This is a genomic window from Mucilaginibacter sp. (assembly GCF_028288185.1).
Taxonomy (GTDB): Bacteria; Bacteroidota; Bacteroidia; order Sphingobacteriales; family Sphingobacteriaceae; genus Mucilaginibacter.
The window spans coordinates 1-115343 of the sequence record NZ_JAQBOF010000027.1 but is presented as its reverse complement, the minus strand read 5'-3'; the positions used below and the strand labels follow the sequence as shown (position 1 = coordinate 115343).

At 38.9% G+C, this 115343-nt stretch carries 98 protein-coding genes and 1 tRNA gene (1 of these 99 running past the window's edge); 31 read left to right on the top strand and 68 right to left on the bottom strand.

Annotated elements, in window-relative coordinates; genetic code table 11:
• A protein-coding gene (gene alaS, locus JWQ34_RS10860) for an alanine--tRNA ligase (RefSeq protein WP_299357279.1) crosses the window boundary here: on the bottom strand, nt 1-1603 show its 5' portion. 1082 nt of this gene lie to the left of the window's left edge; only the first 1603 of its 2685 coding nucleotides appear in the window; it begins with the start codon at nt 1601-1603; its stop codon lies beyond the left edge, outside the window.
• A 118-nt stretch (nt 1604-1721) separates the two neighbouring features.
• On the opposite strand from alaS, the gene JWQ34_RS10855 reads away from it, so the two are divergent.
• The 6 genes from JWQ34_RS10855 (at nt 1722) to JWQ34_RS10835 (ending at nt 7425) form a co-directional block, all read left to right on the top strand.
• The gene (locus JWQ34_RS10855) at nt 1722-1940 is read left to right on the top strand and encodes a hypothetical protein (RefSeq protein WP_299357278.1); all 219 of its coding nucleotides are present in this window, start codon (nt 1722-1724) and stop codon (nt 1938-1940) included.
• Nucleotides 1933-2223, top strand: coding sequence for a type II toxin-antitoxin system RelE/ParE family toxin (locus JWQ34_RS19140; protein ID WP_367278610.1), 291 nt, complete (start codon nt 1933-1935; stop codon nt 2221-2223). Before JWQ34_RS10855 ends, JWQ34_RS19140 begins: the two co-directional genes overlap by 8 nt.
• Nucleotides 2224-2250: 27 nt before the next feature.
• A complete protein-coding gene (locus tag JWQ34_RS10850) occupies nt 2251-2586 on the top strand; it encodes a MerR family transcriptional regulator (RefSeq protein WP_299357277.1) in 336 nt (111 codons plus the stop codon).
• Between the two features lie 90 nt (nt 2587-2676).
• A complete protein-coding gene (locus JWQ34_RS10845; RefSeq protein WP_299357276.1) occupies nt 2677-4779 on the top strand; it encodes a ComEC/Rec2 family competence protein in 2103 nt (700 codons plus the stop codon).
• 72 nt (nt 4780-4851) lie between these two features.
• The gene (locus tag JWQ34_RS10840; RefSeq protein WP_299357275.1) at nt 4852-5490 is read left to right on the top strand and encodes a hypothetical protein; all 639 of its coding nucleotides are present in this window, start codon (nt 4852-4854) and stop codon (nt 5488-5490) included.
• Between the two features lie 66 nt (nt 5491-5556).
• A complete protein-coding gene (locus tag JWQ34_RS10835) occupies nt 5557-7425 on the top strand; it encodes an LTA synthase family protein (protein WP_299357274.1) in 1869 nt (622 codons plus the stop codon).
• Between the two features lie 267 nt (nt 7426-7692).
• Here JWQ34_RS10835 and JWQ34_RS10830 read toward each other — a convergent pair whose 3' ends face one another.
• The 4 genes from JWQ34_RS10830 to JWQ34_RS10815 all read right to left on the bottom strand — a co-directional run bounded on the left by JWQ34_RS10830 (nt 7693) and on the right by JWQ34_RS10815 (nt 11091).
• A complete protein-coding gene (locus JWQ34_RS10830; RefSeq protein ID WP_299357273.1) occupies nt 7693-8301 on the bottom strand; it encodes a hypothetical protein in 609 nt (202 codons plus the stop codon).
• A gap of 116 nt (nt 8302-8417) precedes the next feature.
• On the bottom strand, nt 8418-9683 hold the full coding sequence (gene bioA / locus JWQ34_RS10825; protein WP_299357272.1) for an adenosylmethionine--8-amino-7-oxononanoate transaminase: 1266 nt from the start codon (nt 9681-9683) through the stop codon (nt 8418-8420).
• Nucleotides 9680-10120 carry an NUDIX domain-containing protein gene (locus JWQ34_RS10820; RefSeq protein WP_299357271.1) on the bottom strand — a complete coding sequence of 147 codons (441 nt, stop codon included), beginning with the start codon at nt 10118-10120 and terminating at the stop codon, nt 9680-9682. Before JWQ34_RS10820 ends, bioA begins: the two co-directional genes overlap by 4 nt.
• Complete coding sequence (locus JWQ34_RS10815) at nt 10120-11091, bottom strand: cation diffusion facilitator family transporter (RefSeq protein ID WP_299357270.1); 972 nt, start codon at nt 11089-11091, stop codon at nt 10120-10122. The genes JWQ34_RS10820 and JWQ34_RS10815 overlap by 1 nt, the downstream gene beginning before the upstream one ends.
• Nucleotides 11092-11335: 244 nt before the next feature.
• On the opposite strand from JWQ34_RS10815, the gene JWQ34_RS10810 reads away from it, so the two are divergent.
• Together JWQ34_RS10810 and JWQ34_RS10805 are read left to right on the top strand one after the other, a co-directional pair.
• The gene (locus JWQ34_RS10810) at nt 11336-12529 is read left to right on the top strand and encodes a pyridoxal phosphate-dependent aminotransferase (RefSeq protein ID WP_299357269.1); all 1194 of its coding nucleotides are present in this window, start codon (nt 11336-11338) and stop codon (nt 12527-12529) included.
• 181 nt (nt 12530-12710) lie between these two features.
• Nucleotides 12711-12899, top strand: coding sequence for a hypothetical protein (locus JWQ34_RS10805; protein ID WP_299357268.1), 189 nt, complete (start codon nt 12711-12713; stop codon nt 12897-12899).
• 161 nt (nt 12900-13060) lie between these two features.
• Here the strand turns inward: JWQ34_RS10805 and JWQ34_RS10800 are convergent, their stop codons facing one another.
• Genes JWQ34_RS10800 through JWQ34_RS10790 form a run of 3 tightly spaced genes read right to left on the bottom strand, consistent with a single transcriptional unit; the run spans nt 13061 to nt 15703 of the window.
• Complete coding sequence (locus tag JWQ34_RS10800) at nt 13061-13858, bottom strand: NIPSNAP family protein (protein WP_299357267.1); 798 nt, start codon at nt 13856-13858, stop codon at nt 13061-13063.
• 13 nt (nt 13859-13871) lie between these two features.
• On the bottom strand, nt 13872-14738 hold the full coding sequence (locus tag JWQ34_RS10795; RefSeq protein ID WP_299357266.1) for an ABC transporter permease: 867 nt from the start codon (nt 14736-14738) through the stop codon (nt 13872-13874).
• Nucleotides 14738-15703 carry an ABC transporter substrate-binding protein gene (locus JWQ34_RS10790; protein ID WP_299357265.1) on the bottom strand — a complete coding sequence of 322 codons (966 nt, stop codon included), beginning with the start codon at nt 15701-15703 and terminating at the stop codon, nt 14738-14740. The genes JWQ34_RS10795 and JWQ34_RS10790 overlap by 1 nt, the downstream gene beginning before the upstream one ends.
• A gap of 87 nt (nt 15704-15790) precedes the next feature.
• Between JWQ34_RS10790 and JWQ34_RS10785 the strand changes: the two genes are divergently transcribed.
• The 6 genes from JWQ34_RS10785 to JWQ34_RS10760 all read left to right on the top strand — a co-directional run bounded on the left by JWQ34_RS10785 (nt 15791) and on the right by JWQ34_RS10760 (nt 26338).
• Complete coding sequence (locus tag JWQ34_RS10785) at nt 15791-16945, top strand: methionine aminotransferase (protein WP_299357264.1); 1155 nt, start codon at nt 15791-15793, stop codon at nt 16943-16945.
• A gap of 40 nt (nt 16946-16985) precedes the next feature.
• Nucleotides 16986-17762: an amidohydrolase gene (locus JWQ34_RS10780; protein ID WP_299357263.1), complete on the top strand. Its 777-nt coding sequence runs from the start codon at nt 16986-16988 to the stop codon at nt 17760-17762.
• 66 nt (nt 17763-17828) lie between these two features.
• The gene (locus tag JWQ34_RS10775; protein WP_299357262.1) at nt 17829-20378 is read left to right on the top strand and encodes a GH92 family glycosyl hydrolase; all 2550 of its coding nucleotides are present in this window, start codon (nt 17829-17831) and stop codon (nt 20376-20378) included.
• A gap of 1 nt (nt 20379) precedes the next feature.
• Nucleotides 20380-20727 carry a TfoX/Sxy family protein gene (locus JWQ34_RS10770; protein ID WP_299357261.1) on the top strand — a complete coding sequence of 116 codons (348 nt, stop codon included), beginning with the start codon at nt 20380-20382 and terminating at the stop codon, nt 20725-20727.
• A 109-nt stretch (nt 20728-20836) separates the two neighbouring features.
• Nucleotides 20837-23143: a transglycosylase domain-containing protein gene (locus JWQ34_RS10765; protein ID WP_299357260.1), complete on the top strand. Its 2307-nt coding sequence runs from the start codon at nt 20837-20839 to the stop codon at nt 23141-23143.
• 48 nt (nt 23144-23191) lie between these two features.
• Nucleotides 23192-26338 carry a DPP IV N-terminal domain-containing protein gene (locus JWQ34_RS10760; RefSeq protein ID WP_299357259.1) on the top strand — a complete coding sequence of 1049 codons (3147 nt, stop codon included), beginning with the start codon at nt 23192-23194 and terminating at the stop codon, nt 26336-26338.
• Between the two features lie 36 nt (nt 26339-26374).
• Here JWQ34_RS10760 and JWQ34_RS10755 read toward each other — a convergent pair whose 3' ends face one another.
• The 7 genes from JWQ34_RS10755 to JWQ34_RS10725 all read right to left on the bottom strand — a co-directional run bounded on the left by JWQ34_RS10755 (nt 26375) and on the right by JWQ34_RS10725 (nt 31142).
• Nucleotides 26375-26665 (bottom strand): hypothetical protein, encoded by a 291-nt coding sequence (locus JWQ34_RS10755; protein WP_299357258.1) that lies wholly within the window; start codon nt 26663-26665, stop codon nt 26375-26377.
• 43 nt (nt 26666-26708) lie between these two features.
• Nucleotides 26709-27608 carry a 3-hydroxybutyryl-CoA dehydrogenase gene (locus tag JWQ34_RS10750; protein WP_299357257.1) on the bottom strand — a complete coding sequence of 300 codons (900 nt, stop codon included), beginning with the start codon at nt 27606-27608 and terminating at the stop codon, nt 26709-26711.
• Nucleotides 27609-27623: 15 nt separating this feature from the next.
• Complete coding sequence (gene bioD / locus JWQ34_RS10745; RefSeq protein WP_299357256.1) at nt 27624-28229, bottom strand: dethiobiotin synthase; 606 nt, start codon at nt 28227-28229, stop codon at nt 27624-27626.
• Nucleotides 28219-29352 carry an 8-amino-7-oxononanoate synthase gene (locus JWQ34_RS10740; protein ID WP_299357255.1) on the bottom strand — a complete coding sequence of 378 codons (1134 nt, stop codon included), beginning with the start codon at nt 29350-29352 and terminating at the stop codon, nt 28219-28221. Before JWQ34_RS10740 ends, bioD begins: the two co-directional genes overlap by 11 nt.
• 76 nt (nt 29353-29428) lie before the next feature.
• A complete protein-coding gene (locus JWQ34_RS10735; protein WP_299357254.1) occupies nt 29429-29791 on the bottom strand; it encodes a hypothetical protein in 363 nt (120 codons plus the stop codon).
• Between the two features lie 134 nt (nt 29792-29925).
• Complete coding sequence (locus JWQ34_RS10730) at nt 29926-30297, bottom strand: hypothetical protein (RefSeq protein WP_299357253.1); 372 nt, start codon at nt 30295-30297, stop codon at nt 29926-29928.
• A gap of 71 nt (nt 30298-30368) precedes the next feature.
• Nucleotides 30369-31142: an XRE family transcriptional regulator gene (locus JWQ34_RS10725; RefSeq protein ID WP_299357252.1), complete on the bottom strand. Its 774-nt coding sequence runs from the start codon at nt 31140-31142 to the stop codon at nt 30369-30371.
• 84 nt (nt 31143-31226) lie between these two features.
• On the opposite strand from JWQ34_RS10725, the gene JWQ34_RS10720 reads away from it, so the two are divergent.
• The gene (locus tag JWQ34_RS10720; RefSeq protein WP_299357251.1) at nt 31227-31583 is read left to right on the top strand and encodes a GIY-YIG nuclease family protein; all 357 of its coding nucleotides are present in this window, start codon (nt 31227-31229) and stop codon (nt 31581-31583) included.
• Here JWQ34_RS10720 and msrB read toward each other — a convergent pair.
• Together msrB and JWQ34_RS10710 are read right to left on the bottom strand one after the other, a co-directional pair.
• A complete protein-coding gene (msrB, locus tag JWQ34_RS10715) occupies nt 31573-32049 on the bottom strand; it encodes a peptide-methionine (R)-S-oxide reductase MsrB (RefSeq protein ID WP_299357250.1) in 477 nt (158 codons plus the stop codon). The genes JWQ34_RS10720 and msrB overlap by 11 nt on opposite strands.
• Nucleotides 32050-32123: 74 nt before the next feature.
• A complete protein-coding gene (locus JWQ34_RS10710; protein ID WP_299357249.1) occupies nt 32124-32741 on the bottom strand; it encodes a fasciclin domain-containing protein in 618 nt (205 codons plus the stop codon).
• A 358-nt stretch (nt 32742-33099) separates the two neighbouring features.
• On the opposite strand from JWQ34_RS10710, the gene JWQ34_RS10705 reads away from it, so the two are divergent.
• The 3 genes from JWQ34_RS10705 to JWQ34_RS10695 are packed head-to-tail and all read left to right on the top strand — an operon-like array spanning nt 33100 to nt 38366.
• A complete protein-coding gene (locus JWQ34_RS10705; protein WP_299357248.1) occupies nt 33100-35625 on the top strand; it encodes a gliding motility-associated C-terminal domain-containing protein in 2526 nt (841 codons plus the stop codon).
• Between the two features lie 8 nt (nt 35626-35633).
• Entirely contained in the window at nt 35634-36614 is a 981-nt protein-coding gene (locus tag JWQ34_RS10700) for a type IX secretion system membrane protein PorP/SprF (protein WP_299357247.1), read from the top strand.
• A gap of 9 nt (nt 36615-36623) precedes the next feature.
• Nucleotides 36624-38366: an OmpA family protein gene (locus tag JWQ34_RS10695; RefSeq protein WP_299357246.1), complete on the top strand. Its 1743-nt coding sequence runs from the start codon at nt 36624-36626 to the stop codon at nt 38364-38366.
• Between the two features lie 12 nt (nt 38367-38378).
• Here JWQ34_RS10695 and JWQ34_RS10690 read toward each other — a convergent pair whose 3' ends face one another.
• A complete protein-coding gene (locus JWQ34_RS10690; protein ID WP_299357245.1) occupies nt 38379-39080 on the bottom strand; it encodes a hypothetical protein in 702 nt (233 codons plus the stop codon).
• Nucleotides 39077-41770: an MBG domain-containing protein gene (locus JWQ34_RS10685; protein ID WP_299357244.1), complete on the bottom strand. Its 2694-nt coding sequence runs from the start codon at nt 41768-41770 to the stop codon at nt 39077-39079. The genes JWQ34_RS10690 and JWQ34_RS10685 overlap by 4 nt, the downstream gene beginning before the upstream one ends.
• 573 nt (nt 41771-42343) lie before the next feature.
• Between JWQ34_RS10685 and JWQ34_RS10680 the strand changes: the two genes are divergently transcribed.
• Nucleotides 42344-43276, top strand: a complete 933-nt coding sequence (locus JWQ34_RS10680) for a nucleotide-diphospho-sugar transferase (RefSeq protein WP_299357243.1) — start codon at nt 42344-42346, stop codon at nt 43274-43276.
• 48 nt (nt 43277-43324) lie between these two features.
• The gene (locus JWQ34_RS10675; RefSeq protein WP_299357242.1) at nt 43325-45088 is read left to right on the top strand and encodes a hypothetical protein; all 1764 of its coding nucleotides are present in this window, start codon (nt 43325-43327) and stop codon (nt 45086-45088) included.
• Nucleotides 45089-45115: 27 nt separating this feature from the next.
• Here JWQ34_RS10675 and JWQ34_RS10670 read toward each other — a convergent pair whose 3' ends face one another.
• From JWQ34_RS10670 to JWQ34_RS10650, 5 genes are all read right to left on the bottom strand, one after another.
• The gene (locus tag JWQ34_RS10670; protein ID WP_299357241.1) at nt 45116-47152 is read right to left on the bottom strand and encodes an alpha-galactosidase; all 2037 of its coding nucleotides are present in this window, start codon (nt 47150-47152) and stop codon (nt 45116-45118) included.
• Nucleotides 47153-47244: 92 nt separating this feature from the next.
• Nucleotides 47245-49242, bottom strand: coding sequence for an FG-GAP-like repeat-containing protein (locus JWQ34_RS10665; protein ID WP_299357240.1), 1998 nt, complete (start codon nt 49240-49242; stop codon nt 47245-47247).
• A gap of 5 nt (nt 49243-49247) precedes the next feature.
• On the bottom strand, nt 49248-51449 hold the full coding sequence (locus tag JWQ34_RS10660) for a serine hydrolase (RefSeq protein WP_299357239.1): 2202 nt from the start codon (nt 51447-51449) through the stop codon (nt 49248-49250).
• 129 nt (nt 51450-51578) lie between these two features.
• On the bottom strand, nt 51579-53687 hold the full coding sequence (locus JWQ34_RS10655) for a plastocyanin/azurin family copper-binding protein (RefSeq protein ID WP_299357238.1): 2109 nt from the start codon (nt 53685-53687) through the stop codon (nt 51579-51581).
• Nucleotides 53688-53703: 16 nt separating this feature from the next.
• Entirely contained in the window at nt 53704-55158 is a 1455-nt protein-coding gene (locus JWQ34_RS10650) for a DUF1080 domain-containing protein (RefSeq protein WP_299357237.1), read from the bottom strand.
• A 305-nt stretch (nt 55159-55463) separates the two neighbouring features.
• Between JWQ34_RS10650 and JWQ34_RS10645 the strand changes: the two genes are divergently transcribed.
• The 4 genes from JWQ34_RS10645 (at nt 55464) to JWQ34_RS10630 (ending at nt 59480) form a co-directional block, all read left to right on the top strand.
• A complete protein-coding gene (locus JWQ34_RS10645; RefSeq protein ID WP_299357236.1) occupies nt 55464-57080 on the top strand; it encodes a Na+/H+ antiporter in 1617 nt (538 codons plus the stop codon).
• A gap of 66 nt (nt 57081-57146) precedes the next feature.
• Nucleotides 57147-57830 carry a GDSL-type esterase/lipase family protein gene (locus tag JWQ34_RS10640; RefSeq protein ID WP_299357235.1) on the top strand — a complete coding sequence of 228 codons (684 nt, stop codon included), beginning with the start codon at nt 57147-57149 and terminating at the stop codon, nt 57828-57830.
• A gap of 96 nt (nt 57831-57926) precedes the next feature.
• Nucleotides 57927-59057: a DUF5009 domain-containing protein gene (locus JWQ34_RS10635; protein WP_299357234.1), complete on the top strand. Its 1131-nt coding sequence runs from the start codon at nt 57927-57929 to the stop codon at nt 59055-59057.
• A gap of 108 nt (nt 59058-59165) precedes the next feature.
• Nucleotides 59166-59480 (top strand): RNA-binding protein, encoded by a 315-nt coding sequence (locus JWQ34_RS10630; protein ID WP_299357233.1) that lies wholly within the window; start codon nt 59166-59168, stop codon nt 59478-59480.
• A gap of 87 nt (nt 59481-59567) precedes the next feature.
• Here the strand turns inward: JWQ34_RS10630 and JWQ34_RS10625 are convergent, their stop codons facing one another.
• Together JWQ34_RS10625 and JWQ34_RS10620 are read right to left on the bottom strand one after the other, a co-directional pair.
• Nucleotides 59568-60707 (bottom strand): SIR2 family protein, encoded by a 1140-nt coding sequence (locus JWQ34_RS10625; RefSeq protein ID WP_299357232.1) that lies wholly within the window; start codon nt 60705-60707, stop codon nt 59568-59570.
• Between the two features lie 221 nt (nt 60708-60928).
• Nucleotides 60929-62164, bottom strand: a complete 1236-nt coding sequence (locus JWQ34_RS10620; protein ID WP_299357231.1) for an ATP-binding protein — start codon at nt 62162-62164, stop codon at nt 60929-60931.
• Nucleotides 62165-62246: 82 nt separating this feature from the next.
• Between JWQ34_RS10620 and JWQ34_RS10615 the strand changes: the two genes are divergently transcribed.
• On the top strand, nt 62247-62534 hold the full coding sequence (locus JWQ34_RS10615; protein WP_299357230.1) for a helix-turn-helix domain-containing protein: 288 nt from the start codon (nt 62247-62249) through the stop codon (nt 62532-62534).
• 346 nt (nt 62535-62880) lie between these two features.
• Here the strand turns inward: JWQ34_RS10615 and JWQ34_RS10610 are convergent, their stop codons facing one another.
• The 15 genes from JWQ34_RS10610 to JWQ34_RS10540 form a co-directional block, all read right to left on the bottom strand.
• Entirely contained in the window at nt 62881-63504 is a 624-nt protein-coding gene (locus JWQ34_RS10610) for a hypothetical protein (RefSeq protein ID WP_299357229.1), read from the bottom strand.
• Between the two features lie 60 nt (nt 63505-63564).
• A complete protein-coding gene (locus JWQ34_RS10605) occupies nt 63565-64266 on the bottom strand; it encodes a hypothetical protein (RefSeq protein WP_299357228.1) in 702 nt (233 codons plus the stop codon).
• Nucleotides 64267-64291: 25 nt separating this feature from the next.
• Complete coding sequence (locus JWQ34_RS10600; RefSeq protein WP_299357227.1) at nt 64292-67465, bottom strand: hypothetical protein; 3174 nt, start codon at nt 67463-67465, stop codon at nt 64292-64294.
• A 419-nt stretch (nt 67466-67884) separates the two neighbouring features.
• Nucleotides 67885-68544 carry a hypothetical protein gene (locus JWQ34_RS10595; RefSeq protein ID WP_299357226.1) on the bottom strand — a complete coding sequence of 220 codons (660 nt, stop codon included), beginning with the start codon at nt 68542-68544 and terminating at the stop codon, nt 67885-67887.
• On the bottom strand, nt 68544-69269 hold the full coding sequence (locus JWQ34_RS10590; protein WP_299357225.1) for a hypothetical protein: 726 nt from the start codon (nt 69267-69269) through the stop codon (nt 68544-68546). The genes JWQ34_RS10595 and JWQ34_RS10590 overlap by 1 nt, the downstream gene beginning before the upstream one ends.
• Nucleotides 69269-71896: an ATP-binding protein gene (locus JWQ34_RS10585; RefSeq protein ID WP_299357224.1), complete on the bottom strand. Its 2628-nt coding sequence runs from the start codon at nt 71894-71896 to the stop codon at nt 69269-69271. Before JWQ34_RS10585 ends, JWQ34_RS10590 begins: the two co-directional genes overlap by 1 nt.
• A 2-nt stretch (nt 71897-71898) precedes the next feature.
• The gene (locus JWQ34_RS10580) at nt 71899-73122 is read right to left on the bottom strand and encodes a DNA cytosine methyltransferase (RefSeq protein WP_299357223.1); all 1224 of its coding nucleotides are present in this window, start codon (nt 73120-73122) and stop codon (nt 71899-71901) included.
• A 24-nt stretch (nt 73123-73146) separates the two neighbouring features.
• Nucleotides 73147-73818 carry a hypothetical protein gene (locus JWQ34_RS10575; protein ID WP_299357222.1) on the bottom strand — a complete coding sequence of 224 codons (672 nt, stop codon included), beginning with the start codon at nt 73816-73818 and terminating at the stop codon, nt 73147-73149.
• A gap of 91 nt (nt 73819-73909) precedes the next feature.
• The gene (locus JWQ34_RS10570) at nt 73910-76210 is read right to left on the bottom strand and encodes a DUF2357 domain-containing protein (protein WP_299357221.1); all 2301 of its coding nucleotides are present in this window, start codon (nt 76208-76210) and stop codon (nt 73910-73912) included.
• Between the two features lie 5 nt (nt 76211-76215).
• A complete protein-coding gene (locus JWQ34_RS10565; RefSeq protein ID WP_299357220.1) occupies nt 76216-78618 on the bottom strand; it encodes a hypothetical protein in 2403 nt (800 codons plus the stop codon).
• Nucleotides 78606-80849, bottom strand: a complete 2244-nt coding sequence (locus tag JWQ34_RS10560) for a DNA cytosine methyltransferase (RefSeq protein WP_299357219.1) — start codon at nt 80847-80849, stop codon at nt 78606-78608. Before JWQ34_RS10560 ends, JWQ34_RS10565 begins: the two co-directional genes overlap by 13 nt.
• Nucleotides 80850-80922: 73 nt before the next feature.
• Complete coding sequence (locus tag JWQ34_RS10555) at nt 80923-81351, bottom strand: DNA mismatch endonuclease Vsr (protein ID WP_299357218.1); 429 nt, start codon at nt 81349-81351, stop codon at nt 80923-80925.
• A gap of 28 nt (nt 81352-81379) precedes the next feature.
• Entirely contained in the window at nt 81380-81673 is a 294-nt protein-coding gene (locus JWQ34_RS10550) for a hypothetical protein (RefSeq protein ID WP_299357217.1), read from the bottom strand.
• A gap of 9 nt (nt 81674-81682) precedes the next feature.
• Entirely contained in the window at nt 81683-81925 is a 243-nt protein-coding gene (locus JWQ34_RS10545) for a hypothetical protein (protein ID WP_299357216.1), read from the bottom strand.
• A gap of 22 nt (nt 81926-81947) precedes the next feature.
• Nucleotides 81948-82148, bottom strand: coding sequence for a hypothetical protein (locus JWQ34_RS10540; protein WP_299357215.1), 201 nt, complete (start codon nt 82146-82148; stop codon nt 81948-81950).
• Nucleotides 82149-82417: 269 nt separating this feature from the next.
• Here JWQ34_RS10540 and JWQ34_RS10535 point away from each other — a divergent pair, with 269 nt between their 5' ends.
• Complete coding sequence (locus tag JWQ34_RS10535; RefSeq protein WP_299357214.1) at nt 82418-83017, top strand: recombinase family protein; 600 nt, start codon at nt 82418-82420, stop codon at nt 83015-83017.
• Nucleotides 83018-83053: 36 nt separating this feature from the next.
• Here the strand turns inward: JWQ34_RS10535 and JWQ34_RS10530 are convergent, their stop codons facing one another.
• The 3 genes from JWQ34_RS10530 to JWQ34_RS10520 form a co-directional block, all read right to left on the bottom strand.
• On the bottom strand, nt 83054-84583 hold the full coding sequence (locus JWQ34_RS10530) for an FRG domain-containing protein (RefSeq protein WP_299357213.1): 1530 nt from the start codon (nt 84581-84583) through the stop codon (nt 83054-83056).
• 162 nt (nt 84584-84745) lie between these two features.
• Entirely contained in the window at nt 84746-85297 is a 552-nt protein-coding gene (locus JWQ34_RS10525; RefSeq protein ID WP_299357212.1) for a hypothetical protein, read from the bottom strand.
• 133 nt (nt 85298-85430) lie between these two features.
• Nucleotides 85431-85685, bottom strand: a complete 255-nt coding sequence (locus tag JWQ34_RS10520) for an XRE family transcriptional regulator (RefSeq protein ID WP_299357211.1) — start codon at nt 85683-85685, stop codon at nt 85431-85433.
• A gap of 110 nt (nt 85686-85795) precedes the next feature.
• On the opposite strand from JWQ34_RS10520, the gene JWQ34_RS10515 reads away from it, so the two are divergent.
• Genes JWQ34_RS10515 through JWQ34_RS10505 form a run of 3 tightly spaced genes read left to right on the top strand, consistent with a single transcriptional unit; the run spans nt 85796 to nt 86960 of the window.
• Nucleotides 85796-86233, top strand: a complete 438-nt coding sequence (locus tag JWQ34_RS10515) for a hypothetical protein (RefSeq protein ID WP_299357210.1) — start codon at nt 85796-85798, stop codon at nt 86231-86233.
• Between the two features lie 10 nt (nt 86234-86243).
• A complete protein-coding gene (locus JWQ34_RS10510) occupies nt 86244-86594 on the top strand; it encodes a hypothetical protein (RefSeq protein ID WP_299357209.1) in 351 nt (116 codons plus the stop codon).
• 3 nt (nt 86595-86597) lie between these two features.
• Nucleotides 86598-86960 carry a hypothetical protein gene (locus tag JWQ34_RS10505; protein WP_299357207.1) on the top strand — a complete coding sequence of 121 codons (363 nt, stop codon included), beginning with the start codon at nt 86598-86600 and terminating at the stop codon, nt 86958-86960.
• A 147-nt stretch (nt 86961-87107) separates the two neighbouring features.
• Here JWQ34_RS10505 and JWQ34_RS10500 read toward each other — a convergent pair whose 3' ends face one another.
• The 6 genes from JWQ34_RS10500 to mnmE form a co-directional block, all read right to left on the bottom strand.
• On the bottom strand, nt 87108-88043 hold the full coding sequence (locus JWQ34_RS10500) for a phage/plasmid replication protein (RefSeq protein WP_299357206.1): 936 nt from the start codon (nt 88041-88043) through the stop codon (nt 87108-87110).
• Between the two features lie 211 nt (nt 88044-88254).
• Entirely contained in the window at nt 88255-88743 is a 489-nt protein-coding gene (locus JWQ34_RS10495; protein ID WP_299357205.1) for a hypothetical protein, read from the bottom strand.
• On the bottom strand, nt 88740-89153 hold the full coding sequence (locus JWQ34_RS10490) for a helix-turn-helix domain-containing protein (protein ID WP_299357204.1): 414 nt from the start codon (nt 89151-89153) through the stop codon (nt 88740-88742). The genes JWQ34_RS10495 and JWQ34_RS10490 overlap by 4 nt, the downstream gene beginning before the upstream one ends.
• A gap of 4 nt (nt 89154-89157) precedes the next feature.
• Nucleotides 89158-89349 carry a helix-turn-helix domain-containing protein gene (locus JWQ34_RS19135; RefSeq protein ID WP_367278611.1) on the bottom strand — a complete coding sequence of 64 codons (192 nt, stop codon included), beginning with the start codon at nt 89347-89349 and terminating at the stop codon, nt 89158-89160.
• Nucleotides 89350-89678: 329 nt separating this feature from the next.
• A complete protein-coding gene (locus tag JWQ34_RS10485) occupies nt 89679-90776 on the bottom strand; it encodes a site-specific integrase (RefSeq protein WP_299357203.1) in 1098 nt (365 codons plus the stop codon).
• A gap of 314 nt (nt 90777-91090) precedes the next feature.
• Complete coding sequence (mnmE, locus tag JWQ34_RS10480; protein WP_299357202.1) at nt 91091-92449, bottom strand: tRNA uridine-5-carboxymethylaminomethyl(34) synthesis GTPase MnmE; 1359 nt, start codon at nt 92447-92449, stop codon at nt 91091-91093.
• Nucleotides 92450-92524: 75 nt separating this feature from the next.
• On the opposite strand from mnmE, the gene JWQ34_RS10475 reads away from it, so the two are divergent.
• Nucleotides 92525-93583 carry a nucleoid-associated protein gene (locus JWQ34_RS10475; protein WP_299357201.1) on the top strand — a complete coding sequence of 353 codons (1059 nt, stop codon included), beginning with the start codon at nt 92525-92527 and terminating at the stop codon, nt 93581-93583.
• A gap of 337 nt (nt 93584-93920) precedes the next feature.
• On the opposite strand, the gene JWQ34_RS10470 is transcribed toward JWQ34_RS10475, so the two are convergent.
• The 17 genes from JWQ34_RS10470 to kdsA form a co-directional block, all read right to left on the bottom strand.
• Nucleotides 93921-97490, bottom strand: coding sequence for a carboxypeptidase regulatory-like domain-containing protein (locus JWQ34_RS10470; RefSeq protein ID WP_299357200.1), 3570 nt, complete (start codon nt 97488-97490; stop codon nt 93921-93923).
• 111 nt (nt 97491-97601) lie between these two features.
• Entirely contained in the window at nt 97602-97967 is a 366-nt protein-coding gene (locus tag JWQ34_RS10465) for a DUF5655 domain-containing protein (protein WP_299357198.1), read from the bottom strand.
• A 4-nt stretch (nt 97968-97971) separates the two neighbouring features.
• Nucleotides 97972-98796, bottom strand: a complete 825-nt coding sequence (locus JWQ34_RS10460) for a TIGR02757 family protein (RefSeq protein WP_299357196.1) — start codon at nt 98794-98796, stop codon at nt 97972-97974.
• A gap of 183 nt (nt 98797-98979) precedes the next feature.
• Complete coding sequence (locus JWQ34_RS10455; RefSeq protein ID WP_299357194.1) at nt 98980-99129, bottom strand: hypothetical protein; 150 nt, start codon at nt 99127-99129, stop codon at nt 98980-98982.
• Nucleotides 99130-99225: 96 nt separating this feature from the next.
• Complete coding sequence (locus JWQ34_RS10450) at nt 99226-99552, bottom strand: DUF4468 domain-containing protein (protein ID WP_299357193.1); 327 nt, start codon at nt 99550-99552, stop codon at nt 99226-99228.
• A 159-nt stretch (nt 99553-99711) separates the two neighbouring features.
• Entirely contained in the window at nt 99712-100293 is a 582-nt protein-coding gene (locus tag JWQ34_RS10445) for a DUF4468 domain-containing protein (protein ID WP_299357192.1), read from the bottom strand.
• A gap of 99 nt (nt 100294-100392) precedes the next feature.
• Complete coding sequence (locus tag JWQ34_RS10440) at nt 100393-101121, bottom strand: (Fe-S)-binding protein (RefSeq protein ID WP_299357191.1); 729 nt, start codon at nt 101119-101121, stop codon at nt 100393-100395.
• 56 nt (nt 101122-101177) lie between these two features.
• Nucleotides 101178-102485 (bottom strand): MFS transporter, encoded by a 1308-nt coding sequence (locus JWQ34_RS10435; RefSeq protein ID WP_299357445.1) that lies wholly within the window; start codon nt 102483-102485, stop codon nt 101178-101180.
• Nucleotides 102486-102565: 80 nt separating this feature from the next.
• Nucleotides 102566-103900, bottom strand: a complete 1335-nt coding sequence (locus JWQ34_RS10430) for an MFS transporter (protein WP_299357190.1) — start codon at nt 103898-103900, stop codon at nt 102566-102568.
• Nucleotides 103901-103958: 58 nt separating this feature from the next.
• Entirely contained in the window at nt 103959-105251 is a 1293-nt protein-coding gene (locus tag JWQ34_RS10425) for an MFS transporter (RefSeq protein WP_299357189.1), read from the bottom strand.
• Nucleotides 105252-105591: 340 nt separating this feature from the next.
• Nucleotides 105592-106773, bottom strand: a complete 1182-nt coding sequence (locus tag JWQ34_RS10420; protein ID WP_299357188.1) for a chromate transporter — start codon at nt 106771-106773, stop codon at nt 105592-105594.
• Between the two features lie 79 nt (nt 106774-106852).
• Nucleotides 106853-107836 carry a DUF1259 domain-containing protein gene (locus tag JWQ34_RS10415; RefSeq protein ID WP_299357187.1) on the bottom strand — a complete coding sequence of 328 codons (984 nt, stop codon included), beginning with the start codon at nt 107834-107836 and terminating at the stop codon, nt 106853-106855.
• Nucleotides 107837-107899: 63 nt separating this feature from the next.
• On the bottom strand, nt 107900-108757 hold the full coding sequence (locus JWQ34_RS10410) for a chromate resistance protein ChrB domain-containing protein (protein ID WP_299357186.1): 858 nt from the start codon (nt 108755-108757) through the stop codon (nt 107900-107902).
• Between the two features lie 196 nt (nt 108758-108953).
• Nucleotides 108954-109035: transfer RNA gene (locus tag JWQ34_RS10405), tRNA-Leu, on the bottom strand.
• A gap of 80 nt (nt 109036-109115) precedes the next feature.
• Nucleotides 109116-109907, bottom strand: a complete 792-nt coding sequence (locus JWQ34_RS10400; protein WP_299357185.1) for a helical backbone metal receptor — start codon at nt 109905-109907, stop codon at nt 109116-109118.
• Nucleotides 109908-109913: 6 nt separating this feature from the next.
• Nucleotides 109914-110843: a KpsF/GutQ family sugar-phosphate isomerase gene (locus tag JWQ34_RS10395; protein ID WP_299357184.1), complete on the bottom strand. Its 930-nt coding sequence runs from the start codon at nt 110841-110843 to the stop codon at nt 109914-109916.
• A gap of 85 nt (nt 110844-110928) precedes the next feature.
• Nucleotides 110929-111708, bottom strand: a complete 780-nt coding sequence (gene kdsA, locus JWQ34_RS10390; RefSeq protein ID WP_299357183.1) for a 3-deoxy-8-phosphooctulonate synthase — start codon at nt 111706-111708, stop codon at nt 110929-110931.
• A 358-nt stretch (nt 111709-112066) separates the two neighbouring features.
• Between kdsA and JWQ34_RS10385 the strand changes: the two genes are divergently transcribed.
• Entirely contained in the window at nt 112067-114616 is a 2550-nt protein-coding gene (locus tag JWQ34_RS10385) for a DUF5686 and carboxypeptidase-like regulatory domain-containing protein (RefSeq protein WP_299357181.1), read from the top strand.
• 113 nt (nt 114617-114729) lie between these two features.
• On the opposite strand, the gene JWQ34_RS10380 is transcribed toward JWQ34_RS10385, so the two are convergent.
• On the bottom strand, nt 114730-115343 hold a 614-nt coding region (locus JWQ34_RS10380; protein ID WP_299357180.1), incomplete at its 5' end, for a c-type cytochrome.

Here is a 115343-nt window from a genome sequence, read left to right as displayed (position 1 = left end):
GGAAAACCAGCTCACCGGTATCGCCTACCTGGCCACCGCTTTCGGCATAGAAAGGTGTTTTATCCAACACCAACTGGTATTGCTCTTTACCTTTAGCCGTTACCTTACGGTATTTGGTTATGTGCGATATAGTCTCCGTTTCATCGTAGCCGGTAAAAACTGTTTCTTCATCTTTTAGAGTAATCCAATCGCCGGTATCAACAATGGATGCAGCACGTGAGCGATCTTTTTGTTTTTTTAATTCATGATTGAAGCTTTCCAAATTTACGGTCCAGCCTTTTTCTCGGGCCATAAGTTCAGTCAAATCTAAAGGGAATCCATAAGTGTCTGATAATTCAAAAGCTAATGCCCCATGAATAATCTTTTGACCTGTATCTATAGGATGAGGGTTTATGTCATCGATTGTAAAATTACCACTAGATGAATTTATGATTTCATTGAATTTTTTAATTCCGGCAGATAAAGTCCGCAAGAAAGAAACCTCCTCCTCCAAAATAACTTTCTGCACAAAATCCTTCTGACTATACAACTCATCAAATACACCTTTAAATTGATTTGCCAATAAAGGCACCAACAGGTTTAAAAATGGTTCTTTAAAATCTAAGTATTGGTATGAATAACGTACCGCTCTGCGTAAAATCCTGCGGATAACATAACCGGCCTTATTGTTTGACGGTAGCTGCCCATCAGCAATAGTAAAACTAACCGCACGGATATGATCTGCCAATACACGCATGGCAACAGCGGTGTTCCAATCTGCATCGCCGGGTACAGCAGCGGCATTATATTTTTTGCCTGATTTCTCGGCGATAAATTCTATTGTGGGGCTAAATACATCACTATCATAGTTAGATGATTGGCCTTGTATTACCCGCACCAAACGCTCAAAGCCCATACCTGTATCCACATGTTGGGCAGGTAATGGCTGTAATGAACCGTCTTTTAAACGGTTAAACTGCATGAATACGTTGTTCCAGATCTCAATAACCTGCGGATTATCGGCATTAACCAGTGTAGCACCGGCAACTTTAGCTACCTCGCTATCCGGGCGGTTATCATAATGAATCTCAGAACAAGGTCCACACGGACCGGTTTCGCCCATTTCCCAAAAATTATCTTTTTTGTTTCCTAGCAGGATATGGTCTTCGGGTACATAAGCTTTCCAAAAATCATAAGCTTCCTGGTCTTTGGGTAAACCTTCTTTAGCATCACCCTCAAAAACGGTAACGTAAAGGCGTTTTTTGTCAATCTTTAATACATCGGTCAGCAGCTCCCAGCTCCACTCGATGGCTTCTTTTTTAAAGTAATCGCCAAAGCTCCAGTTACCCAGCATCTCGAACATGGTATGATGATAGGTATCAATACCAACCTCTTCCAGATCATTATGCTTACCCGATACGCGCAAACAACGCTGCGTATCAGCCACGCGCGGAGATTTTGCAGGCGCTTCACCTAGAAATATATCCTTAAACTGATTCATACCCGCGTTGGTGAACATCAGCGTAGGGTCGTTTTTAACAACAATAGGTGCGGAAGACACGATGGTATGCCCTTTAGAAGCAAAAAAATCAAGAAAAGCCTGTCGTATTTCGTTAGCGGTCATGGGACAAAGATAATTATTAGTCCGAAAGTCGGGAAGTCAGGAAGACGGAAAGTTTTGTTATATTACATTGTTATATTTCCAAAATAGAACTTTATAACAAAAAACGTTAAATTTGTTTATGGAGACTTTGAAAATTGATATTCAAAATGATCAGGAGAAAAAAGTGCTTTTAGCTTTTTTAGACAGTTTAAGCTATCACTACAGAAGCGAGAGTAATGATTATGTCTTATCTGATGAACAGATAAAAGAAATGGTTAAGCGTAAAGCTGATTTTTTATCAGGTAAAACAACATCGCGTTCATGGAGTGAAATAAAACAGCGATACGAAGGTGTTTAAAGTAGAGTTATTAGCTATAGCTGAGAATGAATTATCAGACTCTTATGATTGGTACGAGGAGCAACAAATAGGATTAGGAAACAGATTCTACAACGATGTTAATTATTATTTAAGCCTTCTGGAAAATAATCCGCATCAATTTCCAATAAAATATATTGACGAGTTACGTTCGGTATCAATTTATAAATTTCCTTTCGTAATAATTTACTGGATCGATGAGTCAAATACTGCGGTTTATGTAGTATCTGTTTTTCACACCAGCAGAAATCCAAGGGTGTTTTAATTCCGAAATTAACCCCTACATTTGTCTATGTCTTATAAGGAACACGAGATCAGTAAAATGTATTATACCATAGGCGAGGTATCGGCTATGTTTGATGTTAACCCATCATTACTGCGTTTTTATGAAAAAGAGTTTGATGTGCTTCAACCCAAGAAGAACAAAAAAGGCAATCGTTTATTTACTCCCGAGGATATTGAGAACCTGAAGATCATTATCCATCTTACAAAAGATAAAGGTTATACCCTACAAGGCGCCAAAGAACATTTAAAAGGTAATCTGAATGATAGCAAGGGTAGCCAGCGCGTTATCAACTCGCTTGAGAATTTGAAGAAATTTTTACTGGAAGTAAGAGATCAACTCTAATCTGAACCATGAATTTTAGGATTTAAGGATTAGCTTGACTAGATTAGCGTAATAAAAACCCTATAATCTTTTATCCTGTGAATCTTAATTGTGGTAGCAAATCATAAAGGCGAAATCCCATTTATAGTACTTATTATCCCTTTTCTGTTAGGGATTACTTTAGGGTTGAGTTTCTCGTCAGCCACATACTTTATTTGGATACTTGCACTACTCCTGCTATTAAGCTCAATTTTTATTATCCTCAATTTTAATTATGCCCGGTTTGGTTTGTATAAAGTGAGATGGATTGGCGGGACATTGATAACAACAATTTTGTTCTTAATTGGTTGGGCCAGCGTTATTAAATACAATGAACTAAATAACGCTCAACATTTTTCTAACACACCAGCTCAATATCTTATCGTAAAAATAAATAACGAACCGAACCTTAAAAACGGTTTAGTACGCTTTACATCAACAGTTGAGCAAAAGGTCATTAATAGCAAAAGAGTAAATACAACAGGTACTTTACTCATCGCCATAAAAGATACTACGGCTAATAAACTTTACTACGGCGATGAGTTATTGATCCCCGCAAAATACAGCACCATCGACCCACCATTCAATCCGGCCGAGTTCAATTATAAAAAGTACCTGGCTAACCAGAATATTTATCACCAGGCTTTTTTGTATCCTAAGCAGTATGCGGTCTTAAACAATAACGCGGGTAATCCAATCATTGCTTATTCTTTACGACTAAGACAGCGTTTAGTAGAAAAGTTTAAACTAAACATGCATGATACCTCGGCCATTGCTGTTGCCTCTACCCTAATACTGGGTTATAAGGTTGATCTAAGCAATGAAGTGCTACAAGCTTATTCTAAAACCGGTACCATACATATATTATCTGTTTCAGGCGGGCATGTGGCTATAATTTATCTTTTGCTTAACCTGGTGTTTGGCTTTTTGGTGCGATATAAATATGGCAAGGTATTTAAAGCGCTATTAATTATAACGCTGATATGGTATTACTCCATGCTTACCGGCTTCTCTCCCGCCGTATGCAGGGCAGCGGTGATGATCAGTTTAATTATTATCGGGAGGGCTTATAGCCGGTATATTAATACTCTAAATATACTGGCTATATCTGCATTCTTCCTGTTATTGTACAATCCTTTATTTATTACGGATGTTGGGTTTCAGCTATCCTACCTGGCAGTTGCGGGGTTAATTATATTCCAACCATTGGTTTATAAATGGCTAACCTTTAAAAACAAATGGGCCGATAAACTCTGGACGGCCTGCTCAGTGTCTATCGCAGCGCAGGTTATTACGTTTCCGCTTAGCGCATTTTATTTTCACCAGTTCCCGGTTTATTTTTTGGTGAGCAATCTGTTTATCATCATCCCGGCCGAGATTATTTTATGTGCGGGGATGATTTATTTAGTGTTGCCGCAAATGCCGATTGTTTCTGTATCGCTGGGTTGGGTGCTAGAAAAATCCATAGTAATAATGAATAAAGTACTGGTAATTATTGAGCATGTTCCATTTGCCAGTATTAGTAAAATATGGTTAACCACATTTGAATATTTATTAGCTTACCTTATTATTATATGCCTGTTTTATTTTTTGTTTGACAGGAAGAAATGGTTGTTACAAGTGGGGTTAATAACTATGCTTATATTAACTATAAGCATCAATTTTAAACGTATAAGCGCCGTTCAGGCTGATAGCATCACTTTTTTAAACGTGAAGAAACACCAGGGCATCATATTTAAACAAGGGGATAAAGCAATTGTATTATCAGATTTGAATGTCGCAGACAAGAATTATCAGTACTCCATACAACCTTATCTAGATAGCTGTAAGATCGCAGATACTTCTATTTATAATTCAAGGCAGAATATAAACTCAACTTTCCTGGTTAAGAACAATAACCTTATCCAATTTCAAAATAAAAAGGTTTTGCTGTTTGATAAGCAACTTCAAAACAAAAATCTATCTCACAAACTAAAAGTTGATTATCTGTACATAACCGGTAATCCGCATACATCAATAGCCCAACTGGATAAGAATTATCAATATGCTTCGTTAGTGATAGACGGTAGTAACATGGATAAGTATATTGTTGATTGGGAGAAACAAGCTAAAACGCTCCGTATAAATTATAAAATAATAAAGCGTAACAATTCGTTAGTTGTACTATCTAATTAAAAAATTTATTAAGGCGAAAGTTTGCTTAATAAGCCATAAACAACTAAATTGTGATTAATAAACAAAAAAAACATGAATACTAAATTAAAAATCGCCCTAAGCCTGGCATTTACGGCTGTAGCATTTACCGCGAGCGCTCAAAAAACCTATACCCAAGGTGTAGCAACTTATAGTTTAAAAACTGCTATGGGCGATGGCGAATCAAAAGTGTCTTTTACTGCTGATTCAAACGTAGCGGTAACCCAACAAGGCCCCGCAACCATAAAAATGCTTACTAACAGTAAGGCTACTTATTTTGCTATATTGGTTGATGTGCCCGTGGCATCAATGAAAAAAGCCGCAGTTTTAACACCCGATGAAATAGATCAGTTTGTTGCAGCAGCACCAAAATTTACTTTCACTCCAACTACCGAAACAAAGGTAATTAACGGGTTTAATTGCAAAAAAGTTGATGTTAAAGATACAAAAAGCGGTAGCTCGTATACAGCATGGATAACTAATGATATTGTTTTACCGGTAAACGTTTTAACAAAACCATTTATTGATGCAGGCGGCGCACCTATTCAGTTTACTTCGATCCAACAAGGGCAACCGGTTAATGTTACTTTAAAATCAGTAAGCGAAGAAAAAGTCCCTGTCGGTAGTTTTGGTATTGCAGGTTTCGATAAAATATCATTGGATGACCTGAAAGCAATGAGCGGCGGTAAATAGTCAGCCCTGTAACATTTTTTTAAAGGCTTCTTAACCTTATGGTAAAATAGTTATTTTTGCCCTCCGATGTTGAGAAGCCTTTATAGTTTTATACGCTTTTATATTTTTTGGTTGCTGTTCTTCGCTTTAACGAGGGCAACATTCGAGCTATACTTCCACACCAAACTTCACGGTACTACTTTTACTGATATAGTAAAGACCTACCTCTATGGTATCCGTATGGATGCTTCGGCCACGGCTTATATCGCTTTAATCCCGCTGCTGGTGTTTATTGTCAACTGGTTCCTGGGTAAGAAACCAATTAAACCTATTTGGCTGAAAGCTTACACCTGGTTCTGCCTCTTTTTTATAACCTTCATAGCTATTATAGATCTGGGGATATTTACCGAATGGGGTGCCAAGGTTAATTTCAGAGCGTTTGATACATTATACAATTCGCCTGCCGAGTCTATGTCATCAACGGCATCTGCCCCTATCGTGCTGAATTTTACTATAATGGCGATCTTGCTAATTGCCGGTATTGTTTTATCCTATTTTATACTTGATCTTGCCTTTAAAAAACCGATAACAAGTACTACAAACAAACTCATCTATTCGGTTTTGTTGGTGGCGATTAATTTTGTGATACTTCGCGGCACCTTATCGCCTGATCCTATTAATCAGAGTGTCGGCTATTTTTCTGATAATCAATTATTGGATCTTTCGGCACAAAATACAGAGTGGAACTTGTTTAATAATATTTTTGAGAACCTACGTAAGCCATATAACCCATATTTGTTTTTGCCTGATGTAGATGCTAAGAATATTGTTACAGAAACATTTAAGGTAAAGAAAGACACCACTGTAAATATGTTAACTACCGATAAACCCAACGTAGTTATCATCCAGATGGAAAGCTTCACAGCTGATCTTGTTGAATCATTAGGCGGTGAAAGAGGCGATGCACCCAATTTAGAAAAATTTATTAAAAGCGGCATATTGTTTAATAACATCTATTCGGCAGGCGACCGAACTGATAAAGGTATAATAGCCATATTAAGTGGCTACCCATCACAAGCCATTCGAAGTATTGTTACTGATACACTAAAACAAAGGAAACTGCCATCATTGATGACTGAGTTTAAAGACAAGGGATACACTACTTCCTACTTTTATGGCGGCAACAGCGATTATATGAACTTTGCTACCTACATGACCGATCATAAAACAGATCATATCATTGATGAGAAGACCATGCAGAAAAACGAGGTTGGTACAACATGGGGGGCTTATGACAATGTGCTTTTTAACAAGCATATAGCTTACCTGAATAAGCAAACCAAACCTTTCTTTTCGCTATTGCAAACCTCAACCAATCACGAGCCTTTTTTATTGCCGGGTGCACCACACTTTAAAGGTAAAGATGTTGCCGACCTGTTTAGAAGCACGGCCTGGTTTACAGATTCATGCCTGAACGCTTATTTTGAGGAAGCAAAGAAGCATAGTTGGCATAAAAACACGTTATACATTTTAGTGGCCGATCATGGACACCGTTTACCTAAGAGTACGGCTGCAGCATTTGATCCTGCTAAGTATCATATTCCACTTTTGTTTTTCGGAGATGTTATTAAACCGGAATACCGGGGAACTAAAGTAACTAAGCTAGGGAACCAAATTGATATTGCTGCAACTTTGTTGGCTCAGCTGCATATGTCGCAACAAAAATTTGAATGGTCTAAAAATTTATTGAACCCATATACACCCGCGTTTGCGTTTTTTGATTGGGATAATGGCTTTGGTTTTATGTTTCCGGAGCAGGCGGTATCTTATGATAGCTCGGGCCAACGGGTTATCTACAGACGCAATAAAAATGCCAACCAGGCTTTAACTGATAAAACCTTATTACATGGTAAGGCCTTTATGCAGCAAATATTTACGGAGTATTTAGCATATTAGTGATTCATAAATAATGAATCACATGAATCACTATTTGCCTATAACATTTTGTAAATAAGAATTTTACAAAAATGGAGTGAATCACTCTGAATCAGTACAAAAACTTTAGATAAAGTATGTAAATAACTATAAACAAGCTGTTTATGACTTTTAATGCTTTTTTGAAAATTTTTAGTGAATCACTTTGGGTGAATCATGCATAAGAATGTTAGGTATTACGGCGAAAGACTTACGAAGTTTTAAAACTTCGTAAGTCTTAAACAGAAGTTAATTCACCTCTTTATCCAGCGCTACCACCCAATCATTAAACAACCGGGTTTCCATGGCTACTGCTTTATCCGCATGTAACTGCCATTGCGGTGAGAATTGCTTGAGTTGGTTGATCATTTCTTCTAAATGACCTTCTTCTTCCAAAATAATAGATTTTACGTTAATCTTGCTTCCTGCGTTATCCAACGCATCCTGGTAAATTGGGTACAGTTCATCGGCACGTACCTCTATGGCATAGGTAACCAATAAATATGCAGCAAAGCGTAGCTCTTTGCCAGTTAAGTTAAGTTCTTTCTTTAAATAGCGGCATACTTCGACATCCAGCATATTTAAATAATACTTGCTATAGTTAGATGCAACCAGGTATTCATCAGCATAGGTAGGGCAAAGCGTTTTACCTGTTTTTTCTATCTGTTTTTTTAGATAGAAGGCATGACGATGCTCTTCGGCGGCATGTTTTAGTATGATATAAGTAACTGTAGCTGGGTCTTCACTGGCTGATATTTTACGCGCGCCGGTATTTTCCATTAACGACAGGGTGTTTAACCAGCGAGCATGTAGTTGATTATCGGCAATTATAGTAGGTAGTATATTGTTTAAGCTCATAAGCCCCCTCTAAATCTCCCCCGGTAGGGGAGACTTTATTTTTTTAATAGTTATTTTTATTGGTTCGCCCTTTATTAAAAGTCCTCCCTACCGGGGAGGATTTAGGAGGGGCTGACTTATATCTCTTCCAGCGCCTGCTCAATTTTGCTGTAAATGTAATTCAAGTCGGCGTTGGTAATGCAATATGGAGGTAAAATGTAAATAATATTTCCAAGGGGTCGCAAAATTATACCGGCACTTAAAAAATAATGATACAATTTATCACGCAGCGAACTAAAGTAAGACGTATTATCACCTGTCTCCCACTCCATCGCTATGATGGTGCCCGTTTGCCTTACAGTTTTTATTTTAGGGTGATCTTTAATTTTTAAAGCGAATTGACTATGCGAATTGGCTATACGTTTTATGTTCTCTGCTGTCGATGTCTCTAAAAATAGATCCATACTAGCTAAAGCCGCCGAGCATGCAACCGGGTTGGCGGTAAACGAGTGCCCGTGAAATAATGTCTTTAACCTATCGTCAGATAAAAAAGCGTCAAAGATCTGTTGGGTGCATGTGGTTAGCCCAAGGGCCATAGTACCGCCTGTAAGCCCTTTAGAGAAACACATTATGTCTGGCTGCTCAGTTATATGGTCGCAGGCAAAACGCTTGCCAGTGCGCCCAAAACCGGTAAATACCTCATCGGCAATTGTTAAGACTCCTTCTTTGCGGCAATGCGCTACTAGTTCGTTTAAATATTCAGCCTTATACATCAGCATACCTGCTGATCCCTGTACCAACGGCTCGAAAATAAAGCAAGCTAATTGAGATTTGAGATTTGAGATTTGAGATTTGAGATTTTGTATGTTGCTTTGGTTGGGTAGATCAATAAACTCAACTTCAAATAGAAGCGAGTCGAACGCTGCTGTAAAAGCGCTGCGGCCACTTACAGCCATAGCTCCGAAAGTATCGCCGTGGTAAGCGTTTTTAAACGCCAGTATTTTTGTGCGGGGTTTATCCTGGTTGTTCCAGTATTGCAGGCACATTTTTATGGCAACCTCAACCGCGGTCGAGCCATTATCAGAATAAAATGCTTTTTGCTGATTGTTGGGCAATATCGCTAATAATCGTTCCGCCAATTCAACAGCTGTAGGATGTGTAAACCCTGCAAATATCACATGTTCCAGTTGTGTTAGCTGTTCGGCAACTTTTTTAGCAATATAGGGGTGCGAGTGCCCATGTATATTAACCCACCACGATGATACGCCATCTATGTATTTTTTACCATCCTCGTCATATAAACAAGCCCCTTCCCCCCTAACTATGGGCACAGGCGGTTTCGCCGTTTGCATTTGGGTATAGGGGTGCCATATTACTTTTAAATCTCGCTCTACCAGGTTCATATACTATCAATTAAAAGTTTTGCAACATATTGATCTGTCGGGAATGTAAAATCTTCTACCTTCAAATCCTTTAACTTTATCCAACGGAAGGCCTGTAATATTTCACCATCGCCATCAAAATCAAACGGAATGGTTTTGAAAGATAAATTTAATGGCGACAAGTTATTTACTACATAATAAACACTAATGATCTGCGAATCGTTAAAGGCCGATTTCACAAAGAAATCTGTCGTATAAAAATGATTGATCACTTCTATTTCAGCATTACATTCTTCAACAAACTCGCGTTTAAGGCCTTCTATCAAGCCTTCTCCATATTCCAGGCCACCACCCGGAAACTTGGTAAATTGCATACCATACTCCTGTTCATCGCTTATCAGTAATTCCCTATCGTCATTAATTAACAGACCATAAACACGTACGTTAAATTGATACATTACTCAAAGTGTTTTTTATTGCGGATAACCCTATCCATCGTCCACACTATATCTTCGGTCTTAGGCTCAACTCTTACCGGGCAATTGGGCATATTGCAGTAATGGCAACAATTAGGCAGGCATGGGTCGGCATGTATAAATAGTTCTGTTTTGGTAACTCCATTATTAATCAATTTATCAACTAATGATACCTCTTCGTGCACCCTGTTCAGGTCAAAATAATAAGGCAAGGTTAAGTGGCAGTCAATATGCAGTTCGTTACCATACTTTTGCGCCCTGAAATTATGTACATCTATCCATTCATCCCGGCGTTTATCATTTAAAAACTTCACCACATTGTCCACAACCTCAAAATCGGTTTCGTCCATTAAGCCGGCAACAGACTTACGAACCAATTTATAACCCGTAAATATAATATAAGCACCTACCAGTATAGATAATATACTATCAAGCAGTAAAATCTTAGTAAACTGTATCAGCAATAAGCCCAGCACTAACCCCCCGCTTGTAACCATATCGGTTATCAGGTGTCTGCCATCGGCCTCAATAGTTATAGATGGGAGTGATTTTCCTTTGCTTATCATGTAATAACCCAAAGCACCATTAATTACACCTGTTACCCCTATAATACCGGCACCAATAAGCAGGTCATGTATGATATTAGGATGGAAAACACTGTAAACCGCTTTCATTATAATAACCAAACCGGCAACAAATATTAAAGCGCCTTCTATAAAAACAGAAAAATATTCAATCTTACCATGGCCGTAAGGGTGGTTCTCATCTCTCGGTAAGGCCGCCAAATAGATACTAAAAAAAGCAAAAGAACTGGCTATTACATTAACTATGCTTTCGGCGGCATCTGTTAATACAAAATTAGAGTTGGTTAATATGTATGCTGCAAACTTAGCCAGCATTAATACAATACCAGTAATAAGCGAAATAAGGATGATTTTTTTTTGTTGTTTCAAAACGGCGTTATTTATGGGGGGCAAATTTATAAATATCAAATGGGAATCACTGTTAATTGTTCCTTTTAGTTTCACTATCCTTATCCGTATTTTCACAGACAACTAATTACAAAAATGCCGCCATCTGTGAGTACACAGATGGCGAAAAAAAAAGATATTTATTGCTATTTAAGACTTTTCATTTTTAGTCTATCCACTTACTATAGAATTTCTATATTTGCCGCATCAATATAAAAAAACAACTATGAGTGCATTAAGTAACAGGATAAATAACCTGTCAGAATCAGCTACTATTAAAATGGCCAAAATGGGCCGCGAACTTGCCGCAAAAGGTGTTGACGTGATCAACCTTAGCTTTGGCGAACCGGATTTTAATACCCCCAAGCATGTTAAGGAAGCCGCTAAAAAGGCAATGGATGATAATTACACCTATTATACCCCGGTACCGGGATATCCTGAACTGCGTAAGGCTGTTGCTGCCAAATTGAAGAATGAGAACGGATTGGATTATGATTTCAGCCAGATCGTTGTGTCAACAGGTGCTAAGCAATCAATTGCCAACGTTTTGTTTTGTTTGGTTAATCCGGGCGATGAAGTGATTATCCCTACGCCTTACTGGGTATCTTACTCTGAAGTTGTAAAGCTGGTAGAAGGCAAAAGCGTTTTTATTGATACCGCTGTTGAACAAGATTTTAAAATTACACCTGAGCAATTAGAGGCGGCAATTACCCCTAAAACTAAAGTATTCTTATTTTCATCACCCTGTAACCCAACCGGCAGTGTTTATAACAAAGCTGAATTAGCAGGATTAGTTAAAGTATTTGAAAAATATCCTGAGATCTACATTATATCAGACGAGATCTACGAGCATATTAACTTTGTTGACAAACATGAATCAATAGCGCAGTTTGCAAGCGTAAAAGATCGCGTAGTTATTATCAATGGATGGTCTAAAGCTTTCGCAATGACAGGATGGCGCCTAGGCTACTCGGCTTCAAACAAAGAGATAGCTGCCGCTTGCGATAAGTTGCAGGGACAAATTACATCAGGCACTTCATCTATCAGCCAGCGTGCTGGTATTGCCGCTTACGAAGGTGGTTTAGAAACTGTACTGGAAATGCGCGAAGCATTTAGAAAACGCCGCGATATTGTTTATAAATTAATGAGCGAGCTTGATGGTGTAAAAGTAAACCTGCCTGATGGCGCGTTCTATTTCTTCCCTGATGTTACTTACTACTTTGGTAAAAGCTACAAAGGCAAAACCATTAATGATGCTGACGAATTAAGCATCTATCTGTTAGAAGAAGCCCATGTATCAACCGTTGGTGGTGATTCATTTGGTGATAAAAAATCTATCCGTATGTCGTACGCTGCATCCGAAGAAAAATTGGTTGAAGCTATGGCTAGGATTAAAGCGGCGTTGGGTAAACTTTCTTAAAAGCCTTACCCCGGCCTTCTCCAAGGAGTTATAAATTGTAACGTCCTAAAAATAGGTTTACTATTATTGATGATAAAAACTCAAACATCCACCAAAGATGTTTGAGTTTTTATCTCTCCCGTCAGAACAACAGAAACTTATTTTGATCTGCATTGTTACACTATTATAAAACAACAATGCTATGAAAACCTTAACAGTCCCCGGTAATCCGCGTTCTCTAACCGCAATTATGATACCTAAAACAGAAGAAGAGTTTCATGATCATGATATCGTGCGTATCATTTCGTCTGACAGTAATGAGACTGCCGAAAAAAGAATATTTCGTGTGGTAGATGGCGGCGAAGATAAATGGGAATTGCAGTTTGAGTAATAAAGATTAGTGATTAAAGATTAGCAAACATCTCAAGTCTAACCTTACTTACTTTATAAACCGATTAGACTGACCATAGTCTTTACCCTTGGCCTACCGTCATAGGCGGTGGTTTTATAGTGAAATAAAGCAGCTATGAGCGGCCTGTATTTGTCATAAATTTAATAATCAGAATAATCTGCCGGATAAAGGAAAAGGCTCTCTGCTTTGGATACATTCTTTTGATATTCGTCCATTTTGCCTAATGCTTTAAATCTATCGTCGTTAAAAAAAAGTTTCCACTTGTCTTTATTATCCTGTAGTCCGTTAAACGTTGTCATATACATTAAGTTAGGCATGTGGCTGCCTGCTATAACTTCGGCATAAAAAATTGCATTAAAATTATAGCCTTTAAATATGCCTATCTCATTGCCTACGTTAAACATTTTTACCTTGCTGGCATTGTACTTTTCGGTAGCACTTTCATAGCTGCGTAATTCGTAAATACGGTCGGCTTTTTTAGCAGTCAGATTAGGTACATTAGGTTCGGGCGCACCCGGAAACGCACGTAATACGATGGTTTCTATCCGTGTGTAAACCGGGTTATTATATAAAGCTTCCAGATAATCTTTCCCCGCATCAACGTAAGCCTGATCCTTATATAGTTTCTGATCGATATTTTCTAAAGCTTCCCAGGTTTTATAAGGCACATACACGTATATTTTTTTGTCCAGGCTATCTTGTTTAAGCACTTTAAACACACCTACATTTTTTACCCCTGCTTTGTGTAATGCAGGTATATATGCATTTTGCAGATAAGCATCTAAACGGCTCTCCTGAGTTGCTGTTTTAAAATGATAAATTTTTATCTGGTAATAATATGGAGAAGCTGCTTGTGCATACATTCCAGAAAACAAACAGCTTGCACAAACAAAAAGCGCAACAAATACGGTAGGGCAGTTTTTATATAATACTTTCATTTTTATGTGAGGGTTAATCTTTTATTCGGTTTAAACGTGGTAAACTTACAATTACCAATACAAAAACAGCGGTTACCAATTTTAATAAATTTGCATCGACACCAATATTTAAAGTAAATGCCAATACCATTTGAAATATTACTGCCCCGCCCAATACTAAAACCAGGCTTAGCCATACCGAAGTAATATGCAGCCATCCTATCAATGTTTCGGCAATAATAACCGACCCCAACCCTACTATCACTATGCCGATGCCCATGTTGATATCGGCAAATCCCTGTAATTGGGTTATTAAATAACCGCTAACAGCGGTAAGCGCATTGGCTAAAGCTAAGCCGATAATCTTCATCCTATCGGTATTAACTCCCAACGCCCTTATCATTGATTCGCTATTACCTGTTGCCCGCATAGCAATACCAAAATCGGTTTTCAGCAAATAACCTATCAGCAAAGTAATTCCCAGCACAAATAACGACAATATCCAGAATGTATTTTGATTGGGATTGCTCAAAATTTGTAACAATGTGAATATAGATGATGTACCTATCAACGGTAAATTAGACCGTGCCATCAAAGTTAAATTAATCGAGTATAAAGCGGTCATTACCAATATACCTGCCAGTAATGGGTTAATTTTAAGTTTGGTATGTATAAGCCCTGTTATAGCCCCCGCAATTCCACCCGCAAATATAACTGCCGGTAAAATTAAATAGCCGGGTAAATGGCGGGTAAGCAATATGGCGGTTACAACTCCGCCTAGTGTATAGCTGCCATCAGTAGTAATATCGGGGATGTTAAATATCTTCATGGATATGTATATACCCAATGCTATACCCGAAAAGCAAAGCCCCTGTAAAAGAGCGGTGAGGTAAAAATCCATTATTTTACAGCTTCAAAATTTGAAGGTATAGTGATATTATACTTTTTAACCGCTGCCGGGTTATAAACTCGTTTCCTTATCTTAACCATCTCCGGCTTTAAACCATCAGTTTTATGGGTTTTAAGATATTGTGCGGCTTGTTCGCCGGCCTGATATCCCCATTGGTAAATATCAGCACCAAAAGCGGCTACTGCGCCACGTTGCACTAAACCGGCTTCGCTGGTAAATATGGGAACATTAGCTTGATTACAGTTTTTTAATATGGTTTCAAACGATGCAAATACGGTATTATCAGGGTTCGCAAAAAAGGCATCTATGTTTTTACCTAAAAGCGCTTTTGTTACCAGTTGTGCATCTGCTGATGAGTTTAGCGGTAAAGCTATTAACGTAACATTCAATTTATCAGCCAGTGCTTTAATACGCTGCATAGCATCTGCCGATTGTGGTTCGGCCTGGTTATAAATCATGCCGATAACCAACTTAGCGCCTTTGGGCTTTAGTAATTTAGGGATGATAGAAAACGAGGTATCAATATATTGTAAATCTTCAACCGCGCCAAATAAATTGGCAGGTGCTTTGCCTTTAGCATCCAATACCTTCATCCGTTCGGGCGTTGGCGATACCATTTCGAAAATAGGAATGGTTTTAGTTTTTTGCACCGCGGTAACTGATGATAAAGTAGTACACGTAGCCAACAGGTCGACATTTTCTGATACAAAATAATTGACTATCTGGGTTAATGTGGGGATATCACCCTGGGCATTACGATATTCTATTTGAACCGTTTTTTGCTCTTCGCTGAAACCATTTTTCTTTAAAGCATCGGTAAAACCGGTCCGGGCTTGGGCTATGGTAGCATCTTCAAAAGCATCAACAAAGCCAACCACCGGCCCGTTGTTAACTTTGGGAGATTGGCAGGCGGTTACAAGGATGGCTAGCAGTATAAGCGGCAGATATTTTTTCATTTTACTAAGTTAAGTAAATGGGGCGAAAGGTAAAAGCTGGAAGGCAAAAGGTGACACTCTATTAGTTTTTAGTTAATTTAGCCGAACATGACATCTATTGTATCAAAACTACCGCAAGTAGGCACTACTATATTTACCACCATGTCTGCCCTGGCGGCAGAGGTTGGTGCTATAAATTTATCACAAGGTTTCCCTGATTATAATTGCTCGCCAGAATTAATTGAGTTGGTTAATAAAGCTATGAAGGATGGGCACAATCAATATGCCCCAATGGCAGGCGTAAAGGCTTTACGCAATGAGATAGCCCATAAAACCAAAAAACTATATAGTGCCGACTATGACCCCGACACCGAAATAACCATTACCGCCGGCGGCACACAAGCCATATTTACCGCTATCACTGCTATTATAAACCCTAATGATGAGGTTATTGTATTTGAGCCTGCTTTTGATTGTTATGCACCGGCAATAAAACTGGCGGGCGGCGTTGTAAAGTCGTTAGAGCTTCAACCAGGCAATAATTACCGCATTGATTGGGCCATGGTGAAAAAACTGACCAATAATCGTACAAAGTTGATCATACTTAACTCGCCACATAACCCTACCGCTACCATTTTGCACCAGGAAGATATAGAGGAGTTAAGCGCAATAGTTAAAGATCAGGATATACTAATATTAAGCGACGAGGTATATGAGCATTTAATATACGATGGTGAAATACATCATAGTATGGCACGATATCTCGAGCTACAGCAGCGCAGCTTTATAATAGCATCATTTGGTAAACTACTGCATGCCACCGGCTGGAAAGTAGGCTACTGCCTCGCTCCTGCTTATTTAATGCAGGAGTTTAGAAAAGTGCACCAGTTTTTGGTGTTCAGCGTAAACTCGGCAATGCAGTACGGTATAGCTGAGTATTTAAAAGATGAGAATATCTACTTAAACCTGCCTGCCTTTTTCCAGGAAAAGCGAGATCATTTTAAAAAAGGATTAGCGGAAACTAAATTTGAATTATTACCTTCATATGGTTCTTATTTTCAATCTGTTAGATATGGCCACTTAACTAACGAAGCCGATACTGATTTTGCCTTGCGACTAACAAAAGAAGCCGGGGTTGCCTGTATACCAACTTCTGTTTTTTATACACAAGGTACAGACCACAAGGTTTTACGATTTTGTTTTGCCAAAAGGCAAGAAACTTTGGATGATGCCGTTAATAGATTGATAGATTTTAAACTTTGATGAAAATAATTACGTATTAGTTAAGCCGAACCCAACTGCTATGGAAAACTTAAAGATCACTGTGTTTCAAGGATATTTGTTTTGGGAGAAAATAGACCAGAACCTGCAAAACATAGGATTACGACTATCGGGAATACGAGAGAAAACCAATTTGATCATTCTGCCCGAAATGTTTAATACCGGTTTCACCATGAATGCCAAAGAACTTGCTGAACCAATGGGTGGCAAAACTATGCAATGGATGCATAAAATAGCCCAGAAATATGAATGTGTAGTAACGGGCAGCTTGATTATACAAGAAAAGGAAAAATACTACAACCGGCTAATATGGATGCTGCCTGACGGCAAGTGTAATTATTACGATAAACGCCATTTGTTTGCTTTAGGCAAAGAAGATCATACCTATACTGCGGGAACGAAAAAACTGATTGTTGAATTAAAAGGGTGGAAAATTTGCCCAATGATATGTTATGATCTTCGCTTCCCGGTATGGATGCGTAATGTTGACGAGGCTTATGATCTGTTGTTAATTGTAGCCAACTGGCCCGAGCGCCGGGCTTTACACTGGCGCACGTTAATACCTGCACGAGCTGTCGAAAATCAAACCTATGTTATAGGCGTTAACCGTGTCGGGCATGATGGTAATGAGGTTTATCATTCGGGCGATTCGACCTGTATAGATCCAAATGGTAACGTGGTTTATTATAAACGCGATGAGGAAGATGTATACACCTTTTCTATCATAGCAGACGAAGTTATTAAAACACGCCGCCTTTTACCTTTTTTAAAGGATGCGGATGATTTTAACCTTATTTAACTACTTCGGTTACTTATAAATCTGTTAACTTTATTAATTTGCGGGTTAAATTAATATTTGCGTAAAGTGGTAAAGATTTCTCGTATTTTACTTTTGGCTGCAACAGCTTTAAGCTTGTCGGCATCGGCACAAAAGAAAAAAGATTATACGCCTTATGTTGATCCGTTTATTGGTACGGGAGGCCACGGCCACACCTACCCTGGGGCAGTTGTGCCTTTTGGTATGGTACAGCTTAGCCCCGATACCCGTTTAGAGGGGTGGGACGGCTGCTCGGGCTATCATTATACAGATACGGTTGTTTACGGTTTTTCACATACCCATTTAAGTGGCACGGGCATTGCCGATTATTGCGATATCCTGTTTATGCCTACTACCGGCGATCCCCAGTTTAAAAACACCGATTATAGCTCGCCTTTTAAAAAGAAAAACGAATCGGCATCGCCGGGTTATTATAAAAGTCAGTTGGATAAATATAATATTGGCGTAGAGTTAACCGCTACAACCCGGGCAGGCATGCATCGTTATAATTACCCATCAACACAACGGGCAAATATTATTATTGATCTGCAACACCGCGACCAGGTTTTAAGTTCGTGGATCGAGATTATTAACGACCATGAGATCCGTGGTTATCGTGAATCAAGAAGCTGGGCAAATGATCAGCATGTGTACTTCTATGCCAAATTTTCAAAATCATTTAAAACTTATGGCATAGCGGTTAATGATAAATTGCAAAACGGTTTAAAAAAAGCTGAGGGTAAGAACATTAAACTGTATATCCAATTTAATAATCCAGGCGAAGTAATATCAAAAGTGGGGATATCGGCTGTAAGCGTGGAAGGCGCATTAAAGAACCTGAACACTGAAATACCTGATTTCGATTTTAAAAGAGTTCAGAAACAAGCAAAGACAGCCTGGATAAATGCCCTGTCGAAGATAGAAGTTGAAGGCGGCGCACCTCCGTTACAACAAGAACAGCAACAATCAGCAGAAGCACTAGTTTATGGCTACGGCCGCCCTCCAGGTAAAAAAGTTGCGCAGATTGACTATGGGAAAGTAAAACGCACTATATTTTATACAGCGTTATATCACAGCATGCTATCACCAAATATCTATAGTGATATAGATGGTCAATACCGAGGCATGGATCAAAAGATCCATATAGCAGAAGGCTTTAATTATTACACTGTATTTTCTTTATGGGATACTTTCAGGGCCGAGCATCCGCTGCTTACTTTAATAGATAGAAAGCGTACGCTGGATTTTATAAAAAGCTTCATGGCCATCTATGACCAACAGGGACTATTGCCGATATGGTCGCTCGCATCAAATGAAACCTACTGCATGATAGGTAATCATTCTATACCTGTTATTGTTGATGCCTATGCAAAAGGGATAAGAGATTTCAATGCTGAAAAAGCGCTGGATGCTATGAAGGCATCGGTAAACCGTGATCAGTTTGGTTTACGTTCATACAGAACACACGGGTTGGTTTTGGCTGATGACGATAAAGAGTCAGTATCAAAAACTTTAGAATATGCTTATGATGACTGGTGCATTGCCCAGATGGCTAAAATGCTGAACAAGCCTGTTGATTACGCAGAATACATTAAACGTGCGCAGTACTGGAAAAACGTACATAATAAAGAAAATGGCTTTATGCAGGCTCAGGTTAAGGGCAACTGGTTTATGCCATTTAACCCTACCGATGTTAATGATAATTATGTAGAAGGTAATGCCTGGCAATATACCTTCCTGGTGCCGCAGGATGTTAGTGGTTTAATGAACCGTATGGGGGGCAAAACTCAATTTGCGGCAAGGTTGGATGAGCTTTTTACTACCAACGCACCGCTAACAGGCAAAGAAACATCAGACATAACCGGGCTGATAGGTCAATATGCGCACGGCAACGAGCCAAGCCATCACATGGCTTACTTGTTCAACTTTACAGATGATGCAGACAAAACACAATTCTTTATTAATAAGATTTTGAGCGAACAGTATAGTAACAAACCAGACGGCTTATCGGGCAATGACGATTGCGGCCAAATGTCAGCCTGGTATGTAATGAGTTCCTTAGGGATTTATAATATCGCGCCGGGTCAGCAGCAGTTTCAGATAGGCTTACCACAATTTGAAAAAGCGGTTATTAACCTGGAGAATGGCAAGAAATTCACTATCCTAAATTCAGGTTCCTCAATAGCGCGTAACAATATCTATTTACAGGGAATGAACCTGGATAAGAAAGCCTACAATAAACTCTATATCAACTATAATGATATTGCCAATGGCGGTGAGTTTGAAATTTATACAGGTCGCCTGCCTAACAAGATGTTTATGCAGGACCTGGAGAAATCAATCTCGGCCATTCCAGATAACCTGATAGTACCAAATCCAGTTATTGTTACTTTAAAAACGTTTGCTCCGCCGGCACTGGCCGAGATCAGGAGTAATGATATAGAGCCTGATACTTTTTATTATACTACGGATGGGTCTGCTCCTACTACATTATCCACTTTGTATACTAAACCTATACCTGCGTCACCAAAAATGACGATAAGGGCCATTGCTGTTAAAAACGGCAAATTAAGTTTAATAACCACAGCACAATTTTAATATGGCTTATAACGAAGAACTTGCAGATAAAATAAGAGAGGCTTTAGCCGAACTAGGTTTGGCTGATGTGGAAGAAAAGAAAATGTTTCGGGGTATTTGCTTTATGGTAAATGGCAAAATGTGTGTTTGCGCCAGTGCCGATGAAATGCTTTGCCGCATTGGCCCTGAATATAAAGAAGCATTGGAGTTAAACGGTGTCCGCGGAATGATCCGCAACGGTAAGGCGTTGAAAGATTTTGTATTTGTAAGCCAGGACGCCATGAAAACAAAAAAAGAATTTGACAGTTGGATAAACAAGGCCTTAGCATTTAATAAATTTGCAAAAGCAACCAAACAAGTAGAGATGTAATACTTTGCGTCTACATACTTCCTCCCCTAAAATTTAACTGTTAAATTTGCGTTGTTACATAATTATAAACCGGCTATGATTTTGAGCCATAATTTTACATCTTTACCGCATGTTCAGACGTATAAAAAACCAATACCTGAGATACTTCGTCATATTCATCTACGCTATAATCATATTTTTCTGTGCCGTTGAATTAAATTTCCTTTGGCTGTTTGGCTACACGCCTGATATGCAGGACATTAAAAGTCCAATCATGTCGGTAGGCTCGCAAGTATACACTGCTGATGGCAAATTGATCGGCGAATATTATCACGAAAACCGCTCGCCGGTTGAATATAAAGAGATCTCACCCAGCATAGTAAACGCGTTAGTAGCTACTGAAGATGTGCGTTTTTACAAGCATGGTGGCGTTGATTTTTATTCGTTTTTTACCAGCATACTTTCAACCGCCAAAGGCGATAAACGCGGCGGTAGTACCATTACCCAGCAGTTAGCCAAGAACTTGTACTCAACTCGTAAAAGAAAATCTCAGGGATTGTTAAGGCATATCCCGCTTGTGCGCACGCTGGTTTCTAAATGTAAAGAATGGTTAACCGCTTATAAAATTGAGCATGTTTATAATAAGCAAGAGATATTAACACTTTACTTAAATACTGTTCCATTTGGTAATAACTCATTTGGTATTAAAACCGCCACCCTAAAATTCTTTGATAAAACACCTGATGCCGTTACCCCTGCCGAAGCTGCAACGCTGATAGGCATGTTGAAGGCAACATCAACCTATAATCCTATTAATAATCCTGACCGAGCAATCGAGCGTAGAAATACGGTATTGGGCCAAATGGAAAAATATGGTTTTTTAAGTCAGGCTGATTATAGCACTTATACCAAAATGCCTATAGGCTTAAATTTAAGTTATGTAGAAAACGATTCGCATGGCGATTCGTACATCCGCGAAGCGGTAGAACGCTGGCTTAAAAAATGGTGTAAGGATAATGATTATGATCTGTATGAAGATGGTTTAAAGATCTATACTACAATAGATTCCCGCCTGCAACAATATGCCGAAGAAGCTGTAGCAGAAAAAATGAAGATGCTGCAAAAGCGCTTTGATAATATATGGGGCACTAAAAACCCATGGCGCGACTCGAAAGGTAAGGAGATAGTAGATTTCCTGCAAAAAGCCGAGCAGCACCTGCCTATTTACAAGCTGTTATCTGCAAAATATCATGGCGATACTATCCAGATAAAACAATACTTTGAAAAACCTAAAAGGATGAAGGTCTTTACCTGGAAAGGCGAAAAAGACACCACGTTTTCGAGTGTTGATTCTATTAAATACTATACCCGAATTTTAAATACCGGTATGATGACCATCGAACCATCATCCGGTAAAATTAAAGTTTGGGTGGGCGGCATCAATCATAAATACTTTAATTACGACCACGTTAACCAATCAAAAAGGCAAGCTGGTTCAACCTTTAAGCCATTTGCTTATTTAACCGCTTTGGATAACGGCTTCACACCTTGCGATAAATTTACAGATCAGCCTGTATCTATTAAGTATACCGATGGTGGTAAAGAACAAGTTTGGGCTCCTAATAATGCCGACTTTAAATTTAGCTACCAGGAAATGTCATTACGCTGGGCTATGGGCAAATCGGTAAACTCTATTACCGCGCAGGTGACTGAAAAAGTGGGTTGGGATAAGATAGTTGAGTACGCGCATAAATGCGGTATCGAAAGTCCGTTAAAGGCGGTCCCGTCTGTTTCGTTGGGATCAAATGATGTATCGGTTTATGAAATGGTGCGCGCTTATAGTACATTCCTTAATAAGGGTCAAAAAATAGATCCATTGTTAGTTACCAAGATAACCGATCATGATGGAAACACCTTACAGGAATTTGCCTTAAAAACAGAAAGAGCTATAAGCGAAGAAGTTGCCTGGTTAATGCTATATATGTTTAGAGGTGGTATGGAAGAACCGGGCGGTACCTCGCAAGCACTATGGGAGTACAACGGCCTATGGAAAAAAAACAACCAGATAGGCGGCAAAACAGGCACATCATCTGATTATGTCGATGGCTGGTACATGGGTATTACCAAGGACCTGGTTACAGGTATTTGGGTTGGTGCCGATGATAGAAGCGTACACTTTAATTCATCAGAAAGTGGTGAAGGATCGCACACCGCGCTGCCTATTTTTGGCAGCTTTATGGAGCGGGTTTATGCCGATCCTAACTCGGGGTATAGCTATGGCCCATTCCCTAAACCATGGACAAAGATCACCAAAAGCTATGACTGCCCTTCGCCAAGAATATCAACAGACACTACTGCAACTGACAGTTTGAATATGCCTTTAGATACTTTAAACGGATTTCCTCCAGACGAGAAACAACCTGGCACTAATCCTTAACGTATTATTAACAGGGATTTATTAAATTAGCGCTGATATTTGAACCTTATGGATAAAAATTACCCCTATATAAATAGAGCAAAAAAATATTCATTCATTTTGATCTGTTTTATTGGCCTGCTGTTATTTAGCCCTGCGGCGCGTGCGCAATATTTTGGGCAAAATAAGGTGCGGTATAAAAATCTAAAATTCAAGGTTTATAAAACACCACATTTCGAGATATACTATTACTTAAAAAACGATAGTATGATCAAACGATTTGCCCAGGAAAGCGAATTGTGGTATACTTTACACCAGCAGGTTTTCAGGGATACTTTTAGAAAAGCTAATCCAATAATTCTATATGCTAATCACCCTGATTTCCAACAAACTACCGCTATTGATGGCGATATAGAAGTTGGAACCGGTGGTATCACCGAAGGTTTAAAAAACCGGGTAGTTATGCCGGTTATGGAGAATAATGAAATGACAAGGCATGTTATCGGCCATGAGTTGGTGCATGCTTTTCAATATCATATATTACTGGGTAAAGAAGACAACTCTTACGAAAATATTAACAATCTGCCTCTTTGGATGATCGAAGGTATGGCCGAATATCTTTCGTTAGGCAAACGAGATTCCTACACCGCCATGTGGATGCGTGATGCCTATTTAAATCATGATATCCCAACGGTAAAAGATCTTACCGAAAGCAATAAATACTTCCCTTACCGCTATGGCGAGGCCTTTTGGAGCTTTATAGGGTCAACTTATGGTGATACCATTATTACGCCTTTCTTTAAAAACACCGCACGTTATGGCTTGGCTTATGGCGTAAGGCGTACTTTTGGGTATGATGATAAAACACTATCGCAGCTTTGGAAAACATCGATAGAAAATACCTATAGGCCTTATTTAAAAGACACCATACAAAAACCTGTAGGTCAGTTAATTGTAAATGATAAAAACGCAGGGAAAATGAATGTGGCACCAGCCATAAGCCCTGATGGCAAGTACCTTGCATTTTTATCAGAAAAGAACTTATTTACAATTGATCTCTTTCTTGCTGATGCAAAAACCGGAGTCGTCATAAAGAAACTGACCAGCAAAGTATCAAACACACATATTGACGAGTTTAACTTTATCGAATCTGCCGGTACGTGGTCGCCGGATGGTAAGAAATTTGCCTTCAGCGTTTTTAGCAAAGGTCGAAACCGTATGCTGGTTGTTGAAGTGCCGAGCGGGAAGATCTTGCAGGATATTTCTATGGGCAAAGCCGAGCAATTTAGTAACCTCTCGTGGTCGCCTAATGGCGATGAAATAGTGTTCCAGGGATTATCAGAAGGACAAGGAGATCTTTACTTATATAACTTCCAAACCAAAAAGGTTACACAGCTAACCAATGATAAATACTCTGATTACCAGCCCAGTTTTTCAAGGGATGGTAAAAAGATCGTTTTTTCGACCGATAGGGCTACGTATGATCGCACCACATCGCAAGATATTACCTTTAACCTGGCTGAATATAATCTGGCTACCGGCACAACCACGGACATACCCCTTTTTAATGGAGCAAATAATTTAAACCCTCAATATTCATCAGACGGTTCACAGATATACTTTTTGTCAAATCGCGATGGTTTCCGCAATATGTATCGTTACACGTTAAACAACGGAAAAATTGAGCAAATGACTGATCTGTTTACCGGTATATGCGGTATAACAGAGTTTTCGCCAGCATTAAGTATCTCAGCCAATGATGATATTGTTTACTCTTACTATCGTTCTCAAAAATATTCGCTTTACAATGCTAAAGTTTCTGATTTTACGGTTAAAACAGTTGGTGGCACAGAGATAAATTTCAATGCGGCAATGCTCCCTCCTGCACGCGCGGTTGGTGTAGACCTGATAAACTCTAATCTTAAAAATTATCTTGCCTACCAGAAAATCCCAACTGATTCTATTAAAGACATACCTTATAAACCCCAATTTAAATTGGACTATTTAGCCAGCAGCGGTATTGGCGCTTCGGTAAGTTCTTTTGGTACGGGTTTGGCAAGCGGCGTTCAGGGAGTGTTTAGTGATATTTTGGGGCGTAACCAAATTTATGCAGGCGCGGCTATCAATGGGGAGATATATGATTTTGGCGGACAGGTTGTTTACATTAACCAACAAGGCCGATGGAATTTTGGTGGTGGCATATCACATATACCTTATCAGTTTGCAACCTATAATGTGGTTGCAACAAATCATACAGTCGGAAGTAAAACTATACCTGTTACCGATGAACGTTATGATATTATCCGCATTTTCCAGGATCAGGCATCATTGTTTACCTCCTATCCTATTTCCAAATCTACACGTGTAGAATTTGGCGGCGGCGCATCTAAATATTATTATAGAGTTGATCGTTATAGTACGTTATACGATACATTAGGCAACGTAATTGATTATTCAAAAAAACACATATCCAATTCAGATTATAATTCAGACCCATTAAATAACGGTACCAAATTAACCCCGTTTACAGTTTACCAGGTCAATACTTCATTGGTAGGCGACAACTCATTTTTTGGAGTAGCATCTCCTCTCAATGGTTTCCGTTACCGTATTGAAGGCGAATATGATTTCGGCACTTACAAATTCTTTGCACCAACAGTTGACCTAAGGAAATATGTACGGGTAGACCCGGTAACGTTTGCCGTACGTTTATACGGTTACGGCCGCTTTGGTAATTCAAACGGTTTATATCCTTTATATGTAGGATACCCGTTCCTGATAAGAGGCTATGAGGCGCAAACTTTTTATAATGGTAACGGCAAACCAAGTAATGGATTCACAATTGACCAATTAACAGGTACCCGTACAGCAGTAGCTAATTTCGAAGTTCGCTTACCTTTTACAGGGCCCGAAAAACTATCAACAATAAAATCTAAATTCTTCTTTTCAGAGCTTAACTTCTTTTTTGACGCGGGTTTAGCATGGAGCCAGGGTAACCAGGTAAAGTTTCAAAACGCGCCTGATAAAATTGGTACAGACGCAAATGGTAACGGTATTTATAACACCAACCAGCGTGTTCCTGCATTAAGTACGGGTATATCATTGCGCGTAAATGTGTTTGGCTATTTTGTTTTAGAGCCTTACTTCGCTGTACCGTTTAACCGTAATGATGTTAACAAACCCGTATTTGGTTTAGGCTTTACACCGGGCTGGTAAGTAACATCCCCCACCAAGGGTAAGGGATGTTGCTTCTTATCTCCAATACCCCCTGTGCCAGATATAACCACGCGAGCTTGATAGCCAATTACCTCTCATCCATACACGACCGTTGCGTGGCCTATCCCAGTGGCCGCCAATGTAAGCGTATCGTCCATCGCGCCATACCCATTCGCCATCTATCCAAACCGCATTGGCGTAAGGTGATGCAGGGCGCACATAGTAAGGTTCTTCGGGATGCGAGGCAACATAGTACTCGCCTGTACATGATGTTAGTAAACTGCCGGTTAGGGCTAATAATATCCCGATTTTTGCTATCGTTTTCATAGGTCAACGTTTTATTTTATTGACAAATGATTACGCGAAAAGTTTAATTTTTTGCTTTTTTAAACCTATCAGCAACTATCAGGTCTTTGCTTTCGGGCGTATATTTATAAAATCCGCTACCGGTTTTTACACCCAGGTTTTGTGCTGCAACCATATTAACCAGCAGTGGACAAGGCGCATATTTATCACTGTTAAAACCTAATAGCAATACGTTAATTATAGCCAAACAAACATCAAGCCCTATAAAATCGGCCAGTTGTAACGGGCCCATTGGATGCGCCATGCCCAGTTTCATTACCGTATCTATCTCTTCTACACCTGATACGCCTTCGTGCAGTGTATAAATAGCTTCATTTATCATCGGCATTAAAATTCGGTTAGCTACAAAACCAGGTGCGTCATTAACCTCAACGGGTATTTTATCCAATTGTCGGGATAATTTCATTATAACTTCAGTTACCTTATCGGTAGTTTGTTTGCCTTTTATTACCTCGACCAGTTTCATTAAGGGTACCGGGTTCATGAAATGCATACCAATTACATTGCCGGGGTTTTTAGTTGTTGATGCTATCTCTGTTATTGATATGGATGATGTATTTGAAGCAAGTATAGTATAGGGTTTGCAAATATCGCTTAACTGTTTAAACAGGTTTAGCTTGGTATCACGGTTCTCGGTAGCAGCTTCAACTACCAGGTCGGCATCTTTAACACCATTAGCCAGATCAGTATAAGTTTTGATTCGGGTTAACGTATCAGTTTTTAATTGCTCATCAATCGTCCCTTTTTTTATTTGTTTATCAAGGTTAGTGGTGATAGTTTGCAGGGCGCGTTGTAATACATCGGTTTTTATATCAATCAAAGCCACATCAAAGCCATTTTGGGCGAAGGTATGTGCAATGCCGTTACCCATAGTTCCTGAACCTATTACTGCAATTTTTTTCATCCTGAATAATCTCTTTTACAAATTTATCTTTTGGCGCGATATATTTTCCGGGGTAACCTCATGCATTTCGGCAATATATAGCGCTTGGCATGGTGCATACTTATTGATAATATCTTCTGAATATTCATCTCTATCGCCATTAAAAATAATAGCTTTTATGGCTATATTCCTGTTGCGCAACGCGTCTATTGATAACAAGGTATGGTTAATGCTTCCCAGGTAATGTTTTACAACCAATATAACATTGGCATTGAGCTGTTGTATCAGATCGATCATTAAAAAATCATTGTTCAACGGCACCATTAAACCACCAGCTCCTTCAATAATTAACAGGTTGTTAGTATACGGAGTTATTATGTTTTTTGGGTCGATAACAATCCCATCCAAATCTGCAGATTTATGCGGGGAATAAGGCTGAGTTAAACGATAAGCTTCCGGATGAAAAACAGATTTAGTGTTTGATACAAGGCTCCTTACTTTTAAAGTATCGCTGTTATTTAAATCGCCCGACTGTATGGGTTTCCAGTAATCGGCCTGCAGGCTTTCAACTAAAATGGCCGATACGATGGTTTTACCAATGCCTGTGCCAATGCCGGTTATAAATAAAGGTTTATTTGTCATTAGTCAGCTTATTAATTTCATCAGCAAGTAAACCAACTTCATTAGCCGTATTATAGGCATGCAGGCATATTCTTATTCGTTCGCTACCTAACGGTACTGTAGGGCTTAATATGGCGCGCACATCAAATCCTTTTTTTTGCAGATATGTGGCTATTTCGGTAGCTTTCTCATTGCTTTTTAACAGTACACATTGTATAGCGCTATCGCTATTAATTAAAGCATAATGATTATTTGGCGATAATTTTACTTGTTGTTTAAACAAGCTGATGTTTTGATTTAGTTGCTGTATTTCTGCGGTCGATTGCGATAACAAGCCGCAAGCCATTTTTATACTTGCCAACTGGTGAAACGGAGCCGCAGTAGTATATATAAATGACCGGGCAAAATTAATGAGATATTGCCGCAATAATTTGCTCCCTAATATAATAGCACCGTGACAGCCTAACGCTTTGCCAAATGTAACTGTACGGGCAAATACACGGTCCTGTAATCCCAATTGGGTAACTATACCGGTATGGTGCAAACCAACCGCATGTGCCTCGTCAATAATTAAATTGGCGCCGTATTGTTCGGTTATCGCTAATATTTCTGCAATGGGAGAAGTATCTCCATCCATAGAGTAAACGCTTTCTATAACCACATAACAAGTGCCTTTAGCGTGTTGTAATTTCGTTTCTAAACCGGCAAGGTTATTGTGTTTAAATGTGTATCGGTTGGCATTACTTAATCTGGCGCCATCTATAACCGAGGCGTGTATCAATTCATCTGTTATAATAGTATCGCCACGTTGAGGTAGTGAAGATAATAAACCCAGATTGGCATCGTAACCAGAGTTAAATAATAGTCCGGCCTCGCTTTTAAATAGAGTGGCTATTTCCTGCTCTAATGCTTCTGTATAAGCCAGATTACCCGATATTAACCTTGAACCTGTTGAACCATTTAAATTGCCCCGACTATTTATTTCCTCACTAATAAGTTTTTTTAATAGAGCCGAACGCGAAAAGCCCAGGTAATCGTTCGAGCAAAAATCTATCAAGCTGTTTTCTGGCTTCAAAGTGCGGTAACTTCCTGCCTGTTGCCTTTCGGCAAGCCTGTTTTTTATATAGTTTTCTGTGGATATCAATTTAAATAAATTTTCAGCTAAAATAAAGAAAGCCCCGATAAAACCGGGGCTTTCTTTATTATGATCTAATTTAAAATTAGTTGCCTTTCATGCGTTCTTTCATTTGGGCAGCACGCTCGTCAGCTATTTTTTGATAAGCTTTAGCCTGATCAGCAGTTAAAACAGCTTTGATCTTTGTATCAACTGCGGGTTGCATTTTCATCATACCACCCATCATTGCGCTCATATCGCCATTGGCGGCAGTTCTTAAGCTATCTCGTTTTTTTGCAGTCTCTGTATAAATAACAGTAAGTTTTGCAACCTGGTCATCATTAAGATCTGTTATTTGAGTTTTTAATTGTTCTACTTGTTCTTTCGGTGTTCTTCTTCCGCCACCTTGAGCGAAACTTACTGCGCTAACGCCAATTACAAAGGCGCATACTAATAATAACTTTTTCATTTTGTCTTAGTTTATTGTTTGGTGTATTATAAAGATATAATGTTAAGCTTGAATATGCAAGGTGTAACTTAATTGTTGCTTAATTAAACACTAATAAAAAAAAGCGACTCATGGCCGCTTTTTTTATTCTAATATTAATTTCCTTGCCTTTGTTGTTGCCTTGCAGCTTGAGCAGCTAACTGTTTTTTGTAAATTGCAGCCTGATCTGGCGTTAAAATAGCCAAGATCTTGTCGTTTGTAACTTTTCTTAAAGCAGTTTGCGCCGGGCGCATTGCCGCTCTGTCGCCACCTGCATTAGCTGTTCTTAAACTGTCCTGTGATTTTGCTTGTGCGGTAAAAATCGCAGTCGCTTTTGTAACCTGATCAGCGTTTAACGATAACGAATCTTTCAGCCTGGCTGTCATTTGTTCAGGGGTTCTGTTTCTACCGCCACCGCCGCCATTTTGGGCGAAGCTAACTGCACTTACGCCTACTACGAAAGCACACATTAATAATAACTTTTTCATTTTCTTTCTCGATTTAATGTTTGGTGTTTTGATAAAGATAGATGAATAAGGTTTAGTGCATATAATGTAACTTAATTGTTGCCTTCCAATTTCGATATAGATCGTTGCATCTGGGCCATCATATTAGTCAGGCTTTCCATGGTTGGTTCGGGCGTAGGCATTGGCAAATGGGTGGATATATATGCCTTGGCTTTCCATACCTCTAAAATATCCTCGCCGTTAATTTCGTACGGGTCATATACCGGGTTGTCTGATACAAGCTTCAGTTTTTTATTGTCTTTGAATTTATTGCCGATACGTTTATATACTACACCATCATTTTTTGATATGATAACATAAGTTTCGGATGATTTAATATCACCCCAGTTTTCAACATACTCGCCTATAATAGTAGTACCCGATACCAGCGGGAGCATAGAGTCGCCTTTTATTTCGAAACCCCTGTAAGTGCCCTGTTTAAACATTGGCAGGTATAGTTTGGGCAATTGCGCCACATATTCCGGATCGGCATAGCCATTCATATAGCCTGCACTGGCTTTTAACGGCACCATTTCAATATTCTCGTTATCTTCCTTATCAACCGATATACTTAGTACGCGCAAGCCGCCTGCATTAGGTTTGGGTTTAGCCAGCCATTTATCGTCAATGGTTTCGTTAATAAAATCATCAACGGTGATGTCAAAGAATAATGCTATTTTTTTTAGTAAATCGTATTTAGGTTCGGCTCTTTCTTCTTCATAAGCGCCAACTAATGATCTTTTTATACCTACCTCATCAGCAAACTGTTGCTGGGTTAGTCCCTTCTTTTTCCTTAAGAATTTAATATTTGATGAAATTTTTGCCATAAAATTTGCATTTGCTAAAATAATTAGTATTTTTATGCTCATAAAATTAGTAATTATTTTTTAACCAGCAAATTTTATTATCAAATGAAACGCTTTATCTACATTATTACAGACAGAAACAGGAATAACTTACATGTTGGCCTTTGCTCAGACCTATTAAAAACGTTAAAATTTTATGGCGATATGCCTACGTTGTTTTTTGACAGCTCGCAACAATTAAACCGTTTGGTTTATTTTGAAGAAATAAATTCGGAAGAGTTGGCTATGGAGCGTTTCAAAACAGTAAGCACTTTTACAAGGCCTCAAAAAGAAAAAATGATCAGACCTGTTAACCCTGATTGGATAGATCTGACCATTGGTTTGAATTTTGAAAGCGGCTTACGTACAAGGCCGCTACTGCGTCCGTCAATAAACGCGCGCCGCAGTTCGGCTACTTTTTAATGAACTTTAACGCGCCCGAATTCATGCAATATCTTTTACCGCCTCTGTCAGCAGGGCCGTCATCAAATACATGGCCCAGGTGTAATCCTGTACTACGTTCTATAACTTCATCGCGGGTTTCGCCAAAACTGTTGTCGGTTACTATTTTTATTTTTTTCATATCAACCGGCTTAACAAAGCTTGGCCAACCGGTTCCACTTTCAAATTTATCTTCCGAGGTAAATAGTACATCGCCGGTAGCGGCGCTTACATAAACACCTTTCTCATGGTTATTATAATAGGCGTTATGGAAAGGTGGTTCGGTGCCACTTTCAACCATTATATAATAAGCATCAGCACTTAGCTGTTTTTTCCACTCGGCAGCCGGTTTACTTAATCTTTTCTGATTTACTTGTCCATTGCTGTTTTGGCATCCCAGCGCAGTAACTGTAAATAATATTGCTATTGCTAAAATCGATCTTTTCATTTTTTATAGATATTTAAGGTTATAACCAAACCTACGTAATAATATTTCATGTGGTTTGTTATACGCGCGCCAGCTTATAGATTTTTAAATCGAGGTATTAATACAGCTGTTGTAATATGTATTAAGCCATTACTTTGCTTCAGGTCAAATTTACTGATCACGCTTTGTCCACCGTTTTCATCAATCAACACAATATTTCTGTTAGCATCAAATTTAGCCATTAGCTTGCTACCTGTAAGTGTAATAAATGTTGCAAACCCTTTATTTGAATTTATTGCATGTCCAATGTCTTTAGCAGTAATTATCCCCGATAAAGAATGATAGGTAATTAAAGTTATCAGATCGTACTTATGATCTGCCCTTTGTAAAGTATCTAATTTGCCTGCCATTGTGCCTCCGAATGCCTGATTGTTTGGTGCAAATACCGTAATTGGCCCCCTGCTTTTAAATGTTTCATCCAACCCCGAAATCTGTATTGCTTTATAAAATGCACTTAACTCCGATGATTTGGCAATATTGCCAGCAATATCATTGGTCGGCAACATGCTGGCACCCTCTGTCTTTTTTAAAGTAGCGGTAGCAAGCTTAAGTGGATTATTTATAGAATCGACTTTTTGTGTTGTAACAATATCCTGCGCAAACAACATAAAGCTATTTAGAATAAGGCCGGCAATCAGGATAGTTGTTTTCATATTCAGTAAACGCAGGTAATGCTTAAACTGTTTTAGGCTTGCTAAATTAACGGTTAATGCGCTATACTGTTCATACAATAGAGTGTTATTCAAGTGTTTAAATTCTTAAAGAAGGCAGGTTCAACAGACTTGAAACTATTTTGACGAATATCACCTTTCAGGGGTTGTTTACAACCAATTACGGACATTTGCGTATAACATATTTTGATGTGTAATTAAAAAGGGTTGGCAACCTATCAGAAAAATTTCATATTTAATAATAAATATTGTTGAGGCTTAATTAATTATACAATAAATAATAAAGATGTTGCAATATTTACATATTTATATCTAAATTTATAATCAAAGTCATTTAGAAATGCGGCGATGGTATTCTGTCCTTAATCATAATAATATTTTTCCATTAGATTTTCTTTCAAGAAATTGGCTATTAGGCTGTTATCTCCTACTACTCCTGTTTTTACCACAGGTTATACTAGCCGAAGGAAGCAAAGAGCTAAACTCGAACGGTGGTAGCCGAGCTTACTTGTTTACCAGCAAGGTGTCCAATGCCTCGTTTCCTTTTCCTACGCTGGGCACCATGAAGGTGTATGTAAAAGCAGGGGAGACTATATATCTGGGCTCAAGTGCACAGGGCATTACTTCTGGAACCATGAATTTAAGGGCCCCTGATGGCACCACTTACACCAGCGGCAACTCAACCACGGCAGGTTTTATTGCTAACCGCAGCCAGGAGTTAGCGGGACCCCAACCTAATGCCGGCGGTTATACCCCATATACACGTACGGCCACAGCCGGGCAGGAAGGTATTTGGGAGATTGATTTTGTAGGCCCCAGTCCTGACAATAGTTCAGAAACCACCCCTACAACGGTATCAGCCGGCGCAGACTGGACCCAACCTGCAGGCCAATATATAGCGGCTTTTGATGTATCAGTACGTAACGCCGGTAATTCGGCTTTTTTATCCGGCAGAGTATTTACCAATATATTTTCGGGGCAATTAAGTTCTTTCAATGTTGGTTTTAACGGCATCTTTTATATACTCACCAAGGATGGTTATCAATATAAATTAGATAATAACGGGCAGGCAGGAAACGGCTTTTCGTTCTTCGCAAACAATAAGGGATTTAGGGATAACACAGGAGCGGCAAGTTACCAAAGCGTTAACAATACTACAGTTACAAATATCCAGGACCCGACAGCTGCCGATACACAATCAGATATTACCCATAAAATATTTTTCAATCCACCGGCTGCAGATTTGCCTGTAACCGCAAATATACCCGGCGGAGGTACAACCTGGCTGGTTAATCCACCTTTTATACCTTCTGTAAGCGATGTGACTTTTAGAGGCACGGAAGGCACTTTAGGCAAAGCGGGGACTTCGCCGCTTGGTGGTACAATTAATTTTACAGCAACATCCAACGGTATATATACCATAATTATTGATGCCAATAGCAATGGGATATTTACAGACCCTGTTGATCGTAAACTAACCGGTAAATCCAATGTTGGCGTTAATACAATAAACTGGGATGGCTTAGATGGATTAGGTAATAAAATGCCTGCAAGCGCAGTTACTTATATGGCAAATATTAACTTATTATTATTTAGCGCCGAAGTACATTTCCCGTTTTTTGATGTAGAACGTAACGCTAACGGAATTAAACTAACCCGCATCAACGGTATAGGCGCTCCTGATAATACAGTTTATTGGGATGATAGCCAAATTACCTTATCGGGTACACCTTCCTCACCTATTCAAAATTTAACGGGTATTAACAGCTTGATAAATGGCCACAAATGGGGCTCAACAACTACCACTAATGCCGATGGAGATTTTGGTAATAACAGAAGTATAGATACCTGGGCCTATGTAACCAGTGCCCTTATCACCACATCTGTTAACTTTACGCTACAGGAAGCTGATTTGGAAGTAGTGAGTTTAATTGCAGATGTAAATACAGGTTGTGTAGGGCAAAAAATTAACTACACGGTTATTGTAAAAAATAACGGGCCAAGTGACGTTACCGGTTCTTTATTTTCATTAGTTTTCCCTACCGATTTATCAGGGGTGAAAGTAACCAGTACACCAACTACAGGTGCTACCATAATAACTAAAGACACAACATCAACCACCTTTTATAAAGCTATACTTAATATAGAAAATGGTGCCAGCAGAACTTTTACAATAAGCGCGACAGTTAAAACCGCGCCGTCAGGTACTTTAGATGTAACAGCAAGTATTTTGCGCCCGGCTGATATTACAGACCCCGATGCTACCAATCCGGACAACGCTGTCCCTTCTGATCCATCGGATGAGTGTAACGCTGCTCCGTCTGGTGTTGGTTGTAATAATATTAAAACCAATAGCACTACTTTTTTAGCATTACCAAATGCAGGTGCAGATCAAGTGGTTGAAAAGAACACTATTGCCACTTTAACTGCCAGTACTACCGGCACCTGGTCTCAATTGGGTATTATACCCTTAATAGCTAATATTAATGCGCCTACCAGCGCTAAAACAACCATATCTGGCTTAACCGCGATAGGGCCATATCAATTTATATTTACAAACACCAATGGTTGTGCAGATACGGTTGTGGTTAATGTTACTTCATCAAGTTCAGAAGCGCCTAATATAATTACACCCAATGGTGATGGTAAAAACGATGCTTTGGTTATACCGGGTATAGAACTTTTCCCGGGTAGCACATTAGCCATCTATAACCGTTGGGGGAATGAGGTTTACCATTCAGACAATTATAAAAATGACTGGGTTGGCCAGGGCTTATCGGAAGGAACTTATTATTATCTGCTTAGACGCAAAGAAAAGACCAACGTTGTAAAAACCTTTAAAGGCTGGATATATTTAAAACATTGATGATGCGCGTGAAGAAAAAATATATCCTATTTATTTTAGCTTTTAATTTAAGTAAAAGCTATGCGCAGCAAACTATACAATTAAGCCAGTATATATTTAATGGCTTGGTCGTAAATCCCGCTTATGCAGGTTATAAAGAAAACTGGACAATAAACCTGAGCAGCCGCCTGCAATGGGAAGGTGTTGATGGTGCGCCTAAAACCAGTACATTATCAATAGATGGCGTTACTAATGACGAGACTAAAAACGTAGGTTTAGGTTTATTAATTACTAATGATAAGCTTGGCCCTGAAAACAACTCGTCTATTTATGCAAATTATGCTTACCGGTTAAGATTAAGCAATGATGATTCGCAACGTTTATGTTTTGGTATAGGCGTAGGTGCAGCAGAATATGGTATTGATGGCTCTTTATTTAATGCGGCAAACACTACCGATGCCAGCATCCCGTTAGCCGTTCAATACAAACTTGTACCAGATTTTAGAGTAGGGCTTTATTATTATTCGCCGTTGCTTTATATCGGGGCATCAATGCTTAACCTGGCTCCCGAGTTGGATATAGATGCAAGTGACCCAAATTCAATATTTGCTAAGCGTGTTAGAAGCTTATATGTAACAACAGGCTTTATTATACCTATTTCGCCTGTAGTGAATTTTAAACCATCGGTATTATTTAAAGAAGATTTTAAAGGGCCTACCAATCTAAACGCTGCAAGTTATTTCCTTTTTGGAGATATGATATGGGTTGGGGCCTCCTACAGCACCAGTGTAGCACTTTGGAACAAACCTAATCTGCAAAGTAATTTAACCAGATCAGACGCGCTTACGGGCGTTATAGCGGTAAATATTACGCCGTTATGTCGCTTTGGCTACTCGTATGATTTTGGCATAAGTAAACTACCCGGCTATCAAACCGCATCCCATGAAATATCGCTTAGCTTAGGGTTTAAAAGAGTGAAAGACAGAATAGTAAGTCCACGTTTTTTTTAAGATGATTATATGAAATATATAACTATTCTTATCCTGTTAACAATTAGTTTGCTGCCCCGGGTTAACGCCCAGGAACAGCGGGATAGGAAACAATTGGCTGATAATCTTTTTGAGCGGTATGAGTACTTTAAAAGTTTAAGCATATACCTTGACCTGGCCGGTAAACGAAATGCTAAAGAAGATGTTATTGAGCGCGTTGCAGATTGTTACCGTTTGATGAACGATTATGACAATGCCGAAATATGGTATCAAAAAACAATAGCTTTTGCCGAAGCGCCGGCAATTGATCATTACTATTATGCCGAGATACTATTACGCAATAAAAAATTTACCGAAGCGCGTGAGCAGTATAAGGCCTATTATGCGTTAGAAAACGCAGATCATCTTCCATTTAAATTAGCTACAGTTGATTCTGCACAAAAATGGATAAAGACGCCTGTAGAGTCGTTTAAGGTAGCCAATGAGCAAAAATTTAATAGCAAATATTCAGAGTGGGGTCTTAATTACTATGGTAAAACCGGCTTTGTTTTTACTTCGGACAGAAAAGTAAGCGAAAAGAAAAAAGACATTAATACCCGCAATGGTGATGGCTATTTCAAAATGTACCATATAGACGGAGACATCACTCTTCCTTTAGCATTAAAAACTAAAGATAATCCTCTTTTTTATGCCGATTATCATGTAGGGCCAATGGTTTTAACTAACTCGGGCGATACAGCTTATATTACTATTACCACTACCCTGCCCCGTAAAAAACTATCCCTCGATCAAAATATCGACAACGCTACACAATATGTTTATACCCGCCGCCTGCAATTGCTGGTAGCAACTAAAGTAAACGGACAATGGGCTAATTTTAAAAATTTCGCTTATAATAATTTAAAAGAATATTCGGTTGGCAATGCCACACTTTCAAAAAATGGCGATGTGATCTACTTTACATCAGATATGCCTGGTGGTGAAGGGAAAACTGATATTTGGTATTGTGTTAAACAAAGTAATGGCGAATGGGATCAACCGGTAAATTGCGGCAAAAGCATTAATACTAAGGACGATGAATCTTTCCCTAGTTTAGGTAATGATAATTCCTTATATTTTTCGTCAAACGGTTTACCGGGTATGGGCGGGCTTGATATATTTAAAGCCAAAGGCGAAAAATCAACCTGGAGCAAACCTGTTAATTTAAAGTATCCTATTAACAGCACCAGTGACGACTTTTATTTTTTAACGCGTGATAGTTTAAGCGGTTACTTCTCATCAAACCGCGAAGGCGGAAAGGGCAGCGATGATATATATAGCTTTGGTTATAAACCACCCATTGTTTTGGCTGTAAATCCTATAAAGTCAATTCCTTCGCCACAAGCGCCATCTGCAATATTAACCCTAAAAAAAGGCGAAGGCTTTATTTTGAACAATATTTATTACGATTTAAATAAATGGAATATACGCCATGATGCCGCTATCGAACTGGATAAATTGGCGGCTATTTTAAGGTCACATCCATCCATACGGATAGAAGTAAGCGCCCATACGGACTCGCGTGCGCCATCTGCTTATAATTTAACATTATCTAATAAAAGAGCGGCAGCGGCTGTTGCATACCTGGTTAAACAAGGCGTCGCACGTTATAGATTGTTAGCTAAAGGATACGGCGATACTAAATTGCTTAACCAATGCGCCAAAGGCGAATATTGCAAAGAAGAAGATCACCAGGTAAACCGCAGGACCGAAATACGCGTTTTAAGCGAATAATAGTGCTAACCATTATTGAACGTTAAACTGATATAATCCGGAGTCGGTATAATTACCGTTGCTATCTACTGTAATTACACGCCAGTAATACGTAGTGTGTGCAGCTACAGCAACACTGCTAAGAAAAGTATTAGTAATACCGTTTATTATTACAGGCGGATTTGTACTGGTGCCAAAATAAACATTATACCCGGTTATATTATTATCAACCGAACTCCCCTTCCATGAAAGATCTACCTTGTTATTAACGGCAGCTATAATCTGGCCATAAGTTGGCGCAACAATTTCGGCAGGAAAAGGCGCGTAACTTATGGTACCTGCTCCCGAATTATAAAATTTCCAGATATCACTTTGGGTTGTGGTAGTTGAACTGTTTTGTTTTGCCGATACATACCATGAATAAGGTGTATTACGTGTTAAAGTAACCGTAGCCTTTGTATCGGTTGCATTTGTTGTTGTTGACGTATTAGTAAGTAGGTTTTTTAAGACCAGGTCATAACTATTGGTATTAACCGTGGTTGACCATGTAAACAAAACCTGGCTTTCTGTTAAAGATATCGTAGTGCCTGATATACAAATAGAGTTATTTGCCGGAGTAGTTAAACTTGGTTTGCCCGGTATTGTAGTGGTTGTTGTACTATCGGTTGTGCTTCTCTTTTTTTTACAGCCAGATATAACTAAAATCAACAAAACAAAAATTATACACCTTTTCATTTCTTTAGTATTTTAAATGATGAAATTGTGTTATCCAGGTTTAAATTCAAATAATATAAACCCGAACCCAAGCCTTTAAGATCCATCTCTACAATTCCTGATTGATTGGTATAGCTATTAGCATAAACCTCTTTACCGGTTACCACATTATAAATACTTACCTGCGCCTGTTTAGTAATAGTATTGCCAATATTTACACTTAACGTACCGGTAAACGGGTTAGGGAATGGGATATAATCATTAATTACAATATTCTTTTCTACTATACCCTGGCACAATTTATCTGTTGTAATTAATATTTTATTAGTACCTGATATAAGTGGTAATGTTAACTGGTTTTGTGATGTTGTATAAATCGTTCCGTTTAAATCAACATTATATAGACTTGCGCCGCTTAATTGCAAATTAACCGTATTTACGGTGCGGTTGATGGATGAATAAACGGTAAGATCTTTAGGCTCTGTAATAACAACATTATAACATTGCAAATAGGTCTGTCCGCTTACAGCTATGCAAACACTATAATTACCCGGTTTTAACTTACCAATTGTTACGGTATCGGTAAACGGATAAGAGGTACTAATATTTGAACCATCTACAACATTGGCTATATAATTAAGATGCTTTACAGTCGAAATAAATACAGTACCATTAGCGTTTCCTTTACAGGTTACCGAGTTTATTTTTAGGGTGAAATTTTGAGCCGGTAAAACAAATGCTGCTGTTACATTAGTTGCACCCGAAGTTGCTGTATGTGCATTTATAGTTACACTAACTGTATACGTCCCGGTTATTTTAGCAGCATAGCTTGATTTTGTAGCACCGGAGATGGCCGCTCCATTATAATTCCATTGGTAGTTATAACCTGCAGGATAATTTACAGATAGCAGTACAGAATCGCCTACTAAAAACGCGGTTTGTCCGCTTGCGCTAATTGCAGGTAGTGCAGTAATTGTTAAGGTACTTGCTACATAATTAAATGAATAATTATTTGACACGCCCCCACTCACCGTAATTGGATACATACCGACCGCCGATGTGGTTATAGCGGTGGTTGTAGCAGTTGGTTTGGTAACTAATTTGGTACTGTCATCCCCATTTACAAACCCCGAATAGTTAAACGCTAAAGCAGGATTATCCTGGCCCGTTATTTTAGATTGATCATTAGCCGTTACAGTTAACGTAGCTTTTGTAACAGTTAAAGGTTGGGTTACCGGTGCTGCCGCGGTATAATTAGGGCTTGAGGCTTGATTTGCCGTAATATTCGCGCTGCCTGCACCAACTATATGTATAGCGCTGTTAACTACAGTAGCAACAGTTGTATTACTGCTGGTATAAGTTATAGGTATGGTAGTATTTGTACTGGTTGCCAAGTTTGACAGATCTGCAGCACCGTAAACAGCACCAGGGATAGCGTTAAATGTAATTGTTTGGGGCGCTATGCTTAATATGCCAATATTAAGCACCGTACTGCCGTTTGTGGTATTTGCATAACCTGTAATAGTATAGTCCCTGGCTGATGATATGGTATCAGGTGTGCCCGAAAGGGTACCATCCCTAGCCATAGATAAACCAGAAGGTAATTCAGGAGTGATATTAAATCCGTTTAAAGAAACTCTTCTGACAATAAAATTCTGTCCATCAGCAATTATTAAATTACCTCCGGGATCATAAGAAATGCCATCATTAGCGCCAAATCTTGCTCCTGTACCTACACCTTCTCTAAACTTAATACCGTCATTGTGTACACTGTCGGCCCCGGCAAAAACAGTAGTTACCCCGCCTGTAGTTAATTTTGATATAAACCCAAACCCATTAGTAATATACAAATTCCCGTTACTATCAATGGTTATACCTGTTGGTTTATTAATATTGATACCATGGTTAATTGTAGTGACAGCTCCGCCTGCCGTAATTTTACGTATAGCGTTATTGTTACGATCTGTTACATATATATTACCATCATTATCCAGAACAACACCATATGGTAAATAAAAACTGGCGGCTGTGCCCAGGCCATCTGTTAACGAACTACCTCCATTACCTGCAATTATGGTAATCACACCCGCCTGCGTTACCTTTTTTATCATATTGTTATAGGTATCGGTAACAATTATATTATTGGTGCCATCAATAGCCAGGCCATAGGGTAAATTTAAGCCTGTATTGGTAATTGTTGTAACAACACCCGACGTTGTTATTTTCCGGATAGCATTATTAGAAAAATCAGCAACATATATATTACCGTTCTTATCTGACGCTAAGCCTGTAGGATAGTTAAATTTTGCAGCCGCGCCTGTACCATCAGCAAAACCGGCACCATTGCCTCCTGCGAATGTGGTAACAAGACCACTCGGGTAAATTTTACGTATAGCGTTATTATTTGCATCTGCAATAAAAGTATTTCCTGCCGGGTCTACCGTAATACCAATCGGGTTGGCAAAACTGGCTGACCCTGACGTGGTAGTATCTTTATAACCATAAAGCATGTTGCCTGCTACACCGCTGCTTTGTGCATAGTAGCCATATGGTACCGGTTTGCCTGTATTTGTTATGGGTATTGGGATTATAGGTTTGCCTAAAGCAAAAGTTTGTGGTGTAGGATAGGAAATAACGGGAGCCTGACCATAAAGCGTATTTGCGCCCAATAATGTTATTATAACTAAAATTGTGAAATAAAGTTTATCCATACCGAACCTATGTCAAAGATACTATAATTAGCATTTATTGTTAAAAAATAAATACTAATTCATTGCAACAATAAATATCGCTTTAGTTAAAAACACACCCATTTATTGTACTAAGATAATATACTAAAAAAACGAGGGTTATAATTCTTATTTATAGTATTATAAAGATAATTTACCTTGCTAATAATCTAAATCTTTGAACATATAAGGTAGTCGTAACGAGCTTTAATTATGCCTGTACGCGCCGTCTCTAAATTGCCTTTTACAATTAGAATTCTACAGGAGTTAACGACAATTTGATTTTACGCTCACGCAATGCTTCTTCCAATACAATAATTGATAATTGCCTATCTTTACAGCACCTTTTACCTTAGATTAAGGGTAAAGATGATGAACTAATAGAAACTAATGACAATGAATAAACGTATAGGTAAGTTCATCGACATATTTATAACATTAACGGTGTATATGATTATATAATGGTTAAAATGTTAATTTTAATGCAATTAAAGCCCAATCGTTTATATTGTAACATTTTTGTTGCATATTTAGCCTAATTCTATTTAATAACTGATGTCATCGTTTAATACTCCTGTACTTTTTGTCGTTTTCAACAGGTTTGAAACCACCTCTTTGGTGTTTGAGGCTATCAGGAAGGCACAACCTAAAAAGCTTTATGTCGCTTCTGACGGCCCCCGGCCAAACAATGCCAGTGATGCAGAAAAATGCAAAGCAATAAGAAAAATGGTAGTTGCCAATGTAGATTGGGACTGTGAGTTAAAAACATTATTTCGTGATGAAAACGTAGGCTGTGGTTTAGGTCCTTCGGGGGCTTACAACTGGTTTTTTGAGTATGAAGAAGAGGGAATAATTTTAGAAGACGATTGCTTACCCGACCCAGGTTTTTTTAAATATTGCCAGGAAATGCTTGAAAAATATCGCCATGATACCCGCATTATGCATATTACCGGCAGTAATTTTCAAAAGGGCTGGGTAAATGATGATGATTATTCTTATTATTTTTCATCATACCCACACGAATGGGGATGGGCCACCTGGCGCCGCGCCTGGAACCTTTATGATTTTGGCGTAAAAAAATATCCTGAGCTAATTAAAAAGGATTATTTTAAAGGTTACTTCGGCTCAACCTTTGAACAAAAGTACAGATTAGCGAAAATTCATAATAGTTACAATAACCCTAATGCTAACTGGTGGGATTATCAATGGTCATTTGCATTGTTTTCAAACTCGGGATTATCAATAATCCCAAATGTTAATTTAATTGAAAATATAGGTCTGGGTGTAGACGCTACCCATACCCTATCTGCTAATGATCAATTTAAACATAACATTACCCATCCTATACAATTTCCTTTAAAACATCCTTCATTTGTTATTCGCGATAGAAAATCAGACAATCGCTATTTCAAGGCATTGTTAACCAGCATTTTTAAACGGAAACTACTTAGCCTATTAGGCGTTAAAGGTTATTATTTCAAGGGATAAAATCATTCTATTTTAATTAAAATCCTGTACAAATTGGTGTAATTGATAATGAATAAAATTTCATTACCTAAATATGAAGAGTTAAAGAAAGTACTGCTTATCAGTGCCGGGATTACCCATATACTTCCATCAGAGTGCAGAGCATTATCAGATAGGATATTTAAGAAAAACGGTAATAGAATAAGTGAAACTACCTTTAAACGGATATACGGTTTTGCACATAGTAAATACAGCCCATCATTATTTACATTAAACGTAATTGCCAAATATTGCAATTATAAAAGCTGGGACGACTTTTGTCAAAAGCAGGATAATAAAGACCTGGCCCCGGCAAAAGAGCTAACCTGGCAGTTACTACAACAAAATGCCAATAAAATAACCGGATTTACTTTACAGGCTTTAAAAAATAAATCAGGCATCCCGTATGATCAAACTGTTGAAAGAGAGTTTATTGATTATTATTTTGATGAGTTCATCAATTCAGGTTGTACCGGTACTATATTATCTGCCCCGGCAGGATATGGAAAAACAATTGCTTTATGTCAATGGATAGAGAAAAAAACCGCGTTTGATGTTTTAAATAACAATAATGACATTATACTTTTATTTAGCAGCAATGCGATAATGAGTGTACTAGTAAGCGGCCGAGATATACACGACTGGATGCTGGCGCTGCTTGGCTATAGTACCGATGATGACATTAACGTTTTGTTAGATATAAAGCAAAGAAAAGACAGTAAATTCTATCTCATTATTGATGGGTTGGATGAACACATGTTTAAAGGCGATCATTTCAAGATCATACTAAATCAACTTATTGATATTTTTTCTTTCTATAAATCACACGGTTGGTTTAAACTGATATTAACAACCCGATCGGCTACCTGGATAAATAACAGGCACGAAATGGAGATTGGTAACAACAAATGGTTCACCGGTTTTAAAAATGACGACAATTGTATAAACATACCATTATTAAACCTCAAGGAAATCAAACTGCTTTGCCATCAAATTAAACCTGGAATTGAAAACTTTATAGCCGCTAATGTTGTAGAGAGCTTTAATCATCCGCTATATTTTCAATTCTATTACCAGCAGCACGAAGAAATTTTTTTTCAAAACAAAATAGACCACCTGTGTTTTTATGAAACAATCTCGACCTTCATTCTTAACAAAGTTTACCTGGGCCATTATTCAACCGAAAAAATAATACTCATTAAAAATTTAGTTGAGGAATTAGATATTCAAAACAATGTTTACCAGGTAAATAAATTAAAAGTAAGCAATGCCATTAAAAAATATGAGCATGCTTACCAGCAATTACTAGGTGTAGGATTTATCAGAGAAGTTAACAAGAGCACTAACTATGATTTTAATACCTATATCGTATTTGGCAATAATGATTTTATGGATCATAGCATTGCTAAGACGTTACTATATGATAATAGTAACCTGCTTGATGCAGACCTTATAGCAGCCATTAATACTTTGTTCGCCAACAATTCGCATAAGATAGGCGTTTTGAAATGGTGTATTATACATGCAATAAAATCAGGGCAATTAAAAAGCATTGACCATATTACAGAGGTAGAAACAAATAATACCGAGAAATTAGAACTGATAGCTTTTTTGGGTGAGGTATTAGAGAGCGAATACACATCAACCACAAAGAATGAATCGTTAAATCAATATTTTAAACACTCTTTCAGTAAAAAATTATTTGATTATTTCGTCGGGGTAGAATTGATCGACCCTGATTACGAAAAATTACGGCAGATGTTATTAAATTTGAACTATCAAAATAGCCGCTGATAAATTTGACTGTTTAGTCGACAATAATTACCGCGAACTTATCCGGTATAAATACGCTCCTTCTTTACTAAATGTCACGTTAATATCGTTAGCACTCTCAATATTATTACCACCCAGTAACTCTGTAAACCTATAGTTTTTACCTGCGATAAGACCCAATCGTGTTATATTAAGCAAGATATTTGCAGATTGTTTTTTATAATTAAACACAGCCAGATAAGTATTATGAGCATCTTTCCGGATAAAAGCCCGCGCTGCAGCTTTTCCATCCCCCCCATCAACCGGCATAAAGGCTTTACCACTTTTAATTAGCTGTTTAAGCTCGGGCCGTTGTAACCAATCTTTAACTTGCTGTTGCCAATCAGCATCTTTACTATAATCATCACCTAATATTACTGATCCTGATATTAAGCCCGATATAAGTCTTGCCCTATTAGCACCAACATTTTCCTTTTCAAAAATTAAATGGTCGGCATCAATATAATCATACAAGTAAGTTTGCCACCAGCCATAGCTCACGCTATTCAATGTATATTCAGCATCTTTAATAGAATGGAAAGCATCACAAGCAATACGGCGCATGTGTACATATCTTGCAGTTGCTAATGATGGCGATATGGCTGCATAAACCAGCATAGAATTATCCAAAGCATTGGTAACCGTCTCCATCCCTACTTTATAGGCTTGCATTCCTGTTGTAATATTCTGATCATAAAAATGGGTCGACTCTGCTGCACCATGTCCCAGAAAATCTATCTTGATCATTTTAAAACCACAATCTTTTAGTTTGCCCAATACAAATGCTATACGCTTTTGCGTACCGGGATGTGTAGGATCAAGCGCTCTACCCCCATCAAGATCATGGTATCCTTTGTCGGTACGTGTCCACATATCAGCGAATTTATAATCGCTGCCTTCAGCCGTACGATTAGGATTTTTTGAGTGGAAACCCCAATCGGTAAATGGTGCCCAATAAACGCCGGGTTGTAAGTTCCTTTCCTTACAGTAGTTTACAAAATCTTTTAGTTTAGAAAAATCACCTTTCAAGCCACCCTTTACCATATTATCCCAAAACGAATCAAGGTCTATATAAGCAGTTCCATCATCATTGCGGAACTTAGGTATTTGCTTATCAAAGAAGTCGGCTACGGCGGTTACTTTTTCATAGTTGATATGCTGCGCGATAACGCCCCAGCTATTCCAACCTACAGGGGTTGCTTTATGCCATGGTTGGCAATAACGGCCCTCAATTGTACTGCAAGTACGCGCATAAGTTTCCAATCCTGTTCTCCAATCAGCAAAATAACCGATGAACATTTTTGGCGAAGTTATCTTATCTCCCTTTAAAGAACCATGTGCCATAGAATCGCGCGTGATTTTAACATCGTTTAGTCCGCCAAAAGCTTCCAGTTGGGTTATTTGACTAGCTTCTCCTTTACTAGTAACACCCGATTTCCAGCTATCATGCGTTAGCGAACCTACAACTAATCCCTTTCTTGATTGGTTATCATAAACAACACCAACCTCAGCGCTTGTATTTACCTGTTCGTTTAAATCTCGCGATTCATACCTGATAAAAGTATCGTTATCAAAAGGAATAAATAAGGTTTTTAAATTTGTCCCGGCGTACAGATCGGCTTTGTTGGTTATTATAGGCGCTATATAATTAGAGCGCAGATCATGCCCGTTTATTTCTACTTCTGTGAGTACAAATTCTTTACTTGGATAGCAATAAAAACGCTGCACCATCATCGGTGCCCCTGCTTTTATGGATGTAAGGGTCAATAATTTACCTGCACCTATTTTATCATGGATGCTTTCAACCCGAATAGAACGTTTTTGGTAGTCTTGAGTCTGATATTTACTATCACTGGCAGTAAACGCGGCAGATGCATTAGTTACTACCAATTTGCTATTGTATTTCACGCTAAACAAACCGGTATTTACATCAACAATTAATTGATCATTTTTACCAAATGGAACTACCTGTTGCTTGTTTTTTGTTATGCCAAACGAATAGCAAACAGTGAATAAAAAAACAAGGACAATATTTACTCTTAGCATAGATTTACAATTTAACGTAAAAGTATATAAAGCAACAGGGCATTTGATAAACTGTATTAGCTTATTGTTAAATGCAATTGTCCGTACCTGCTTTAATGAAGGGTGTTTAAATAATTTAACGAAGCCTTAACCTGTTCAACTGCATTTGCTGCTTCGTCTTCGATATAATAGTATTTAATACCGCTTTGTAAGGCGGTATGTACTATTGCCTTAAAATTCATTTCACCTTTATCCAACGATACACTTGCCGCGTCAGCAGTAGTACCGGTATAAACGCCCGTAGGTTCGCCTGCACGCATTTGTTTAAGATGTATAGCAATAAATCTATCCGGATATTTATGCATCAACAATACCGGATCGTAACCGGCATGGTAGGCCCAAAAGGTATCCAGTTCAAAATCGGCTATGCCGGGTTTCATGCGTGCCGCCATGTAGGCAAAAAGCGAACTATCCGCAACCGGTTTAAACTCATAACCATGCGGATGATAGAAAAAATGCAATCCATTGTTTTTAAGTACCGTCCCTGCATTATTAAATAATCCAATAGCCTTGTCGGCATCAGTTTTAGAGAAATCACCATTATGCGGTATCCATCCGCAGCCAACTAATTTAGCACCAAATAACTTGGCCTGTTTAATAACGGCTGCAATACTGTCCCTAAACATTGCGTAAGGGAAAACCATACTGGAAGCAATTAGATGATTACTACTTAAAGCTGATTTAAATTTCAATGGCGATAGTCCATAATACCCCGATACTTCCACTTCCTTAAAACCCATTTTCTTGACCTCGACAAAGGTTTTGGATGCATTTTTTCCAAACTCACGTCTGAAGCTATAAAGCTCAAGCCCTATTTTTTGTGGGATTATGGTATTTAAGTTTTTAAAAGGGTTGCCGGTGCCATTTTGCAGCCATACATCAACCCGTGGCGTATTTAAATTATAGGGTTTGTATAAAATGTCCATATCCCCGTCCCCATCCAGATCAGCGACACCGGTTTCATGGAAATCATATCCTGTTTGAAATATGGTTTTAGTAAAATTGCCTCGCCCATCGCCATATAAAATAAAAGCTTCCGCATTAGGGTTATTCGCCTTATCAAGATCCTCGGTCCATTTGGCCATTTCGGCTACGAAAATATCCAGGTTGCCATCGCCATTAATATCGGCTACTTGTAAGCTATGTCCGTGCACCAATTTACGGCCTATCAAGTCGTGCCCCACCCAATCGGCAGAATTTTCAGGATTGCCCGTACATTCATACCATTTAGCCACACCCTCGCCATCACCCGGCGATACTACTATCTGTAAGGTTTTACCCGCTTTAAATTTCCCTACAGCAACCCTACCTGCAGCATCAGCATAGCGAATGGCTTTAAAGTTTCCTGTTCCTCCATCGTACTTAAACCAATTGTTGCCTGCAATAATATCTTCATATCCATCGCCGTCAACATCTCCTTTGGTAACACCTTCTACGTATGATCCATGTTTTTCGTCATTGGTATTAGCTACGTAAATAGCTTTGTATTTCCACGGTGATTGTTTAGGATCATCGGGTATTTCAGCAAGAAAAAGTGTCTTTGCTTGCTGATTCCAGAAAACAAGCTGGGCCTTATCTGTATGTTCAAATTTACCGATAGCCTGATCATGATGCTGAGACTTGCCATCATTTTTGATGATATGTCGTTTCCAGGTTTGATTGATGTTTGGATAAGGATTTTCCCACCACCAAACTTCATTGCTTTGGTAGTCGCCGCCAAAAACCAGGTCGGGGTCGCCGTCATGGTCTATATCATAAATAACGCCGCCTGCCTCAACAGTCAGCATTGTCGAATCAATTATATGCCGCGTCCATCCTTTCGCTGTACGCTGGTACCAAATAGCAGCAGGGGCCTTTTTACGGCAGGTAATTATAATATCATTCAGCCCATCATTATTCAGGTCGCCAATTAATGCACCGGTTTGTTCGGTACTATTCCACGGCAAGGGGATATCATTGGTAGTGGTTGACAAATGCTGCCATTTAACCTGCTGTGCATATACCGCACAATTTATCATACCGCATAATAATATAATACAGCATTTTTTCATGTGATCTATTTTGTTTGAAGTACCAGTTTTCTAACAGAAAAAGAATCATTGCCTGAGAATAAATAATAAAGCGTTTTACCATCCTTACTCATCCAGTTAGTCGGCAAGCTTCCAGACTCACCCGGTCCTATATCCCATTCCCGATTATAAAACACTGTTTTCCATGGTCCCCATGGGTTTGCAGATTCAAATATCCCTAGCCCACCTTTAAAGCGTGGACCCTGCTCCTCCTTATTTCCATATAATGGTAAAATCTGGCACCATAAGTATCGCTTCAATCCGGCATCATAAGTCATTCCCGAGCGATAAGCTTTTGCGGGATTAACGTAGATAGGTTTTCTTCTGCGGATATCCTCAGACCATAGCGGCTTGCCGGCTTTATCATAACCTGCAAAAAAATGGTAACTATCCTGATCCATTATATGCTTTTTGTTTACCCGGGTCATTACCATTTGGTCTGCATATTTATAAGCGCTGGCATCATCAACAGAATAAGTATAAACATAGTCATCCTTTGCACCGGCATTATTTTGGCCGTAATTAACAAAATTTGGACAGCCAAAACTGGCATCCAATTTCCAATCGGCCCAAACCCAGGTCTTACCGTGATCTGTAGAGCAAGCTAAACGGGCATTACCCGTATTTCGCATCCACATGTATAACTTACCCTCTATCATGATCATCCCACTAGCCTTTTCGCCCGCCGGGCCCTGTCCTACCCGTTCGCCTGATGAAGACCGAATATTTATACCTTTTAAACTTGGCGGGGTACCAGACACAACTGCCAACCCCGAACTCAATTTGATCTCGGTATACGGTTTAAACCCGTTGCCGTCGCCATAAGCGGTGTACATTAAACCATCATCGCCCCAGGTTGACGGCCATAGATCGCCGCCCTCTGCCATGCGGATAACTTCAGTTGCAGGTGCAAATGTTGCAGCCGTTATCAGATCACTTTTAGGATAAGGCGATGCTTCTACCGCGTCTACAACCGGGTTAAAAAAAGTACTTTCTATAAATTTCCAATAACTTTCACCGGTGGTATTTTTGTTCATGGTCTCACCCATCCGTACAGCAATAATATTCAGGCTTGGTATAACCAGCAATAATTGCTCGCCGGCCCCCGCGCCCCAAAACGCATCGCGAGGAAGCGATTTAAAAGAACCATTACTGTTAGTAAACCATCCTAATACCGCTACCGGTGCAGGATCTTGTCCCGCTTTATCTGAACGATCCGCAATACTCAATACATCTGTACGTATAGAGTTTGTTGTGCCATCAATAGTTAATGCTTGTTTTATTACGATCGAATCTATTATCTGATCGCCCTGCCAGTTTCCCTTATTTTTTATCAGCCTGCCTATCCTTGCTACACCATCGGCGGTGAAGGTAGCGCCCCCCCAACCGGGAATTAAATTTAATCCATCAACCTTATAGGATGTTTTATAGCCCATAGAGTATGTATTTTTCTTTATGCATATCCGGCTAAATACACGCTGATCTAAATAGGTCGCAATATCTTTATAAGGTGAGTTTTGTAAACTGCGTGTAACCGCATAATTTAGCATGGCAATACCGGGATTACTATATTCTGAACCTGTACCCGGTTTAAATAAGACTTTTGCGCTATCGCGCGATAAAGTGAATGGGTCAGGCTGTTTCCGCCAAAACTGCCCCTTCCAACCAGGCAGATCCATATGCCTGTCTTTCTTTTGTGCAATCAGTTTCTCCATCTGCTCATCAGTTCCTTCAGAATCCTCCAAACCCGAAGTATGCGTATCTAACTGGCGGATGGTGATTTTCGATTTGATATCAGACTTCTTCCAGGCCGGGATATATAAACAGGCCGGTGCATCTGCATCAATATATCCATCAGCTATGGCCGCGTTTAAAGACATACCGCTAATTAACGCCTTAGCCAATGACGCTGTACCGCTTTGAGCGACAGAATCGCTCCACCCTTTTGCAAATGCCTCAGATACTATTTTATCATTTCTGATGATGAGTAATTTCTTTGTCCCTTTTGATAATAAGTTTTTTTTCAGCGCCTCTAATTTTACCGGCGACATTCCTTCTGCTTCAGGAGTTGAGCGTACCCAAATAAAGTCTTTAGTCTTGTTTTGTCCTTTTGAAATAAAAGGGTAAAACAAACAGGTAAGTAAAAGCGCACCAACAATTGGCAGTATTTTTATTTTTAAGGATATCATCAGGATTATATGGATAATCTAAAATTAAGAATAAATATCCAGGCAAAATTCGCATAAACAAAAAATGGTAATAATGATAGCTTAATTTATTCTATCATTATTACCATTTAGATAAGTAGTTAACGCTAACTATTCAACCGTTAATGTACCCTGCATCACATAAAAATGACCAGGCACTGTACAAACATAAGTGTACTTACCCGGTTTAGGTGCCACAAAATAAATAGTTTGTGCCGAACCCGGCCCAACAAGTGTAGTGTTAAACAACAGTTTAGGCGTATTTGGGATATAGCTTAGTTTAACACTTTGCAAACCTAGTTTCATTCCCAGCTCACCTACCGCGATAGCTTGCCCTTGTGGTACAATTACGCAATTATGCGGCATATCATCGTTATTGGTAAATAACCATTTAATTTTAGTACCTGCTTTAACAGTAATATCTGTTTTATCATACTTTAAACCAGGTTTTGTACCCAATGTAACGGTCTGATCAATTGTTGTCCAGGTAGCCGGTTTAACAGTTTGGTTCTTTTTTAATGCGATACCATTAGCTGCTGCTGCTGCTTTAGCAGTAGATGGTGCCGGTGTGCCCATATCCATGTTCATACCGGCCATATCATGCTCCATTTTAGGCTTCCTTTTAGGTACGTTTAATTTGGCGCCATCAGGGATATTATTTAAGGTATAATAAGCTACAGGGTGCAATAAAGTAAAGCTGCTATCCGCAGATACCACTTTGCTGTCAACCTTAATTTCGTGGATGTATTTTTCACGTAAGCTATCAGCCACTAAACGCACTCTTAACCCATCCTCAGATACAATAGCGGCATTTACTATACTTGTTTTTTCGCGGACAGTGGCGCTGCCATATACCGGATGATATTTATAAGTAAAACCGGTAATGGTATAAGCATCAGGATCAGAAGCTGCTTTTTTGTTTACGGGCTTGGTAAACTCAATTTCAAAACCATCAGGCATTGCTCTTACGGCTTTCATTTCGAACGGAGTTTTTTTGGCCCAAACTAAACGTTGTAGTCCAAATAGTTTTTGACCTGTCGATCCCCAACCGCGGCTGGTTTGGCCAACAAATAAAGAGTTATCGGCACCCCAGGCTAATCTTAATACGCCTGATTCAAAACCTTCTCGGAAAGCAAACGCGGCTCCCTGGTACTGGCCCTTAACCTGCTCTAAAAACACACGGTTTATACGGCTCTGCGCCTGGTCGCCAACCAATACCTGGCCGGCAAAAGGCCCAAATGAATCATCTTTTGGTATTTGTATCATTCCAGATGTTGAATTACCCAATACACCATGCGGCAACCAAACCGCAGGTGTTTTAAAGCCTTTAACTTCGGCAGACATTTCGGCTAATGTTTTATAAGGTCGTGTAGGATCTCTGTCTTCGATCTTTCCTTCCGAACCATTAAAGCGGGGATTAATACGAGAATAAATATCATTTAAACGAACTTTAACCGGTGATGAAGGATCAGCAGCCCAGTTTAAACCTGCGGGATGCATAGCAAAATCGCCTTTATCTAACTGCATAATATAACCTGATGCAATCCAATCGCCCTGGTTTTCAGCATAAAAATACTTACCGTCTATTAGTCCCTGGCCACAAGGCGACCGGAAACCTGTAGCATAAGGGTTCATCGTACCATCAGGGGTAATCTCTAAACTCCAGGATCTCCATGGCATCGCGCTTTTACCGCGCCACCATTCGCTGTCAAAAAAGCCCGAGTTAAGGTTAACCATCATGTTGCCATTAGGCATCACTATCGGGCCGTATGAATACTCGTGATAATTACCGGATAACTGCCATGAAAACACGGTTTCATAAACATCAGCCTTACCATCGCCGTTTTTATCTATCAGTTTGGTTAGCTCACTACGTTGTGTACAGTAAAAAATACCATCCTTATAGGCCAGGCCCAATAATTCATGCATACCGGTAGCAAACTTTTTATAGTATGGCAAACTGCCATTAAGCTGATATGGATTTTGTATAATGTATACATCACCACGACGGGTTGAAACGCCCATATCGCCATTAGGCAAAAGGGCTAGTCCTCCCACTTCAAGCTCTACGCCTTCAGGAATAGGTACGGTGACTATTCTATAGAAATCTTTTTCGCCCACTCCGGATTTTGCTGACCTGTTTTGTGCAAATACGGCACTATTGCCCAACATTGCAGTAACAGAACAAGTAATTAATATATTTTTAAAAATAGCTTTCATCTTAATGTGTTTTAAATTACCAGATCAATGAATATTGAACAGATGTCCCTTTATCGGTATTTTTTATCGGGAGCAGCATTTCCTTACCCTGTCCCGAATTACGAATAACCGGTTTTGTACCTTTATCTAGTTGTACATAATAGGTAGCGTTATTTACGCTATACATACCATTCCCCATGTCAACAATATCACTTCCTGTTGCTACGCGAGTAAACAGATCTTTTGGCGCAGGGCCATCTACACTGATCTTTCGTGTTAAAATTTTACCATCATCGCTGGTTGATTTATCATTAATTGAAATACCATCAAAAATATATTTAAATGTAGGTAAACCAGCTTCATCAAGTTCATATCCTTTTGGGCGGTAAATACCTTTTTCTAAACTATCCGGCCATGCCTGGTCATCACTATGTATTAAAGCCAATGCAGGTGCATCGCCTATTACAACTACACTGCCAATCGGCCTCGCGGTAGCATTGCCACGAGATAACCACATTGGCGAAGCATCAAGGAAACCACCTTTCCATACCTGGTAAACAGCGCCATTGCTTAAATCGTATCCAAAGCTTATATTGTGCAGCAAACCAACACTTACAGAATGTGTTACCTTTTTACCCGGTATATCAACAAAACTGCGGAAAACAACAGGTTCGCCCTTTACATCCACAGTAACCGGTTTATTACTATCATCCCAATCATTTCGTGTACCATCAACCTGGGTAGTACTAACCCTTGTATTATATCGTATATTTTTAAAAGCAACCGCTCCATGATCGCCCTGTAAGCGCAGCGGGCCCATAGCGGCTTCGTTAGCAAATGCCGAACCACGGGTTGGTGCCTGTAATTCTGCATTTTCTATAATAGTAACACCGTTTAACACAATGCGTACAATACGGGCATTAGCTATTTTTTTGCCTGACGCGTCAAACTTAGGTGCCTGGAAAAGTATGTGTATATTTTGCCAAAGCCCCGGCGCACGGCTTACGTTTATACGTGGTGCAACACCATCATAACCAAATTGGCCGGCAGGGCGAGTTTCGTCCCAGCGCTCATAAATAGCACCCAGATCGCCTGATGTTAGCTTTTCTTTGGCCCAACTGTCTAATAATTGTATCTCGTAACGTCCTTGCAGGTATATGCCTGAGTTTGACTCTTTCGGCATCATAAAATCAACGCTAAGGTCAAGGTCACCATGTTCTACATTGGTAAAAAGATCTTCGTTTTTTCCCTTACCGGGTATACTTACCAGTATACCGGTGCCGTCTTTTTTAGTGATGGTATTTGGTTTAACAAAATCAGCCGTGACTGATCCGGCTATTGACCAGTTTGCACTGGGATTTTTAAAAGCCGAAAGATCGTTCAATGGAACTTGTGCGGCCGACCGGTTTTGCGCTACGGCAAAAAACGGCATACATGTTGCCAATAAAAGCAACTGCACCGGGATGCATTTTAGCAAGTACTTGTTTTGCATAAATTTTTAATTTAATGAGGCGATTGAAAAGAAAATCGCGCTAATTGGTTTAATACAAATATGTAATTAATAAGTTAATTATCCCAATATTTTTGATGCTTTAAAAAATAGATAATGTAAAAATCTTGGTAATAAAAATCTGACTATCGAACTTAAATCTAATTACTTGTACAGACAAGTGCTTGAAAGTGTAATTATTACGCTAAACGATAGGCCAGAAATAAAAAACGAGCTGGTTTTTTTGTAATAGTGAGCTGGTAAAAAAATAACCCTTAAATTTTAACGGTTTATTGTATTTTTAATGCATGCATACTACCGTAATTCAATATACCTGCTTGCTGGCCATTATTTTGTTTAGTGTAATGCTGGCACAAAAAATAAAAGTGGCCTACCCTATTGTATTGGTTTTAATTGGCTTGCCGTTAGGATTTATACCTTTTTTACGAGGTGTAGAAATACAGCCTGAACTGATATTTATAATATTTCTTCCCCCGTTACTTTACGAAGCCGCCTGGAATACATCATGGAAAGATTTTTGGAAATGGCGGCGTGTTATTAGCAGCTTTGCTTTCCCGGTTGTTATTATTACCTCTTGCGTTGTTGCTTTTGTTTCTGCCAGTCTTATTCCGGGTTTTACATTGGCGACCGGTTTTTTATTGGGCGGTATTATTTCTCCGCCTGATGCCGTATCGGCCAGTGCTATACTTAAAAACATTAAAGTGCCCAAACGCTTTGTTACCATTGTAGAAGGCGAAAGTTTGATGAATGATGCATCCAGTTTGGTGGTATTTAGGTTTGCATTAGCGGCTGTATTGACTGGGACTTTCGTTTTTCGCGAAGCAGCGACTGATTTTGTATTGGTAATTGCAATGGGAATTGCCATAGGGATAGTAGTAGCATTATTATTCTATGCTATACACAGGTGGCTACCAACATCTAACAATATGGATGTTATACTTACTTTTATAACACCGTACGCCATGTATATGGCTGCAGAAGAATTTCATTTTTCGGGCGTATTAGCGGTAGTAAGTGGTGGATTATTTTTATCAGCAAGACAACAGCAATTTCTATCTCATCGCAGCCGCTTGCAGGGTGTTAATGTTTGGGAGGCAGTGGCTTTTGTGCTCAACGGCATTGTTTTTATATTAATTGGTTTGGAGTTCCCGGTAGTGATAAAGAATTTAGGGCCCAATGGCTTACCACCAGCCATTAAATATAGCGCGATAATAACCGGCGTGTTAATAATTACACGTTTCGCCAGCACATTTGGTGCTACCATTATTACCATGATTATGAGTAAGATCATTACTGTAGCCGATCCAAATCCGGGCTGGAGGGCACCTATTCTTTTGGGATGGACCGGTATGCGAGGCGTTGTTTCGCTGGCGGCAGCGTTGAGTATACCTATAGCGTTAAACACTGGTCACCCGTTTCCTAACCGAGATTTGATTTTGTTTATCACTTTTAGTGTAATATTAGTTACACTGGTTTTACAGGGATTAACCTTACCCGCACTAGTAAAACTAGTGAAGATGCCAGACCCTGACTTTACTACGATATCAATTGAACAACAGCGTCAACTGGTAAGAAAAAAGCTATCTCATTTATCGCTTAAAATACTGGACGAAGATTACTACGAGCAGACCAAACATAACGGAATGGTAAAGTCTCTTAAATTACGCTATACTACAGATATGGAATTTTTAAAAGATTGGGAAAAGGATGATAATGTAAATCGGGCAGATGATTTTTATAAAGACTACCGAAAGATAATGGCCCATTTGCTTAGAGAACAACGCACGTTACTGCAAACCCTCAACAAAAAAGAAAATATCAGCGATACACTTGTAAAACATCAATTAGAATTATTGGACCTTGAAGAAGAAAAACTGCGCCAGCATTTTGAGGCAGGAGAATAGCTATTCTGTAATTTTTTATATTAATTTGCCAAACCCAACAGAACCAACTTATTAAACTAATTATAAATGAAAACGCACCTGGTAGTTATAGCTATTCTTAATTTATTTATTGCAACATCTTTTGCGCAAACAGCGCAGACAATCCAAACGCCACAACCTAAACCACTTTATTGGGACGATGTACAAGTGATAAAAAAATACGATGGCATGTTTGCACCACCTGTGCACCCGGTTTTGTTCACCGGCAGTTCGTCTATCCGTAAGTGGGATGATGTTCAATATACATTTGCCGAGTACAGTGCTTTAAATCGTGGCATAGGTGGCGCTGTTACTAATAATATCATTTATTATTTAAATGACCTTGTTTTCAAGTATCAGCCTAAACAAATTGTATTATATGTTGGCGAAAACGATCTGATGGATAAAGTATCAACTGTCGATTCGGTTTATAATCGCACCATGAAACTGTACCAGGCCATAAGAGCTAAAATGCCAGAAGTACCTATTCTTTATATAGGGATGAAACCAAGCCCGTCCCGTGAAAAATTTATGCCGATGGAAGTTGATTTTAACGCAAGAATCAAAAATTTTTTAGCTAGCGAAAAGAATACTGTATTTGTAGATGTGTACCCGTTAATGCTTAACGATGGTAAATTAAGACCCGAACTTTATGTTGGCGATAAGCTACACATGACCAAATTGGGTTATGCCGTTTGGGAAAAAGCGGTGAGGCCGTATTTGATCAAATAACCGACTATTCTTTTTAGTGGCAAGTATTAGGATTAATTGATTGAAATTTTTAGTTTTATTTAAAATAGTCCTAAAAATAATTTCACGATCAAAACTATGGCTGCTACAACCCCGGCTGACGATTTTCAGCAAACCCCTACCCGTCTATATTCGTTAGATGCCCTGCGTGGCTTTGATATGTTTTGGATAATGGGTGCCGAAGAGATATTTAGCAAACTGGCTGAAACAACCCATTCGCCTTTTTGGGGAGGTGTAGCCAACCAGTTAAGTCACCCTGCCTGGAACGGTTTTCATTTATATGACCTTATTTTCCCGCTTTTCCTGTTCATGGCCGGTGTTTCCACTCCATTTTCAGTAGGCCGCGAATTAGAGAAAGGCAAGTCACGCAATCAATTATTGGTCAGAGTTATTACAAGAGGCCTTATCCTGGTTATATTGGGAATTATCTACAATAACGGGTTAAATATTAAACCCATAGCCGAGATACGATTTGCATCCGTGTTAGGCCGTATTGGTTTGGCTTATATGTTTGCCAATATCATTTATATATACTCAACAGAAAAATTTCAAATATTTTGCTTTTGGTTTTTCATTATCGCATACTGGTTGATACTGAAATTTGCTTCTGCTCCCGGCTTTCATCCCGGTGATCTGACCATGGAGGGAAATTTCGCATCTTATGTCGACAGATGTTTATTACCGGGCAGGCTATACCTTGGCATACATGACCCGGAAGGACTATTCTCTACCATTCCTGCTATAAGTACGGGGTTATTAGGAATATTGACAGGTATCACCTTAAAAAAGACAGGCCTTAGTCAGAACAAAAAAGTGATAAGGATGGTTGTTGTGGGCGTCATATTCCTGGTATTAGCACAAATATGGAACCTTGATTTCCCTATCAACAAAAATCTTTGGACAAGCTCATTCGTGTTAAATGTTGGCGGATTGAGCTTATTATTGATGGCGTTGTTTTATTATATAATAGATGTACTAGGATATAAAAAATGGGCGTTCTTTTTTAAAGTTATCGGCATGAATTCTATTCTGATCTACATGTCCGGGAAGTTTATTAATTGGGAATATACCACTAAAGGATTTTTTAATTGGCTGTTTCACATAGTTGGCGATCCATATAATGTAGTAGTTGGCGCTGTTTGTTATTTGATGATCAAATGGTTATTCTTATACATTATGTATCAAAAAAAGATCTTTTTAAGAGTATAAAAAGCCAACTCCTAACTGGTCGAATTTTATTAGTTTCGCCAAATAAATTATTACAAAATAACACGAAACAAAAAATTGCTACCATAGTTATAAGTTTTTAACAATTCAATGATCAAATTATTTATAGGCGGGTTTCCACTCGAAATGTCTGAACTAGAAATTGTACAGCTAGTGGCCTTTTATGCCGAAGTCAGCACGATCAAGGTCGTCCGCGATAAAAAAACAAGAATTTGCAAAGGCTATGCCTTCCTGGAAATAAAGGATCGTGCTGGTGCCGAACATGCGATCGAAGTTCTGAATGGAAGAATGCTGTCTGGCCGCGAGTTGCGTTTAAGTATAGTGGAAGAAGATCAGAAAAAAAGTGCCCCCGCAGCTATGAAACAAAAACGCCCAAGGGTACATGTTAATATTACTAAGCGATAATTATTTGCCGATACAGAAAGTGAAACTGCGTTATAAATCAATCAGTTAGCATGGTTCAGTTACAAACTAGTAACAATTTTTATTCAATTATACTTTTTTTGCCGGTTTAGCTTCTGTTCCAACTTTTTGGAATATTGAATTAGCGCCGCCGAATGCAAAGCATTGTGCCGGTATTTCATCTCGAAGTTTTAATGCTTTTTTTACAAATATTTTAAATGCTATCTGTTCTACTTGTTCTGATTTATAATCAACAATTAATAAACCAGCAGAATAATCTTGTACAGAAATTATCCATCTTTTTAAAAGTTCATTTATATGATCGTCTCTAAAGCTATAACCAACAATGTACAGCTTACTATATTTACCATAGGTAGATAAATCTTTTAAAACACGATAGTAATATTCAAATGGATACTCACTCATCTTTAGTGACTTGCCTCCACCTGTAATAATCGCCGGATATAATGGCCAGCCTTCTCTTTCTATATTATTGTATATGTCATAAGTGAAAATATCTTCACAACGAAATTTGATGGCTTTATTACGCAGATAATCATAAAAAAGTGATAATGAACCGTGAAGATGATGTAGCTCAATAGTGCTATCAGTATAATCGTCACCATATTTGTGGTTATTTAGGGCGGGGTCAAAGTCAAACTTCGAAATATCCGTTCCTTTAAATACACTTGTAGAGGAGCAAAAGTCAGTAAAGTTCTCCGAACCTATATCATCTAACATTATTGATTCTGCTAACAAATCGTAGTTAAGAGTAAAAACAAATCCCTTGTCTGCGGTTGTTAATTCATCCTTTAAAAACTTTGTAAAAACCCCTAGCTTCTCCTGAATGCTAGGTTTTCTAACATTTCCAATTATTAGACCCAGTATTTGAAATATGTATTTGTTATAAATTGATTTAATGATGCTTTGGTGGCGATCAAGGAATGGGTTTGGCAAATCGAACTTATTTAAGAAAACTTGTCCTACCTCACTTCTTATAAAAAGATTGTATTTAACAACGCTATTGTAGGCGTCTTCAAGTTTTGAAAAGTTATCCTCGAAATCGTTGAAATTTAAATTGTCCACTCCTCCGCAAAGTTCTACCAAGAAGTCGTTCTCATCGCCTTCGAGTGATTCTAAAAACCGCTGAGTTATTGCTTTTAATGAAAATACTGGCGACAAAGCCATCGACAATCCGTTGCCAAAAAGAAAAAGTGGAACATTTGCCATAACTTATTGCTTGTTTAATTAATTCGATATATTCGTGCTTGTTAGTGTCTTTACAATAGTTAGTGGCCGCCGTTCCATTATTCCTACTTAAGATGTAACATCTCATTAAGTATTGGAAATCGCTATGTGAAGTTTTTTTTGTGCTATCCACATTTTCAAAAAGTCGCTCATCACTGTCGATCTTCGATGTTAGTTTGACAATAATAAAGCGCAAAATTAGCCTATAAAACCTTATTTAGACTTTCTCGTTCTTCATCACTTAAAGTTGCTACGCTTTCTATTACTTCAAGAATACTTTGACCATATCCTGTGGCAAGCAGCAAATTTACTAATCCCACAAGCATTTTACTTTGTTGATTATTTGAGGTTTGGAAGATACCAGGCACTGCACAGTAAATTTCTTTTATCACATTTTCCAAATCATTGGATTTGATTTTTGATTCAGGTAATATTCCCTTGCTTTGATATTCTTTAATCAATTTATCAGCTTGAATATCTCTCACGTAATGTTTTTCTTTCTTGGATACTAAAGCTTTAAGCGCAGTCAACAAAGTCTTGTAGGTCGGATGGCTCTGGTTTTTTTCAGCAAAACCTAATACTGGCTCATTATCAAGTGTTTCATGGAAACTATCAAAAAATGGTGACTCGATATAAACAGAATGATGAAATTCAATTGCTTTGTTATTAAATGAAGTATATTCTTTAGATGCTTCTTTTTGATTTTGGCCAAGAAAATAGAAATAATATTTATCTCCAATCTTTTGATTCCAGCGTATAAATACTACTTTAAAACTATCGTTGCCGATGGGATGGATTAACTCTTCACTGTCCCCTATCATTTCATCATAAGCCAACTCAACTCCATTAACGATTATCTTATAACCTTTTTCTCGATTAAGGAATAAAAACCAACCAAATTCACAAGACAGGTAGTCAACAAACTCTTTGCTAGATAACGATTTTGCCGACAGATCAAAAAAGTCGTAAAAGTTTACAATCGTACCTGTATTAGTATTTCTTGTTATCGTCCTATCATCTATCGTGAAGTTTTGTAGATCGGCTTTATTTATCGCTATATTGTAAGAAAGTAACTTTCCATTGGGGCCTTCAACGGTTGTCGCCCAGTTACAGCTGTTAGCAAAAGTACTGAAAGCATATCTTCCTTTTCCTTTCCTACCTTTTTGAAAATTATCCTTATTAAATAAGTCACGTTTATTAGAATCAAGGAAGTTTCCAAAGGTGTCATCAATAGTTTCGATGTCAATACCTGTACCATTGTCACTTATCGAAAAAGATTCTAGACGTTCAAGTGTGTTAGATTCAAAATTTAAATGAACAATTGTTGCTCGTGCGTCAAAACTATTCCAAATATATTCAGCTAAGGCTTTTTTATAATCGGTTGGTAATCCGCTTTGTTCGATGCTTTTAGCTGTTATTTTTGACGTGTGCTTATCCATTCGTTTAAATTAAGTCTACTAATATAGTTAGTACTCTAATAAGTTCTAAAGTTATTTACTAACACTAAACATAAATCAAAATATGAGAATTGATCAAATACAAATTATCACCACTCGTGAAGAAATACAAGAAATGATCGACAAAGCAGTTATGGTAGCGTTTGAAAAATTGAACACGCACGCTTCAGTCGTAGCGATTTCTAAAAATGAGCAACCAGTCACTGCCAAAGTATTGTCGCAATTCTTATCAATTTCACAACCAACGTTGATTCGGTGGAGAAAAAAAGGGAAAATACCTTACCTAAAAATTGGAGGTCGAATTTTATATCGAAAATCGGAAGTAATGACTGCGATGGAAGTTAAAAAATAAGATCATTAATATCTAAATCGAGCCCTGATAGAAGGCATTTTAAAGTCCTCAGAGTCTCTGTTCTATTCTTTATATGCTATTAATCAATCAACTCACTAAGTTCTGCTATTAGGCGTGTTAGTTAATGATATTGCGCATTAGATGTTGAAGCTAAGAAATATCGTTTGTCTATGCCTTAAATTGGAAAGAACTAGCATTAGTCATGAATTGTCTATAGTACTGAAAATGCAATATTTTTAGATATATAACCCAAACCGATGCGAAAGTGAAACTGCATTAAAAACTAGCTAATACCTTTCAGTTACAAAATTGTATTAAAATTAAAGTAGTGACATACTAATAACTGCTAATCGATTATGGGCACTTCAGTTTTTTGACTTGTGATTTTTTTCTTAGTTATACCTTTGGATTTACTAATGGAAAAATAGTTTAAAGGTTGCTCGAACGCGTTTACAATTTTTTGTAAATTTTCGATAAGGCCGTCTCGTAACATATTATTCTCGTTAGTTTTAAACATTAAGTGATAAAACGAAGCCCAAATTATTGCCGCATCTCTAAATTCGATACTGTTAACGGGGCCAATAACTGAATAACATTTAGATATGGGAATTACTGCGCTAGCAAGATTTATGTTTACGGACGAACACGCAGATAAGAATAGCCTTTTTTTGTATAAATGATTTTCTAAAATTTCCCCAAATTCGTTATACGTTATTTCATCCAAAGTGAAGTAAATTTTTTCGTTCCCACCATGACATGATATGTGCAAATACCTAAAATTTGAATTATAAAATAAAGTTAGTACACTTAATAGTTCTTTTTTTGTTCTTATGTAATAGTATTGACTTTCGACACCGTTCAAGTGTAAAATATTTGACAAAATCTCTCCTTCAAATAGTTGATCTTTTTCGTCCTCGAAAGTTAAGCTTTCAATTATAAAAACACCTGGAATAGTAGTTTCTTTTTTCATAGTATATGCGATAGAGTTTAAGGAATTATCGTTGTTAAAACTATTGTTTAAGATTTTTAATTAAAGGATTTGCAAAACTTTCATCTTTCCGAAATGATTCGCCTCAACCCAAAATATCAAATCTAAAACTTTTAAATTTGTTAGTTTATTCTCGATCAGAATATTGTCTTTATCTATTAACAAGATTTCATTCCGAATTTTGTTAATAGCCGGAATGTTATTTTTCAACCAAAATTTATAAGCATTACTTATAATAATAAAAGCCATAAAAAAACTTTCATTTTTTAGGCCGAAGTAGTTTTTGATCGGATTATCTAGTGCACAATATTCATCAGGTAAGAACGTGTGGACAAGTTTTGTAAAGAATGAAGCAAGGTCTTTTTCTTTAATAGATTTGCCATGTTTTATTTTTGCTTTTGCAAAATATTTTAGATAAAGACTACTTAATTCTCTTTCATCAATTAACGTCAAAATTGTCGGCTTTTCGTTGTCAAGGAAAGTTAAATATTCATTATCTATACCCTGTAATGAGTACTGTTGCTTAAAGGTATTGAAGAAATAAGGTTCGCTTAAAAAATGGTCTTTATCACCTAAAGTCTCAAAATAATATTTTTGAAAGTTGGCCGATCTTGTGTCGTTAATGTGATAGCACAATCTCTCAAGTACCCAATTTAAATTATCACTCTTGCTTAGGCCCCTCGAAATTTGATTGATAACATATTGAGTTCGGCTTTCAATATAAGAGGTGAAATTATCTTGCATCAATAGTTTAAATTAAAGAATACGATTAATTGATAATTTTAAAATACTCTTTTAAAATTTTTATAAAACTGTCAAAATCAATACCACCATCGTCCCAAGTCGCTTTTCGAACATTTACATATCCATTTTTACTATCAAGTTCTACACTAACATTGTCTGCAATCTCAATTTTTGATAGTCCAGTACGCCAGTTGATTACTTTATCACCGATTTGTTCCCCTATATCAGTAACGAACTTCGCTTTTTTGACAAATTGATCTTTTGTTGTTAAAGTACCGAATGGTCTACTGATAACGCAAAGTGAATAATGTCCGATTTCTTTGGAGGCATCCTCACCTTGCCTCAGTGACATCTTAACTGACTCTTTATTTTCGATAGCACTTTTTATTTCAATGGAGTAATCCAATGATCCGATCCGAATTACAAAATCTTTCCCATTATCTGGGTTTTCAGGTTCAATAAAATGAGGATGTGCTTCAGCTAGTGCATCTAAAAAAGCTTGTTCTGCAGCCGCTCCAACATCTTGCCGCCACCTAACTTCTTCAGCATACTCTGCCATTTGATTGGCTTTATCTATTAAAGATTGGACATTACCTATTGACTTAGCGGCGTCATCAAGTTGCTTTAACTGATCTGCGCTAAGTGAAAGTGCCGCTAGTTTTTCCATTTCTTCGATAGGCTTTTTAATTTTCATAAGGCGACCTACACTGCTGCCAGCGCCAAATGCTTTGATGAAAAGAATCGGCTGTTTTTCTGTAAAAAGAGGAAATAATTTTGCCCCGCGTTCACTCTCAGTAAATTCTTTTAAGGCCATAAAAAGATCATGATATTCCAGGCCTTCTTTAACCTTGTCTTCAATAGAACTATCTTTAAATAAATCGTCGATCGGCCTTGTCAAGATAGACACATCGGTAATTCTCAAATTAGTATTGAAAATCCCCTTATACACCAAAAATGATGCGGGGTCTTCAAACCCCGATTGATTTTTAAATAGTTTTTTTAGTAGTGGTTCAAACTCCAGCGAATTGTTTTCCTGGTAGATTTTATCTGTATATTTCTTAAATATGCCGTCTTGTGTTAGAATAATATTCTGTTCTAACACAATTTTATTTTCTTCGTTACGATAGACGAACGCCAAAAAATCGTTTAGCCATTTTAGTGCCGTTGCTTCTTCATCAAAATATTCTTCAATAAATGTTTCAAGTTTACCAGCTTCCTGTATGAGAAGGCTAACCATCTTTAATGTCCATTTCTCAGCTGAATCCCAATTATAATCTTCTTTGAAGTCGAGAACTACTTTGCCTTTTACCTTATTTGGCAACAATCTATTTAAGAGATCAAACCAAACTTCGCGCCGTTCTGCCCTCGAAGGTTTGAAGGTACAACATATGTCGATAATGGCTTGTATTTGTTCTTCGGTAGCTGCCTCAACTTTCAGTGTACCAATGGTTCCATTCATATCGTTCAAAAATTCTTTTATATCAAATTCCTGAACAAACTTTGATTTGAAATTTTTAGGTAATAATTCGCTTTGAAGGTCTCGGCCTAATCCTTTTGAAATAAATTTAAATTGATCATCAAGATCAACCTCCTTAAAAACGTCATTCTGTAGACTTAAACTCCCGGCTTGAGTCGGATAAATCGGGTACTCATTCCCTAATCGTTCGTTTTGGGATTGTTCAAGCAACCAGACAAGATTTTGAAGCCATTCATTAACCGCTTCAGTAGTTTTAAGCTGTTTGCTAATTGTATCAATTCCTGTGATGCTTTTTACTAACTTTTCTATATCCACCATTATATTCGCAGGCCAATTTTCATTTTCCTGAGATATAATACGGGTCCAATCTATGTAACTACCTTCATCAGGAACTTTATCGGGGAAAAGGGCAGCCAGTAAACTATGTAAATCTTTGATCAAAGCATCTTGACAATATGGGAAATATGCTTCACCAATTAGAATGGCTTCTCCGCCCGCAGTCTTTACAAGTTTATGCTTAAGTAATTCATTTCTTATAGGGTTTTGCAAGTCGTTTTTAAGCCATTTCGAACTATAGTTTTTATCAGGGTCTTGCGGAAATCCACTTTCAGCTAATAAGTGAAGATTTTGAACCTCTCCGTTAACTAATTGACTTATAAAATTAGGAAATGCGTTGATGTAATCTACAAAAGCGTCTCTGTTGGATTTACCAATTGGGTCTACATCGTTTTCATCTTGACTTACGTGTTTTGTTCTAACCCCGTCGCGAGGTTCTGTAGGCTTAAAATTGCCATGCTGAATGATATTCGGGATAGTGAAATCTTCTGTCCCAATTAGTGGCAGTTCTTTAAATAAATGTGCAGATTCGCCAATTGTAATTAAGTTGTACTTTTCATTTTGTACTTCGGCCGGAATCGCTACAATCAATTTTCCATATTCTTTATAAAGTAGTCCGATCTTGCTTTCCGGAACGCTATCATTCACTAATTGAACAAAATTGATATCACCTACAGCATTAGTATTTATATGTATACGGAGAGTCCGTGATTTGTTTTCTTCAATAATCTTTACAGACTTTAAACTGCTTCTATTAATAAGTAAAGCAAAAGTTAAATTGAGTTCTAATTGTTTTATACCACCCGAAGCTATGTCGGCACATGCAGGAGAAAGTTCGTATTCAAAACAATTCCATGGATCTGTAATTTCTTCCGGCGTAATTTTATCAATTTCGCGAATGTTTTGAATACTCAACGCCAAGCTTTCCATCATCGGCGGTAAATCAGTTGGTGTTCTATTTAGAGTGTGTATGAATCGTCTTTGTCCCTCTTCATTCTGATGAACCCCTGTAACCTTAACACGTTTGTTAAGTAGATGCGATGTGACAAAGCCGGTGCCGAATTTACCAGCATTCCCGTTGCTATTATCAAGCGGTTTGGTGGAACTTCTTAATGTCAATGCGATCAAATGATCTGAAAAGAAAGGTTTCCCATTATGTTTAAATATGAACCTGTCTCCCTCCTTCAGACAAATTACCTCAACGCCATCTCCCGCTTCATCTCGCGCATTTTGTATTAATTCCCAAATCCAACGATAACGATGTTGTCCTTCAAAACTGCCCAACCTTTCAACTTCTTTAATTATGTCTCGTGCGTCGGATTCATCTCTGCGTCGGTCAATAAGGTTATCTACTCGAGATTTTGTTGGCGGTGTGTAATCTTCCAATGTGATAAGTTCTAGGACTAAGTTTTAATAATTGTATAATAATGAATATCATCGCAAAGATAATTATAAACATAATTTAGCAGATAACAGAAATTGGCATCCGAAATTATCAATGAAATTACGGGAAAATCGTTTTAAGCTATCACTGACACTTATAGGATGAATAAACCTCAATTGAACGCATTTAAAAGCCTTAAGAGTCACTATCTTTCACTTCATCCTGTATTACACCAGTCTGTGAAATTAATTCGTTATTGGGCTTATAATTATTTGCTTAGAATTATCTTTCTAAGCAAAAGCCTTCAGTAAAAAAATTGCTATGATTATAATGAATTGAAATATACTATGTCTACGAAAAATTTACCTGTTCTACCGATAATTATTACATCGTAGTCCTATCAGTATTTTTCTTTGTTGGGTTAGAAGAACTTCATTTCGGATCTTGTTTCAAACAAAAGCTGTGCTATTCCTATTCTCTTTTCAAGATTTCTATCCAGCAAAACTTTATTTATTTTTTTATTTAAAAAATACAAGAGGTAGGTAAAAAGTTCCTTAAAGTATATAGCCCCCTTAGCTAATAATCTTATTGCTTCAGCTACGCTACTAGAAAAACAATCATTGAATACGGCTATATCATCGGCACTAATATCCCGGTGTACACCCGTAATATATTCCGCTTCACGATTAGCCTCGTCCTTGGAACTTATAATATTTCCAAAACCAATCGCGTTGTTATAAGAACTCTGCTTGTTCAGAAAATCCGCCGAATTACAGGAAACTAATAATACATCATGGCCATTAAAAAGTTTTCGGGTGAAGTCAAGATTTAAAAAAACGGCTTTTCCACCGCTTGGGGAATCAATGCTACCAAAAAGGCTGCCATGTGACCCATGCCCTAAAAATATGATCAAAGCATTTCTCTGGTATGCAGCAAGTATATTAATAAGTTCGGAATGGCTTTCTTGGTTTGCCGGAATGGTATGATAGTGTTCGCCAACTTCCGCGCCGATGACTGATAGAAAAGAAGTGCTCTGGTCCTCTGGGTGAATGCAAATGATATGGGAATAATTGTCGTTCATCAATTAATTTCAGTGTAATGAGCGATAGCTAATTCGGTAAATTCTTGAATAAATCTTTGACTGTTTACATCGTTTGCCTCTATCAGCTGTACTATTGCCTCCAGCGTTTTACCATCGTACATGAGGTTTCCTGTCTTCAACGTGGTTTTACCAAATTTCTGGAATGAACTTACCAAGATATCCTTGACATCGACCTCTGATTTAATTATCTTGATAATAGCATCAGTGTAAGAGTCTTCAGTTCTACCACTAAAAACAATTCTTGCGCTCATTAGGTGCTTAAGGATTTCAATGGAATTAATGTCATATTGCCCAGACTTCATACTTTCTGCCACCTGGGTTTGGATTTTTTCCAGCAAGTGCTTAGAGGATTCCTCGATCTTACCGGAATAAAGAATAAATGGCGCGTTATACGGCTTCCGTTTTTCAGACAAAAGAATAGAGACAATGTCTATTCCTTGTACCTTGAAATCGTCTATTTTAATTAAATTACAATCTGATGCGATTACGCTGATGCCAAAGCCCTTGGTTTTCTCAAAAACATGATCTAAAAATTCTTGGTTTTTGAAAGTACTGGTGTCTAAGTCAACAAATTCCGATGGATCAACCAACCAATAAGTAACATCGTACTCTTTTAAACGGTCAACAATCTTAGTTTTGATGATTGTTTCCTGACTGGAGTCGTCATCAAATACTAAGAAGCAGACTTTAACTTTATTATTCATTATTTAAAGGTTAATTGAAAGCCGGCACCTTTAAGCTTTAGGTTATTGCCAAGTATAGAAATAGACCCTTTTAGCGTGGCCATTCTAGTATGGATATCATACATACCAATACCCGACCCCTTCTCATCGGAGTCCCTTGTTCCCAGATTGTATATAGCATCCGGGTTCCTTAAAAATATATCCGGTAGGCCTTTTCCGCTATCATAATAATCCATAACCAGTTTATTGTTATCGTTGGATAAGTCGACCAATATTTTAGCTGCCCCTGCTTTAATCGAGTTAGACACCAGGTTGTCAATAATAATGTCAATATCAATCGTGCTAATCAAAGTGGTATATTTAGCATGGTTGTTTATTTCAACAGAAAGCTTATCTTTCCTAGACAACGCGGAGTCTTTAACATACTCCTCGATATACTGTGGCAGTTCAACTTTGTGCTTCGCACTTTTATAGTCAAAATTTGATTTGATAATAATCGCTGAAACCTTTAAAGCCCTGTCCAAGTTGCTTTTAATAAAGTATAAGTCTTCCCTGGTTTTTTTATCAAATGAATTTATGCGGTTGAATAGTTCTTCGAAATGCGACGATGCATTGCCTACATATAGGTCAATAGAATGAACTAACTGCTCGGCATCATCACCGCTTAAAGTTTTCCTTGTAGCACTTAAATAGTTATTTTTCTGTTTCTCAAGCGATAGCTTTTCGTTTAAGTCTTTGTTTTTTTCTTCTTCCCGTTCCCTTTTTTCCTGTTCTTCCTTTGCCTTTTGCTCAGCTAAAAGTCTCTCAAACTGCGCTTTATAACGTTCCTTTTCCTTACGCTCAGTTGCCAGTTCTGCCTCACGGCGCTTTTCCTCTTCTCGTTGTGCCCTCTCTTCAGCTTTTTTCCGTTTTTCTGCCTCTTTACGGGCCTGTTCCTCTGCAGCTTTTCTTTTTTCCTCCTCGTCGTGCGCCCTTTTTTCAGCTACCTCTTTTTCAGCTAGTAACTTCCGGTAATTTTGTTCGGTTAAGAAGATCTTTTCTTTTAGATCATCGTCACCCGTAGATTCGGCTATTTTTTCTAAATCTTTAATAAATTTTGGTTGAACTTCTTCAAGATTTTCATTAACTAAGTCAACCAAATTTTTATCGTACTCGATAATTTGTATTTCCTTGTTATCTGCTAAGCCTTTCATAAGTTGGATAAAGTCGATCTTGCTACCCAGATTAGCTTTAGCCTTCGAGTAATCTTCAGAATCCTTATCGGTCGCCAATAAATTATCACGAAGCCTCTTTCCTTCGCTATCAGAATTGAAATATTTTTTCTTTAAAAACGCCTCGCCCCAAAGTACACCTACCACGTAACGTTCTAATCTTTTTAGGCCGATTTCTTTAAATGCTTCTTGCAATTGTGAAGATCCCCAGGTGTCAACTAAACCGCCATCCCTGCTAGAGACTTCCTTGAATTGCTCGAATTCTTCTGTTATAATGTCTACCCTCCCAAAAAGCTCGCGTGAGCTTAAGAAACGATTATAACCTTGTTGAGCCCTAAAATCTAAGCCCCAACTATCATCGCCAGTATTACCATAAGGTTGCACCCTAAAGCCATTTTTAAACAAGAACACAGAGCCATAATTAATCGGCTCAATGCCCATAAGCCTAGTGAAATTGGCTTTAGCGCTCCTGTTTAAATAATAGAGGTTGATCTTTAAGTTATCCAGTAGAGGTGCAAAGTGATTCGGCTCCTTGATATAGTAGACTTGTGTCCCCCGGTCGATCAACTTAGTTTCAATTACATCAACTTTAAAATCGATTTCAATCTGAGTGGTCTTTAAGTTTAGTATGTCAAGGATCGAGTTTTTAACAGGCCCGTTAATTATATCGCGCTCTAATATCGGCTTCTTTTTTTCATCGAGTTTAGACTTGTCCATTTCCTTGTATTTCTCGCATACAATTTCTATGGTAAAAGTTTTTGTCTCGGAAAAAGGATTTATTAACTTTTCAAGGGAGTGCTTTAAGTTCTTGATTTTCTCACGCTCCCAGGGAAACGGTAAGCCAGATATCTCCAGTATGGTGCCATTCTGTGCATTTCCAGGGAACGTAACACCACTGCCCGTGGCGGGGTAGCTTTTATAAGGAACCTTTATTTTGCTAAAATCTTGTTTGGCGTCTTGTTCAAATTTCAACCAATTGATGTCAACTTGGCTAATAATTCCAGACTCTTTTGCCCGCGTCCTTAGAATGAGGTTTTTCCCAAGCCTATCGCATGAGAATCGACCGATCCCTTTAGCACCGGCGTAAAATCTTTTTGCTTTTATTTTATCCCGATATGATTCCCGGCTATCATCATCATTATTGTCATTGCTCGCATCTTCTTCGGTTTCATCGTCGTCCTGATCTTCGCTACCGTCCTTCTTGGCAGAATAGGCAACAGCGAACCATTTATTTTCCAAGTCGGGTTTCGACATGCCTTTGCCGTCATCCGCAATAATGATCATGTTGTCCTCGAAAACAATGGTCACATTTTGAGCATGTGCGTCGTAAGAATTTTTTACCAGTTCAAATACAGCAATATACTCATCGGTAATAAGATCTTTACCGATGATGTTTTTTAACCCCGTTTTTATTGAAAATGATAATTCTTCTCCCAAACCTAGTCTCTATATAATAACTTCTTTAAAACTTCGCCGCTTTGTTCCCCGAAAAGAGGCGGTATGGCGTTGCCAATTTGAGTATACCGCGGTACATCCATCTTCCTCAATTTTCCACCAGTCGTGTACTTCCCTGTAAACTCGTACCAATCAGGGAATGACTGTATCCGGGCATATTCTCTTACCGTTAAAATCCGGGGCTCTTGGTAATGTATATAATCGTCGGGCAGCGTAGTCAAGGTTGGGGTAGGAAAATTCTTCCCAAGTGGAAAAATCGAATGTTTACTTATGTTTAACTGATCCTTTGTCGCCTGGTTAATTTTCTTATTCGAGGCATGGCTTGTTAAAAAATAGGTAAGCCTTTGTACAATTTTGTTACTGTGCCTTGCAAAACTGTGGCTATGGGGCACAAGATTAGTATTCCCTAGTCTTAGGTACTCCTGGTAGCGGGTTTGAGGCGTTTTATAAAGCCCACTCTTAAATCCTTTCCTATCAGGTGTTTGTGTCAAGCCATTTGATTTAAGTAAATCAGAGATGGCGTGGCCCAGCGTCGGGTTTTGCGGGAGGTTTCTTTCTTGGAAGAAAGCCACTTTATTCCTGCGCATTAATTGGTAAAATTGTTTTGCTTTAATGTTGGATTCTTGGGCAACATCTTTGCGTATTCCCACCAAGATAAACCTTGTGCGTTTTTGGGGTACCCCGAATTTTGAAAAGTCTAACATTTTACCTTCCACTTCGTAACCTAACCTATTAAGGATTTTTACAACATATTCAGAATAAACTTTCCCTTTAGATTTATTTTTCTCGAATTTCAACGTAAAACCTTTGACGTTTTCGAACAAAATCATTTTAGGTTTAACATACATGATGAACTTTAAGTACGACCTGATCAAGCCGTTCCTAACATCATCCTCGTTACGCATCCCTGCCGTAGAAAAACCTTGGCATGGTGGTCCACCCGCAACTAAGTCAACCTGGCCACGAAGGTTAATTAATTCTGCTTTGTGGCTATTTAAAACTGTGTCAATTTCATGGTTTGTAGGATCAAGCCATGCTGGCCAATCAAAATGATTTTTCTTGTCAATGAGGTTGTGTTTGAGCGTGCCAAAAGCATCTTTATTTTTTTCTATCGCAAACAATCCTTTCCAGCCAGCATTGTGTAAACCTAGCGACAGTCCACCACACCCGGCAAATAAATCGATGTAGTATTTAGAGTTTTGAGGCATATAGTATATAATACGGCTAAGTAACTAAATATACGGAATAATACAATTATTAAAAAATTTGCAATTCTCTGATAATGAGCACTCTAAACACTTTGGCTTCCTTGCTTGGCATATTATTGCGGCGAAATCCAGAATTGCCCAGCTAATTTCTTTAGAATTTTCGTGTTTTACAACCCGGTGTGCCAGGGTTTGCAAATAGTCGTCATACCTGATATCGGCTTTCTCGCGTGGCCCAAAATACCGTTCCAGTACCCTTGCCATATTGACATCGATTAAGGGTTTCTGGCGTTCGTGTATTAACAATTCTACGGCATTAGCAATATATTGGCCCATGAAGGGGATTTTATCTATTCGTTCTCTTTCCAATGGTATCTTGGAATTTAGAGCTAACATATGTTTCGCTAGTTGAATTAACCTCGTAGCCCGTTGGTTGTACAAACCTATTGGCCGCAAAAATGCAGACAGATTTTCTTGAGATGAATTTGCCAGGCTCTTCCAATCAGGGAACTCGGCTATGAACAGGCTGTAAAAGTTCGACGCTGTTTCGGCTTTTGTTCGTTGTAATAAAATTTCTGAAATGATAAGCTGATAACTAGTTAAGCCATCCAGTCGCCAAGGAAAGTCTCGCCTATTTTTCTTGAACCAAGCGAGTAGTAAATTTTGAAATTGGGTAATATTGAAATCACTAATTTCCATGAGTCATCTAACAAACCAAGTTGCAAATTGATTTGAACGCGACCGGTGCCGATACTTTGCTCGAATTAATAAAACAGTTCTCATGTTATCGTTAGATAAGATTCGTCAAATCGCTAATTTCGAAAGTTCCAGGTTGGGGATAAGTTGTTTCTTTGGTTAAGATTGGAAAATATTTTTCGCTTAATACCAGTTCGAAGGAAATATATTGTACATATTGCTCAGCGTGTGGAAATCCGATTGACTCCAATTTAGCCCCCGTTACAATTTTGTTTTTACCTGCGTTAAGGCCAAACAACTGGACCGCTGAATTTGAATCACTAATGATAGCCATACTTAAATGGAATAATCGAAAATCTATAATTCCACCTTCCACCAAAGGAATAATTAGTTTATTATGATGAAGCATCCAATGATATTGGGCTTCAGTTTCCGTAGTCAATCTAATAATAAAACAATCGTCGGGGTGAGTGTTTATAGCATTAAAGATTAACTCGGGTAAAGTTGTGTTGATAAGACCTGCCGTTTTTTTATAAGAGGTGGCAGTCATCAATTTTATTTTTTCTCTAATGGTCGCACGATTTCCAATATGAACAGCAACATTGTGCAAGAATATTCCAATCTCTGAAAGTCCTTGATCAGCACTTTCGGGTCTCAATGCAAAAGCGCCTATTCCCGGTAAAAGTTCATGAAAAGACCGCCATTTTTTGGATTGATCTCCAGGGTAAATAATGTAGGCACCTTCTGTTCGCCTAATGGCATCTCTATAAGAGTGCAGAGTTAGAAAATCGGTACGTTTGGCTTTCCTATCTTTTACTATCAAATCTTCCTTGGAAATATCCTCGGGCTCATCTGTTTCAAAATCATCTGCTATAAGGTCCGCCGGTGTATTGATTTTATATTTCGCGTCAAAATGAATATGACTGATAAGTTCCGCTTTCTCGCTCTCTAATTCGGTAAATTCGAAAGGCCATAGGCTCAAAGTATAATCAGGGCGCATCACTTGCGTCCATGATCCCGGCAAAGGATAATTATCTTCCTGATCCCCTGACAAAGATGAACGGTTATAAACCCGATTGTAACTAAATCTTACACCCAAACGTCGGCCGTTAACGACAGTATCCCCTCGTATTAAGAGGCTTCTACCCGCCTTTAGTTTCAACCCAAAACCGTCAGCAGTGAATTCAATTAGTTCTGAGATCATAGCGGTCGGAATATTAAATTGCGATTGTACTAAGTCGAGTAACTTAAAAAACACCCAATACTCGTATAATACTGCCACATCTTTTTTGCCGCCGCCATAAATATCCTCTCCTCCGTTCCACACCAAACGGGCCGCCGCATTGAATCTTAGCCATGCAATCAACACTTCTCGGTACCCACTTTTGTTTTGAAGCACTGGACTACCTAAATTTAAAACTTTAGGCGCGGATATTCGTCTAAAAAACTGATGTATAATAATTTCATCTATAGAAATCTTCAAGTTAATAATATCAGCAAGCAACCGTTTATCAGAAGGAGATAGTGAAGATTTTGCCTCCAAAATTTTTTGCATTTCTAAAAAAACCAAACTAAAACCTTCCAGGGCGTACTTGACGAATTGGTTTTCTGAAGTATCCGAAGTTTCGACATGCGTCTGAATATACAAATGTGAGGGCAAACTAGGCAATTTACTGTTTAAAGGATGTCCTGCCGGAATTTTAGTTCGAACTGATGCGGATCGAATCTGCCGCAAAACTAAACTGGAAGGACGAAATCCTTGAGCAGTTTCCCGTCGGTTTGATTCCGTGAACAATTGGATATGCGGATCGGCTAGTAACTGAATAATAGCGTAACGAAAATCTCTGGTCGTCAATAAATGTTTTAAAAATGAAAATCGTTGCGCCAAAATTGCCGAGGATTCTCTGGGATTAGGATGAAAAAGCCCTCTGGCCGGAGAACGTATCTGCATTAAAAGCTCTGCGCATTGATCTGTAATATCCTCTAACATAGTCCGGTAATGATGCCGATATTCTAATTTAGAAGAACGCACTTCAAGTGCAAGTTGTCCGATTATTTTTGATTCATCATCTTCAGCATTGATAACCAGCAAACCTATATTCGAACCAGATTCAATAGTTCCCGATAAGGGGTTAAATGCACTTTTTGTAATTATGCCTTCAATTATTTGTAAAACACAATTATCATTATCAATAATTTCATATTCGTATCGGCAATTTTCCAGCAACTGAAAGCGCTCTTCTCCCCATTCGGCCATCTCCTGCTCATCAGCTTCAGACAAGGCACTAATGTATTGTTTTGCAAATTGACCTAAGGGGCGGATTTTAACGGTGGCAACCTTGTTGCCTTGATCGTCGGAAATCTGTGCCCTTCCTTCAGTTATCTTAGTCGGCATGCGATTTAAGCTTCAGCAAAGCTGGTAAAACCATCCCTATTCAATCTCAACAACATCCGTATAATTTTTTCAAAACTCAGCGGAAGGTAAATATCATCAGGCAAATAAGTGCGGTTTCCTAATTCGTCATGCGCGGATGAAATGATTTCATTAAACGTTTTGTTCTTGGTATCGACAGCGCTCTTGGCCTGCGTAACAAAGTCCTGCTTACGTTTGCTTACTTCTGAACTGGATAAACCGTCTTCACGCCACATTCTTTTGTAAAAACATAAATAAGCCAGCCCGCGCAATAAAGGTTCTACCTTTCGCTGTGAGCCATGGATTTTAGGAAGCACTTTTTGAACTATTTGAGCGTCAAGTGCAGAAGCAAATAACCAATTCCCGTCAAGCCGCTTATAAAAACCGAGAAATTTAGAAATTTCTTTAGAGGTTCTAAAACCGAATTCTGCCCCATTTAAGGCTAACAAATCGTAAAAAAGCATCAGATCTTCAGCCAACAGCAACCGATCATCTTCGGGCAAATCAGGTGTATAATTGGCTTCTTTTATGAATAATTCAGCATACCCTCGTCCCTTACCCGTGATTCCTTCAAATGAGGGGGTAATTTTCCCCTCTAGAAAATCTTTCATCTGCAACGAAGAAACCCTGAATTCTATGACATTGGCACGGTCTAGCACCTTTGGCGAAAATTGATAGGTTGTTTCATCGACATTAATAGTTCCAATTATGAAAAGATTCGGTGGCAATATTAACCTGCCCGGGACACCATCAATATCTCTTAAATTATTATGCAGCGGGATAGGCTCGCCTGATTCAATAGCCGACAATATTGCAGCAAAATATCGCTCCACATGAGATAGGTTCATCTCATCGAGAATTAAAAAATACGGCAACGTTGAATCTGATGAATTGTAATTTTCACTCGCCCTAAGAATAAGTTGCAGAGATTCTCGACCAACATATCGATTGCTATCTAATGCATCAGCATAGCCGAAAATATCCTCCATGCCTGACCACGTTGCTTCAACAGGAACTACCGCATATCGCTTGCGTTCATTATCCTGCAAGGAAGTTTCAATTACCTGAAAAGCCGCAGCTTTTAATTGACTGGTATATCCGTGGATATAACTACTGTAAGCGGAGTTTTCCTGAGCCTTTCCCCGTATTGTTTCGCCGGATGTACTTCGATCATAATTGTTATTTTTAATCACATGTACCCATTCATAAATTAGAGGAATCGGCAAGGCGGTAACTTTACTACCGGTATCCTCGACATTCAAGACTGAAGCGTTTGCCGCACTCACATTATAATTTGCACGATCTGCTTTTAAAACACTACCCTTTTTGAAAATATCGGTAACCATGAAATCAGGACCATCAAGCCATGCAGCCAATAACTGCGCCAACTTGGTTTTACCTGACCCGGTCATCCCAGAGAGTATTACAAATCTCTTGGTAAATAGACTTGCTATATATCTCCTTAAAAAATCCTCTGTGATAGTAAATCCGGCAGCATTTAAAGCAGAGTTAATTTCCTTCAAGAGGTCTTGTACATTAGTATTCCCGGTGATTATTGGTACAGCTGAAGCTGATTTGGAAATCTCCAGGGGCAAATCATTAGATTTGGGCTTTAAATGATCGGCCCAAAGCTGCGTAGGGTTCCATTCGGCAGGATGATCTACAATAAACCTAACCCTCCTCTGCAAAACGTCATCGAGATCGGATCTCAAAGCTATCCCAACCGTTTTTGCACCAGATTTAACATACTCAAAAAGACCGGTTTGGGCAAAATTCTTATTAAAAAGGGCGTTCCAGTTATCTCGTGGTAAACCGTATGTAACATCAAGCTCTCCTAAAAAGCCGGGTTTATTTACCGGTGAAATCAGAGCGTTGCCACGACCAGCTAATATTTTTTGAAACCACTTATCAGGGCTAAGCGACCAATTGTTGTCATCGTTAAGAATTTCTGTTATTTCGTCATAATAAAGATATCGTTGTTCTTGCTCCAACGCTTCCAAATGAAGTAATAATCGAATGATGTTGCGAAAAAAAGCGAAAGATATATTTAACTTCCGAGCTTCTGAGTTCACCTCGGCTTGAGTACCAGAGGGTATTGAATAAAGCCATAAAGATCGTGTTGCCAGCCATCGCCAAGCATCTTCTTTATTTTGTGCGTAAAGCATGAGGAAATTATCTGCTAACGGCGATACATCGTAGACACCTTTACCATTTTTAATAAACAGCCCCATCGACGAAGCCAATGCTTGCACCTTATTACTCGTTGTTTTGTCATCGTAGGAACCCGCACGCACCAATTCAATTGTATGGGCTGCTTCATCCGCCGAACTAATAGTATCGGATTTAAAGGTGTTCCGATCAAAGGTGAATTTTTTAATTAATATTGACATAGTTGAGATTGTTCGATCATTGGAATTGCACTCTTTATCGCTTTCGCTATCGCAAAAGCCATCGGTGGTGGCACTGCATTTCCGATTTGTTGTCTGACTGATGCCTTTTTACCGGTAAAGTAAAACCAATCCGGAAACCCCTGTATTCTGGCAGCTTCTCTCGGGGTAATAGACCGCTGAAAAAACGGATGACCGTATTCACCTCTCGTAAAACTATCAAATCCACCAGTAATCGTTCGGGCAAAAGAAAACCAGTCCAAACGACCAAATACGTCCAGGTGACCACCATATATTTTGTGACAATCCAATTGTAAGTATTCAGGAATGGACAAGCGCCCTTTTCCCATATCTACAAATGCTATTCGTTGTTTATTAAGCACTCCCTCATGACTCGCTTCATGATTTAACATTTCTTCATCCTGGAAACCAAAATCAGGAAGCGATGATAAACTTTCGCCCAGACTTGTCCAACGGGCACCGGACAATGGCACGGGTCCATGATATTGTTTGGCATATTCGGCAGGGATCGAGACGATTATTATCCTTTTCCTTAATTGCGGAACAGCAAAATCAGCAGAATTCAAATCGTGCCTAAACGTTTTATATCCAGACTTTTCTAATTTGTTAATATAGGCTATAAGTATTTTCTTGCCTCGCGGAGAGTCAAGATAAGTCACATTCTCTAACACCACCGCTACCGGTTTTTTTTCAAGTTTCTCAATCAAATTAGCATAACTAATTACCAAGTTATTTCTGACGTCATTATTTTCTCCCCTCCGTTGTTGAGAAAAACCTTGGCAAGGAGGACCACCGATAATGATAAAATCTGAGCCCTCCGTAGCCTCTTCTATTTTCGACGGCAAATCAAAGTCTTCAACGCTTGCCACAATCGCATTGCCGGGGATGTTTGCTCTGTAAGTATTAATTGCATCAGCATTTGTATCGAAAGCTAGTGCCGTTTCGAACCCAGCAGATTCAAAACCAAGAGATAATCCACCAGAGCCACTAAAACAATCTATCACTTTAAGTTTTCTTGGCTGTTCTATATCGTACTTATTAGATTTTGCGGAAAATGGTAAAGAAAATCGTGTCCCCGGTTTGAAGTAATCCAGTACCTGCCAGGCTAGGAAACGTGAAAATAAAGGTGGTACAGCTTCTCCTATTTGGCGGTATTGACTGATCAGAGATCCTTTAAATCGATAACTTTGTGGAAAACCCTGCAAAATTGCGGCTTCCCGAATACTAATATTTCTATGTTGTTCTGGATGTAGAAATCTCCCACAAGAGGGTGTGCTACTTTTGGCTGTAATAGTAACGCTTGGGGTGTCCCAACGTAACCTACCGTAAACATCAGTGAAACCTGGTGTCTTACCGTTGTCAACATTGACATGGCAATCTAACTGATCCTCTGTTGCAAGTGATTTCCTACCTCCGCCGTCTGGTGGTGTTTTGCGAATTCTCTCCAAAATTCGTTCTGTATGACCTGGAGCACGATGATATGCATCACAGACATCAGTTTCACCTGCAGCCAATGGTGCCAAATGAGATATAGCATCCCTTACCGTAGGAGCGTTTGTAGTAGTAAAAACAGGCTTAGGTAGGTCAATTTTTTGTTTGAGGGAGGCAAGTACTACTGCTCTTTTTCTACGTTGTGGTACGCCGAACTGACTTAAATCCAATACATCCGAAGTTAAATGATAATGATTATCCTTCAGAATCACTGCTGCCTCATCCCAATAAAAGCTATATTTACCTTTGATGATTTCCGGCACGTTCTCCATAACTACGACGTCAGGCTTGTAATAGGCGCATATTTTTGAGAAAGCTACCATCAGATTATTTCGAACATCATCTCTTTCATCCTTTTTTCGATGCGCACTAAATCCTTGACATGGCGCACATCCAATAAATACCAGTGGGCGACATTTTTTCTCATCAAAATTAGGCACTAATTGTGCCAGCAACTCAGGATCATCAGCTATCTTCCTGATATCCTGTTTAATGCCGGGAACGCCAACATTCTCTTGATAAGTTTCTAATGCCGGCTCTTCAATATCTATGCCTGCCAGCACTTTAAATGCCATATGACTTTGACGTGTATTTGCAAATCCCCAACTCATACCTCCGCAACCGCTGAAAAAGTCCACAACGTAAACTATTTCAGGATCGGGCATTTTTTTTTTATAGGACTCTAAGGGTGAAAATCTAGTAACTTCTTTATTATCTGACATCTATAAAAATCCTAATTCTTTACTTATTTTTTAATATAAAAATATAAAGCTACGTCAATTTTAAACAAGCTTTTCATATAGTTTTGTCAGATTTAATGTCTACCGCAATTTTATCAAGGTTTTTTTTTAACATTAGGCCTTTTAATTCACATTCCCAAACAGTAATGGTTTTCCAACCTACCTCAGAAAGCTTTTTGATGACGTTAGCATCGCGGGTTTTATTCAAATTTATTTTTTTAAGCCACCATTCAGTTCGAGTTTTTGGGACACCACCTTTTTTACAATTATCATGTCCATGCCAAAAACAACCATTAATAAAAATAGCGGTTTTATACATTGGCAAAACTAAATCTGGTTTTCCTGGAAGTTTTTTATCATGAAGGCGATAACGAAATCCTTTGGAAAAAAGGTATTTTCTCACAAGCATTTCCGGTTTGGTATCCTTACATTGGATACGCGACATATTGAAACTTCGGGTTTCTTTGGAGTGAACGTCGGCCATTGAAAAGATTACAGCAACGACGGTGCCATTATTCTATCAGTGCTTGTGATGGCGGCGGAATATATTTATCGAGACCGGTCTCCTTTAAAAATATTTCCATGGAAATGTCGTAAATGTTAGTGCCGGCGGCTTCGCATGTTTCAAAGCTCTGATCGTTCAACCGGTTTCTTATCTTCGATTCCACCCAAGTATAAGACGGCCCGCCGGTTTTTGTATTAACATAGTTTTCAAAATCATCATCAGGATGATAATTCAATCCTTCAGCGATCAGCTGAAGGATAAATTCTTTTACATCATCCAGTGTCCTTAATTCAGTTATCATAACTGCATTTTAACTTATTAATCTGTTTTCTTTGATATGACGATGCATTATTTCAAGACCTTCTTCTATCGACATAATGTTTCCCATCTCCTTGAGTGACTGTTCATCACCATAAATGCCGTTGGGGTCATTCCAAATTAGCCACTCAGTTATTTCTTCTCTGGTTAAAGAATTCAGGAGTATTATTAATTCGGCATCATCCATTGTCAGAACTGACGGATAATCATAATCATACTTTTTCCAAAAACTCATACAAGATATTTTTAAGGTACAATTAGTTATTCCAGGACCGAATATATGATTCGAGATCATCGCCTATAACTACCAATTGATCTTTCCTAACTCTTAATCTTTCGGCTTTATCAGGATTTTTTATATTGCGTTGAAGCTCTTTAAGTCCAACTACCAGGATTTCATCATCATTGTCAAAGTCAATCGGATCTTCTGAAACTATAAAAACCTCATCTTCTTCCATATCAGGAATGTCAGACTTAATTTTACAAATTTGTCCGGAATGCGTGGGTATCAATGATAAGTTCATATACAAATCTAATCAAAAGGTAAATGTCATTTTAAGTTATTTTATCATCGTCCAATTTTTATGGCCTGAACACAACTTGGCACATTCAAAAACTTGTGTTAGTTTTTATTATAATAAAAACTAACACAACAAAAGTGCACTCGCACGTTTCAAGAATCGCATTCTTGTATTAGTTTTAATCACACTATAAAACTAACACAACAATGCGGATAAAATACAACCGAGTAAGCACTATTGGTCAGACCGGCAATAGGTTTAATAATGATACTGGCAAATATGATCTTACCCTACTTGATAAAGTTTCGGGTAACATATCATTCCGGGAAAGACCTCAAGGTTCAAAGTTGATGCAACTTATTGAAGAAGGCAAAGTAACAGAGGTGATTGTCGAAGAGTTTTCACGATTAGGCCGCAATACAGGCGATGTAATAAATACATTAGACTGGTTGGATACACAAGGCATTAATGTAACTGTAAGAAACGTAGGGCTACAATCACGGCCAAATGGCATCAAAAACCCAATTTGGAAGATGATATCGTCGGTAATGTCCTCGCTATATGAGATGGAACTAGACAACATAAAGGAACGCACTGCTGTCGGTCGTATGGTGTATGTTCAACAAGGAGGAAGATTAGGCAGACCTCAGGGGGCGCATGAAAGCGAAAAGGAATTTTTGGAAAAAAACACCTCCAAAATAATATTGAAATACCTACAAAAAAACTTGACTATCAGAGAAATTGCGAAAGTTGTTGGAGTATCATCCACTACTGTAATGAAGGTGAAACATACATTTCCGTTTTAAACTAAATCCCAAAAGCGACATGAATACGGGCTGTCGTTAGGCCAATCCAAAAATTTTGCAATAGGCCGGGTTAAAATAGATGACTGGATTTGCATTGGTCAATTCTAATAGCGTTTGGCTGGGTATCACGTCTGTTGCAAATAACTCCTGCAATCGCTCAAACTGGAACAGGTAGCTGGGATCAAATACCAGTTGCGTAAGGGCAACAGGATTATCAGCACATATATCCCGGTACTCTGGTCGCAAAATATCTAATATATTTTCCCGTGCAGCTTGTAGAATATGATAGCCGTTTACATAGGCATGAGTATTACTCCCGTCATCGGCCGTCATAACAATGTACACTGTCCGCCCAAATATCCAATCGTGAGCAGATTCCATCATCCGGTCCTTGCTATAAAAATTGTATAACAAGATGAAATTTGCCAGAGACATAGCGATCTGGTCATCCGTGTAAGGCAGGTTCCGCATACCATGCCAAATCAAATCACAACCAGTTTGAATTGCTGTCTGCATTTTCTTATTGAATGGTCGCTGAATCCGTTGTAACATAAGACGACCCGTATGACTTCTGCATTTCTGATGTTTTTGTAAAACGTTTAGAATCGTTGATGATAAATCCTCCTGAAAATCATTACTGACCAACTGATATGGTATAGTCACTTCGATCGAGTGATCATGGCTTATTGCATCCCAGCGCTCCTGGTAAGGCTTCAGCCACGACCTGAGTTTGCGACCGCGCCATGAGTTATGTGGTCTAGCATTTGGCAAAGTATAATTGCCTATTTCATTCTCTGGCAGTACGCTGGTGCGTTCTTCGCCTATCCATTTCATTATACGCTCCATATTCCTGCTCCGGCGTTCCGCAGTAAGAAAATGGTCAATGTTAGTTTCAATTATACTCTTTTGAAGTGGATAGATGTATTCTTTCCTGATAGCTTCAAAAGGCTGGTCGTAAGGAAAAAGGATGCGGTCGAAAGGATAATAATGTTCAATGCCTGAAAACGGCGTATATAGAAAGTGCCCTTTTTGAGCTTGCAGGCGCCACAGATCATGGACATCAATGCTTACAAATTCCGGCTGGTGCCCATTCACATAATATTTATCAAGCAGTGGTTTGGTAAATAGCATCGTTTCTTCAAAATCCTTTCGCTTCGCGCAAATGATGCAAGCATATTGACCGATTTTATTTGCCTTGGAGTGCGTGGCGAACCATGCGGCGATTATTGGGTCTTCCGTAAAGTCAATAAAATTTGTCGCTACACCGTAGTGTTGCGCGATAGCGATAAACTGGTCCTGATTCTTGCAATAATCTTTCAGAACAGGGTTTAATTGCATAAACCCAAATAAAAGATCGCTTCGCTTTAAATGTTTATTGTATCCTCTTTGACCCTTAACTCGGTGAATACTGGATACGAGTTTCCAATTACTACCCTGTCCCCTGAATAGATCATATTTGCCTTCCTCTTTCCATTTTCGTGCAAGGGCGACTGCGACAGCACAGGAATTAACAATGGTTGTGTAGTTCTCGACAGGTGGTATGGTCTCTATTAGTGTTTTTTCCAAAGTGCTTTAATTCGCTTTTTAAGATAGACGAAAGTTCTGTCATTTACTAAAAACGAACAGCAAAACGTCGTTTTACTGCCGGGCTCTATAAATGCATAAACGACTATTTCATTTTCACCAAGGAATTTTTAAACAGCCTAATCAAAATTGACCCAAACCTCTTTATACTTGTTTAGTCCCTCGATTTTCTTCCTTGAACTTTTTAACAAGATCGACGAAGTGAAAAATATCTGTACTTATTGTATTCCCTTCCAGAGAGCCGATAACATAATATTCAGGATTATTTTTCCCTTCAACTTCTTTTTTTACGACTGGCTTATTACGGCAATAATCATTAAACTTTTCGCGGCTTACTCCGCTGAATCTACCACTATGTAGTAAATATATAGTTCCATTTTCATCACTTCCAAATTGACTTGAAAAACCGAGCGTGTGATCAAGGTCTGAAAAATTGAGTTCACAATCTCCTATTACATAAGAACCCTTTTTAGGTATAACTAAACCAAATGGATTAAAATATTTATTTTCATCGTCAAGCTTCACACTTCCCCACCAAAGGTCCTTGTCAGTTAGAAAAATATCTATTGGGATTTCTTTATTGTTTTGGCTACGGTAAATAACTTCGTATAGATCTTTACTGACGATTGATAATTTTATTTTCAAGATATCAATAAGGTCTTTTATTTGTTTTGCGTCTTTTACTATAGTTAACATGAAATTATATAGATGTGGGGATAGTCCTAAGTATAGGTTGATAAACAAACATTATATCATGTGAGCTGGGTGTAAAAACTTGCGCTTGAATTTATAAAATAATAATTAGCCACTTTAAGCTCATTAGTCGAATTTAATCAAATCCTTCACTGAAAAACTCTTTTATAGTTATATCTAAGGCCTTAATAACTTTTAAAAGACTAGTATATCTTAAATCCTCCCCTCGTTCGTATCTGCCAAATTGAGCACGTGGTATTTCATGTTTGTAGGCGAAATATTCGTAATTAGTAAACCCGGCCTTTACGCGCAGATTTTTAATCCTGTTTCCCAGCTTCTTTAATTCTTCCTGATTATAGGATACCTTATCTTCTTTACCATCTTCTGCCATACAGTAAAATAAGCCAATACCCATCTTTTATATTACCACTAATAAATTCATACTTATTAATAGTATTTATATATTTACTGTGTTAATTTTACTTAATCAAACTCAACACAATGAAAAAAATTCTATTATCCACAGTTGTACTCACTGCTTTTTCGCTATCAATTATTTTATTTGAAATCAGCTGTAAAAAATCTGCCGACGCAGCAACAACTACATCAACTTCGATTACACAACAAAACAAAATTATTTACACTAAAAACTTACCGTTAAGCGGTTCATCGGGTACCTATTATTGCGAAATATGGGTAGCTAACTATGATGGAAGTAACCCGCAAAAAATCAGTATTAGTCTGCCTTCGGGGCTATTTGTTTCCTATACAACCTTTGTTAAACTTTCACCCGATCAAAAAACTATATTCTTTAATGTTGATGATACTAAACATGATACAAACGGAACCGGCTTTTATTCAAGCAACATTGATGGTAGTAATGCAAAATTAATTATCGCTAATAGTGGGAATGGCGGCACATTGGAAGTAGCATATTAATTAAAAGTTTATGGAACAACAACCTATACTTTGCCCTATTTGCAAATCTCAATCTTTATCTGCTAATCGGGAAACCTTCAATCAAAAACGTGCAGTGATTGGTAACCTTGCTTTTGGAACACAAGGTTTATTATATGGTCATACTGGCTCGAAAAATGTAATTATTACGTGTCTTTCATGTGGTTATGAATTCAAGCCAGGTGAGGGTGCTACTGAGGATGATTTTGAAGAAAAAAATAGCGTAGCCAATCAGAAAATTGCTGATATCGAAACGTCAAAGCAAAATAAAAGACTGGTGGCGTTTTTGGTACTTATAGCAATGATTTTCGTAATTATTTGGCTTTTTAGCTTGATCAATTAAGCCATGAAACTAAATAAAATCTCTCTGGGCTTTCTAATCTGTATGTTAATCGCCTGCAAAAGCCCTACAGAACAAAACTTTGTTAAGGACTGGGTTTGTGTGGCTCAGTCCCCCAACCCACATGTAACTTATCCATACCTCGGAAAAACATATAAGGTGCTTTATTCTAAAGTCGGCGACTATAAAGTATTTATTTTTACTGGTGATGGTTTAAGTATTCAGTGCATATCCGAAAATGACACTACGTTGGCGGACCGTTTTGAAAATCCTTCAGATATAAAGTTTCGGCTATTGAAGGGCCAGCAGCAACTAATTATGGAAGAATATGGAAGACCTAACGGGTTAGTGTGGGAGGCTGTTAAATAATCTCTATTAAGGCGATTCCTGCTGTGTAAGCTTATTTTTTACAGGAGTAATAAAAAATATTGCCTTAATGTAAACTATAGCTTATACGGTAGGATTTCCAGTATAAAAGCAATATAACATAATTATAGTATCTACTCTCTGCCGGGTTCAATTTAACTCTTCTAAATAAGCCATCTCATTATTATATATACCTTGTATCTTGTTATCTAATTCTCTTTGCAAAATCGGGCTAAGTGGTGCTAACTTAGGTAGGGAATAAAGATATTCGTTAATCCTATACCGCACCTTTTTGTTGATCTTAATTTGATTGATGCTTTCACTTAACACTTCAACACCATTTAGGGATTTGATGCCCTCGTTTATTAATGATTGTTTAAAATCTGTTAAGGAATTATATTTAAGTTGGGTTGGTTGAGGGTTAGTAAGTTTAAGCACAGATTGATAGCCATTGTACCAGTATTCAATTAAATTTTTATAAACTTCAGAGGTATAGAAATTTTTAAATTTCAAATCGGAAGTATCTATAATATCGAGTAAATTTTTAGTGCATCGCCTTTCGTATTTTAAAATAAAATCAGCTTTATAGATTTTGTAACTTAAAGTATCCTTAATTCGCATATCCGCCACTTTGTTATAAAAATTCAGTGTATCGTTGCCTTTCTCATATCGCTTAGTTTCATTTTTCAGGTTCGACGCTTTGTACCCCGATGGAGCAACCAATAAATCTAAATACATATTTACTGGATTACTTAAATTTATTGATGTTGCCACATCAATTCTACTTACAATGGCATCATCAAAAGGTATTTCAAATAATGTTTCAAATTGCATTAAAGCATCTTGTATTTGCGTGTAGTTTAAGTTTTGCACATTGTTACCATAGTAAAGCTTGGTCAAGCTTCCATTAGCTCTTAAATGTTTTTTTGATAAGCTAAATGCGTAATTTTCATAATTAGCAACTATAGCTGAACCATTGAGATATCGTTTGTCAACCTTAAACGCCAACTTAGTATCAAAAATGTGCCTTATATGGTCGTAGTCAAAGAAGGTATGAGGCAATGTAAAATTAAATGTGTCGTACATATTATGTCGTTTTTAAGGTTCCTCTAAGAGGTACTTTTTTATATTATTATAGTAAATAGCTAATAAGGCGCGTTTATACAGGGGTTAAGAAACAGTTTACCGACTATATCAAATGCGCCTTGATAGTGGTAAAGTAGATGAGGAATAAAAATCGGGCTGTACTATCGTTATTATACAGCCCGATTTATTAAAACAAATCCTAACGTTGGTATTATAGGTGATAGGTTCTCACCAGCTCCCCTACACTATTCCACTTAGCATCGATTGCTGCATCCCAGTTTTCAATCACTCCAAAGGGAGGGTAGTTAAAAACGTTGATGTTGTTAAATCGGGAACGTGCAATTTTAAGTTCGACATATACAGGTATGACTATGCCGTTTTCGTCTGTTGGTCCAAATAAGGTTGCCTTAATTGGCTTTCCTGTTTCTACGTCTTCGCCGTAAAAATCACGTCCCGCCTGCCGATAAAATATCATTTCAGGAGACACAAATACCCCGTTGTCAACAACGGGATTAATCCGGGCAAAAGGGCCGTTGAAATTAAACTCGATTTTATCCCATGACGTACAGCGCAAGATCTCAGGAGCAATACGTTTCTTTTTGGATAGGAAATAGTCCTCCAATTTTAAACCATAAACATTACTGTGATCGTTGCGGACAGTTGTTTCAAATACGTATCTGTTTTCTAGTAAGCTTTTCATTTTTTACTTGTTAACATGTTTTCACTGTTGTTCGTTAGTTTATAGCCTTGTGCTTGTAAAGCACTGTCTACGGCACTTCGGTCAAACCTGATGGTGCGTCCCTGTTTTTTAAACGGTAGTTTCCCGTCAGCTCTCCATCTCCTGCAAGTGCGTTCGCTAATTTTAAGGTAATTACATAACTGGGCAATAGTCATTAGTGGGGTAGCTTGAGTCTTGGCTTGGGTTGTTGCCCCAACATCTACTGCGCCAAGACTTCTAATAGCTGAGATTTTTTTCAAGCCGCGTTTTACATCCTTCCACTTCTTAGCGTGAAACTTGTAACATTCAGGGGTAAAATGTTGCTGCGTGTTTGTAAAACCGTTACTTCTATTTGAGGCTACGGCTGGTTTAAAAGTTACTGTAATAATCATTGGTTTAATTAGTTAATGTGTTCAATTCTGTTTCTGACATAATCCGATGGTTGTTTATCCACTGGTCTATATCACTTTTTTTAAACCACACGCGACCGTTGGTCGGGCGGTATTTAGGTATCGCATTCCGATGCGATAATTTGTACGCGAGACTGGCCGAGATCTTGAGATAGGCACACAGTTCTCCCACTGTCATGAATTCGTTTGCTTCAGACATAGCTAATATTGTTTATTAATAATGTATTAAGTGGGGTTGTGTTAGTTTGAGTTCGACTAGTTGGGCAACTGCTCCAACTGTGCAGATTTAACGGCTCATCGCCCGCCCGACTTCAACCCTACTGGATGTTAAGGTATTTGTTTCGTTCGCTAGTTCCGAGGCTCATCCAGATACCTCTTCACCAACTTACTCCACCATCAGACTACAGTTTTAAAGAACGAATAACCACCTGTTTTTGTGATTATCACAAGATAAATGAACGTATTTAAACGAAAAAATAAATAAAATCTTTTTTAATTTGGATTATGTTACAGGTCAAAATCCAACGCTTTTACTGCCTGATTCTTACGTTTGTCAATTACCTGCGCATAGATGGCGGTCGTCTTCAGGTCCCGGTGGCCTAGTAACTTCGATACGGTATAAATATCAACGTCTTTGGTCAAGAGAAGCACCGCAAAAGTGTGGCGGCTTGAATGCCAGATGAGGTGTTTTTTGATACCGGCAGCCATAACCCATTGGGTTAACTTAACGTTAGTCCATGCACTGTATCGTAAACCCTTAAACACTTTTTGGTCATCCGCCATCCTCTCGCCAAGTTGAGCAATAGCACTATTATTTAAATCAACCGTTTCAGCCTGCCTAGTCTTTTGCTGTCTGTAGCGAATAAAAGTTCGGTCACCGGTAATTTGAATATCCCGCCAAAGTAGAGTTGATGCATCCGAAAATCGTAATCCACAAAACACGCTAAAAAGAAAAGCACGTTTAAGCAATGGATAAGTACAAGGTGTTATAATGAGTTGCTTTACTTCTTCTTCTGTAAGAAACTCCCGTCTGGTGTTTTCAGGCTTAAGACTTTTAACCCTTGAAGCAATTTTAACATCAACCAGTTTTTCATCAAAAGCAGCATTAAGAGCAGCCTTAACTTTATTAAAGTAGGATGATGCGGCGTTTTTAGACAGTGGTTGATTGGCTTTGGTTCGATACTTCTCGCTAATAAACTTTTTGATAGCGGCTAAGTCATTTTCCGTAACATCGACTAGTTTTTTAGAGTGGTTGCCGAAGTATTGTTTTAATACTTTAAAGGTGCTGTCCCAATTTGCAAAAGTACCCGCAGATCGGCGGCGTTCTTGGGTCAGCTTCTCAAAGTAATCCAAAAATGATATACCGGTTTGCTTAGTCCCGAATTTGCTATAGTTTGAGTTAGTAAGTTCAACCTCTTTGTTTAGTCGAATTTTCTCTGCAAGCCGCTTCACCTCAATGTTACGATTTTTCTCAGCGTCGGTCTTAGGCTTTATTAAGGTGTAAAGCTTTAAGGATTGCGAAGTTCTTTTGCCTTCGTGGTAGATGTCTAAATTCCAGCTGTATCTGCCGGTGTTTGTTGTTTTTCTTCTTAAGGTTACACTCATCGTTTTATAATTTCTGTACGATGATAAAATTACTATCCAGAACCTAATCCAAAAAATTTATTTTAATTAATTATCTGATTTACAGTTTGTTGTAACAACAAATGCAATTATTTGAAAGGGAATGAAAATCAATGATAGGCCATGAAAAAGCGCAATTAATATCGATTTTTGTTTCAAATTTGTAACCGATCAATTGGGTTACAAATTTGAAACAAAAATTAAGGCATTAAATGAAAAGGCAGGATAATGGATGAAATATAACTTGTTATAAATCAACAATAAATGAAAAGAAATGACACGATATGAAGCCCGTCCTATTTACCGATACAAAACTTGCTAAATATATTCTCCAACAAATCATCAGTAGTAACTGCGCCGGTAATTTCGCCGAGATAATGCAAGGCCTGCTTAATATCCATCGATAGGAAGTCGGATGTAACGGTATCTATGCCATCCAATACCCTTGCTAATGCTTGCTCGGTTTTTTGCAGGGCTTCCAGGTGCCGTACGTTGGTTACCAGCGTTTCGTTTCCGTCTAACTGGTCTTTTACCGCCGAGTGGTATATTGTTGATTTAAGTTCGTCTATATGCGTTTTCTCCTTAGCTGATATTACATTGGCATCTGTGGGTAAAGCGATCAATTGTGCATCGGTTAGCAAATCGGCTTTATTGGCTACTATAAGCATGGTTACACCCGGGCGTTGCAGATTCTCCAAATCGCTGTTTAACTCATCTAAAGTTATCTGCGCCGCATCATAAACATACACTAACAGGGCAGACTGCTCTATCTTTTCCATCGTACGCTCTACCCCTATTTTTTCAATAGCGTCTGTAGCCTCGCGGATGCCAGCGGTGTCTATCAGCCTGAAGTTAATGCCGTTTATATTTAATACCTCTTCAATAGTATCGCGTGTGGTACCGGGGATATGGCTTACTATGGCGCGTTCTTCGTTCAGCAAGGCATTTAATAACGTTGATTTACCCGCATTTGGCCTGCCGGCTATAACCGTATTTACACCTTGCTTTATTACGTTCCCTAGCTCAAACGATTGTATCAGCGCGCTAATAACCCGCGCAATTTCATAGATCAGTTTTTTTAGTTGGTCGCGATTAGCAAACTCTACATCTTCCTCGGCAAAATCAAGCTCTAATTCAATCAGCGAAGCAAATTGTACCAACTGCTCGCGTAGCGATTGTAGCTGGTTACTAAACCCGCCTCTTAATTGCTGTAAGGCAACTTGCTGCGATGCTTTAGAGTTTGACGCGATCAAATCGGCAACCGCTTCGGCTTGCGACAGGTCCATTTGCCCGTTTAAGAAAGCTCTTAAAGTAAACTCACCTGCTTTGGCAGACCGTGCGCCGTTTTTTATCAGCAGTTTTATAATAGATTCTATGATGTAGTTTGAGCCATGGCAGGAGATCTCTACCACATTTTCGCGGGTATATGATTTTGGAGCGATGAACAACGAAGCCAACACCTCATCCAATATCACTTCTCCATCAATTATATTACCGAAGTGTATGGTGTGCGATTGCTGTTTAGTCAAATCCTTACCCTTAAATACCCTATTAGCAATTTTAATAGCATCCGGGCCGGATAAGCGGATAACGCCGATAGCCCCTACGCCCGCAGGGGTGGCTAAAGCAACAATGGTTTCTTCGGTATTAGTCATTGCGGGCAAAGGTCGCAAATTACTATCAACAATAGCTATAACCCTAAAGTAAAAAAACTAAATTGCGCCTCAATTATGGTAACTTATTTTGAAGCTTCGCTCAATACAATTTCTGTACATCACGTTGGTAATCAATCACAAAGTGAAATGTATGCCCTGTCAGATCATCCGCTTGTTTTAAAAGACGAGTTAATATCAAGCCTGCTTAAGCAGTATTTTTTAGCCCCGTTCGAGAAATCGGTTGAGGTTTATCACCTCATGCATAGCAGCGGCGACCTTGCTTTAAACGAGATACACCATTTTGCCACGCAGATATTTGAGGCCAAAGACAAGTTCCATGAAACGTCTGAACAGATTACCAAATACCTGTATAAAGTGGCTAATCACCCTAAAATTAAATCGGGCGAGCTATATGTGGTTTATTTTAAAGATGTACAGATCGAAGGTAATTTGCTGGATGCGATAGGCATCTTTAAATCAGAGAATAAAGAGACCTACCTGAAGGTTTACCCGGAAAAAGGCGGCTTCGCTGTTGATTATGAGGAGAACGCCATCAACATTAACAAGTTAGATAAGGGCTGTCTGATATTCAATATTGAGAAAGAGAACGGCTATAAAGTAGTAGTGATAGATAACAACAGCCGCGGGCAAGATGCTGCTGTTTATTGGAAAGACGACTTTTTACAATTAAAGATCCGTAACGACAGCTATAACCAAACCAGTAACGCGCTGGGTATCTACAAAAACTTTGTTACCAATAAAATTGACGAGGGGTTTGATATGACCAAAGCGGATAAGATAGACCTGCTTAACCGCTCCATGAAGTATTTTAAGGAGAAAGAAACCTTTGATATGGACGAGTTTGCGGACGAGGTAATAGCCAACCCCAAGGCTATCGAATCGTTCAAGACCTTTAAGAACCAATACGAGGATGAGTTTGATACAAAGATCAACGACACTTTCGAGATCTCTAACAACGCGGTGAAGAAACAGCAGCGTATTTATAAAAGCGTGTTAAAGCTGGATAAGAACTTCCATATCTATATACATGGCGATAACAAGCTGATAGAAAAGGGCTTTGACGATGACAAGGCAATGAACTATTACAAGGTGTTTTTTAAAGAGGAAGCTTAGCGCCGCAAGTGTACCACATGAAGGTGTCTTGATGATACACTTTGGCACACCTGTTTTTGCAATTAATTGAAAATAAAATAGTTAACTTCATAAATCCGGTTTCATGATACAGTTTGGTACAATTTTTATGACTTTTAAGTCATTTTTTCGATGCCTGATTTCTGACAATATAGCGCCACCAAAAATTCAGTAAATTACTTTCGGCCAGGCCTTATCAATAAGCCCTCCATACCTGCAAAGGTTTATATTATTACTGTCGGCAGTTTAGTGTAGATAGCCAACTAAAAACCGTAATCACCCGCAATTTCCTGTTTGTACCCGCACATTTACCACATCATTACTCAACCTTATAACGATATACCTGCCTGCCTAACTGGCCGGCAGCATTAATACCTTCAACCACCACCCGGTAACTGCCGGGGGCATCTGCGTTAAAAAAGTCAAAGCTGGCTTTGCCGTTTGCATCAGTGTTTACGTATGGGTTCCAGTAAATGGTGCTGCGCAGATCGGGCAAATTAATCAGCCTTTCAGGCTGGTTATATTGAGGCGAATAAAACTCGCGCACTTTATCAAATCCATTTCTGGTAATATTTTCTATACTGGGGTCATACTGTTTACGGGTTGTAGGCAGCTTGGTAAGCAATAAAACAAAACTTACGTAATTGTCATTAAGGGCATGTAAGCTATTAACCAAAGCCGTATTAGTTCTCACTACTTCTATTTTGGCAACGTCATCTGGTGTTACGCTCCCCTGTAATACTTCGTCAATTTCGGCATGAGTCATTAGTTTTCTGCCATCAACAATAAGTCCTACCTCTTTCCCCTCCCAAGGTTTTGTACTGGCTGTTGTACCTAAAGCGCTATTGCTGGCCCGCATGTCTACCAATATGTTATAACCGTTGTCGTCCTGTAAAATATTAATACCTTGTAACCTGGATTGCATAAACATCAGCAACGTTGTGTAATGTTCAGGATCAGGTATTGTAATCACCTTGTCTACAGATTGTTCAGGTACTTTAAACATTCCCTGCGGCGTAATATTGATATCCTTCTTTTCAATTTGCCTGTCTCTTATTTCTACCTGTTTTAATACATGCAATCCGGTTAATCTAACTTGTTTGCCTTCGTCTTTAGCCTTTTGCAGAAAATTTTTTATCAGAAGCGCGTCGGCAGTATTTTTATTGGGGTTAATACTTATCAGCGGGTCGGCTTTTACCGCTGGCACCGTGTCTAAAACAATTTTTACTTTACCACTGGTTGCGGTAGCTATAGCCTGTACGGCAAATTTTACGCTATCAACAATCAACATTTTATCAAAATCAAACCGCCCGTTGGCATCTGTTTCAATAATCTTGGTGACTTTGGCTTTTGTAGATTCAAGCACCACCTTGGCGTGGGGCACCGGCTTACGGCCTGCTAAAGTCACCACCGTACCCGACACTTTAGTTTCAACAGGCTCTGATCTGAATACCGGCTTGTTGTTTATAATATTACCAAGTGTTTTCCACTCAAACCGGCGATACCCCTGCGTTAGCATCAGGTCATCCAATGCTTTGTTTACTTCATCAGTATCAGCTGTAAAATAATAACCGGGGTTTTCTACATAACCCTTAATATCAGCACTTAGCAGCAAGTGCGAAAAGATAGTACTTTCGGAAGCTTCATCTATAGGTACCTTGCTTTCATCAATAACCGCTACCGAGAAGTTAGCAGCCGTAGGCCTATTGTACCCGTCAGTAGCATTTAAATCCAGTTGTACATGCTCCTTGCTTTTATAAACCGGCCTGGCAGTTTTTACCGCCATACGCATGTGGTCATAGGTTTTTATAAAAGCTATCCGCTCATCAATAGGTTCGGCATTATTATTAAAAAGTGTAAACTGGGCAATCCCGCTCGGGAAATTCTTTTTCTCCAGCCAAAGCGGCGTAATTGCACCTTCTAATTTTATCGGGGTGGCAAAAACAACTTCGCCGCTGCTGTGTACCACCAGGTTAACTGTTGATTGCAGCAGGGTTTTAGATGCATATATGCGTACCAGCACACTATCTTTATTAGGCTGATAAACACCAAGCACGTACCCTTCATCCAAAGCTTTTGGTAAGGCGATATCTTTAGAAGTGCTATCCGCAAAGCGAATTTTAGCTGTGTAAACCTTGCCGGGTTGCGGCTTTAATAAAAAGCTGCCCATGCCGGCATGCTGAGTGGTAATGCCGGCAACCTCATTATTATCATTATCAACTATTTTTCCGCTGACGGGGGTACCAAGGCCATTACTTCCAACCGCTTTAAATGCCACTCTCGAAGCAATGTCATTAACCAGATTCCCACCCTCCGGAAAGAACTGTACGTCAGTTTGCTGCAGGCCGCGATTGGGAGCGCCGTTCTGTTTAAACACCAACGGATCACCTATGGTAAACGTGCGGTCAAAAAAATATTCAACGCCTTCATTCCGCATCCATTGGGTGTAGGCGCGTATGCGGTAGTTACCGGCTTTAATGTCATCGCCCAATACAAAATCGCCGGATATGGTGCCTGTATTTACCAATAGTCTTAATGTTTTTACGGGGTGATTTTGTTCATCAACCAGGTCAACATGGGCAACATCACTTAAAGCCGAAAGCTGATGCTTGCTGCCTGCTGTTAAATAACCTTTAAACCAAATGGTATCGCCAAGCGCGTAATAAGGTTTATCCATGTGCAGATAAGCTTTTTCCTGCGGGATACTGTCTGTCCACTGCTGCAATTGCGCCACCATTTTGGCAGCGATATTATCATTATTTGATACGGACACAGAAGATGGTTGATAGTCCACCGGCAATTGGTCGGCTACCCTGTCTTCGGCCCATCTGCCCCTGGTATAAAAATCGCGATAATCTGTATAACTGCCTTTTTGATCAATTACAGCTTCATCATTTACCAGTTTTACAATTGAGGCATAATTATCTTTAATTATTGTTTTTTGCTGATCTGATTTAGCAGTGGGCTTATAGTTTGCTGCCTTTATAGGGTCGTAAATAACATAAAGATGGTTAAATTTAAACGACATAAAGTTGGTACCCAATGCTGTAAGCAAAGAGTCTAACATTACCGGCCGGTCTTTTAAAATTATCTTATAAGGATCTTCCCTGTCGGGGTTGGTGCGCTCATGGCCATAGCCATACATAGGCCTTGCAATAAAGCCGTTCTCCAGCGTATTTTTTTGATAAACAGACCGCAGGAAATGCATAAATGATCCGCGATAGGTTTCTTCGCGGTGCCTGGCCCATTCCTTTTTTTGCTCGACAGTACCATCCAGTTCTTCAAAAGTGCATTCGCCATGGTATAAAACTACGCTCTCGCCAGAGTCAAAGTTGAAATCTTTAAGCTGATAATGCAGCCGATAACCCAAACGCCTGTTTTCTATGATCAAAAATTCATCCGCCTCGGCCATCAGCATGCCTTTCCTGGTGCTAAAGTTTATGACTTTAGGATTAAGGATCACCGTTTGACGGGCGTTTGCCGATTCTCCTAAAAATATCTCTTTAAACCGGGTAAAATTATTTTCCCAATCGCTTCTTCTGGCCCGGCCAACCGTTACCACATCCAATTGAGTAACTTTTATTTTTAGCTGGATGTCAACTGTAAGCGGACCGCTTTTTACCTGTATATTTTGCGATGATGGTTCATAACCTATCATTTGCGCGGCAAGTTGATAGTTGCCCTGTGGCACGCCCGAAAATCTGAACTTTCCGCTTTCGTCGGTTGGTGTTACCCGGTCAGATCCGCTTATAAAGATGGTTGCGCTTTTTAAAGGCTCGCCTTTTTCGTTAGTGACAATACCGGATATATCATACTTTACCTGCGCCGCTACATTGCCGGCGACGAATAACAGGGTAATAAAAAGAAATAACCGGTAGATGACTTTCATTGAGACAGGTAAAAGGTTCTATCAAATATACAATCTAAAGTAATTTGGTTGCAATAGTAAACTGATAACTCTTGCAAATTATTACTTATTGGTCATAATTAACATCAATAACTAATTATTTTCTTCATTATACGCCATCCGCATAAACCCCAACACTTCTTCATTTATATCATCAACATTCAACACCCTTAAATGATGATTAAATTGTTGCTGACCGGGCACCTGTCCTACTTTTTGGAAACATAAATTATCATCATAAGGCTGCTTGAACGGGAACACCACATGGATAAAGTTTTTGCCTAATTGTGTTACCCAGGCAATCCGTTTATGCGAGTTGGAGATGCCAATCATAGTTTTGGTGGGCTCGACTTCAATATTGCCTATCTTTCTAAACTCATTTAAAAAATGATGATAGAGCATTAATGTATGATCGGACTTTCCGACTAAAAACTCAGATAATCTTCTTTCCTCTTCCATCGTGTTAAAACTTTTCTTCTATCCCCAATGCAAACAAGGCAAAATCATATTTAACAGGATCATTAAGATCAAACTCGCACAGGCGTTGGGTAAGTTCGATGGCGGTTTGCCAGTCGGTTTGTTTGCGGGTGATGAGGTTGAGCTTACGGGCCACACGATCAACGTGCAGGTCGCAGGGCATAATGAGTTCTGATGGTTTAATATGATTCCAGATACCAAAGTCTACCCCACAATTATCCTTGCGTACCATCCAGCGTAAAAACATATTTAAGCGCTTACAGGTTGATTTTTGTGATGGCGAGGACACGTGTTTTTTGGTACGATGAGGAAAATCGGGCAATGAAAAGAAGTAGTTTCTGAAATGATTAAGATACTTTTCAATCGGCTCATCTTCCTCCCCCTTCAGGGGGCCGGGGGGTATGAACGCTGATTCTAAAGATTGATTATTCTCATAATGCCATCTAAAGAAAGCTATAAAATACAGCGTATCAATATCGTTAAAGGTGCGGTGTTTAAAATGCAATAACCTTTTCAGATCAATCTCTTCATGATTGATAATAAAATCATAAGGCGCGCCGTCCATTAAAGCGATAAGCTCCTTGCATTTATTGATGATGGTTACCCGCTGCCCCCAGGCAAGTGTTGCCGCCCAAAAGCCCATTATCTCGATATCCTGTTTTTTAGTGAACAGATGTGGGATGCAGATTGGGTCGTTAGTAATGAAACCAGGTTGGTTGTATTGAAGCACCTTTGAATCAAGAAAAGCCTTTAGCCCTCCAGCCCCCGCCAATGGACGGAGAGGTTTTGGTTTTTCGGATAGATCATTCATTTGTCGGTATTCGCTTTTGTGATCAGTTAAAGGCTCCTTTGGTCTAAAGATAGTGATCTATACATTATTATTTGCGCATTGTATTTCTCCCTCTTTTTTCGGTCGATCTCTACGATTTACGCACTAAATTATAATATTTTTTTTCATAGGTCTCCTTTGGAAGCCCCTGAGAGGATGGAGAAGTTAGTTACTATTCATGGTTTGATTGATAGAAGCCATCATAGCAGCCGTTAATGCATTTAAACTTTGAAGTGCCTTCTTAGAGCGTGTTTTATTAAACGGAACCGGATCAATTGTTCCTTTAGGGTATTTCTTTCCCAGCACGTGGTTCATTAAGTCCTCGGCAGTAAAATAGGTGCGTGGTTTTTCCGGATCTTCCTGGTACCCTAAAACAATCCTGGATATATGAACGCTGTAACTATCATTTTTTTAATTTATTTCAATTATCATCCCGGTTCTGCTTGGAACGTCCATACCCAGGGGGCCTTTAAAAGACAATACTTCCCAGCCCGTTCCAACTATGCGCCCGTTAGCACTATCCTGAATTTTTACACTGTCAAGGTCATTGTATCGCTTTTCAAACCATGATCGCGAATTGTTAAAGAGTGAGGTTATTGATTTACCGGGCGCTTTAAAGGTTTTTTGATAAGCAATCTCGCCATTAGCAAAAGGCATTTGTAGCCCTACGGTGTCTTTGTTTTGAGCGAATGTGATTTTGGCGATCACAATAAATACCAGTATAATTAGCTTTCTCATGATGGAATAATTGATAATATTATAATATCGTTGTCGTTCTGAAACTCAATTTTTTACCTGGTTAAAGTAACGAAATTTACATAAAAAAAAACAATTATCAGGTTGGTTATTAATATCTCAACAGGATCTCTCGAAGAGAACCTTGCATCAGCATTGCTTTTAAAAATCATCTCTATCATTCATGGTTTGATTGATGGATCCCATGACATTATCAACCAAAACATTTAAACTTTGAAGCGCCCTCTTAGATTGGTTTTTGTTAAAGAGATTACTATTGTTAGCTGCTGTAACAGGCATGTGGATACCTAACAGATTGTTCATTAACTGTTCTGCATAGGTAAAATTCTTAATCTTATTAGCGTCTTCTGTTTCAATAACGATATTAAATACGCGTGCGCGATATCTGCCGTTTTTACAATCTATTTGGATAGCCATATCCACATCATAGGTGCCGTCTATCCCCAACATTCCTTTAAATGTCAGTAATTCCACCCCGTTTCCGAGCACCCTACCGACAACATCGTCCTGAATTTGGATAGCATTAAGATTTCTATAATGCTTAACAAACCATAACTGGGCATTACTAAAAAGCAGGGCGTCTGATTTATTGGGGGCATTAAAAACTTTTTGATATGCAACCTCGCCATTAGTAAAAGGTACGTTTAGGCCCACGGTATCTTTTTGCTGGGCAAATGTGATTTTGGTGATCAGTATAAATACTAATACAATCAGGTTTTTCATAAGTGATGATTTTAGGTAAAAGATGTTAGTTCAATTGTTTTTTTGACAACTGACGCCAAGCGAAGTTTAAGGGAATTAAAAATAAATCGAGGTTGAATTTTAAACGTTACCCCAACCATGCGCCAGCACATCAGCTAAGTGCATACATTTAATGGGCAGGTTGTTTTTTTCGATATAGCCTTGCAGGTGTAATAAGCATGATGCATCGGTAGAGATAATATATTCGGCACCTACTGATAGCGCGTTATCGACTTTTTGTTGCGCCATGGCGCTTGATATGGCATCAAACTTAACCGCGAATGTACCGCCGAAACCACAGCAGGTATCGCCTTGCGGCAGATCAACCAGCTCCAACCCAATTACTTTCGAAAGTAATTGACGTGGCTCTGCTTTAATATGGCATTCGCGTAAAGCGGCGCAGCTATCATGGTAAACTGCACGGCCTTCCAGCTCGGCGCCGAAATAATCAAACTGTAATATGTTTACCAAAAAGTCTGAAAGTTCGTAGATATTACCTTGAATAGTTCTGCACTTGTTATGTATTACTGTGTTGGTAAACAGGTCGTTATAATAGTTTTTTACCATGCCTGTGCATGATGCAGATGGCGCTACAATAACACTATCTTCCGAAAATCCATTCAAAAATTTACTACCTACTTCTTTAGCGTCATCCCAAAAACCGGCATTAAAAGCGGGTTGGCCGCAGCACGTTTGCTCCGGGTTATATGTTACCGTACAGCCTGCTTTCTCTAAAAGTTTAACGGTATTAAAAGCTGTTTCGGGGTATAGCTGGTCTATAAAGCAAGGTATAAATAGTTCGGTCTTCATTGGGCGCTAATTTCAGAAAAAGTAATGAGTTTTATATAACTATGTTTAGCTTTTAATTAACGATTATTGGTTTTTAGCCGCTTTTCTTCATTATGTAAGGAGATTAATAAAACCAAACCAATAAAAAAGAAAATGCAAAGCATTAAAGCCGAATTACGCATATTGCCCGTTAACTCTTCAATAAAACCAAAACTAAACATACCGCCAACTATGGCCAGCTTCTCTGTAACATCGTAAAAACTAAAGAAAGATGCTGTATCGGGAATATCCTGCGGTAAATATTTGGAATAGGTTGATCGTGAAAGTGATTGGATTCCTCCCATTATCATCCCTACAACACCTGCCAAAATATAAAACTGGAACGCTGTTGTTGTAAAATACGCGCCTACACAAGCCAATATCCAAACTACAACTACAAACGCCAATACTAATACATTGCCATACGTCTCTGATAGTTTAGACATTAAGTTTGCACCGACTATGGCAACCAACTGTATAATCAACACTACCGTTATTAAATTAGCGGTAGGTAAATGCAATATTTTAGCGCCAAAGCTGGCAGCTACCAACATAATGGTTTGTACCCCCATCGAGTAGAAAAAGAACGCGGGTAAATAGCGTTTTAACAAAGGCATTTTTTTAACCTGGTGCCAAACATTCCCTAATTCAATAAAACCGCCTTTAATTAGGTTATGCTGATGTGTTTGCGCATTAGGACTGCCTTTAGGCAATATGGTAAACGGTATATAGGCAAAACCTATCCACCACACTCCTACCAGTAAAAACGATAATTGTGCCGAACTACCAGCCGTTAACCCAAACACCTTTGGAAAAAGCACAAATACAAAACAAATTACCTGTAATATAACACTACCAATATAGCCATACGTAAAACCTTTGGCGCTTACTTTATCCTGCATATCCAACGTGGCAATTTCGGGGAGATAAGAATTGTAAAACACAAACCCGCCGGTATAACCTATCGCCGCAAGGCCAAAACAAATGATGCCAAATTCCAAACTACTTAGCTTAAAAAAGAACAGGCAACAGCAGGAGAGCGCGCCCAGCCAGGTAAAGCATTTCATGAATATCTTTTTGTTGCCCTGGTAGTCGGCTATCGAAGTCAAGATCGGTAATAACAGCGCCACAACTAAGTAAGATACCGCCAAAGCATAGTCTGATAAAGCCGTGTTTACAAAGCTCTTACCGAAGAACATCACTCTATCCCCATTAGCTTTATTAGCCGTTATAGCCACATAATAGGCCGGAAAGATGGTTGATGTAATAACCAAATTATAAGCCGAATTGGCCCAATCAAACATGGCCCAGGCGCGGATGGTTTTTTTGTTGTTCTTCTCCACAATGAATGAATTAATGATTGAGTGAATGCTTGTTCGGCGTTTTAAATTTGACAACTTTTTAAAAGTTGTCAAATCTATTATCGTTATCCTATCTCTGCTTGCAGTGTTGTCGGTACGTTCTTAGCTTTCTTTTCAGCTGCAAATAGGGCTATTAATAAGACCAATCCAACCACAAAGAAGCAATCCAATGCTAATGCCGAATCGCGCATTTCATGGGTATAATCTTCTACTAAAGCAAAAACTGCAAGGCCCACAACAATAGAAAGTTTTTCGGTGGCATCATAAAAGCTAAAATAAGATGCTGTGTCCGGAATATTTTGTGGTAACAATTTGGCGTATGTTGAACGCGACAACGATTGCACGCCACCCATTACTATCCCAACTGCAAATGCAGCTACATAAAACTGGTTTTGGTTAGATATATAGTAGACACTCAAACAGGTAAAAGTCCAAAAAACTACCAGGACTATCAGCGATTTTGTATTACCATATTTGTTTGATGCTAAGGAAGTAAGCCATGCTCCTATTATAGCTACTACTTGTATAATCAGGATAATAGTAATCAAATCATCGTCCTTCATGTGTAATTCTTTTGCCGCAAATTCGGCAGCAACAAGCATAATAGTCTGCACGCCTACCGAGTAAAAGAAAAATGCAGGCAGAAACCGTTTCACCAAAGGCATATTTTTGATTTTCCCGAACACCTTAGCCAGCTCTTTAAACCCTCCTGTAAATACATTGAATTTATGAGATCCGGCATTAGGTTGGCCTTTGGGCAATATTTTGAATGGGATTATAGCAAAACCTATCCACCATAAAAAAACAATGATAAACGAAATCCGTGCACCCATATCTTCGGTGATACCAAATGAATCGTGAAATAGTACCCCGACCAAACAAACCAATTGTACCACAATACTGCCGGCAAATCCATAGATAAAACCTTTGGCGCTCACATCATTCTGCTTGTCTAGTGTAGCTATTTGCGGCAGGTATGAGTTGTAGAAAACAAACCCGCCGCAGTAACCTATGGTAGCTAAACCAAAGCATATCATTCCAAACTCTATTGGCCCACCTTCTTTCAAAAAGAACAAACCCGCACATGCTAAAGCGCCTACCCACGTAAACAATTGCAGGTACAATTTTTTAGCGCCACGATAATCGGCTATAGAAGTCAATATCGGCAATAAAAGTACGATAAGCAGGTATGATACAGCTAAAATGTAATTTTGTAATACTGTATTTACAAACTTATGGCCAAAAAAGCTGACCATGTTTTTACCATACCTGGTGTTAGCTGTAATACCTACATAATAAGCGGGGAAAATGGTGGACGTGATCACCATATTATAGGATTGGTTGGCCCAATCGAACATGCACCATGCCCAAATGGTTTTTTTGTTGTTTTTCTCTTCCATTGTGATGGCTAAAAGTATATAATTTTTAGCCAATACAAAAAAGGTAAAAGTGTTATATTTATTCGTCCAATTTTGAATGATTAGTGGTATCGGGCATAAAAAATATGCTTATAAACGATACGGCTATACAAATAGTTAAATACCAATAGAACCCATTGGCATAACCCCATTTTTTAAATCCCAGGGCAATAGGCTCGGCAGTGCCCCCAAATATGGCCACCGTTATTGCATACGGAAAACCAACACCCAACGAGCGCACATTAACCGGGAAAAGCTCGGCCTTTATAATGCCCGATATAGAGGTATTCAGACTTAGAATAACTAACGCAATTATGATAAGCATGGTTGCCGGCCAAAAGCTATGCATAGTACTTAACAATAACATTACCGGCACCGTGGTTAAAAGACTTAATCCAACGGCAATAATCATCATTTTTTTACGCGACATTCTATCGCCTAGCATACCGGCCAGGGGTTGCGCCAGCATAAAGGCAAATAAGGCTATCACCATTATTAATGTCGAATCGCTTTTACTAAAGCCTGATGTATTAACTAAAAACTTTTGCAAATAAGTAGTAAGGGTATAGTAACCAATAGTTAGTCCTAATGTAAAACCTATAATGATAAACGATTCGCGTTTGTACTTTTTAAGTTCGCTAAACGTACCACGGTTTTCTACGGTTTGCTTTTCGCTGGTAAATGCTTTGGTTTCTTCCATGTTGCGGCGCAGGTAAACAGCAGATAGCGCTAGCAACGAACCTATAGCAAATGGAATGCGCCATCCCCAACTTTCCAGTTGTTGCGGGGTAAGCAACCATTGCTGTAATAACATTAAAATCCCTAACGCTATCAGCTGGCCGATTATAGTAGTTACGTATTGAAAGCTGGAATACAAACCTCTCCTGTTTTTAGGGGCTATCTCGCTTAAATAGGTTGTCGATGTTCCGTATTCGCCGCCTACGCTTAAACCTTGTATCATACGCGCCAGTACTAATATTAATGGGGCAGCAATACCAATCGTTGAATATCCCGGTACTATCGTGATTATTAATGAGCCGCCGCTCATTAGCAATATGGATAGAGTAAGCGCCGCTTTACGTCCTTTCCTGTCAGAGTAGGCCCCCATTAACCATCCGCCCACCGGGCGCATTAAAAAGCCTATGGCAAATATGCCGGCGGTATTAAACAATTGGGCTGTCTGGTCTTCTTTAGGGAAGAAAGAATCGGCAAAATAAAGCGAGAATATAGCATAGATATACCAATCATACCACTCCACCAAATTACCAACCGAGCCGCTAAAAACTGCTTTAAAATGATTTGTAGGTTTATTTGGTGATTGTGTTTGCTGCATTGTTGATTAATGTATCTGCCTCTAAATTTAATATAAATTGGCTATAAAGCAAAAACCCGGTGGAGAGCCGGGTCTTTGGCTAGATATTAGATATTATTATACAAGCGTCTTTTTAATATAATCATAGCTTTGTTTGATACTAACAAACGGATTTAAAGGACTTTTTCAGTGCCCTCATTTTGGAGTAGCCCCTTTTTTGTTTTAATAAAAGCTTACGGCAGTATCTTTTGATGATTATGCGGAACCTGTGCGGTAGTTAGAACACTTTGAAGATATTTTAGTGATAATCAAGTCGATATATAGGAATGGGAAATAAAATTATTTTCGGTGTTTTTCGGAATTATAGAACTTTTATCAGGGCTCCGATGATAGCGGCAATTCCAATGACGTAAGGTTCTTGTAGTTTTTTGACATAAATTAGTGCCAGCACTGCGGCTATACCAATTAATGCTGTAGGAATATCTATTATAGAACGTAACCCAATAATAATAACAGATCCTACCAAAGCGCCTATCACCGAGGCGGTAATACCCTCTACAAAGGCTTTAATACTGGTGTTTTTCGCGATCTTTTTAAAGGATGGTGCTAAGGCTACCGTAAACAAATAACATGGGAGAAAAGTAGCTATTGCAGCGACAGCAGCGCCAGGAAAACCCGCCACTAAGTAGCCGATGAAGCCAACGGTAATCACTACCGGCCCCGGCGTAATCATCGCTACCGCAACCGCGTCTACAAACTGCTTTTCATTCAGCCAGCCAAACTCCTTAACTACGCCGCCATGCAGGAATGGTACAATAGCCAAACCGCTGCCAAAGACAAATGCACCTGCTTTTAAAAAGAACCAACCGATCTCCTGCAAGATTTTGCCATTATAATTCCAGAAACCAACACTCAACAAAATCCCGGCTGGAATTAGGGTTGGTTTTTTGATCCATTGGGGCGGCGCTTTAATCAGCATATAAATAATACCACAAGCCAGGAATAATAAGATTTCTTCTTTTTGGGTAATTACGGTAATGGCAATTCCAATTATATAAAACAGCCATAGCAACCATTTGGCTTTCATGGCAGCCCACTCAAACTTGCTGATGGATTTAACGGTTAGTTTGTAAGCGCTCATACCGATAATGCCAATAACCGCTGCGCCCACGCCATAAAACACCGCTTGCATCCAGGCCAGTCCGCCGTATAACTGGTAGGCCATGCCTAATAAAACCACCATGATAAAGGACGGCAGTACAAAAGCCAGCCCTGTTAAGGTAGCTCCAAATAGCCCGTAATGTACAAAGCCAATGTAAATGCCTAACTGTGCTGCCAATGGCCCTGGTGCCAGTTGCGCTAAGGCTAATCCCTCTTTATATTCATCCTTGGTCAGCCAACCTTTATCTTCCACCAGGTCGCGGTGCATATAACCCACCAAAGCCACCGGCCCGCCAAAACCCCAGGTGCCGAGTTTTAAATAGTATAAAGTGAGTTCTTTTAAAGTGTATATTGGTTGCGGTTTGGTGGTTGTGTCTTTCATTAATTGTGGGATATAAGTATTCCATGTGGCTATTTCAGCCGTTTAGGAATTAGGTTAAAGGATTTAGTATAAGCGGGGGTTACATCTTCATGCCGCTCATTGGCGCTTTACCTAATACATCTAAAGCAGCCCGAAATCCCTGCGCCAAAGTCGCCGCGTTGCCACGGCCATAATAATGCAGAAAAATCATGTGCGGCTCATCGCCCAGCATATGGTTATGCACCGCTACTACTTCCAGGTTATGTGCCCGCAGGATTTTAATAACCGTGTTGACCTCGCTTTGCAGCATCGCAATATCACCTGCGATATGCGCATCATCCTGTTTACCTGCAAAGGATGCCCAGGTGTTCAGCCCGATATTGGTCGTCATTTCCACGCCCATCGCCATTACTTTCAGGTCAGCCCGGCCAATTGTGTATTTATAGGTCGGCCCGTTTACGGTCCCTGTATATTTTACAATAGCGTCCAATGCAGGCAGGTCAAAGTTTTCTTTGCCTGTAACTGTTAGCGGTGCAGACGGCGTGGGTTGATTTGCCGGGAATATTTTGCTGTCGCGGATGGTATTGGCATATTTCTTCGCCAATTCCTCAACCGACCCCATGCCATGAATGTGCATATAAAATATTCGCGGTTCTTCATAAAAGAAATGGTTATGTATAGCGGCTATCTCTAAGCCGTTGGCATGTGCGGCAGATATTAACGGATTTACTTCTTCCATGAGCAATACATTATCGCTCATGACCATCGCAGATTTGCCGTCCACTGTCTTTTTGAACGATACCCAACCGCCAAAGCCAAAAGGAATGGGAACCGGTTCGCCTTTGATCTTCATTTTCAGGTCATTCCTTGGCAGCGGTGTCGTATATACAGATTCCGCATCTTTATAGCTGCCTTTTTTACCTAAAGCAGCATCAATAGCCGCCATTTCATCTGCAGATATAGCAGGGGTTTTAGCAGTTAAGGGCAATGAGGCCGCATTAATTTTGTTGACAGGTAATAGTAGGGCTGTGCCTAATACAGCAGTGGCCTGCAATGCCTGCCTGCGGGAGAATTTTGTTTCCATGTTGATAGTTGTTAACAATGCAATACTACCTACTAAAAACGCCTTTAAATTGTATGGATTTAACTATTTGGTATTCTTTTTACTTTTGCTGTTATTTCTTTTATAAACAGACGGATTTTCCCCGGTTTGCTTTTTGAATATCCGGGTAAAGTGGCTTTGGTCGGAAAATCCGGTAAGATAAGCGATTTCAGTCAGGGAATAGCCTGTTGTATCCATCAGATTTTTTGCTTTATCGATGCGCAATTTGCGGATATAATCACCAAATGACAGATTATCAAAGTATTTGGAAAATTCGCGGGAAAGATAAGCAGGGTTGATCTCCAATTCAGTGGATGCTTGCTGTAAACTTAAGGTCATATTGGTATCCAACTGATCCTGTATCATTTCTTTCAGTTCCTTTGCCCATTCCGGTGCTTTTTTGGATTTGCCTTGTTTAATATATTTATGATATACTTCGAGCAACATTTGTTCTACCGGGCCCGCTTGGGTATGCTTTAATTGGTGCAGGTGTTTCGCCCAGCTATATAACCCGTCATAAATAGTCATACCTAAATCCAATAATTCCTGGTCGTCTTTGATATTGTAAGCCAGTCCCGAAAAGATCGCTTCCAGCCCCGCAGCCTGTGGTGCAAAATCGTGACGGTCTGTATCCGCACCGCGAACAATAGCTGCTACCCGGTCAAGCCCCGCGTCTTTGAGTTGATGTTTTTTAATAAAATAATCAAAGCTGCACTGGTCGTTATAATGCGTGTATTCTACGCCCGGCAGGTCAAATGGTGTCGCATTTAATTCGTTAGCTTTGGTCAATACTTCCGCAAACGGTACGTAGATAATTTCGGCATTCACGTCAATAAACCGTTTGATCAGCCAGGGACAGGCGATTCGGTCAATTTTCGGATGTTCACGAGTGATCCATTTCATGTGGAACAAAGTTAACAGAACAAGACGGCTTAAAAGAATTGTTTAGGTGTTCTAACATAATTACAATTATTAGAAAAATCTTATCAAGTTAGAACACCCCAATATTTGAAAGACTCATTATAACACACACGTAATCAAGCAATAAGAGCCACTCTGTTTAGAGTAGCTCTTATTAAAATTTGAAAAGTTCAAATTGTGCGGAAGAAGGGACTCGAACCCCCACGCCGTGAAGCGCCAGATCCTAAGTCTGGTGCGGCTACCAATTACGCCACTTCCGCAGTTAGGATTTTTTAGAGTGGCAAAGATAGATTAAATTGACAGAATATAAAATTGTAATTTCACTTTTTTGCTAAATCCTTTATTGCTTAGCAGTTATAGTTTCAATTAACTGTTTAAAGTATGTCGGCACCTGCAATAACCTGCTGCCATACCACGAAAACATTTCGCCATCTACCAATATTACCTTTGCATCCGGCAATAATAATTGAAACTCTTCTATATGTTTTTGGGTGAATGGGTATGGCTCTGATGAAAGTAATATCACATCAGGATTAGCATCGATCAGCATTTGTTCTGTAACTTCCGGGTATCGGTCATCCTTAGAAACAGTAACTAAGCCGCAACGTTCTAATAAATTATCAATATAGGTTTGTTTACCGGCAACCATGTAGGGTTTGCGCCATATAAAGTACGCTACGCTTAAATTTAATTTTGGAGTGGTAAATTGATTAAACTGTTGAACGATGTCTTTAACAAGGCGCTCTGACTTGTCATTTCGATCGACCAACTCCCCTACTTTAATTATCATATCCAACGCTTCATCTAAATTACTGATGTCGCTTATCCAGACCGGGTAAATGTGTATCAACTCTTCAATTTGTGATTTGTCGTTTTCTTCTTTATTGGCGATGATCAGATCGGGTTTTAATTCTTTAATCTGCTGGATGTTTAGCTGCTTGGTGCCGCCGACTTTGGTGGTCGTTTTAAATTTATCTGTCGGATGAATGCAGAATTTAGTTATGCCGATTACTTCGACATCCAAACCTAAATAGAACAACAGCTCGGTTTGTGATGGTACTACAGAAATTATTCGTTTGGGGACGGATGGCAGCTCTACCCGCTTGTTTAGCTGATCGTAAAAAACAGCCATAGCAATTTACTGGGTATATATTTGGTAAACTCCAATGATCTTACGCTTTTTGCCTACTAATACGTTGGTTATTTTCTTTTCCATCATTAGCACTTCTACCTGGCTTACAAACTCATCACCATCAATAATAATGGGGTCCGCGGTCATCATAGCTGCAACAGATAGTTTTGATATATCCTGGTTTCGTAGCAAGGCCCTGCGTAAGTCACCATCAGTAATAATGCCTTGAATATGATCTTTGCTGCCAACCATTACCATACCCAATTTACCTTCAGACATGCTCAACAACACATCAGTAAACGAAGCATCCATTTGTATAAACGGCAGGTTGTCAGTCCGCATCAGGTCCTTAATGCGGGTTAATAATTTACGGCCTAAACTGCCTCCCGGATGGAAACGTGCAAAGTCTTCTTCCTGGAACTTACGCGATTCCATCAACGCTATTGCTAAAGCATCGCCCATAACCAATGCAGCCGTGGTTGACGATGTGGGTGCCAATGCCAGCGGGCAAGCTTCGCGGGTAATAGTAATGCTTAAATGATGGTCGCTATTTTTAGCAATGGTTGAATTTGGATTACCTGTAATACTGATGATCAGGCTTTTATTCCATTTTAAAAACGGAATAACTTTTAAAACCTCATCCGTTTCGCCCGAGTAAGATATGAGTATAATGGCATCATTAGGGCTGATAATACCCAGATCACCATGAAAAGCATCACCAGGGTGCAGAAACAAACTTGGCGTGCCGGTACTTGAAAATGTAGCCGCTATTTTTTTACCGATAAGGCCGGATTTGCCTACGCCTATCACAATAATTTTGCCGGTGTTATTTAATATAGCGTTTACAACAGTTGTAAACGAATCGTCAATAAGCCCAGCAACGTGTTGCAGCGATTCTATTTCAACATCAAAAACTCTCTTGGCAATATCCTTCATTATATTATACGTGTTACGTAGTACGTTATACGTTTTATTTATTGTTATTTATGTATAACGTACTACGTCATACGTACAACTTACCCTATCCGATTAATGGTTTTATCACCTCTTCTAACTCGTGCAGCTTAACCATGTTCGGGCCATCACTTAATGCGTTGTCCGGGTCCGGGTGTGCTTCCATGAAATAGCCATCGGCACCAAAAGCTTTAGCAGCCAGGGCCATCATGGGTACAAAGGTACGGTCGCCACCTGTTTTGCCGCCTGCACCGCCAGGGCGTTGTACAGAGTGCGTACAATCCATACAAATAGGATAGCCAAAGGCTTTCATATCATAGATATTCCTAAAGTCGACAACTAAATTATTATACCCGTACATGTTGCCACGTTCGGTTAATATCACTTGGTTATTACCAGCCTCTACAACTTTTTGAGCCGGATAAAACATATCCTGACCCGATAGAAATTGTGCTTTTTTAACATTAACAATTTTACCGGTAACGGCGGCAGCAACCAACAGATCTGTTTGGCGGCATAAAAAGGCGGGGATTTGTAATAGATCAACCACTTCGGCAGCAATAGCGGCTTGGTAGGGTTCATGTATATCGGTAGTAACAGATAAGTTAAATTTTTCTTTGATCTTTTGCAGCATCTCCATGCCTTTTTCAATACCCGGTCCGCGATACGAGTGTATAGAGGTACGGTTAGCTTTATCAAAAGATGATTTAAATATCACTTGTATAGGGTACTTCGCTCCTAATTCGGCTACTTTATCAGCAACGGTGTAAAGTAGTTCCTGGTTTTCCATTACACATGGGCCCAATATAAAAAACGGCTTCTGCCGCATTTGTTCAAACAATGCCATGCAACAAAGATGAGAAATTTTATGGTTAGGCACTAATTGCACAAATTATTGGCGATAATCAAATGTCATTTATTGCCTTTAGGCCGTTTTTTCTTAATGTAATTTTGCATCCACGCAATTAGCACAATAAACCGGTAGATTATCAGTTTAATAATATTATTTAAAAACACCTGCTGTTTCTGGCTGGAAAACATAGTTACCTATACTTAAACCGGTAGCATTTTTTTTAACATATATCAAGCAGCAGGTCGATATCCCATCTGTAGTTGTTATTATTTAAATTTAAAACAGAATTTAACCCTATTTTAGGAGTTAAATACAACGTATGGCCTAATAATTACGTTATAGTTGTTGGTTTGTGAAATTGTTAACTCATTTATTATTATTTAGCCGGAGATACCTGTTATGGTGCACTTGTTTGCTCACATCGGCTTGCTGTTTTGCGCAACAAACCACCGTTAATGGCAAGATAACCGATTCTGAGACAATGCAGCCGCTGCCAATGGTAAGTATTACCTTTGCTAATACCCATAAAGGCACCAGCACGGATAGCGAGGGTAAATTTACTTTATCAGCTTCAGGTTCGTTTTCACGCATCGTAATCTCCGCCGTAGGGTATCAGTCACTAATTAGAGTAATAGAGCCGGGGACGGCAAACGAAGTACAAGTTAAACTGGAAAAAAGCCGGACACGGCTTAAAGAAGTAGCTATTAACGCCCGAAGCACTAAACCCTATCATAATAAGGATAACCCGGCAGTTGAGTTGATTAGGCGGGTCATCGCCCATAAAGACGCTAACCGTGCGCAGCGCGCAGATTACCTGCAATTTGATCAGTATGAGCGTATCGGGCTTACGCTTTTTGATATACCACACCTATTGGTGAATAACTTTTTGTTCAGGCCTTATCGGTTTATGCTAGATACCACCGGAGGAAAACTGTCTGCAAATGTGTATCTCAGCGAAAAACGATACCGTTGGTATCTGCGTAAAGAACCTGCCAAGGCTATTAAATTATTAGAAGCTCAAAAAGAAAGCAATATTGTTAAATTCATAGATACTGCAGGCATCAACATCTATCTGAACCGGCTTTACGGCGACCAGATTGATATTTATGAAAACAATATATTTATCATTAACAACCAGTTATTAAGCCCCATCGCTGACCACTCGCCCGACTTTTATAAGTTTTTTATTACCGATACTATCAGGTCTGACAAAGACACCTTAGTTGAGCTGAGTTTTATACCCCGGAATAAAGGCGACCTGCTTTTCGAAGGGCATTTACTGGTTTCGCTTAACGGCAGCTATGCGGTAACCTCCTGCGAGTTAAATGTGAACAGCCGGATCAACATTAATTTTTTGCGCAGCCTGAAAGTGATATTGGATTTTCAAAAGCAAGCTTCGGGCCGTTACTTCCTGGTTAAAAGCGATGCGAAAGCAGATTTTGGCATTTTAAAAAACAAGGGGTTCGGGGTAAAAGGTGAACGGACAATCTATTATTCCAACTACCTGGTTGACCGGCCGCTTGACCCGTTATTTTACCAGGGCAAAAGCGAACAGGTTTTGCCCAACTTTAATCAGCCTGATAGTGCTTACTGGGCTAAACAACGACCGGATACCCTGCTAAAAAGCGAAACTGACTTCTATCGTCACGTCAGTCGGCTTGAAAAAATGAAGTCTTTTAAAAGAGCTACCTGGATTGCTTCTACACTCAACGGTGGCTTTGCTGATATCGGGCCTTTCCAGTTCAATACAGGCGAATTTGCATCCTATAACACATTAGAAGGTTTGCGCCTGGGCGTAGGCGGGCGCACCACACCCAAATTTAATAAAACCATTTATTTAGAAGGTTATCTTGTTGATGGCACGCTGGACCGCCAATTAAAATATAACGCAACTGTTTATTACTCATTTAATAAAACGCCCCAATATCGTTACCCTAACAATTATTTAAAGCTTAGCCAGCAATATGATATTACCTTGCCGGGAGATAATTTTACAGGTAAGAATTTCCGCACGCCGCTGTCATCGATCCAGACCGGAACAAGCCGATATTATTTTTACTCGCATGTTTTTAATTTGGATTACGTAAAAGAATATGATAACCATTTTTCTTTTGATATAGGCTTCTATAATCTAAACCAGCAAGCTGCAGGCGCATTAATGTACACTTTAAATAATCCGCAGCAAACGGTAATAGATCATATAACAGCAAGCGTTGTTACTTTATCGCTGCGCTACGCACCGCATGAACAGCTTTTCCAGGGCACCAATGATCGAAATATCATCCAAAATAAATACCCTGTAATTACATTGCAGGCCAGCCAGGGGCTTAATGGCGTATTAAACGGCACAAACAATTATCAATCTTTCATTGCTACTGTAGTGAAACGCTTTTACTTATCGCAGTTGGGGTTTGCAGATGTTACCTTGCTTGGCGGGATGATCATAGGCAAAGTACCCTATCCGCTTTTAAATATCAGCTCTGCCAACCAATCCATTGTATATGAGCCGGATGCCTACAACCAAATGCATTACCTGGAGTTTGTGAACGATCATTATGCCGGTGTAAACGTTACGCAGAGCTTTAACGGCTTTTTTTTAAACAAGATTCCGTTGATAGATCGTTTAAAGTGGCGTGAGTACTTGTCTTTTAAAGCTCTTTATGGTGGTTTGCGGGCCGAAAACAATCCGGCGCTGACCAGCGGCCTATATAATTTCCCGGTACCTGTAGCGGGAACTACCGGGACTTATACCTTAGGGAATATTCCTTATACCGAAGCAGGCGTTGGTATTGGCAATATCTTTAAAGTATTGCGGGTTGATGGTATCAGGCGGTTCAATTACCTTGACCACCCCGGCGTTTCAAAATATGGTGTTAAATTGACGTTAAATATTGATTTGTAGCCGTTATTTATTTGCATAGAAAAAAAATACATTACAGAAGTTATATGGCTAAACAAAAATAAAGACCCTCATTGTATGCAGAAAATCACATTACAGAGCGCGTTCCCAAGCTTTCAAAACTTTTGAAACGCAATAACCTGATTGTTGATCGGTTTAACAGTTCTCAAATAAGCATAGATTGCTGCAAGATCGTTGGCCTTCATTCCTGCATATAAATACCATGGCATTGGTATTTGCGGATCGCCGGGGTTAAGTTTAGCTGCTTGCTTTTCTCGCCCTTCAAAGCTTTTAAATCGCTGGATGAATATTTCTTTACTCCATGATCCAATACCGGTTAGCTTATCCGGTGTGATATTTGCAGAATGTACAACACCTCCCTGCTGTTTAAATTCCATTCCACCGCCAAACTCTGTCCCAGGGATTATATCCCCATGATATCTTTTACTATGACAATCTACACAAGCCGCTGCGTTAACAAGGTAAGCGCCATACTTGATGGTATCATTTTCCGATTGTAGCTTACCTAAATTTGCCTTATGCGGCATTGTATTAGTGATAAAATTAACCGGGAAGTCAATTTCTGACGCCGGTATGTCTTTTTTAATTGAAGGAATTGAACGCAAATAAGCAATAATGCTATACACGTCCTCTTTATCCATCTGCCCTATATGATCCCAAGGCATTAGTGGAAAGATGGCTTTGCCAAATTTGTTCTCCCCGGTAGTTA

Bases quoted from the DNA above. Each gene is read 5' to 3' on its own strand.
- JWQ34_RS10605 (WP_299357228.1), bottom strand. From the start codon at position 64,266: ATGCAAGATAATTTCACCTCTTATATTGAAAGCCGAACTCAATATGTT.
- JWQ34_RS10855 (WP_299357278.1), top strand. From the start codon at position 1,722: ATGGAGACTTTGAAAATTGATATTCAAAATGATCAGGAGAAAAAAGTG.
- JWQ34_RS10580 (WP_299357223.1), bottom strand. From the start codon at position 73,122: ATGCCTCAAAACTCTAAATACTACATCGATTTATTTGCCGGGTGTGGT.
- kdsA (WP_299357183.1), bottom strand. From the start codon at position 111,708: ATGGCATTGTTTGAACAAATGCGGCAGAAGCCGTTTTTTATATTGGGC.
- JWQ34_RS10410 (WP_299357186.1), bottom strand. From the start codon at position 108,757: ATGAAATGGATCACTCGTGAACATCCGAAAATTGACCGAATCGCCTGT.
- JWQ34_RS10840 (WP_299357275.1), top strand. From the start codon at position 4,852: ATGAATACTAAATTAAAAATCGCCCTAAGCCTGGCATTTACGGCTGTA.
- JWQ34_RS10785 (WP_299357264.1), top strand. From the start codon at position 15,791: ATGACATCTATTGTATCAAAACTACCGCAAGTAGGCACTACTATATTT.
- JWQ34_RS10610 (WP_299357229.1), bottom strand. From the start codon at position 63,504: ATGAAAAAAGAAACTACTATTCCAGGTGTTTTTATAATTGAAAGCTTA.
- mnmE (WP_299357202.1), bottom strand. From the start codon at position 92,449: ATGACTAATACCGAAGAAACCATTGTTGCTTTAGCCACCCCTGCGGGC.
- bioA (WP_299357272.1), bottom strand. From the start codon at position 9,683: ATGAACCTGGTAGAGCGAGATTTAAAAGTAATATGGCACCCCTATACC.
- JWQ34_RS10765 (WP_299357260.1), top strand. From the start codon at position 20,837: ATGTTCAGACGTATAAAAAACCAATACCTGAGATACTTCGTCATATTC.
- JWQ34_RS10695 (WP_299357246.1), top strand. From the start codon at position 36,624: ATGAAATATATAACTATTCTTATCCTGTTAACAATTAGTTTGCTGCCC.
- JWQ34_RS10630 (WP_299357233.1), top strand. From the start codon at position 59,166: ATGATCAAATTATTTATAGGCGGGTTTCCACTCGAAATGTCTGAACTA.
- JWQ34_RS10400 (WP_299357185.1), bottom strand. From the start codon at position 109,907: ATGGCTGTTTTTTACGATCAGCTAAACAAGCGGGTAGAGCTGCCATCC.
- bioD (WP_299357256.1), bottom strand. From the start codon at position 28,229: ATGACAAATAAACCTTTATTTATAACCGGCATTGGCACAGGCATTGGT.
- JWQ34_RS10540 (WP_299357215.1), bottom strand. From the start codon at position 82,148: ATGGAAGAAGATGAGGTTTTTATAGTTTCAGAAGATCCGATTGACTTT.
- JWQ34_RS10795 (WP_299357266.1), bottom strand. From the start codon at position 14,738: ATGGATTTTTACCTCACCGCTCTTTTACAGGGGCTTTGCTTTTCGGGT.
- JWQ34_RS10750 (WP_299357257.1), bottom strand. From the start codon at position 27,608: ATGAAAAAAATTGCAGTAATAGGTTCAGGAACTATGGGTAACGGCATT.
- JWQ34_RS10420 (WP_299357188.1), bottom strand. From the start codon at position 106,773: ATGAAAGACACAACCACCAAACCGCAACCAATATACACTTTAAAAGAA.
- JWQ34_RS10850 (WP_299357277.1), top strand. From the start codon at position 2,251: ATGTCTTATAAGGAACACGAGATCAGTAAAATGTATTATACCATAGGC.
- JWQ34_RS10455 (WP_299357194.1), bottom strand. From the start codon at position 99,129: ATGAACCACGTGCTGGGAAAGAAATACCCTAAAGGAACAATTGATCCG.
- JWQ34_RS10490 (WP_299357204.1), bottom strand. From the start codon at position 89,153: ATGATTATTACAGTAACTTTTAAACCAGCCGTAGCCTCAAATAGAAGT.
- JWQ34_RS10755 (WP_299357258.1), bottom strand. From the start codon at position 26,665: ATGAAAACGATAGCAAAAATCGGGATATTATTAGCCCTAACCGGCAGT.
- JWQ34_RS10445 (WP_299357192.1), bottom strand. From the start codon at position 100,293: ATGAAAAACCTGATTGTATTAGTATTTATACTGATCACCAAAATCACA.
- JWQ34_RS10620 (WP_299357231.1), bottom strand. From the start codon at position 62,164: ATGGATAAGCACACGTCAAAAATAACAGCTAAAAGCATCGAACAAAGC.
- JWQ34_RS10805 (WP_299357268.1), top strand. From the start codon at position 12,711: ATGAAAACCTTAACAGTCCCCGGTAATCCGCGTTCTCTAACCGCAATT.
- JWQ34_RS10475 (WP_299357201.1), top strand. From the start codon at position 92,525: ATGGTAACTTATTTTGAAGCTTCGCTCAATACAATTTCTGTACATCAC.
- JWQ34_RS10565 (WP_299357220.1), bottom strand. From the start codon at position 78,618: ATGTCAATATTAATTAAAAAATTCACCTTTGATCGGAACACCTTTAAA.
- JWQ34_RS10450 (WP_299357193.1), bottom strand. From the start codon at position 99,552: ATGAGAAAGCTAATTATACTGGTATTTATTGTGATCGCCAAAATCACA.
- JWQ34_RS10470 (WP_299357200.1), bottom strand. From the start codon at position 97,490: ATGAAAGTCATCTACCGGTTATTTCTTTTTATTACCCTGTTATTCGTC.
- JWQ34_RS10525 (WP_299357212.1), bottom strand. From the start codon at position 85,297: ATGTTAACTATAGTAAAAGACGCAAAACAAATAAAAGACCTTATTGAT.
- JWQ34_RS10770 (WP_299357261.1), top strand. From the start codon at position 20,380: ATGGCTTATAACGAAGAACTTGCAGATAAAATAAGAGAGGCTTTAGCC.
- JWQ34_RS10830 (WP_299357273.1), bottom strand. From the start codon at position 8,301: ATGAGCTTAAACAATATACTACCTACTATAATTGCCGATAATCAACTA.
- JWQ34_RS10710 (WP_299357249.1), bottom strand. From the start codon at position 32,741: ATGAAAACAACTATCCTGATTGCCGGCCTTATTCTAAATAGCTTTATG.
- JWQ34_RS10485 (WP_299357203.1), bottom strand. From the start codon at position 90,776: ATGAGTGTAACCTTAAGAAGAAAAACAACAAACACCGGCAGATACAGC.
- JWQ34_RS10555 (WP_299357218.1), bottom strand. From the start codon at position 81,351: ATGGCCGACGTTCACTCCAAAGAAACCCGAAGTTTCAATATGTCGCGT.
- JWQ34_RS10720 (WP_299357251.1), top strand. From the start codon at position 31,227: ATGAAACGCTTTATCTACATTATTACAGACAGAAACAGGAATAACTTA.
- JWQ34_RS10495 (WP_299357205.1), bottom strand. From the start codon at position 88,743: ATGAAAAGCTTACTAGAAAACAGATACGTATTTGAAACAACTGTCCGC.
- JWQ34_RS10790 (WP_299357265.1), bottom strand. From the start codon at position 15,703: ATGAAAAAATATCTGCCGCTTATACTGCTAGCCATCCTTGTAACCGCC.
- JWQ34_RS10655 (WP_299357238.1), bottom strand. From the start codon at position 53,687: ATGAAAGCTATTTTTAAAAATATATTAATTACTTGTTCTGTTACTGCA.
- JWQ34_RS10675 (WP_299357242.1), top strand. From the start codon at position 43,325: ATGAATAAAATTTCATTACCTAAATATGAAGAGTTAAAGAAAGTACTG.
- JWQ34_RS10515 (WP_299357210.1), top strand. From the start codon at position 85,796: ATGAAAAAAATTCTATTATCCACAGTTGTACTCACTGCTTTTTCGCTA.
- JWQ34_RS10670 (WP_299357241.1), bottom strand. From the start codon at position 47,152: ATGCTAAGAGTAAATATTGTCCTTGTTTTTTTATTCACTGTTTGCTAT.
- JWQ34_RS10570 (WP_299357221.1), bottom strand. From the start codon at position 76,210: ATGCCGACTAAGATAACTGAAGGAAGGGCACAGATTTCCGACGATCAA.
- JWQ34_RS10780 (WP_299357263.1), top strand. From the start codon at position 16,986: ATGGAAAACTTAAAGATCACTGTGTTTCAAGGATATTTGTTTTGGGAG.
- JWQ34_RS10425 (WP_299357189.1), bottom strand. From the start codon at position 105,251: ATGCAGCAAACACAATCACCAAATAAACCTACAAATCATTTTAAAGCA.
- JWQ34_RS10680 (WP_299357243.1), top strand. From the start codon at position 42,344: ATGTCATCGTTTAATACTCCTGTACTTTTTGTCGTTTTCAACAGGTTT.
- JWQ34_RS10595 (WP_299357226.1), bottom strand. From the start codon at position 68,544: ATGAACGACAATTATTCCCATATCATTTGCATTCACCCAGAGGACCAG.
- JWQ34_RS10440 (WP_299357191.1), bottom strand. From the start codon at position 101,121: ATGAAGACCGAACTATTTATACCTTGCTTTATAGACCAGCTATACCCC.
- JWQ34_RS10690 (WP_299357245.1), bottom strand. From the start codon at position 39,080: ATGAAAAGGTGTATAATTTTTGTTTTGTTGATTTTAGTTATATCTGGC.
- JWQ34_RS10500 (WP_299357206.1), bottom strand. From the start codon at position 88,043: ATGTACGACACATTTAATTTTACATTGCCTCATACCTTCTTTGACTAC.
- JWQ34_RS10615 (WP_299357230.1), top strand. From the start codon at position 62,247: ATGAGAATTGATCAAATACAAATTATCACCACTCGTGAAGAAATACAA.
- JWQ34_RS10835 (WP_299357274.1), top strand. From the start codon at position 5,557: ATGTTGAGAAGCCTTTATAGTTTTATACGCTTTTATATTTTTTGGTTG.
- JWQ34_RS10430 (WP_299357190.1), bottom strand. From the start codon at position 103,900: ATGGAAGAGAAAAACAACAAAAAAACCATTTGGGCATGGTGCATGTTC.
- JWQ34_RS10650 (WP_299357237.1), bottom strand. From the start codon at position 55,158: ATGCAAAACAAGTACTTGCTAAAATGCATCCCGGTGCAGTTGCTTTTA.
- JWQ34_RS10460 (WP_299357196.1), bottom strand. From the start codon at position 98,796: ATGAATGATCTATCCGAAAAACCAAAACCTCTCCGTCCATTGGCGGGG.
- JWQ34_RS10635 (WP_299357234.1), top strand. From the start codon at position 57,927: ATGGCTGCTACAACCCCGGCTGACGATTTTCAGCAAACCCCTACCCGT.
- JWQ34_RS10575 (WP_299357222.1), bottom strand. From the start codon at position 73,818: ATGGAAATTAGTGATTTCAATATTACCCAATTTCAAAATTTACTACTC.
- JWQ34_RS10520 (WP_299357211.1), bottom strand. From the start codon at position 85,685: ATGGCAGAAGATGGTAAAGAAGATAAGGTATCCTATAATCAGGAAGAA.
- JWQ34_RS10560 (WP_299357219.1), bottom strand. From the start codon at position 80,849: ATGTCAGATAATAAAGAAGTTACTAGATTTTCACCCTTAGAGTCCTAT.
- JWQ34_RS10510 (WP_299357209.1), top strand. From the start codon at position 86,244: ATGGAACAACAACCTATACTTTGCCCTATTTGCAAATCTCAATCTTTA.
- JWQ34_RS10735 (WP_299357254.1), bottom strand. From the start codon at position 29,791: ATGAAAAAGTTATTATTAGTATGCGCCTTTGTAATTGGCGTTAGCGCA.
- JWQ34_RS10820 (WP_299357271.1), bottom strand. From the start codon at position 10,120: ATGTATCAATTTAACGTACGTGTTTATGGTCTGTTAATTAATGACGAT.
- JWQ34_RS10665 (WP_299357240.1), bottom strand. From the start codon at position 49,242: ATGAAAAAATGCTGTATTATATTATTATGCGGTATGATAAATTGTGCG.
- JWQ34_RS10505 (WP_299357207.1), top strand. From the start codon at position 86,598: ATGAAACTAAATAAAATCTCTCTGGGCTTTCTAATCTGTATGTTAATC.
- JWQ34_RS10645 (WP_299357236.1), top strand. From the start codon at position 55,464: ATGCATACTACCGTAATTCAATATACCTGCTTGCTGGCCATTATTTTG.
- JWQ34_RS10550 (WP_299357217.1), bottom strand. From the start codon at position 81,673: ATGATAACTGAATTAAGGACACTGGATGATGTAAAAGAATTTATCCTT.
- JWQ34_RS10395 (WP_299357184.1), bottom strand. From the start codon at position 110,843: ATGAAGGATATTGCCAAGAGAGTTTTTGATGTTGAAATAGAATCGCTG.
- JWQ34_RS10705 (WP_299357248.1), top strand. From the start codon at position 33,100: ATGCGGCGATGGTATTCTGTCCTTAATCATAATAATATTTTTCCATTA.
- msrB (WP_299357250.1), bottom strand. From the start codon at position 32,049: ATGAAAAGATCGATTTTAGCAATAGCAATATTATTTACAGTTACTGCG.
- JWQ34_RS10800 (WP_299357267.1), bottom strand. From the start codon at position 13,858: ATGAAAGTATTATATAAAAACTGCCCTACCGTATTTGTTGCGCTTTTT.
- JWQ34_RS10730 (WP_299357253.1), bottom strand. From the start codon at position 30,297: ATGAAAAAGTTATTATTAATGTGTGCTTTCGTAGTAGGCGTAAGTGCA.
- JWQ34_RS10685 (WP_299357244.1), bottom strand. From the start codon at position 41,770: ATGGATAAACTTTATTTCACAATTTTAGTTATAATAACATTATTGGGC.
- JWQ34_RS10810 (WP_299357269.1), top strand. From the start codon at position 11,336: ATGAGTGCATTAAGTAACAGGATAAATAACCTGTCAGAATCAGCTACT.
- JWQ34_RS10640 (WP_299357235.1), top strand. From the start codon at position 57,147: ATGAAAACGCACCTGGTAGTTATAGCTATTCTTAATTTATTTATTGCA.
- JWQ34_RS10660 (WP_299357239.1), bottom strand. From the start codon at position 51,449: ATGATATCCTTAAAAATAAAAATACTGCCAATTGTTGGTGCGCTTTTA.
- JWQ34_RS10590 (WP_299357225.1), bottom strand. From the start codon at position 69,269: ATGAATAATAAAGTTAAAGTCTGCTTCTTAGTATTTGATGACGACTCC.
- JWQ34_RS10545 (WP_299357216.1), bottom strand. From the start codon at position 81,925: ATGAGTTTTTGGAAAAAGTATGATTATGATTATCCGTCAGTTCTGACA.
- JWQ34_RS19135 (WP_367278611.1), bottom strand. From the start codon at position 89,349: ATGACAGTGGGAGAACTGTGTGCCTATCTCAAGATCTCGGCCAGTCTC.
- JWQ34_RS10415 (WP_299357187.1), bottom strand. From the start codon at position 107,836: ATGGAAACAAAATTCTCCCGCAGGCAGGCATTGCAGGCCACTGCTGTA.
- JWQ34_RS10535 (WP_299357214.1), top strand. From the start codon at position 82,418: ATGCGGATAAAATACAACCGAGTAAGCACTATTGGTCAGACCGGCAAT.
- JWQ34_RS10625 (WP_299357232.1), bottom strand. From the start codon at position 60,707: ATGGCAAATGTTCCACTTTTTCTTTTTGGCAACGGATTGTCGATGGCT.
- JWQ34_RS10465 (WP_299357198.1), bottom strand. From the start codon at position 97,967: ATGGAAGAGGAAAGAAGATTATCTGAGTTTTTAGTCGGAAAGTCCGAT.
- JWQ34_RS10760 (WP_299357259.1), top strand. From the start codon at position 23,192: ATGGATAAAAATTACCCCTATATAAATAGAGCAAAAAAATATTCATTC.
- JWQ34_RS10725 (WP_299357252.1), bottom strand. From the start codon at position 31,142: ATGGCAAAAATTTCATCAAATATTAAATTCTTAAGGAAAAAGAAGGGA.